This window comes from Pseudohalioglobus lutimaris (assembly GCF_002866825.1).
GTDB lineage: Bacteria > Pseudomonadota > Gammaproteobacteria > Pseudomonadales > Halieaceae > Halioglobus > Halioglobus lutimaris.
In genome coordinates, this window is record NZ_PKUS01000010.1 from 1 (window position 1) to 115343 (window position 115343).

Below are 115343 nucleotides of genomic sequence, written 5' to 3' on the forward strand. Positions count from 1 at the left end.
GAGGATAAAAATATGCGCGACTATCGCAAATTCTACATTGATGGCCAGTGGGTCGACCCGGCCACTCCCGCAGAAATGGAAATCATCAACCCCGCTACCGATGCAGTCGCCGGCGTCATTTCCCTGGGAACAGCCGCAGACGTGGACGTCGCGGTTGCTGCCGCGCGCAAAGCTTTCGACAGCTGGGCGACCACCAGCCGGGAGCAGCGCATTGCCCTGCTGGAGAATGTCATCGCCATTTACCAGACGCGGATGGACGACATGGCGCTGGCCATCACGGAGGAAATGGGCGCACCGCTGGAAGCCGTTTCCAAACCCATGCAGGCCGCTTTGCCTCTTTGGCATTTTGCCACCGTGGTGGAAGTGCTTAAGAATTTCGCATTTGAAGAGTCACAGGGAACGACCACTGTCATCCGTGAGCCGGTAGGGGTGTGCGCGCTGGTCACACCATGGAATTGGCCGGCCAACCAGATCGCCTGTAAAGTCGCGCCGGCATTGGCTGCCGGTTGCACCATGGTGCTCAAGCCCAGCGAAATTGCACCCTTTGACGCTCACATCCTGGCGGAAGTCCTGCACGAGGCAGGCGTGCCCGCCGGCGTATTCAACCTGGTAGACGGTGATGGGCCAGGCGTGGGGGCGCCCTTAACGTCTCACCCCGATGTGGATTTCGTTTCCTTCACCGGCTCCACCCGGGCCGGACAGCTCATCTCCAAGGCGGCAGCTGACACCATTAAAACCGTAGCACTTGAACTTGGCGGAAAATCAGCCAATATTATTCTGGATGATGTGGACCTGGAGACCGCAATAACCGATTCAGTGGCAACCATGATGCGTAACTCCGGGCAGAGCTGCAACGCACCCTCCCGTCTTCTGGTCCCGGCCTCCCACCTGGCCGAAGTGGAGATCATCGCCGCCCGGGTAGCAGACGCCATAAAGGTGGGAGACCCGCAGGACCCGTCAACAGTAATGGGGCCGCTCGCCAGCCGCGCCCACTTCAACAAGGTGCAGGGGATGATCAATACCGGCATTGAGGAAGGCGCGAAGCTGATATGCGGTGGGCCGGGTTTGCCCGAAGGCATGGAGCGAGGATGCTATACGCGGCCAACCATCTTCAGCGAGGTCAACAACGCCATGACAATCGCCCGGGAAGAAATCTTCGGGCCCGTGCTGTGCATTATTCCCTACCAGGATGAAGAAGACGCCGTGCGCATTGCCAACGACACGCCCTATGGCTTGTCAGGTTACGTCGCCGGGAGCGATTTACAACGCGCCCGTAATGTGGCCAGAAGACTGCGCACGGGTAATGTCCACATTAATGGCGCCATGCCGGACCCGGCTGCGCCTTTTGGTGGCTACAAGCAGTCTGGTATCGGTCGCGAATGGGGTCAGCACGGATTTGAGGAGTTTCTGGAGATCAAGGCGGTGATGGGAGACAATCCAGAGTAGTCGCCGGGGTGGGTGTGCCCGCCCCCGACACATTCCTGTAAATCGGTGAGGTCCGAGGCAATGATTATAAAGATAAACCGCTTACTCCTAACCCTGGTATTGGCGATGACCGCCACCAGCGCTTCCACGGCACCGGCGTCGACCGCGCCGCCCGTGAATGCCCAGGTCGCCGGTGATTGGCCGGCCCACGGTCGCAATGCGGGTGAAGAACGTTACTCTCCCCTGGCCGCGATAAACAACGAGAATGTAAACGAGTTGGGACTGGCGTGGCGTTTCAAGTACCCGCTGGACCGTGTCGTTGAAGCAACCCCCATCATCGCAGACGGGGTGATGTATACCACCGGCGCCTACAGTATGGTTTTCGCCCTGGATGCAAAAACGGGGGAGCTGCTCTGGGAGTATGACCCCAAAGTATGGCGCGGTGTGCAGGGGCGGGGCTGCTGTGATGCAGCCAACCGGGGTGTTGCCGTGTCGCAGGGCAAGGTCTACCTGGGGGTCTATGACGGCAGACTCGAAGCACTGGATGCCAAGACCGGCAAACTGCTCTGGACCGTCAACACGCTGATTGATGCGGACCGCAACTACACCATTTCCGGTGCTCCTCGTGTCGTTAAAGACAAGGTGATTATTGGCAATGGCGGCGCCGAGTTTGGTGTGCGCGGATATATCACCGCCTACGACATGGATACTGGTAAACAAGCCTGGCGTTTCTTCACTGTGCCCGGTGATCCGGCAAAAGGCGATGAAAGCGAAACCATCACCATGATCCGCAAAACCTGGCATGGCGACCAGTACTGGGTGCAGGGTGGCGGCGGTACCGTCTGGGACTCAATGGCCTACGACCCCGACCTGGATCTGCTGTATATCGGCGTTGGGAATGGGTCGTTCTGGAACTACAAGCTGCGATCTGAGGCCAAGGGAGACAACCTCTTTGTCTCCTCAATCGTCGCCCTTCGTCCGACTACCGGAGAGTACGTATGGCATTACCAGACAACGCCTGGCGACGCCTGGGACTACACGGCCACGCAGCATATCATCGTTACCACCCTGCCCATCGATGGCAAGGACCGCCGGGTCGTTATGCAGGCGCCAAAGAACGGCTTTTTCTATGTACTCGATGCGGCCTCGGGCCAATTTATCTCCGCTGGGAAGTTCGGTGAGATTACCTGGGCGAAGGATATAGACCCCAAAACCGGCCGCCCCATCGTCGACGTTGAGGCTGCAGATTACTGGACCAACAGCGAGCCTAAAACCGTGTTTCCCGGCTCCCAGGGCGCGCACAACTGGCCGCCCATGAGCTTCAACCCGCAGACAGGGCTCGTTTATATCCCGCAGCAGGTCACCATGGAGCACTTCGTTCCCCAGGAAACGGCAAGCGCAGTCCAGACCGGCGTGCCCAACCTGGGCATTGTAACCCCCATCGTTCCGGAAACACTGCAAGGCATAGAAGAGCTCGCCCAGATTTATCGTGGAAATCTCGTCGCCTGGGACCCGGTCAAGCAGGAAGAGCGCTGGCGGCATGCGCATGAACACATTCATAACGGTGGCACTCTCAGTACCGCGGGGAACCTGGTTTTCCAGGGCACAGCGGATGGTCGTGTCGTGGCCTACGCCGCCGACACCGGCGACAAGTTGTGGGAGCAGCCTGTTACCAGTGGCGCTGTGGCGGGTCCGGTAACCTACAGCATTGACGGTGAGCAGTATGTGGCTTTCAACGTTGGCTGGGGCGGCGCTTTTGCCATCACCTTCGGTGCGCTGGCGCAACGCACCAGGGTTGTACCCGACTCAAATCTGTACGTATTCAAACTGGGTGGAAAGGCGGAGTTGCCGCCGGTAAAGCGCCGCGAGTTTGAATTGCCCTCCCCTCCGCCGGTTACGGCAGACGCAGCGACCCTGGCTCAGGGCAAGACGCTGTTCGCGAATCACTGCGGCGTATGCCATGGTCTGGCCGCTATCGGCTCCGATATTATTCCCGACCTGCGTTACCTCCCGGAGCAGAAACACAAAGACTTCATGCCTATCATTTATGGCCTGCAGTCGCACAAAGGGATGCCCCCATTTGGCGAAATACTTGAGCAAGACGATATAGAGAGCATTCACCAGTACATCATCAAGCGCAGCCACGACTGGCGGCAGGAAATGCTGGACACAGGTGAGGCCAGCGCCGTAGAAACAAAATAGTAACCAGGCGGCGCTTACCCGGGGGGACTGATTCTCCCGGCCTATCGCGCCGCCAGGCGCTGAATCGGCCTGGCCGGTAAGCTGTCAATATACGCGCGGCTATGGTATGTAGGCTGAATGAAAGTGATTCCCTACCTACATGACTTTATAGGCGGGCTCTCCGCAGACGTACGCGCGGATATCGACGCCGTGGCCAGTATCCGTTGCCTCGCCAAGGGAGAGGCCGTTTACCGCAAGGACGATAACCCCACCGAGCTCTACCGCGTTCTCGAAGGCGCCATCAAACTGTGTAACTACTCGCTGGAGGGGGCACAGATTACTACCGGCGAATTTCGTCCCGGTGACTGTTTTGGTGAAATGGGCGTTATGGACGGGCTGCCGCGTGTGAGCCATGCCATCGCATCCAGAGATTCACGGCTTTCCGTCCTCAGCAAACAGCAGTTCGAAACACTGTGCGAAAAACACCCGGAGATTCACCGCGAATTGAACCGGGTACTGTGTCGCCGGGTTCGCTACCTGTATTCGCTGAACGACGAGGCACTGGGGCTCAAACTCCACGTCCGCCTGGGTCGGACACTGCACCGCATGGCCTACAGCCATGGCTGTGAAAATGAACTGGGAGAGACCTATATAGAAATCTCCCATGAAGAGCTCAGCAATATGCTGGGTGCGTCAAGGCAGAGTGTCAGCAAGGAACTGAAGTCATTGGAGCGCAGTGGCGACATTGAGCTTCGCTACGGCAAAATCTACGTGAATGACCTGGCACTGTTGGCTGAAAAATACGAAATCGCCGTGGGGATGGAGCAATTCGCCCCCCTCTACACAACAGACAAGGACTGAGGGCGGATTAGACGTGCCTATCAATAGATGTCCGCAGCGGACATCTATCGGTAGAAACTGTAATATCACCCCAACAAAATCAATATGTTACAGAATCTGCACATCTTATGGTGGACCGGGCCTGATTATGTGCTCTCGTCTGAATCGTTAACAATTCTCTAGACACTCGCCAGCCGTTTTTTGGTACTGCGTTTCATGCTCTAACGGCGACAGTTGCTTATTGAAACCATGCCGCCGTCGAGTTTTGTAAAACATCATAGTGTAATTAAATGCTCAAGAGAGTGTAGAGCGAAGTGACAAGTTCAGAAATGAAGCTTGATTTTAAATAGCAGCGTCTCATCATCGCGTGCGTTGGTTGCTTCCGATAGTAGTTTATTTATGGGGTTGGATTCATCGCTCTCAAACTCGCCACCCCGGCTATAGACGATGAAAGCTTCGGATAGTGCACTTAATTCATAACGGTATCTAAGCTGGACGGCAAAAGCACTTTCGGAAAAGTCCTCAATGGCGTCCGCTAGGAAAACCGGGTAGCTGTTGTGGCTAGCCTCTAGTCCCGCAATGCCTTTTGCATTAACGGCCGTAGACTCAACTTTCAATCGAATTTCATGTCTAGTCGATGGGCTGTAGTAGACGTTAGCGGCCAAGCTTAGCTCCTCCAGGTCGTATTCGCCAAGACCGTTATCTTCAGTCCAGATAACCCAGCTGTCGTTCAACTCGTAGGCTAACTCAAGGTCAAACTGGAGGCTTTCCCCGATCTGGATAGATGGCAGTAGTGCGAAGGCAGTTCGCTGTCCACTGTAACCAGACTCGCCCGCCTCAAACTCCAGACCCAGACGAAATATGGATGTAGGCGCAGCCTCATAGGCCATAACTAACGTAGTTGTTGAAGGGAACCAGACATTTCCCTGGCCCTCCGTGATTAAGTCATCAATACCATCGCTTACGTACTCATAGCCCACATTCCACCGGGCATTACCAGCGGTAGTGGCCTCGAAAACAGTTGCCCACTCGCGTGGCAGCGAGTCCCCCTGCTGATTGGTTTTCCACTGATACTCAAATGACACCTCAGCATCCTCGGCAAAACGTGACAGCGAAACGCCGGGGAGTTCCCAACCAGTTTCGTATTCAAATTGTTCACGATTAACACGCTTTACGTAGCCGAGGTCATTCAGTTCGAGTTCATCTCCATAGTCGAAAAGAGTCAGTTCGTGTGTCCAGCGTGGGTTTACTTCCCACTGACTTGATAGCACCCAGCCACTGTCACTGGGATCGCTGGGCCCTGGTGTTGAGACGTTACTATAGAGCCAAAGCCCGTTGACGAGGAGTCTGTCTGTGAGGTCATACTGGAAGTCAAATACTGACACATCAGCAATTCTATTAATCTGTGGTCGTTCTGTTCGTGAGTGAGTGACGCCAGCGAGTAAATTTTGCCAGCGGTATCTGGCCCTGCCTGCAAGGTAATCCCTTCCTTGGCTATTGCGAGCGTCATCCTCTAGTGCAGCCAACAAGCCAAAATCAATATTGTTTCCGGTATAGGAATATCTGGCAGCGGCCTCTACATCTGTGCCCAAATCGGGGCCAGCATCGGGCTCACCGCCTATTCTTGGCGTGTGTATCACCCGCAGTGTCTCTGGCCCGCGCACCTCAAACAGGTCTTGCCCTTCAATAAAAAAGGGGCGTCTCTCTTCGAAAAATACTTCAATCGCTGAAAAGTTCACTACAAGGTCATCTGACTCGACCTGGCCATAATCAGGGTTGAGAGCTATGTTGAGTCGCTGCGCATTAGTGGGACGCCAGAAAACATCCATACCTGTACGATAGGTGGTATTACCGTCGACACTGTCGTAGCTGGCCCTGGCATATGGAAACCAATCAATTCGTCGTTCCGGTCTATATTCAATATTGAATGCTGCGAAACGAGATATAAACGACTGTTGTGATCGATCGATTGCAGGATAGGAGTAACGGTTTCCGACCTCAAAGTTCCAGCGAGAGAAATAGAAACTGCCAGTATTTGACGCCTGGTTTCGATCGGTGTAACTAAACTGACTCCAGGGGATGAAAAGTTCGCTGACCCAGAAACCCTCATGGTCCGCAACGGCACGTTCCCAATCGCCATCCCAGTCAATGGACTCGACGTTTTCTCCGGACCAGGCACTATCCTGAATGGCACCATTCCTGCCGATCTTGAAGCCGAACGCGCTAAATCCTTTGCCATCAAAGTCGATAATAACTTCGTTAAAATCGGCTTGGATGTCCTGATCCCTTAGGGTTGTTCGTGAAAAGGTCTTCGTGGTGTCCTGAAAATTCTTGAACCCTATATATATAGCCCCTCCTCTGACTGTAGCACCAGGACCTGAGTCTTCTCAGGTGCCTTTTCCAGAGACAAGGGCTTTGTGACGAAAAAACCCGTGTAGGTTGCAGCGGAGGCCCATGTCTCCTCATCCAGGGTCCCATCGATCTCAATTGCACCTAGAGCAGCGGCAGTACTGGAAAATACCGCTAGAAGACTGGTAACCGACGCGGCAGCGAGTCCTTGCATCGCTATGACACTACCCTCTTTCGAAGCCCGACAGAGAAATAGTAAAAACCTTATTCTCAGACAAAGTCGTACTGATAGTGACACTAAGGATATCTGCGTAGGCAACCACTAGCGAGAGCCCTAGTCCCGCATGCAGTTCTCCAGTTCTTGAAGAGTCTTTTCGCCATAGCCGATGGAACATATTGTCTAGATCTTCGGCGTGAAGATCGGGGGCAACATTGGAAATACCGAGAGTAGGTCCCAGGTCACTATCGCCGATAACAATTCTAATAACACTATTCTCTGGTGCGTGGTGAACGGCGTTAGATATCAGGTTGGTTATAGTAAGTGCCAGCTCTAGTCTCCCCGACATCACAACTGTCTCGGTAGTGTTCTCGACAGAGATTTCAATGCCCTTCGCGTCCGCTTCAGCACTGAAGCGTTCAGCGGAATCTTCAGCGATCTCAGATAGAGAGCACTCCTGCTTCTCAAGTTCAATTAATCCTGATTCATAGCGAGATAGCTCAAGGAGAGCGCCGATAATATTCTGCATATTCCGCCCTGTTTCCAGGACTTCTTTATATACGGTGGCAGGATCGCCAACTTCATCTGGCCATCGCATGGCAACTTCAGTGAGGCTGAGCTGCTCAGCAAGAGGTGTCTTGAGTTCATGTGCAACGTCTGCACTGAACTGTCGCTCACGCTCCAATTGTTTTCCGATTCTTCTAGACATTTGATTGAGCTGGATAACCAGAGGCTCTATCTCAACAGGTGGCTCCGGTATTTCAATTTCCCGGTGCAGATTGTCAACGTGGCGTTCCGAAATTTCCTTTCTCAGCGATAGCAGTGGTTTCAGACCCCTGGTTACATTCCTGCGGATGAGGAGGGCCAGAAGCGCTAAGATCACAAGGACTTCGGCGGCTATGATTAGAAACGATAGCCAGATGGAGAGCAAAAGCGATTCACGCTCTCTGGACATAACCAAAGTCATTCCTTTCTGATTACTTAATCGTTCTGGTGTTCTATCCTCTTTGTGATGAATTTGTGGAACAAAATCAATCTGAATGCTGCGGCCTTTCACTCCATTTGGCAGCGAGCTATCCCAGAGTGTCACTTGCTCTTGAGGAACTTTCTTTCTCTGGAGGTCTGTAGAACCCAGTGAGCGAGATCGTTCGAATACGCCTTCTCCGTCTGTCCAAAACTGAAAATACTCAGGGTTTTCGTCACGTTCAAATTCGGGCATAAACTCATCAGCGAAGTCAAAATCCACTCCATCTGCAAACTCTTTTACCTGAGTTACCAGAATCTGGGCTTTCGTGATCATGGCCTCATCAAAAGACCGATTGAGTTGGGTATATATAATCCAGAAGCTAATTACAGACGAAATAAACACTACAAGCAGGACTGACACCAAAGCTGACCTAACGATGGTGTTAGATATCGACTTACTCGGCGCCATGAGGAACCACGTAGCCAAAACCGCGTTTAGTGACGATTACATCCTTATCGCTGAATCGTTTCAACTTTTTCCGCACTGCTGATACATGGGCTTCAATGGTATTTCGAGATGAGGCTCCCTCATGATCGAGTATCGTACTTTCGAGGGATTCGTAGCTCACTACTCGCCCTCGTGACAGTACCAGGCATTCAAGAATTGAATATTCTTTGGGCGTTAGGTGAATGGGCTCTCCCGCAGACGTTACTTCCTTGGAGTTCAGATTCAGAACAACGTCGCCCAGGTCTATTGCTGGCGAATGTAGCGAATGAGCGCGGCGATTCAATGCATTCACTCTCGCTTCAAGCTCGCTAAAAGAAAAGGGCTTACATAGATAGTCATCTGCTCCGGTATTCAGCCCCTTAACACGATCTTCAACCTGATCTCTGGCGGTGAGTAGAATAACGCTGGCCTCGTTGTCGGTTTTCCTAATCTCTGACAACACGGTGAGACCATCCATTTTTGGCATCAGAATATCAAGAATAATAAGGTCTGGTTCCAGAGATCTCGCCAGCGAAAGACCCTCAACTCCGTCGGCAGCGCTTATCACGGTATGCCCGAGGCGGGTCATACCGACCACCAGCGCCTTTCTCAGGCGGGGCGAGTCCTCTACAATCAGTATATGCATGATCTGTGGCCTGGCGGATTGAGCCTCAGGGCGGAAGATCTCGGGCTTGGTGATGACATAAGTTTGGCCCGGATGACCTAATTCGGTGAACGACACGATAATATCGCATGCTTAAGGTTTACTGAAGACGAACTAATTGCTCACAATCCCCGTCGGGGCCTGTTAGCGATTCAAAATATGGTACATGGACCGGGGGCAGAGAGCCCCCCCTACACAGAGTGAGACTAATCGCTGGTCTCAAACGAACATTCGGAGACAATGACGTTGCCTTGTTCGTTGACAAAAGCAATACCAAGGTCGTATTCAGTTCCGGGCGTTAAAAAGCCCATAGGGAGATCCATTTCGGTGGTATCCCCGGAAAAGCTCATTTCCAACCCTACCTCCAGATCATCATTCTCAACTTCAAGGATGATCGATTCAACGTCGTCATCGGCAGCCGTCCACGATATTACAGCTGATACTGGATCGACCATCTGGTCGCATGTATCGATAACAGGTGCTGCTGCCAACTCCTTGTTGAACTCTACGGTCCCGAAAATTCGCATGCCAGAGATCGTTCTTCCCACGACGGTGTAGGTCCCGTCTGGATAGCGTGCCACGACCTCGTCAATACTGGGTTCCGCACTTTCGAAAAGGAACTGAGCCATCCCGATTGTTTCGCTACCAGATGTTCCAAAGCCAACAATTTTGCTTGATCGATTTCCCTTCGGCCCAATGACACGAACCCATCTCAAACCTTCCTCGCCTTTGCCATAGATGACCACTTCAGCATCCTGATCATCATTGTTTATTTCAAATATCATTTCCAGCTCTTCGAAGGACTGGTCATTTCGCCCTGGATTTATATTCTGTGCCAGCGTAGATACGCTGCAGAGCGAAGCAGCACAGGCCGTGGCGAAAATTAGCTTATTCATGATTTCTTCTCCTTGAAAACGTTGACGCGGATATAGCCCGCTCTATAAGTGGAACATGGTCTCCTGAAGAAATGCTGAAACTGATTCTTTCAACCATCTGTTGACGGTGACGGTAGGGCTGGGGGTGGTACCGCCTTGTCAGGCTCAGCATGCAGAGCAGTCAGCGCCAGTTGCTCCCCCGCACTTGCCTGAGTGGCAGATGGCGGTCGACTAAACCGCTGCCGTTCTGCCATGTATTCGGATAACGCCAAATGGATTTGGGCCGGCATGTCGGCTTGGTCCATTGGCTTGTCATCTATGGTTGACAGCGCTGTACGTCTTGAATTGGCTTTGGGCGACATGCTGTACTTGTGATCGCTTGTCACCAGGGCATCTCCATGCCAATCACTGATCACGGCATACTCTCTATCGAAATCTGGCGAGAGTAAGTTGTCGCCCATGCTGTACACTCGAGAATTATGCCCTGGCTTCAATAGAGAAAGCAGCGTAGCGGGTATATCCATGTGGCTACTCATGGCCTTGTGAGTCGTTCCCTTCATACCAGGAACATAGAGCAGAAAGGGTACCCTGACCTGTTGCTGACTGAACGTGGAATTATGTCCCCAGCGACCGTTCTCCATGAATTCCTCGCCATGATCGCCAGTGACTATGACTACCGTATCCCTAAGGAGCCCCTGCAATTCTAGCGAGTCGAACACCCGTCCGAGTTGACAGTCGAGGTGATTGCTAGAGTTTATATAGCGGTTCTTAATGAGCCCGATCGACGATTCAATATCAGTGGCGAGGTAGTCAAAATCTGGCAGGTAATCCGACTCTACTTCGTTTTCCTTGGGGAATTGATAATTGGCGTGCGTGGACTCAAAGAACATAAAACTAAAGAACGGGGTGCTGGACTGCTTCGGAAATTCGATCAGGCGCTCGACATTCTTCCTGTCACGCTCCCAACCCATACCGCTATCTACGCTATGCAATCGGTCGTTCTCGACGTTTACCCACACCGTTTTGTCAAATTCTGGATAGGTAAAAGAGGCGCTCGTATATGCCTGTATGTTGTAGCCACTCTTTTGCAGTGTATCAACTAGCACTGGCACTCGTTGATACCTCAGTGCTGGAAACCAGAAGCTACCATTGAGACCGTAAAATTGCCCGAAGACGCCCATCCTGGTCCCGTTCCCGGTGCTGTAGTGATTCACGAATAACTGGGAACGCTGAGCAAACGCCCAAGTCTCCGGCATTATCTCTGGGTCTAGCATATCCCAGCGCCAGGACTCTGCCACCAGCCAAACAATATTGTAGCGCTTGTCCAATGGAAGTAACTCAGGCACTGACTCAGGGTAATGAAACTTTGTTCCAGAACTTGGATTGCCGTAGTCCATCACTTCTCTGGATCGTTCTACACCGATGTCTGCCAGAAACGACTTGGCGGTTACCGTCTGGTACCACGGTATCCGGTCTGCAAAACGCAAAACTGGCACATATGATTTATGCTCTGAGACAGCGTAGACAGCCGCCTGAGCAAGGAAGATGACGAGAAGCGTTGCTACCACGACTGCGGTACGGGGAAGCAGTGCATGCGCCAAAAGATCCAACGGAACGAATCTGGACAGGTACAGACCAATTACGATAGCGCTTACAATTGCGGCTATGGTGAGATAAACACTGTCAGACGCACCGAGAGCCGCTGTACCACCTGGTGTGGTTAAAATATTCACCACAAAGGGGTCGATGAAAAAACCGTACATTTCGAATAATGTGTAGTTCGCATATAGCAGAATTAGCAAGAAGGCCCCTGTGATGGGTACCATGAATTTGGACGCTTTTGAAACATGACGCGGAATCCACGCTGCCTGCATATTCCCCAGACCATATAGCGCGAGCATGGGCAAGCACATCGATGTTGCCTGGGTAATGGCCGCGGCCGCAGCAAACAGGAGTGCAGGACTATAGTCTGCGGGGAGCAAGTGAGCGATGTAGGCAAGGCAGTGTGTTATCCACACAAAAATAATTTGACGCATGTGAAGATCTCTCAATATCGAGATCGAATTGTGTCCTATCCACCTTAAGGTCTTCTTAACATGTTCATCCAATTCTTCTTATATTGGCTAGGTTTCACAGCAGCCTGCGCACTTCCCAAACTTGCTTACCAGCCCCGGCAAACTAGCCTGCAGAAAAAACTCTTTCTTATGCAAAGCTAAAACTAGTTCAGTGGTTCTTCAGCTATTCGACGTAGGGTTGTGGGATTACAAGAAAGAGCTAGCGAACATAACCATGGCAATCCCAAAAATAGTACACCAGACCTGGAAGGACGAAAACATTCCCAAGAAGTTTCGCTATGCCGTTGAAACGGTCAAGCGATACCACCCAGATTGGGAATACCGGCTTTGGACTGACAAAGATATTGACCTGTACGTCAGAGCAAATCACGCGGAGTTCTATCCGATTTTCATAAGTTTTTCCCGGCACATTATGCGTGTCGATACATTTCGCTATCTACTCATGCTGGATATTGGTGGTCTATACGTAGATTTGGACTATGAGTTTCTACGACCCTATGCGTACCCCGATGTAGGCCTGCTCCTGTCGCGAGAAAGAGATGTGTCTTACGGCGATGGCTTCAACAGCGTTTCCAACTATATAATTGCGTCACGACCAGGCCACCCTTTTTGGCAACACATATATCAAGAAATGCTCGCAAACCCAGCCGTGACAGATACTTATCTCGATGTACTTGCCTCGACGGTCCCTGGCTTCCTTAGTAAACACTTTTTTGAACTTCAGGAGCGCGAGCGCTGGCCTGATGTAATGCTAACGCCCCGACCGACTTTTAGCCCACACAGGCTACATGGGAAAAATGAAAAGAAAATACTACTAAACAGTTCTCTCACATACGGCTTTCATATTGGAGCAGGGACATGGAAGCAGCGGTTAAGCTTCGAGTACCTGAAAACGAAAGCCCGGCGTACTTTGACGAAAAAGGCGACGAAGCCTCAGAGAAAAGCAAGAACGATAAAGTCAGTTTGCTAGCCCGATAACCGCATAAACCAGACGGATTCAATACCTTCCTAAAAATCAAACTCGGGATCGGCGGTAAATGCATCGACAACACACAGCCATTCCCCTCAGGCTAAATATCGCCATCGCTTGTATCAGTATTTTGATTTCAGCGTGGCTGATCCACAACGACCCTCTGATCAATCGAGATGGAATTACTTACTTAAGGACTGCAGAGGCGTATCTTAACCACGGCTTAATTGCAGCTATTCAGCTGTTCGATCGGCCATTTCTCTCTGTCATATCTGGCGAATTGCATCGCGCTACATCGCTCTCTTTAGCTATATCAGCTCAGCTGGTTGTAACCTCTCTATACGTCACTTTATGCTTGGCCTTTGTGTCCACAATAGGACTATTGGGCGGCGACAGAAGAACTCAGATTATAGCGGCGCTAATTGTACTATCCCATCCCGTTATAAATGGGTATCGCTCCGACATCATGCGTGATCCAGGTTATTGGGCAATGGGCGTTCTAGCCTTTCGACAATTGCTGCTGTTTCTCTTTTCGCCACACTGGCAACATCAAGTGCTATGGTTCATCTATATTGTTTTTGCGGCTTTTTTCAGATTCGAAGCGGTTGCTTATATCTGTTTGGCTCCATTCGCAGTAGCTATAGTTTCTGCAAAAGGTGGACGTGCTGAAGTATTGGCCGGCTTTGGATTACTGCCCCTACTAACCGTATTTGGCATATTGGTCTTTTATGCATTGACTAACGGCTCAGGCTACTCAACTTTGGCTTTGTTTGAAGACATAGGGGGGTACGTTTCTAAGGCCTTAGTGATACCGGATTTCTTTCTAGATGAAAAAGCCCACGCTTCGCAAGATTGGGTGGCGGAGCATTCGAGAGAGGACATATCAATTTTTTTGCTCTCCGGCACTATTGGGCTGTTAGCTATTAATATCATACGGTCACTTACGTGGCCCTGGTTGGCAGTTCTATGTTGGGGAGTCCGCATCCGCACCAAGGGGAATGCGACAGTTCAACAGCTGCAACTCCTGAATATTCATATATTGATAGCAGCCACCTACCTATTTTCTTTCCTCCTTATCAATCACTTTATGCTGGAACGCTACGCCGGCTTCTTAACTCTACTGCTACTGCTGTATTTACCCGCCATTGTTGATGATCAGTTGAACAAAGGAGGCCTAATGGCTGGAATTCTTGTTTCAGCCATATTCATAGGCATGTCAGCAGATACACTGCATAACGGAAATAGAGAAAAGGCATATATTAAAAACGCGACCCTTTGGATAAACAGACAATTGCCACATAACGCAACGCTGTTTACCAACTACTCCTATATTGAGTATTTCTCCCAATTAAGAAAAATCCCCGTGCCTTACTCGGCAAAACTGCAAGTCGAGGAACTATTGCTTGAACAATCCATCTGGATGTCAGCTGACTATCTGGTGATCTCTGTGAAAAATGACGAACAAGAAGCATGGTCGAAATTTGTCGCAACGTTTACCCCGGAAACGATAAATATGTTTGAAGGTGGACGACACGGTAACCTCTATATCGTAAAAAACTGATCGCTAGCTATCTGTAGTGCTCGCGCGCTCAAGCCAATTCACAAAGATGGCAATGCCTTTTCAAGTATCGCACAAGAATCAAGAGCTAGGCAGGCCCCAGAAGTCCTCTTCGATAAGACCGCTAGCACGACCGTTTTGAGACTAAATGAACCTGCCAATGTGTCTAACAAAATCATAAGTTCATTAGGCTCCTCAGCGTTTCTTAAGGTTCACCCTGTAATTTGTAACTATCCGTTTAGTAATCGGAACCTTTAGCTATTGGGTCAATGCGGCACCGCCTTTCGCCTGTGTCGACTCAGTTTGTTGTTAGATGTTGATGCGTTTCCAGAATTACACATTTTAGGTGATGCCAGTATTCACTTCACTAAGATTTAAGCGGGTGTATATGCCCGTTTTTGCCACCCTATTAGCGACACTATTTTTCGTGCTGGCATCCAACGATGTCTCAGTGCCGAATACCACTCTGATTGAGTTAAGTATCAGCGCCGCAGTAGAAACGCAGCCAGTAGGTGTGGGCGGTGATGCCGCCGATGACGCCGTCATATGGCTGAACCCTGTAGATCCATCTCTATCTCTGGTTATCGCAACCAACAAGAAGAATGGGCTGGAGGTCTATGACCTGCAAGGTAACGCAATTCAATCGCTGCCTTTAGGTAGGCTCAATAATGTTGATTTACGCTGGTCTACGCTGAATGGGTCGGAGAACAGCGCTGTCGTGGCCGCTAGCGATAGATCCGAACGCGCCATCGCTCTATTCTCCATTGACAATGTATCGCGACATGTCCGACTGGCGGGTCGAATCCATCTGGATTTTAAGCGCCCTTATGGCTTGTGTATGTACAAGAGCGGCTCAGACATATTTGTATTCATAAACGATAAGTCCGGTACGTACCAACAATGGCAGATTCAACCCGATATGATCAGCGGTAAGTTGGTAAGAGAGTTCAAGGTTGAATCCACTGCTGAGGGGTGTGTCGTTGACGATCAGACTCATACACTGTACCTGGCTATCGAAGACGCTGGTGTGTATGCAGTCGATGCGCGCCCCAATGGAGAGGTAGATCGAAAAATCGTCGATACCGTAGGCGCTGGCCGACTTAAAGCCGATGTAGAAGGTCTTGCTGTGTACCGCGACAAAGACCATCAAATACTAATGGCATCGAGTCAGGGTAGTGATGCTTTTGTCGCCTATAATTTGGAGTACCCGTGGACTCCAGTCGCGTTGATATCAATCGTTGATGGGATTGTAGATGGAACCTCCAAAACAGACGGTATTGCGATCAATTCCTCCCCCATGGGTGCATTTAAGAAAGGCGTATGGGTGGTTCAAGACGACAACAACGCATGGCCTTGGTTAAACCAGAACTTCAAATATGTCGATATGGAGACAATGCTGGATCAGATAGAAAGGGCTCGAGATTCTCGTAAACCCAATGCCCGTAGGAATTGATAGCTAACGAACACGTGTCTTGACGTGCCAATAAGTCACAAATCACGAACACGCTCTGCGCCATGGAGGGGTTATCCTGGCCATCGCGCATAGTGAGCATGAACTCGCAAAAATTGGCAAAGCAGCACGCTATGCCGAGCCACATCGTTACGATTAACTGGAAAACGCCTTGTAGCTGAACGAGTCTGTAGACTTGGTATCGCGCAGAAAAGCTAACGCCATAGAACACCATATACCGCCCCGACTACTGTAATCCAACTTAGACATACGATAAGAATCGCCATAAAGACCACAGCAGAGCCCATATCCTTCGCTCTACCAGAAAGCTCGTGATGCTCACTTCCTATTCGATCAACAACCGCTTCAATGGCGCTGTTGGCCAACTCAGCCAGTAACAGCAAAAGAAGGGGTAGTGAGAGAAACAGAAAGTCCGTCATGTCTCTGGCAAGGTAAAGCGCCAAGGGTATGCCGATTATTGCCAGTACTGCTTCCTGGCGAAAGGCTGCCTCGTTTCGCCAGGCTGCCTGTATCCCAAGTCCTGAATATCGTGTCGCTGAGATCAGTCTGGGGAACCCTTTCTCGCCTGGCTTCATCTCCTGCTTCCTTTGTTCTAATCACAACTTGATTATCTTCTGGCATAAAAGTCGTACGCAAGTTCCCGACCCAAATAAGTATTTATCGTATTTTGGTTGCCCGGTTTTTACCACGCTCCGAAACCTTCAGTCTTTCTTAAGTTTTGAAGTATACGATTACCGTCTTTGAGTGATGTGTCAGTGAGGCAGGTTTGTTAGTTAACAATACACGGCCGCGATTTACGAGCCCATATAGGCCTGTACTCGCATTTTTTGCATTTCTCCTTCTTGCACTATCCGCATCGCGAATCTTCTTGATCGCCTTGCACTGGTCTCGTGTAGACGCGGTTGATGGGCTGTTCTATATCCTTGTGCAGGGAGTACGCTTTGATCTGATTGTTGCCTGCGCGCTTGTGTTACCGATAGCATTGCTGGCCCCCTTTCTGTGTAACAAAACTCCCTGGCTTAGGTTCCTCAGAGTTTACATGGTCTCGGTTTTCTTTCTGGCGATCTTCATGGAGGCAGCAACACCTACCTTCATCACTGAATACGATCTGCGCCCAAATATTCTGTTTGTTGAATATCTGAAATACCCAAAAGAAGTGGGCTCGATGCTTCTGGGGGGCTACAAACTCGACATATTTCTGGGATTACTGGCGGTATATTTTGTCTGCTGTTTATTCCTGAAGTTTATCTCCCCATGCCTGATCCCAGTTTCAAAGCCTGGCCTTGTCGGGTCTGTAGTTGGATGCAGCGTTGTTGTTATTGTGTGCGCTCTTGGCGTCCGTTCCAGTCTTGGACACCGGCCAGCGAACCCTGCCAAGGTAGCATTCTCTGACGATCTTCTGGTTAACGACCTAAGCCTCAGCTCCCTTTATAGCGTTCTCTATGCGATGTACAGTTCCAGTCGCTATGAATCCAGCGTGCGGGCTTATGGCAGCATGGCTATTGCCAATGCTGTACAGGAAGTCCGGGATGATATGGTATTGGCCGCTGATCGGTTTATCTCTGAAGATATCCCGACACTACATAGGAACGATTGGGTAAACGGTAATGAAAGGCCTATGAATCTTGTGATCATCCTGCAAGAGAGCCTTGGTGCTGAGTTCGTGGGCGCATTAGGTGGCACACCCGTCACACCTGAGTTAGATGAACTCACAACCCAGGGGATATGGTTTAACAACCTCTATGCCACCGGCACCCGATCGGTTAGAGGTATAGAAGCCGTTATTACTGGTTTTACCCCCACACCCGCACGCAGTGTCGTTAAGCTTCCAAAATCCCAGAGCGGGTTTTTTACCATCGCCGAATTGCTGGGCAGGCGAGGCTATGACACGAGTTTCATCTATGGCGGAGAAGCTCATTTTGACAACATGAGACAGTTCTTTGTGGGCAACGGTTTTCAGCAGATCATCGAAGAGAAGGATTTCCTAGACCCATCTTTCAAAGGTTCATGGGGTGTAAGTGATGAAGACTTGTTCCAGCGGGCCCATGAGGAGTTTAGCCAGAAAAAGGACAAGCCGTTCTTTAGCCTGGTGTTTACTTCTTCCAACCATTCACCGTTTGAGTTCCCCGAGGATAGAATTGAGCTATTCGAACAGCCGCGAGACACAGTTAACAATGCGGTTAAGTATGCCGATTTCGCCATGGGCGAATTCTTTCGTCAAGCAAAGGAGTCCTCTTACTGGGATAACACGGTGTTCCTGGTGGTTGCAGATCATAACTCACGAGTGAGAGGCGCCAACCTTGTTCCTATTGAGTACTTTCATATTCCAGCGCTGATTCTGGGAGGGCAGGTTGAGCCCAGAACGTATTCAAGGCTTTCTAGCCAGATCGACCTACTGCCGACGGTTTTGGGAATGATGGGGGTTCAAGACGAGCACCCGGCTACAGGACATGACCTTTTTCGCCCGGATATTGCAGACGTCCCCGGACGCGCAATTATGCAATACAATACGGTGCAGGCGTACATGCAAGGTGATGAAGTCATCGTGATGGAAATGGATAAAAACCCGGCGCACTATCATCGTTCAGTTGCCGGACTGATACCGGCCCAATCCCCCGATCAGGATTTAATCGATCGTGCACTTGCTTACTCTGTTTGGAGTGCAAATGCTTATCAGAAACGACTTTACCGATTGCCAGAAACGGGCCAAGATCCAGAATTAGGCAGCACTGCCCCAGTATCCGAACGCCCCCCCATTGAGCTTTCGCTGTTCCAATAACGGTTTCTAGTGGCGAGCTTGTCTATAACTGCTCTTGAAACCGAGCAGTTCGACACCCTCTAGTTGAATTTTTTGATTTCTTTTACCGGAACCGACAACATTGCCTGGCAGTTTACACCTTGAACACCTTGCCCGGGTTCAACAGGTGCTTGGGGTCCAGTGCCTGTTTCACGCTCTTCATTACAGCAATTTCTTCCGGTGAACGAGAACAGTGCAGAAAGTCGCGTTTCTCCAGTCCGATACCATGTTCGGCGGAAATCGACCCCTTCACTTTTGCCAGGTGTTCGTAGACGATCGTCTCGACGGCATGTTTGTCATGTGCCGGGCCCACGCCCAGGTGGATGTTGCCGTCTCCCAGGTGGCCGAAAGTAATCATGCGCGCTTCGGGGAAACGGCGCTGCAATTCCGCCTCCACGCCGCTGATGTAATTTTCCATTTCGCGGATGGGCAGACTTATATCGAACACAGCAATGGGACTGATATTGTGTACCAGTGTTTCCACGTCGTCGCGCATTTCCCATATTTGCGCCGCCTGCTGACTGGACTGGGCGATCACTGCGTCGGCAATATGGCCCTCTTCCATGAGCCCACCGAGGACCGTCATGAACAGTTCTTCCTCTCGTTCCGGGTCCGAACCTTCTGTTTCCAGCAGCACATAGTAGGGATAATTGGTAGGGAGGAACGCCTGGTGTTTTCCGGTCTCTTCTACCATGTAGTGGTAGTGGTTTCGCCACATCACCTCGAATGAGCTGAGTTTGCCCTCGAAATCCGTGCCCAGCTGACGTAATAGCCCTGCTACTTCGCTGAACGTGTTGAGGGCAACAAAAGCGGTTTGCACCGTGCGGGGTGCCGGCCGCAGCCGCAACACGGCGCGGGTGACGATACCGAGTGTTCCTTCACTGCCAATAAACAGGTGCTTGATATCGTAGCCCGCATTGTTCTTCAGCATTTCGTTCATGGAGGAAATAACAGTGCCGTCGGCCATCACCGCTTCCAACCCCAGCACCTGTTCGCGCATCATGCCATAGCGCACTACGCTGTTACCGCCTGCGTTGGTGCCTATCATACCGCCAATGTGCGCACTGCCACGGGCGCCGAAGTCAATTGCAAACAGCCAGCCTGCTTCGCTTGCGGCCTCCTGTACGTTCTGCAGGATAGCACCCGACTGCACCGTCAAGGTGCCCGCTTCGGCGTCGAGATGCTCTATCGCGTTCATCCGTTCCAGCGAGATAACAATATCTTCGGGTTCGCAGGTTATGCCGTTTACCAGTCCGCTAAGGCCACCCCAGGGCACAACCGTCTGGTTTTCCTGGTGACACAGCGCCATTACCCGTGAAACCTGCTCCGTCGTTGCCGGACGCACAATGGCCCTGGCCGGGCAGTTGCCCATGCCCCAGGAATAGTTGGGGCGGGAACTGACGTCATCACCCTTTAACAGTCCACTGGGACCAACGATTTCAACAATCGACTGAAGAATTTCCACGATAACTTCACTCCCGTTCAATCAGTAATTTGTGTGGGCCCATGTCTGAATGAATAGCCCTGTCCACGCAGAATAGACCATCAGCGCCAAACGGAATGTCCACAACGCGACAGTTGGGAATTCTGCTTGCAAACGGTCAAGCCACAGGAGGCTCCCAGTTCACACCGTTTATGTGGCTGCCGCCATCGGCGAACAGGGTGTTTCCGGTTACATAGCGCGCGTCATCAGAAGCAAGAAACGCCACCACACCGCCGATATCGGCCTCCGGGTCACCCATGCGCCCCATGGGGTTCTGCTTGAGCATTAATGCTGCGTTTTCGGGCGTGTACCGTTCGAACCGGTCATAGGCCGGGGTCCTCGCGGCCGGGCAGATAACGTTAACGCAGATGCCGTGTTTGGCCCATTCCCTGGCCGCAGTGCGCGACAGGGCACGCAGTGCTTCTTTTGCCGAGTTATATTCAACGGTGTACGGGTGCGCATTAACACCGTTGAGCGAGCAAACATTAATCACCCTGCCCCACTGCCGGCCCTGCATGGATTCAAAGGCTGCTTTCATCGCCCACCACGGTGCCATGAAACCGCCGGTCAGGGCCCGCTCGAAATCCTCGTCCTCACGGGTTTCCAGTCGCGCCGGGGGGGTGCCGGTGGGATAGGCATTATTGACCAGAATATCTAAATGGCCGAATGTGCTGATGGTCTGCTTAACCGCATCCTCCACCTGTGCCCGGTCCCGGATATCGACCTGTTGAAACACGGCATTGTCCAATGCCTGCGCAACCCTGTTGCCCGACTCAGTATCATATTCGGCGATGACGACCTGCGCGCCGCGCGCATGCAAGGCCCGCGCGATGCCTTCGCCCACACCTTGTCCTGCGCCTGTCACCAGGGCTACTTTATCCTTGAGTACCATTACTGTTACCTTTGCTATAGAAGTTCTATGTTCACGTTGATTATCTTTCCGCCGCTAAACTCGTAACCAGGCGCCGCGTCTTTGGGGTAATGCCCCGCGGGGGAGCCGCTGTCCAGTCCAACATCGAAGGTTTCATCTATCGAGAAAAAAGCGGGCGGTGTAGCGGGCACCCTGGCGCTGCCCAGAACCTCTGTTCCCTGGCGCAGGGTAAAGGTACCACCCTTGCCATAGCCCCCGGGCTGGTCATAGTCGAAGCTGACCTGAAGGTTTTGCCTGCCACGCAACGGGTCCTTGCCCTGAATGCGCACTTGCCCGAACTCAAAGACGCGGTACTCAAATACCGGCGCGCCCTTCCCATCGAGGTAGAGCGACCAGCCTCCCGACGTACCACCGATGGTAGCAATAACGCCACTTGCGGTGCCGCTGGCAACCTGCACATCCGCGACCATCTGCCAGGAGCGGTTGGTCATCGGCGGGGCGCTGCCCTCGGGTATGCCCACGGCTCCCTGCTGGTAGCTGAACCGGGTCCGACCCGCTACAAGACTGGGCATTGGCGTTCGCGTATCGAGCGAGCTGCGCAGGGGCAATATACCCAGCCTGGCTGCCTCCTTCTCAAACAGGGCCTGCATAGCAGCAAGCTTCTGTGGTTGCTCACTGGCGAGATCCCGTGCCTGGCTGAAATCACTGTCCAGGTCATAGAGTTCCCACACATCGTCTTCGAAAGGCGTGGGCCCCATGCGCACACCAACCGTCCAGGGAAGGCGGTCATGGCGCGCAGAGGCCATCCACCCCTGGTGATAAATAGAGCGGTGGCCATGCACTTCAAAGTACTGGGTCGTTTTGTGCTCCGGCGCTGCGGCGCTGTTAAAGCTGGGTAGCAGACTGCTGCCATCGAAGGGTAACTGCTGATGACCTTTCACCGCTTCGGGCAGGGAGAGACCGGCGGCGTCAAGTATGGTCGGGGTGATGTCGTTTACATGGGAGAACTGACTGCGTAAGCCGCCGGCATCGCTTATTCCCGCGGGCCAGCTGACAACCATTGGGTTGCGGGTCCCGCCCAGGTGTGACGCCACCTGCTTGATCCATTGAAACGGCGTATTCAGGGCCCAGGCCCAGCCGGCATTGTATTGCGGGTAGCTTTCGCGGCTGCCGATGTCATCAATGCGCTTGAGTTGGGTCGCTACCGGCTCCTGCAGGCCCTGCAGTGCGCCAAAGTAATTCACACTGCCAGGCAGTCCGCCTTCCCCGCTGCTGCCGTTGTCACCCACAATGTAGACAAACAGGGTGTTATCGAACTCACCGCTGGCCTTTAGTTGGTCGACCAGTCTGCCCACCTGGGCATCCGTATGTGCCAGGAAACCAGCAAACGTCTCCATCAGGCGCTCCGCCACCCGTCGCTCATCCGCATCAAGGCTCTCCCAGGCGGGCAGTTCCTCCGGTCGCGCGGTGAGGAGCGTGTTCCCGGGAATCACGCCTCGCTTCTTCTGGCGTGCAAATATCGACTCGCGCAGGGCGTCCCAGCCGGCTGAGAACTGCCCTTTATATCGATCTATCCACTGCTGCGGCACCTGCAGGGGTGCGTGCGCGGCACCGGTGGCGAAGTAGATGAAGAAGGGTTTATCAGGCGTGACGGCCTGCTGCGTGCGCATCCATTTAATGGCTTGGTCTGCCATGTCCTCGGTCAGGTGGTAATTCTCGCCCGCCGGGCGCATCACCGGAGAGGTCCCCTCATAGAGGGTGGGTTCAAACTGGTCGGTTTCACCGCCAAGGAAGCCATAGAACTTCTCGAAGCCCAGCCCTGTTGGCCAGCGATCAAACGGACCGGAGGGCGATGTCTCCCAGGCCGGAGCCAGGTGCCACTTGCCGAATGCCGCTGTGTTGTATCCATTGCTGCGCAGAATCTCGGCAACGGTGGCGGCATTACTGCTGAGAATGCCCTGGTACCCCGGATAACTGTTGCTGGAATTGAGCACTGCGCCCACGTTTACCGCATGGGAGTCTCGCCCGGTCAGCAGGGAAGCACGCGTGGGTGAACATATCGCTGTGGTGTGAAAACGGTTGTAGCGCAGGCCCTCGGCCGAGAGTTGCTCCAGGGCGGGCGTTTGCGCCGGCCCACCGAAGGTACTGGCCGCCCCGAAGCCAACGTCGTCCAGCAGTACCAGGACCACATTGGGTGCACCGGGCGGGGGCTTCAGAACCTCAATGGCAGGTATATCTTTTGCCATGGCGGGCAGTGCCAATAAGAAAGCCAGCAACAGCATTCGCCGGCTTAGCCTCTGCCAGGACAGCGTGCATCTGAGTAAGTGGAAATGATCTTTTAAATCGCGCATCTGCACTCCTTATTGATTACTGTTCTTCGCGGACGGTTGCTTTTTCGAGGGTCTGTAAAGTGTAGCGCAACCAGCGCAGCAGGCCTTCAGTCGTCAGCCAACCTCACCTGTAATTGCGGCTATGGTCAGACTATTCGTTACAACGCTTGATTTGTGATCAAACCAGAACCAACATACGCCCTTCACCTTCCGGCCAGCTCCCCGGAACTGGCAGACAACAGATTCTCAGCCCCTTTGCACAGAGGATAACAACCACCTCAATGAAAGTTCTACTCACAGTTACTTCCCTGCTCCTGTCGACCGCGCTGCTATTGGTCGGCCACGGCCTGCAATTGACCCTGTTGCCACTTCGCGCCAGCGCTGTCGGCATGTCGGAATTCACCATCGGACTGAGCGCATCTTGTTACTTCCTGGGCTTTGTAGCCGGCTGCCTGAGCATCCCGCGCATCATTGGGCGGGTGGGGCATATTCGTGGTTTCGCCGTGCTAACCGCGATTATGGTCTGCGCCCTGCTCTCCCTGGAGATGCTCGACTACTGGCAGGCATGGCTGGTGATACGCTTTTTGACCGGTATGGCCCTCAGTGGGCTTTACACGGTCATCGAGAGCTGGCTGAACAGCCAGGCAACAGCCCAGACTCGCGGCAGGATACTATCGGTGTATACCTTCGTGACCCTGAGCGCCCTGCTGGCAGGGCAGTTCCTGATCAATCTGGCACCCGTGGAAAGTTCCACCCTGTTCAGTCTGGGCGCAATCTTTCTCGCTCTGGCGATTATACCGGTAGGTCTGACCCGGCGTATGGCACCTAACCCGGTGGAGCCTACCCGCTTTGAGTTCGGCCTGCTGTACCGGCGCTCCAGGCCTGCCTTTGCCGGCGCACTGCTGTCCGGTCTGGTTGTAGGTAGTTTCTGGTCACTGGGCGCTTTGTTTGCCAGCTCCTACAGCGAGTCGGCCATGGACGTGACCTGGTTCATGAGCGCGGCAATAGGGGGCGGTGCATTGCTGCAATACCCCATCGGACTCTTCTCGGACCGCGTGGACCGACGCATTGTCCTGAGCACACTGTGTGTGGGCGGTGCTATTACCGCCGCAGCGGTCGCGATGAGTATCGGCTTTCCCTGGTACCTGGCGACCGTTTTCTTTTTTGGCGCTATGGTCATGCCACTGTATGCAATGGCCCTGGCAACCGTCGCAGACGTCTCCGCCAGCGATGAATTTGTCCAGGTCGGCACGTCGGTACTGCTGCTTAACGCACTGGGCGCTGCTCTGGCTCCATTGCCGCTGGGTCAGTTGATGGCAGTGGCAGGCCCCTCCTCCCTGTTCTGGGCATTCAGCGGCATCTGCCTGACAATGTCCGTGTACCTGGGCTTCCAGTTTCGCAATCCCCGGGCGGTTAGCGTAGAGGAGCAAACGCCGTTTAAGGCCGCTGGCGCCGACACCGCCCCTGCTGTCCTGGAGATGGATCCCAGGGGAGATGAGCAACATGAGCATGCCGAAGCCGTGGTCACGGAAGTGGACAACGGCAAGCTGGACTAGCCTGGTGAAATGTTGCGTGTGCCAGGTGGCGGCTCAGTCCTTTGCCTGCAGTCTCGGTATGACCTGTTCTGAATAAAGCTGCAGACTTTCCCAGGCCGCATCTATGGGGATGCCACCGCAGAGCGGCGAGAGGTTAATCGACCCCTTCTCCACGATACGGGACGCAGCCTGCTCCGGGCTGAGTATGGCGTACTTGCCCTCCTGCCTCAGCGCCGGCAACGTGCTGGCTGCCGACTCGGCGTAAGCGCGCCGGCTTGGATGTGCCCAACTTGCATAGGCCTGCGCGTCATAGAGCAAGAACTCTCCCAGTTCTTTCCAGGCCTTGTCCGGGTCTTCCGCGATGAGCGTCAGACACGGCTCGCGCGGGTAGATGACGAAGCCTTCCTCAAAACCGTGGCCCTTGCATGCGGCCTGATAGGCATCCCCCAGGGCAGGGTCGTCGATGGCTGGCGCGAAATACAAACCGAAACGGGCCGCCCTGTTTGCTGCTGCCACGCTGTTACCGCCAACAAACACTATTGATCGCGCAGGAGTGTGCAGCGACGGTGTCAATTGCACCTCAACGCCCCGGTGCGCAAACGCCTCGCCACTCAATGCACGTAACAGGATGGCCAGTTTCTCGTCGAAGACCTTGCCGCGGCGCTGCCAGTCTGCACCGAATGCCTGATACTCACACTGGCGATAGCCCAGGCCAACGGTAAGATTAAAACGGCCCCGCGAAACCTGGTCCAGCGCGACGATATCTTCGGCCACTCGCAAGGGGTCATGCAGGGGCAGTTGCAGGGCACTGACACTCAAGACAATACGCTGCGTGCACGCTGCAGACGCCATAGCCAGCATCAGTGGGGCGCTAAGAAAACCATCAGAAGTATTGTGGTGCTCGGAAAACCCTGCGACAGAGATGCCTTGTGCATCGGCCCAACGTACCATTTCCAGGCAGGCGCGGGTACGGTCTGCAGGTGTATCAGGACAGGACGGCGCCCGCCGCAGGTCAAACTGCAGCACCGAAAGATGCGTCATCGGCAGTGCTGCGCCACAGCGTTCAGGCCTGTTCCAGCCGCTCTTTTGTTTTCAGCCAACGTACTATCATCTCGCCCATACGCTTGCGGTCATAGGCGTCCTCCTCGTAACTGAACAGGCCATTGCCAGCGTAATGGAGGACAGTCAGGTTGGGCTCCTCGTAGATCTGCCCATCACCGAGGTCCTGCATCCTGTTCAGGACTTCACAAATCACCCAGCCTTTATCTTCGTCGATACTGTACCAACGTATGGGGAAAGCAGTCATGCTGCTGGCAGGAAAGGCCCCCATGGTCTTGCTGATCCACTGATAGATGTTTTCCCGGCCCCAGAAACGCCCGTACTGGTGTTCGAAGTAAGTGGCATCCACAGTGAACATATCAGCCCAGTCTCGCCAGTCCCCTTCCTGTGCGCCCTTCAAGGCCGCCGCCTGATACCTATCGAAGGCGTGCTCCAGTTCATCTCTGGTCCAGCGTCCCATAATCACTCCTCTACGTGACGGATTTAACGGCCCTTGCGCTGTGCCCCCGGCGGCACCTGTGCCCCGTTTGCGCGCATTTGCATCATTTGCTGCATGGACTGCATCATTCGGTCGATAGTGAAACTGGCCGTTGCCTGACGTGGCGGATACTCGCGGAACGTCATCAGCCACTTGCCTACCTCCTGCTGAACGGGGACAAACAGCCAGAGCTGGTCGGCAAAGAATCGGGAATAGAGCCCCGAGTCGATTGATGTTTCATAGGGGTCGGTGCGCAGGTTAATAATACGCGGAAAATTAAGCGCCTCCCTGGGGCCTGACCAGCCTTCCATCTGGAAGGCGAAATGTATTTTCCAGTCGTTCCAGCGCAGCGCGTTTAACTGGGCATTATCATCAAAGTAATAGACGCTATCGCGAGTCCCGGGCCCCTTCCCGGCAAGCAATGCAGTCTGGTCGTAGCCGTCCAGGTGCACCTTGTAAGTGGTATCGCCAGCGCGATGCCCCTTGAGCAATTTTCCCTTGATGTCAGTTTCGCCAGCGGCCGCGAGCAGCGTGGGCAGCCAGTCCTGATGGGAAACAATATCATTGATCACACGACCCGGCGCCACCACGCCGGGCCAGCGGATGAGCGCCGGCACCCTGAAGCCCCCTTCCCAGGTGGAGCCCTTTTCACCACGGAATGGTTCGGAGCCGCCATCGGGATAGGTATTGGTTTGCGAACCGTTGTCGGTGGAGTAGATAACAATGGTGTTATCGGTAATCCCCAGGTCGTCAACCTTGTCCAGTAACTGACCAACATGGTGGTCGTGTTCCATGAGCCCGTCTGCATAAAGACCAAAACCCGAGGCTCCCTGCCATTGCGGCGCCAGTCGCGTCCATACGTGCATCCGCGTGGCATTAAACCAGACGAAGAACGGCTTGCCATCATCGTGCGCTTTATCGATGAACTTCAGCGCGGCGTCGGTGAACTCCTGGTCCACCGTTTCCATTCGCTTGCGGCTAAGCGGCCCGGTGTCTTCGACCTTGCCATCGGCGTAAGAACGAATCACGCCGCGAGGCGCAAACCGCTTATGAAAAGCGGGATCCTTGGGATAGAAGTAGGTTTCCGGCTCTTCCTCGGCATTGAGATGGTAAAGGTTGCCGAAAAACTCGTCGAAGCCGTGATTGCTGGGAAGGAACTCATCCTTGTCGCCCAGGTGATTCTTGCCGAACTGCCCGGTGGCATAGCCATGTGGCTTGAGCAACTCAGCAATAGTCGGGTCCTCCGGGCGCAGTCCGATGTCTGCTCCGGGCAGACCCACTTTGAGCAGCCCGGTGCGCAGGGGATGCTGGCCGGTAATGAATGCGGAACGACCGGCGGTGCAGCTTTGCTCGCCGTAATAATCGGTGAACAACGCGCCCTCCTGCGCAATCCGGTCTATATTCGGGGTCCTGCTGCCGAGCATGCCACGATGATAGGCGCTGATATTGGACCAACCGATATCATCACCCCAGATAACCAGGATGTTCGGCTTGTCGGCTGCAAGTGACGGGGTGCACAGCAGCGCCAGCAATGTCGCAAACAGTTTGGACATTGGTCTTCTAAAAAGGAGCGAGCGCATACGGCCAACCTCATATGATTAATGTTATGGGGCGATTATCCCTAAACCAACGGGCTTTGTTAATGGCTTGTTGTGCACATAACGCCTGCTCAAAAAGCTCATTTGCGATTCGCGGGCGTCTCCATGCTGTGGACCTTGCCACACGGTTAACACGAAGCGACCGCGATGCCCGCGAGGGTTATAACTGATACTGACGAGTGGCCAGGTCACGCATGATCTCTTCGGAGCCGCCACCAATGGCATTTACGCGCACCTCACGGTAGATACGCTCAACCTTGTTGCCGCGCATATAGCCGATACCACCCAGTATTTGCATGGCCTCCCGCGCACAGAATTCCATCGTCTGGCTGCATTGCACTTTGAGCAGGGCGATATCACCAAAATTCGCCGTACCGTCAACCATCTGCCGGCTGCAATGCTGTATATAGGCCTGACAGGCATTGATGCGCTGCTTCATTTCAGCAATCTTGTGGCGGATCACCTGGTGATCTGCAAGCCTCTTGCCAAACGTTTTTCGTTCCTGCGCCCAGTTCACCGCTTCTTCAAGGCAAACCCGTGCGCTGGCTTCCATCATTACGCACATGGCCATGCGCTCCGCATTGAAATTATTGGCAATCACCAGAAAGCCGTGGCCCTCTTCTGCCAGCAGGTTACCTGCCGGCACCTTGACGTTGTCAAAGTAAAGCGTGGCCGTATCGCTACACCACCAGCCCTGTTTGCGCGGCAGCGGTGTGCGACTCACGCCCTGCGCATCTGCGGGAATAACCAGTACCGATACGCCACCGGCACCCTCCGCTCCGGTGCGCACCCCGGCAGTAAACCAGTTCGCCCCCATGCCCCCGGAGATAAAGGTCTTGCTGCCGTTAACAACATAGTGATCACCCTCGCGCACCGCCGTGGTTTGCAGATTGGCGACATCCGAGCCGCCTGAGGGTTCGGTGATAGCCAGCGCGATGCGCTTTTTACCGGCCAGCACGGGCGGTATCACTTCCTGCTTTAACTCGGCTGACCCGAATGCCACCACTGGCGGCAGGCCAATCCCGTGAGACAACAGTGTACTGGGCAGGCCACCCAGGCTGGTCCTGCTGATCTCTTCGCCCACGATACTGTGATGATAGAGATCGATACCCTCCGATGTGCCACCGTACTCCTCTGGATAACCCAGGCCAAGCAGGCCAAATTCAGCGGCCTTGGGCCACAGTTCATCCGGAATGAAACCCTGTTCATCCCATTCATCCACGTAAGGTGCAATTTCTTTATCGATAAAGCGACGTAACTGTTCTCGCCACGCCTCGTGGCTCTCGTTCATAAATGGATTGTGCAGGCGGGCGCTGTCAAAGCTCAGGGACACGGTAGACCTCATCATATTGGTGTTGCGTTGGACTCATATCATGCCAGAGCTCAACCGGCTTTTCTGCACAAGCTTCCCGGGTTACGCGGCATTGGTTTATATAGTCGCCGTCCTGCGGCGGGACGACCGCATTGTTTGCAGCTATAGTCAGCATACACAGCACAATGAGGAGTTCGCTTGAGCAGCAACCGAGAGCAATGGCAGGGCCTACTTGCCGAACTGGACCAGCGCCAGGCGCAGGCCGAGGCGATGGGGGGCGAGGAAAAGATCGCCCGGCAACACGCAAGGGGACGCCTGACTGCGCGCGAACGGCTCGCCCTGCTGTTTGATCCAGGCACGTTAAACGAAATCGGTGCACTGGCTGGCGCCAACCACCCGGGTGGCCAGGTCCCTCTGGCAGGCGATGGTGTGGTCGGCGGTACAGGGCTCATCAATGGCCGCGATGCAGTGGCACTGGCCGAGGACTTCACCGTAAAAGGCGGGTCCATCGGCCACGCCAATGCAGCCAAGCGAACACGGCTGGTGCGCCTGGCACTGGAGCAACGCCTGCCGCTGGTATTGCTGCTGGACGGAGCAGGCGAACGCGCGGGGAACAGTACCGAACGCTACCCCAATACACCCAACGACCTGCAACTGGTGGCCGACCTTCAGGGAAAAGTGCCGGTTGTGACACTTGTTCTGGGCACCTCTGCCGGCCACGGAGCGCTCACCGGCATGTTTGCAGATTTCATTATCATGCTGGAGGGTGCATCCCTGTTTACTGCGGGGCCGCCACTGGTGCAGGCCGCCATGGGGATCACGACCACGCCCGAGGAACTGGGCAGCGCAGTCATGCACGCGACGCGCAGTGGTGTCGTGCATAACCTGGCAGGCAGTGAGCAGGAAGCGTTCAACCTGGCGCGTGACTACCTGTCATACATGCCTCAACGCAGCGGCGAATTGTCGCCGGTGACGAACGAGCGAGCGGAAGCGCAGCCAGGCGATGTCGATGCGCTGCTGGATATCATTCCGCCCACAGGTAACGCATCCTACGATATGCGGGAAGTACTACAGGCCATCGCAGATGATGGCGGTTACATTGAATTACAGCCCGGCTATGGCGGTTCGCTGATCTGTGCCCTGGCCCGCTTCGGTAGCGTGCCAACGATGGTTGTGGCCAATCAGCCAAACGTGCTGGCCGGTGCAATCACTGTGGCAGCGGCCGAAAAGGCAGCGCACTTTATCGAGATTGCCAACGCCTTCGGGCTGCCGCTGCTGACCTTACTGGATAATCCCGGCGTGCTGCCAGGGCCGCAATCAGAACAGGAGGGTGTGCTCAAAGCCGCGGGACGAATGTTTGCCGCACAGCGGCGTTACCGCGGCCGCAAGATCGTAGTTACACTGCGCAAGGCCTTTGGTTTTGGTTCGTCGGTTATGGGCATGAATCCCTGGGACCGGCAGGCGATCAGCATCGCCCTCCCCTCGGTGTCACTGGGCGGCATGCCGGCGATAGGTGGAGCCGAAGCCGCCAAGGCCAGCGCCGAAGATGCTGGCCGGTTGCAGGAGTTACAGTCTGGCGCCTGGGTGCCGGCCGATGCGATGGCCTTCGACAAGGTCGTCAACCCGGCTGCGCTACGCCGTGAAATTATCGCTGTGCTACATCGCACCTGAATACTGGACTATTGAATCCGGGGGCCTGAACTATGGACATCACACTCGACGGTACAGCGACCGGCCCACTCAGTGGAGTGCGCGTACTCGACGTGACCTCGATGATCACTGGCCCACTGTGCAGCCAGATGCTGGGCGACCTGGGCGCTGAAGTCATCAAGATCGAACCTACCCACGGTGAAGTCGCGCGCTGGATGATGCCGCCAGAGCGCGGTGGGCTTACCGGTTTTTACTGCCAGATGAACCGCAACAAGCGTAGCCTCGCACTCAACCTGCAGTCAGCTGAAGGCGTTGCCGTACTGAAAACCCTGGCCGAGAGTGCAGATATCCTGGTGGAGAATTTTCGCGGCGGCGTGGCGGACCGGCTGGGTATCGGCTATGACGACTTGAAAACCTTGAATGAACGTCTCATTTACGTAGCGATTACCGGCTTTGGTCCCTCCGGGCCCTATTCCGACCGACCGGCGTACGACCCGATTGCCCAGGGCCTGGTCGGCATGATGCACATCCAGGGTGCTGCCCACGGGGGCAAACCACAACTGATTCAGTCCGCAATTGTCGACAAAACGACTGCTACTACCGCCGCTGGCGTAACGCTCGCCGCACTCTATGCAAGAGATGGCATCAACGGCACGGCAAAGGGCCAGCGCGTGGATGTGCCGATGATCGACGCCTACGCAGCCAACTCACTGCCTGATATGTTGCCGGTAGACAGTTTCCAGCCATCGGACATGCCAGATACGCAGCCACTTGCCGTACTGCGCACCTTTGCCACCAGAGATGGCCATGTGGTGGGTATGGCGCTGCAGGACAATCATTTCAAAGGACTTTGCGAGGCGCTTGAGTGTACAGAACTGCTGGAGCGCGAGGGCATGCGCAATGTCGTCGAGCGCATCAACGACTTTGAACCCTGGCTGGACGCAATCGAAACAGAGATCGCCAGGTGGCCTACGGACGAACTGCTGGCGCGGTTTGACGCCCACGGTGTTCCATTTGGCAAAGTTAAAACCATTCGTGAGTTCGCCGAGGACCCGCAGGCAAAACACAACCGCACAATCTTTGATGCAGAACACCCTGAGCTGGGCACGCTGCGCTACGTGCGCTACCCGGGCCACTTGTCTGCTACCCCGGCGAGCCTCAATCGCCACCCGCCCCGCCTGGGGGAGCACACCACAGAAATTCTCGAAGCGGCTGGCTATTCAGCAGAGGACATCGAGGCCTTGCGCAGCAGCGGCGTCGTCGCCTGACTAATCAGGCTTGCGTAGCTGGTTCAGATCGGTTCCTGAGCAGACCCACGGGCAGGTCCCTGGCCACCTGGCGCAACAGGCGACGACGATAACCAGTCGCCTGCCGGTAGCCCTCCAGAGAGGGGAAACGGCACATGACAATCATCGCGTCCTGCGCCAGGGCCAGACGTGAAACACCGCTATATATCCCCAGGTACGATCCCACCATGGCAGTAATAGAACGGGTGAGGTGAAGGTAGTCACCACTGATCACAATGCCCTGCCGGCTCATCAATGTACCCAGGGAGATCGCCAGGTCAAGCCGTGCCTTCAAGCCGTCCGTACCTTCCTGATAGAGCACCAGGAGGAAATCAGGACCTATGGGGGTGACGCTGTTCTCAGTGAGCGCCTCGCGAATGTGACCCAGCATTTCCTCGCGCCGTGACCGTAACTGATCCTGTTCGGTACCCAGCCCGATCATGGCATCAGTGATGGCCTGTGCATCGGCGGCAAACACGGCCTGCAGGTAGCGCAGCGCCGGTCGCCAGATCTCGCTGATGTCCACGCTGTTACCCCAGTCGATAAAGTACAGCCGTTGCTCCTCATCGACCAACAGGTTGCCCGGGTGCAGGTCGCCATGGAACTCGCGATAGACAAACAGGTGAGATAGCACCGTGTGTAAAAAGGCGCGCCCTACCTTGCGTCTGGCGCGCAGTGATCGGCGCTTGCCAAGGTCACGGAACGCAGTGGATAGACTGTTGGCGCTCTCCACATACTCCATCTCTATCACGCGGCGGGTTGTCTGGTAAACGCGGGGTACGTGCCAACCACCGGTATAACTCGCGCGCTCGGCAAAGCGGGCCTGTACGCGCGCTTCAGCTTCAAAATCCAGCTCGGCCCTGAAGCCCTCCACGAAAAGATCCACCTGGTCCAGCCACGAGGAAAGGAAGGGAGACAGTTTGGAATGCGGCGCCCAGTACTGGCTGCTAAGTATCGCAAGCTTGATCACCATTTTGCCAATGACAAACTCACGCTCGAGATTGTGGCGGCCCACCTTGACCACTACGGTTTTCAGTTCCTGGCGACCGCGACGATTCAGCACCGGCTTTTCTGCAACGAAAACCGATGCTATAGAGCCGGACTTTAGCGGTTTGGATGCGTCAAAATCATAGTACCGCTTGCCTGGCAGTTCGCCGAAGCTCTCCAGGAAGGCCTGCTCCACTTCCGCAGGGGTCATCGGCTCGACGTCTTCCTGGAACACCGAGAGCGCGTCGCTGATTTCCTCGGGGAGAAAATCCGACCCCGAGGCGGCGACCTGCGCCATTTTGATAAAAAACGGACCGAATTCGCGCACCATCTGCGCCACAATTGCGGCCTGGGCTTTGAAATTCTCCGGGTCGGTGTCGAAAAACTCGCGGATATACGCCAGGGCACCAATTTGCCGACGGAAAATATCCAGGTCCGAGCGCAACATACCGGTTTCGTTGAAGATCTCGCGCAGATGACGATTGTTGCTGTGACGCATGTGCTTCAACTGGTTGATGACGGTCACCAGCAGCGGTTCGTAGGCATTGGCAACAATGCGTGCCACGTCCAGACTGACCTCACCCAGCCCCTTCAATTCGGGCTCGCTCATGAGTTCGTTGAAGAAACGCCAGAACTCTTCTGTGACCTGTTCGGGAATGGGGAAAACTGACCGGGCGGTGAACTGGTCCATCAGGTAGCGCAGCAGGTTTTCGGTACTTTCCTCGTTGGGGAGGATATTGTCAGCGCGAAGGCGTCGCGTGAGCTGGGTCAACTGGGCGGTCACAGGGTGGTCCTGCAACGAGCTGAACAAGGCGTCCAGCGCGGTGTGCAGCTCTGCCTCGGTAATGTCAGCCGACCGGTTGAACAGGCTGGCCAGTGGACGCATGGCCATATAAATTTTGGCCATACCGGATGCATATTCGCCTGTGGAACGCAGCACGCGACCACCCTGCTCGCGCAGTACAGGCAATAGTTCCTCAAGCGTAATAGTGCGTTGCGCGTCCCTTACGGGTTCTGATTTTGACAAACCTCTGTCCCTGCCGCGTGGAGCACGGCAAATGTTGTAACCGGGGAAGGACCGCAGGCGAAAGCAAAAAGCCTGCCGCGGACCAGAAATTCATTGTCTATGATCACCCGCTGACGAACAAGGGCCATTGTTATCAGGGCAGAACCTTCTTGTAGGGCTTGACTACCACCTTGCGGGTCACGCCGTGCAAAGCATAAGGGTCCGAGTCTGCCCAGGCTTGTGCCGCCTCCAGTGACTCAAACTCCGCAACAATCAGGCTTCCGGTGAACCCCGCTTCTCCCGGATCCTCAGCATCAACGGCCGGGTGCGGGCCTGCAATCAGCAAGCGCCCCTGGTCAACCAATTCCTGCAGGCGGCGCAGGTGCGCCTCGCGATTGCGCTTGCGGCCCTCCAGGCTGTTCTCTACATCCTGGGTGATGATGGCATACCACATGCTCCTGATCCCTCTTCAATGACGTCGTCGTATTGAGCGGCACCATTATGCGCGTTTCACCGTACTAAGAAAATCGCCCACAATGGACATTGATTTGGTCAATACCAAACTATAGAGCGAATAAATTTGAGTGATGATGGCAGGGCACCTATTATCATTTCTCACCCAGGATCCGGAGTAAGCCCATGTACCAGTTCAGCGAGCGTTCACAGCAAGTACAGGCCAAACTGCAGTCATTCATGGATGAGCATATCTATCCGAACGAGGAGAACTATGCGCGGCAATTGCGTGAGGCAGAAGACCGCTGGGCGCCCCTGCCACTGATGGAGGAGCTAAAGACCAGGGCCCGGGCCGCAGGCCTGTGGAACCTGTTTATTCCCCCCGGCCTCGCAGAGTTTGCTGATCACGATGGCTTCAGCAATTTTGACTATGCCCCACTTGCGGAAACAATGGGGCGGGTGTTGTGGAGCCCGGAGGTATTCAACTGCAGTGCCCCCGACACGGGTAACATGGAAGTCTTCATGAAGTATGGCACGGAGGCTCAGCAGGCGAAGTGGTTGACGCCGCTGCTCAAGGGCGAAATTCGTTCAGCCTATGCCATGACCGAACCGCAGGTTGCCAGTTCCGACGCGACCAATGTTGAACTCCGTATTGAACGGGATGGTGAGGAATGGGTACTCAACGGCCGCAAATGGTTTACTTCCAACGCGATGCATACCCGCACCGCGATCTTTATCGTGATGGGCAAGTCCGATCCGAACAATGAAAATCGACACCTGCAGCAGAGCCAGGTATTGGTCCCACGCGAGACACCAGGGGTGGAAGTGATGCGTGCACTGACAACCCTAGGCTATGACGATGCACCGCTGGGGCATGCCGAGATGCGCTTCACTGATGTGCGCGTACCGCTGGAAAATATGCTGCTGGGGGAAGGTCGCGGCTTCGAAATAGCCCAGGGCCGCCTCGGTCCCGGACGCATTCATCATTGTATGCGTCTGATCGGCATTGCCCAGCGCTCCCTGGAGCTGGCCTGCCAGCGCGTCGTGTCTCGCACTACCTTCGGCCGCACGCTGGATCGCCACCAGTCCGTACGGGAGGAGATTTCCAAGAGTTATTCAGAAATCGAGATGGCGCGCCTGCTGGTGTTGAAAACCTGTGCGCGCATGGACGAAGTCGGCCCCAAGGGCGCGATGGACCTCATCGCGGCCAGCAAAACCAGTGTGCCCATCATGATGCAGACGGTTATCGACCGCTGCATGCAGATGCATGGTGCGGGCGGTCTCACCGAGGACTACTGCATGGCTGAGGGTTTCAACTATGCGCGCTGGTGTCGTCAGGCCGATGGTCCCGACCAGGTGCACCAGATGGCCCTGGGCAAGATGGTTATAAACCGTTTCAGCGAAGCGTAAAGTAACCCCCGCCCTGGTTACTCGTCCCGGTGCCAGCCATACCGTCACGGTCGCGCCGAAGGTGACCGGCAGAGAATGCCCCCGGGACCGGCTGGATCAAAGCGCCAGACTGGCCGGCCCCATGAATAACCTGGTCAATAACGCCAGCGCGGCTGCCGAAGGATGCATCGTCTGATAGTATAAACGGCTCAAGTTTCGCGGAGACGGGTGGCCTGGTCGTCGGCAGCCCCCTAGCGTCTGTCGTCAGGAGATGATCATGCCCCCGGAGTGGCTGCGAGGCTACCGCAAAGCGACCTTTGCCAGTGACCTGCTCGCCGGAAGCGTCGTCACTATCATGCTCATACCGCAGTCGTTGGCCTATGCCTTGCTCGCCGGGTTACCCGCGGAGATGGGGCTCTACGCCAGTATTCTTCCACTTATCGTCTATGCCTTACTGGGAAGCAGTCGAACCCTTTCCGTGGGTCCCGTGGCCGTGGTGTCGTTGATGACTGCGATGGCGGTTGGCAAGGTCGCTGAAGCTGGCAGTGCAGATTATGCCGCGGCGGCCATTGCGCTGGCAGCATTATCCGGCATCATGTTACTGGTCATGGGATTCCTGCGTTTTGGCTTTCTCGCCAATTTTCTTTCCCATCCTGTGGTTTCAGGGTTCATCACCGCCTCCGCTTTCATTATCGCTTTGGGGCAGGTGAAGCATCTTCTCGGGGTGCCGGCGCAGGGGCACAACCTGCCCACCCAACTCAGCTCATTGTTGATGCACGTTCCCGACACCAATCCCATCACACTGGTCACCGGTTTGCTGGCCATCGCGTTCCTGGTTTGGGCTCGCCGCGGACTTCAGCCGCTATTGCGTCGCGCGGGCCTGTCGCAGGACGTGGCGAGCATTCTGGCCAAGGCCGGCCCTGTATTATTGATTGTGGGCACCGTGGCGGGTAGCTACCTGTTCCATTTTGCTGACAGAGGTGTTGCACTGGTTGGCGCAGTGCCGAGAGGAATGCCCTCACTTGCCCTGCCGCCACTGGACCCGGGGCTGTGGTCGCAATTAGCTCTCTCAGCATTGCTGATCGCGATAATCGGTTTCGTAGAGTCGGTCTCGGTGGGAAAGACACTGGCCGCAAAGCGACGTCAGCGGATTGACCCCAACCAGGAGCTGGTGGCGTTGGGCGGTGCCAACGTGGCCTCTGCATTTTCGGGAGGCTTTCCTGTCACCGGCGGTTTTTCCCGTTCAGTGGTCAATTTCGACGCGGGCGCACAAACCCCTGCGGCAAGCATCCTGGCAGCCGCAGGCATCGCTCTGGCGGCCCTCTTTCTGACCCCATTGCTCTACTACTTGCCTAATGCAACGCTGGCGGCCACGATCATTGTGGCCGTCAGCAGCCTGGTTGACCTGGACCTGGTACGCCGTGCCTGGCGCTATTCGATCTCTGATTTTACCGCGATCTGCACGACTATTGTCGCCACCCTGATGCTGGGGATAGAGCTGGGCGTGTTAACGGGCATACTCGTGTCGGTCCTGCTGCATCTCTACAAAACAACCCGACCACATATAGCCGTGGTAGGCGCCGTCGCCGGTACTGAGCATTACCGTAACGTGGAACGCCACAGCGTTATTACGCATCCGAACCTGGTTTCGCTGCGTATCGATGAGAGTCTTTACTTTGCCAACGCCAGTTACCTTGAAGATTACATTTATCAATGGGTGGCCGCTAACGACAGCATTGAACATGTTATCCTCCAGTGCACTGCTGTGAATGAAATCGACATGAGCGCCCTGGAGGCACTTGAAGCCATTGACCATCGATTGCGGGAGCAGGGAATAACGCTGAACCTGAGTGAGGTGAAAGGGCCGGTGATGGATGCACTAAAGAGTGTCGATTTTATCCAGAGGCTCTCAGGCAGAGTATTCCTCAGCCACCACCAGGCAGTTAAAGCACTCAAAACCGACGAGATCGAGCCCTACATCATCTGATGCCATGCTCATCGCTGGCGGTATTTAACCGGGATAGAATCAACCATGCACCAGAACCCTTTGTTACGCGGCGGGATATTCTTGCTGATAGTTTTTTTGATCGGCGTCGTCGCCGTGCTGACCCAGGAAGAGGAAGATCCCTGCGCCAATCCCCAGGCAGATATCAGCGCAGCTGTGCTTGCCGATAGTGAGCATGACAGCGACGCCCTGGCTAATCGTGCGATCCTGATGCGCGGCAAGTGTCCGCAACCAGCCCCCCAGGCGACGCCTGCGCCGAACGACATCAATTCCCAATCCGAGAGTAATTCCCAGCCTGATCCAAACGACATCGGCATCAAAACCGGAATGCGCTGGAGTCTGTTCGCGTCCGCGATTGCAGCTGATTCCACAGTTCAGCCTTCAACTTCCCAACTGCAGTCGGCGCCGCCTACAGCGGTATCCACCGACACGCCCATGGAGATTATCGAACACCGCTGCATGGTCTGCCACGGTTGCTACGACGCGCCCTGCCAACTCAAGCTGGAAGCACAGGCCGGCCTGGAACGTGGGGCCAGCAAGGACCTGGTATACGACGGCGGCCGCCTGATCACCGCCAACCTGACCCGCCTGTTTGATGACGCCTATACCAACAAACAATGGCGAGAAAAGGGCTTTTACCCGGTGATCAATAACCAGGATCCGGAACAAGGCGTGATGTACCGCTTACTCGAGCTCAAGCAGGAGCACCCCCTGCCGACCGAAGGCCCTGTCCCTGCCGGCTTCGATTTCTCGCTGGCCAGGGATCAACAGTGCCCCAAAGAGGACGAATTCGATGCCTACGCAGATGAAAAACCGCTGTGGGGTATGCCTTACGGCTTACCGGGCCTGAGTCAGCAGCAACACAAAACGCTTACAGGCTGGCTAGAGCAAGGTGCACCTCCTCCTGCGCTTGCCCCTGTACCGGCAGCCACCCAGGACTTGCTGGCTGACTGGGAAGCGTTTCTCAACGGCGATACTCCCCGCCAGCGATTGATGGCACGCTATATTTACGAGCACCTGTTCCTGGCCAACCTCTACCTCTACGAGAGCGACCATCCGCTGTGGTTCCGTCTGGTGCGGTCGCGCACTGCTCCGGGGGAGCCGCTGCAACTGATCAGCACTCGTCGCCCCTACGATGATCCCGGCGTGGACCGCGTCTACTACCGACTGCAACGCATGCCGGTAACCGCGCTGGACAAAACGCACATGCCCTATCGTTTCGATCAGGAGCGCATGGACTGGTACCGGCAGCTTTTCATCGAGCCGGACTACAAAGTGGTCTCCTTGCCCGGGTATGCACAGGATGTCGCAGCGAATCCGTTCAAGGCCTTCGTGGACCTGCCCATCGACTCCCGCTACCGCTTCATATTGGAAGAATCCCGTTTCACGATCATGAACTTCATCAAGGGGCCGGTGTGCCGGGGGCAGATCGCGCTCAACGTTATTGATGATCACTTCTGGGTGGTGTTTGCCAACCCCGATCGCATGGACATTGAAGTTGACGCGCGCTTCCTGGCGCGGGAAATGGACAAGATGCGCCTGCCCACGCCGACGACCGGCACTCCAATTGACCTGCTGAGTTGGCGGGCCTATGCAAAGTCCCATGAAAGGTACCAACGTGCTCGCTCACGCTTCATTCGCAAGAAAGTAGCGCAGGGGCGACGCTTGAGCCTGAACTCGATCTGGGACGGCGATGGGCATAACCCCAATGCTGCCTTGACGATTTTTCGCCATTTCGACACGGCATCGGTGGAGACAGGGCTGATCGGCAATGTTCCCAAAACCGCATGGGTCATCGATTATCCGCTGCTGGAGCGCATTCATTACCTGCTGGTGGCGGGGTTCGATGTCTACGGGTCTGTCTCTCACCAGCTGGAGTCACGGCTTTACATGGACTTTCTGCGTATGGAAGGTGAGTTTAACTTCCTGCTATTCATGCCGCAGGATCAGCGTTTACCCCTGTGGGACCACTGGTACCGTGATGCACCCAAAGGAACTCGCAGTCACTTCATTGAGCGCAGTGCACTGGAGCAGGACACCGCGGCTATCGAATACAGCACTGACGACCCCAAGGCTGAACTGCTGACTATGCTGCGTGATCGCCTGTATGGTGCAGAGGCGCCGACGTTTGCCTATCGAGGGCGTGGCGCGCCAGACCAGGTTGTGACCACTCTCGCCGCAATGGAAGCAGCCGTCGGGGCCCACAACAGCTTCCTGCCTGATGTGAGCTTCATCAACCTGATCGGCAGGGAACAGGATCGCTTCTATACCATGTTGCGCAACTCGGCACACTCCAACATCGCGCAGCTGTTCCGGGAGGATGAGCGTCGATTGCCCGGCGAAGACAGTATTACGCTGGTACAGGGTTTCATCGGCGCCTACCCCAACTATTTTTTCCAGGTCGAAGAGACTGAGCTGACGAAATTTGCCGCTGACATTGCGGCACTAAAGAGCGAGAAAGAGTATCAGGCACTCCTCACGCGCTACGGGGTAAGGCGCAACGCGCCATGGTTCTGGCGTTTTGTCGACAAGGCCCATGCGCGGTACGAATGGCAGAACCCTGTCGAATATGGCTTGTTTGACCTCAATCGCTACAGTAGCGATTGATCAAACCGGGGGACGGCCCTGCCCCCGTTGCCAGATTTTGAGGAACGCTCTTTCCAGGGAGCTCTCTGCGGCCATGCCCAGCTTTTCCTGCCAGGTCTTTTTGTGGACAAAGCGCACGTCGAACACGTCCCGCTCCTTCAACTGCGCCTGGATAAACGCATCAGATGTCTGTACGTCATCGACCAGGCCCCGCTCCACTGCCTTGGTGCCGTACCAGACTTCGCCGGTTGCAACACTGGCGATATCCAACTGGGGGCGGTTTTCGCTGACAAAGTCCTTGAACAGGTCGTGGGTTTCCTCAAGATCCTGATTGAATTTCTCGCGATCTTTTTCGGTATTCTCCCCAAACATGGTGACGGTACGCTTGTATTCACCGGCAGTGAATAACTCAAAATCGATATCGTGCTTTTTCAACAGTCGGTGGAAGTTGGGTACCTGAGCGAGCACACCGATTGAACCAAGGACCGCAAACGGTGCAGCAATAATCCTGTCAGCCACGCAGGCCATCATATAGCCGCCGCTGGCGGCAACCTTGTCCACCGCTATAGTAAGGGGAACGTGCGCATCGCGGATGCGGCGCAACTGGCTGGCAGCAAGCCCGTATCCGTGTACCAGGCCGCCGGGGCTTTCAACTTTCACCAGCACCTCGTCACCTTCAGTAGACTGGTTGAGCACCGCAGTGATTTCCTCGCGCAGGTTGTCGGTCGCGCTGGCCCTGATGTCACCATCAAAATTCAGCACATAAAGGCGCTTGCGTTGTGCTGAATCGGCACCGCCATCCTGGTCACGCTTACTGGCTTTCCGGGCGGCCTTGGCCTCCTGCTTGTCCTGTTTCTTGGTTGCCTTGCGCTTCGCCTTGAGGGTTTCCGGGTCTGCCACGACATGCTCGATACTCTCGCCAATCTGCTTGTATTTCTCGTTCAGATTGCGGATTTCAATGTGTCCCTCATGCAGCTCCGCCTTGTTTCTCTGTCCAATGGACACCAGTCCCGTGACGACGATAAGAAAGGCTGCGACCAGAACGATGGCCTGGCCCAGAAACAGGCCAAATTCATAGATATATTCCAAGTATTACTCCACGGGGTTCGACAGTGCATTAACGTAGTGTTGAATCAGCTGACCGGCAACGGATGCGGGCGGTGGCACGCGTGGCAGGGCGCGATAATGAAACCAGCGCGCATCGGCGATTTCCTCAGGGTCACAGCGGATCTCGCCGCCCCTGTATTCGGCGAAAAAGCCAAGCATCAACTGGTTGGGGAAAGGCCAGGATTGCGAATGAAAGTAGCGCAGCCGCCCCACATCCAGGCCAACCTCCTCTTTTACTTCTCGTATCAACGTCTCCTCAGCGGTCTCGCCGGCTTCAATAAAGCCTGCCAATGTGCTGTACATGCCTGCAGGGTGGTTGACGTTGTTCGCGAGAAGCAACTCCTCGCCGCGCGTGACCAGCATAATAACGCAGGGCGCAATACGCGGATAACTGATCACACCACAGGGCTGGCAGCGCATTGCGCGCTCAGCCGGGTCGGCGTCCATGGGCGCACCACAACGTCCACAGAACTGATGGTCTCGCTCCCAGTTCAGCAGCTGTGCGGCACGACCCGCAAGTGCGAAAAGCTGTTCTTCCACCCTGCCGAGAATCTGCCAAAGGCTCCCCACCTGATAATCCATGGGGTCGAGCTGGTGCCGATCATCTATCTCGATGGCAAAACAGGGTCGGTCATGCCAATAACCCAGAAAGTGGCGCCTCTGCACCCGCCAACCATCTCGGCCCACGACCTCTTCTTCCAGCAGGCACAGCTGCGGCGAGCGCAGTTGGCTAACCAGTTTCCCACGCTGGAAAACCAGCTGCAGTGACGGCGTGCGCGAATCGGGCGGGCTATTGTCTGGTCTGAACATATTGATCAGTTCGGCGGAAACGACCGGCTATGGTATGCGCGCTATCGGTATTGGGCAAGTAGACCAATGTCATTGATATTTTAATGGGATTATCCGCCATCTCAGGAGGAATTAGCGTAGAATACGGGCTCCGAATTTTCTGATCCGTATCAAACCATGAGCGAATCTCTAGTCAGCGCCTTCTGGAAGAACTTCCTCGGGCCGTCCCCAGTCTGGTACAAGAAAACCATTCTTGCTTTTCTCGTGCTGAATCCGGTTATTCTGCTGGTGGCAGGGCCGTTCGTCACGGGCTGGCTGCTTATCGGTGAATTTATCTTCACCCTGGCGCTGGCGCTGCGCTGTTACCCACTGCAGCCAGGGGGCTTACTCGCAATTGAAGCGGTGCTGATGGGAATGACGACACCGGAAAGTGTCTACCATGAGACCATAGCTAACTTTGAAGTAATCCTGCTGCTGATGTTCATGGTAGCCGGTATCTATTTCATGAAGGAGATGCTGCTTTACGTTTTCACCAAAATTCTGCTGCAGGTAAATTCCAAAATCACGCTGTCGCTGCTGTTTTCACTGGTCGCCGCGGTGCTGTCTGCTTTCCTGGACGCGCTGACCGTGACCGCTGTGCTGATTAGCGTGGGCGTCGGTTTTTATACTGTCTACCATAAAGTTGCCTCCGGCAAGGGACTCTCTCAGGACGATCACGATCACTCCCAGGACGACTCCCTGGATGAGGGCAGCCGAGAGGACCTGGAAGAGTTCCGCGCGTTCCTGCGCAGCCTGTTGATGCACGGCGCCGTGGGTACGGCTCTGGGAGGCGTTTGCACCCTGGTAGGTGAGCCGCAAAACCTGCTGATCGCCAACGTTGCCGGGTGGGACTTTCTCGAGTTTTTCGTCACCATGGCGCCGGTCACCCTTCCCGTCCTCGTTTGCGGCCTGCTTACCTGCATGGCTCTGGAGATGTCGGGCAAGTTCGGCTACGGCGCCCTCTTACCATCCCGTGTTCGCGAAGTGTTAATGGAATTCGAGGAGCGCGAACAGTCACAGCGCAACAGTCGCACCAACGCCAGACTGGCGATACAGGCCCTGGTGGCACTATTACTGGTCCTTGCGCTGGCCATGCACTGGGCGGCCGTAGGCCTGGTTGGCCTGATGGTGATTGTACTGCTCACCGCATTCAACGGCGTGATTGAGGAACACCAGATAGGACACGCCTTCGAGGAGGCACTGCCCTTTACTGCACTGCTGGTCGTCTTCTTCGCAATCGTCGCTGTCATCCACGACCAGCACCTGTTCACGCCAGTTATCAACACCGTACTGGCGATGGGCTCAGACGTTCGCCCGGCTATGTTCTTCATTGCCAACGGGGTGCTGTCGATGATCAGCGACAACGTGTTTGTGGCCACCGTGTATATAAGCGAGGTCAAGGCTGCACTGGATGCGGGAACGATCAGCCGTGCAGAGTTTGATCAACTCGCGGTGGCCATCAATACCGGAACCAACTTGCCTAGCGTGGCCACCCCCAACGGTCAGGCGGCGTTCCTGTTCCTGCTCACTTCTGCGCTGGCGCCATTAATAAGACTGTCCTATGGTCGCATGGTGATCATGGCTCTGCCGTACACGCTGGTGATGGGGACGATTGGTCTCGCCTGCGTCAGCCTGTTTATCTGATCAGCCGTCTCGCCACAGCAGCTTGCCACCGCTGCTGTCACTGATAGCGTCAAGTTGCGCCTGGTGCGCGGCCAACTCCTCTTCCGATGCCGCAATCACGGGCAGCGGATCGCGCTCTGCCGACAAACGAATGATCTGCTCCACCCTGGTTTCTCCATCCGCACCATCACTGGCAGAGAGCTGGAAAGTGGTCTGGCCGCCAGTCATAGCCAGGTAAACATCGGCCAATATCTCGGCGTCCAGCAGCGCGCCATGCAGGTCGCGCTGTGAATTATCCACGTCGTAGCGCTGGCAGAGGGCGTCCAGACTGTTGCGCTGCCCAGGGTGTTTTTTGCGGGCCATTACCAGGGTGTCGATCACCCTGCAGCTGTCTTCCAGCGAAGCCACCTTCAGGTCCAGTCGCTGCAGCTCACTGTTGAGGAAACCCAGGTCGAAGGGCGCGTTATGGATTATCAGCTCCGCTCCCTGCACGAAGTCGAGGAAGTCACGGGCGATGCGCTCAAATACAGGTTTGTCCGCAAGAAACTCATTGGTGATGCCGTGGACTTCGATTGCGCCCTGGTCGATATCCCGATTGGGTTTTACATACTGGTGATAATGATTCCCGGTCAACCGCCGGTTATCCAACTCGACACAGCCAATCTCAATGATGCGGTGGCCCTGGGAGGCCTCAAGGCCAGTGGTTTCGGTGTCGAGAACAATCTGTCGCACTATTTCAGTTTCCTCTGCGGCCGGGTTTAACCCAGCTCATCAATTCCACGATTTGCCAGTTGGTCGGCAATCTCATTTTCGCGATGACCGCTGTGCCCCTTGACCCACTGCCAGTTCACCCGATGGCGCTGGTTTTCCGCGTCCAGTTCCTGCCACAAATCAACGTTCTTCACTGGCTTTCTGCCCGCCGTTTTCCAGCCTTTCTGCTTCCAGCCCTGCAGCCACATGGTGATGCCGTTTTTCACATATACGGAGTCGGTGGTCAAAACCACCTCACAGGTTTCCTTAAGCGCGCGCAAACCTTCTATCGCGGCTCGCAATTCCATACGGTTGTTGGTCGTCTCCGCTTCGCCACCATATAACTCGCGCTCCCTGCCCTGGTAGCGCAACAATACGCCCCAGCCACCGGGTCCGGGGTTGCCCCTGCAGGCCCCGTCGGTAAAAATTTCCACTCGCTTCAATGCAAACTGTCTCCACGCCCGTTGCGTGCCGCAATACTGCCGGAACCGGCTGGTGCGCGCGGTGCAGGGCTGGGTGCTACAGCGGGTTTAGGCACCGCCAGGTCTATCAACTTCTCCCCGTGACGACGCAGTCGGGAGCGGGGGCGGTTCTGCGCTATCACGGTCTTGATCGCATGCAGCACATAAACTCCGCCCAGCGGCAGGTTGTGTTGCGTGCACCAACCGTCCAGCGACTCCATCCCCCGGCGTAAGCGTCCGCTGCCCAGCGCAGGCAGCGTATACACGTAGTGGCTATCCTGCAGTTCACAGCCCAGCAAATGCAGCCAGTCCGTGAGGCGGCGTGCGCTCACCGGCTGGTGCTGACGCCAGGCTGACCGCGGTGAGCAGGCACGTAGTGCGGTCGCCGCCCCGCGCACGCTGAAAGGATTGAAGCCGATAATCAGCAATTGCCCCTGGGCAGTGAGTACACGCTGGATCTCGCGCAATACCTGGTGAGGGTTCTCGACGAACTCCAGGCTATGATGAGCGATGACTACATCCACACTATCGCTTTCCAGGGGAATTTCGCCGCTTTCGCAGATAAGCCCTATGCCCTCTCCGCCAGATTGACTCGCATGGATGCGATGATTAATACGACAATCCCCGAACAGCGACTGGCCGCGTACCGGACCGATCTGCAGCATATGGTAGCCAAATGCATTTTCGAGATGAGGCCGCAAGGTTTCTCGCAGTTGCCTCAGCAGGTAGCCGCCGCGTTCGCCGCCATACCAGGATTCCAGTTCTGTCAAAATGTCGTTAAACTGATCGCTCACGGGTGGGGGCCTTTTCGATCTTCAAGCTGCGCCCCCATGTTACTGTATTTCCCCCCAATTGAAACGCAGGCTTATGCTGAACATCGAACCTATTCCCGCCTTCAACGACAATTACATCTGGCTGGTGACCCGTCCGGGTGAGTCCGGGGCCTTTGTTGTCGACCCAGGGGACGCTGCGGTCGTGGAAGCCGCGCTGGCGGCCAGGCAACTGCAGTTGGCCGGCATTCTTATCACGCACCACCATTTCGACCATGTCGGCGGAGTGCTGCAACTGCGTGAGACCCATGACCCTGTGGTCTATGGGCCGTTCAACCCCGCCATAGAGGGTGTGGATGTGCGCGTCGCTGCGGGTGACCAGGTAGAAGTACTGGGCGCGGCCTTCGAGGTAATGGAAGTACCGGGGCATACCCTGGACCACATCGCCTATTTTGCCCGCAGTGACGACTCTGCGCAGGATAGCCCTGTGTTGTTTTGCGGCGACACGCTTTTTGCAGCCGGTTGTGGCCGCTTGTTCGAGGGCACCCCGGCCATGATGCATGCGTCACTGCAGGCCTTGGTAGCGCTGCCGGCCGACACACGGGTTTACTGTGCCCATGAGTACACCCTGGCCAACCTCGCTTTTGCCGAGGCGGTGGAGCCGGAAAACGCCGAACTGGCCGAACGCTTGCGGCAAGCCAGGGCCACCCGGGAACAGGGCGAGCCAACCGTACCGTCCACGCTATCCCTGGAGCTGGATACCAACCCGTTTGTGCGCTGCCAGCAACCAGCAGTGCTCGATTCCCTGCGTAGCCAGGGCAAACTGCAAGGCACGGACGCAGAGGCCGTGTTCGCCGCCGTCAGGGGCTGGAAGGATAATTTCTAGACTTACCAGCCTAAACATCTGGTTTTTCAATGACACAAATTTAGACTAGACAGGACGGGCCTGATTCCCGCCTCTTCTATACGCTGGATATCTATAATAAACAATATGTTAAAAGCTTTAATTAAAGTATTTCCTCTGGTTATCATGCTCACGGCATGCCAGTCCGTTCCCACAGTAGAGAAGTCCGCGGCAGAGACGCCGCTACCTGAAGCAGAGCAAGCTGAAGTATTCTTTGCCCCCGCCGAAAAGGTAGCGCCCAAAGCAGCAGGAAAACCGCCAGCTGACCTCTGGGAGCGAATTCGACTCCAGCTGAGCTGGCAATCGATCCATAATGACCAGGTCGGCCGTGCCCGGGAGTCCTATCTCAGGCAGCCTAACTACCTCAAGGTAATATCTGCCCGGGCTGATTTGTACCTGCACTACATCGTGGAAGAAGTAGAGCGGCGCGGGCTGCCTATCGAGCTCGCACTGCTACCCCTGGTAGAGAGCACGATGAACCCGTTCGCCACGTCATCCGAACAAGCTGCCGGCTTGTGGCAGATTATGCCCGCTACCGGAAAGCACCTGGGTCTGGAGCAGGACTGGTGGTACGACGGTCGCCGCGACGTGCGCGCCTCCACGCGGGCCGCACTGGATTACCTGGAGATGCTTCACGCCTCTCTTGATAACGACTGGATGCTTGCCCTGGCCGCATATAACTCAGGAAAGGGTAGAGTACTGCGGGCACAGAAAAAAAGCCGCCAGCGCGGGCGAGCCACCGATTACTGGTCACTGGAGTTGCCCCGGGAGACGCGTAAATATGTGCCGCGATTGATCGCCCTGAGCCAGATCATCGCCTTTCCCGATGCTTTTGGCGTGGAGATACCGCCGGTAGCCAACAGCCCCTTCTTTGCTGTCGCTGAGACCGGTGGGCAAATTGAAATGGCGCGCGCTGCCGACCTGGCATCGGTTGAGATGCATATACTGGAGGCGCTAAACCCGGGTCAGCTGCGCTGGGCCACCTCCCCTGACACCACTCAGGAATTACTGCTGCCAGTCGACGCCCAGGAGAAGTTCTCTGCGGGTATCGCCAGCCTGACCGAGGCGGACAGGGTGCGCTGGAAACACTATCGCATCAAGCGTGGTGACAGCCTTATCCGCATCGCCCGCAACTTCAACACCGAGGTGGGTCTGCTCAGGGAGGTTAATAATATTCGCGGCAGCATCATTCGCGCTGGCGACACACTGATGATCCCCTATGGCAGTGACTGGGCCAGCAGCCTGGCACTGACCACCAGGGCAGAACGTGAGCAGCGTAGTTATCGAGTGCGCCGGGGAGACTCCCTGTATCTTATTGCCGGCAAATTCAAAGTCTCCATCAACGATATAATCGCCTGGAATTCGCTTGACCCCGGGGCCTACCTGCAGCCCGGACAACGGCTGACCCTCTACGTGGGCGGTAGTTGACAGCATAATGGCGGCCCCCGCCTCCACCCTGCTTATATGTCCGCAGGGCGATTTCCGTCTGCAGCGCTACCCACGGCGCAAACCGGAAACCCTGCAGGCATGGTGCGGCGCTGACATGCTACTGCTGGAAGCCGCAGACCCCGCGAGCGAGACACTGGTGGTAAACGACGAGCACGGCGCGCTTTGTGTCGCCGTGCAGCCCCGCCTTCTGTGGACCGACTCGGCACTGAGCGTGCAGGCAATGCGCGACAACTGTGCGCAGAACAGCAGGGTAGTTCCTGCAATCTGCTGGAGCACGGCAAGTCCCGAGGGCCGATTCCAGCAAGTTCTACTGCGTATTCCCAAGCAGCTGGCCTATTTTGAGTATCAGTTGGCGCAACTTGCTGACTTACTAGAGCCGGGAACCCGCCTGTACCTTGCCGGGATGGACAAGCACCTTTCGCCGCACACAGCCGACCTTATTGAACGCTATTTCGGCGCTGTCGAAAGGCATCGAGGACGCCGCAAAGCCCGGCTGTTCAGCGCTGTTCAAGGCAGCCCTGGAAAGGACTTCACGCTCGACGCCTACAGTCGCTATCACTGCCCGCCTCTGAACGGGCAACTGTGCGCATTACCCAATGTTTTTAGTCGTGAACGATTGGACATCGGCACTCGATTTCTGCTGGAAAATCTTCATCGGTTGCCGCCTGCGACACAGGTCGCCGACCTCGCCTGTGGCAACGGCGTACTGGGTATCGCCGCTTTGCAGCAAAACGGCGCAGCAACGGTTACGTTTCTCGATGAGTCCGCCATGGCCATCGCCTCGGCAAGGATTAACTGCCGCGCGCTTCTCGGGGAAACAAAATCCATTGTGTTTCACCATGGGGATGGTTTCCGCGGTCTCGCCGGGCACTTCGACCGCATTTTGTGCAATCCACCTTTCCACCTCAGTCACACGGTGGACGACTTTGCGGGACGCCGCCTGCTTGGCCAATGTGCGAACGCTCTCAATTCTGGAGGCGAACTGGTGTTGGTCGCCAATCGCCACCTTCCCTACGGCGATACGCTGCAGCAATCATTCGGCAGGGTCGAGCAACTAGCCCGCAACAACAAGTTTATTATCTGGCGAGCCCGGTCAGGTTGCTAAGTTGTCACGGGGCGGCTATGTTGTCGCCTGCCCCGGGGCGGTTTGGATCCCGGGGCTGCAACTTTTCTCCAGAGGAACGAATCATGTCCAGTCTTGTTAAACAACTTCTTGGCGCTGCTGCCGTGCTCAGCGCTGCGCTTGTTCTCCCAATGTCCGCCGTTGCTGAAGAGGCAGTGAAGCCTCAAGGTGGCGCACGGGCGATGGCGATGGAAGTGGAAGCCCAAGTCACAGCAATTGATCTTGAGACCCGTCAGGTCACCCTGCAGGGTCCGGATGGCAGTGCAATGACCCTCACCGCATCTGAGAAAGTCGTAAAGCTGGAAGATGTCAGTGTAGGTGACGTATTGCGAGCCACCTATCTTGCAGCTCTCGAGGGTGAGCTTCGCGAGCCCACTGCAGAAGAAATGGCCGAGCCGTATGTGATGATCAAGGACGCAGGCGTCGGTGAAGTAGAGGGCGCGCCCGTGGTAGGTGCCGGACGCATCATTCACGCTGTGTGCACCATCGAGGGCATGAACCGCCTCCTGGGCACTGTTACCGTTCTTGACCCGAATGGAAAGGTGCATGTGATTGCCGATGTTGAGCCCGAGAAAATGTCTGGCGTAACGCTGGGACAAACCATTGTGCTTACCTTCAGCGAGGCGCTTGCACTCAGTCTGGAGCATGTCTCCAAGGCCGAGTAAGCTTCAATTTCCGGCCGGCCAACAGTCGGCCGGCCACTCCACTACCTGCGACACGCGCCGCGAGCAGTATGAGAATATGGTCGACTTGCAAATCAATACGCGCAGGCAGGGACATTTCACTAACAAGACGCTACATTCCCAGCCACTCACTGGCTAAGGGAGTCCCGCGTGAAATTCGTTTTATCCACCTCATTCAGCACCGTGTCCCATCTCACCGAACTGGCCCCGGTCGCAGATACGCACGGGTGGCATGCCATGTCGTTTTCCGATCACGTCGTCAACCCGGAAACCATCCGCACGCCCTACCCCTACACTGAAGATGGCACCCGGCGTTGGCAGGCTTTCACAGACTGGCCCGATCCGTGGGTAATGATCGGTGCACTGGCTGCGATCACCGACAATCTGCGCTTCACCAATAACGTGTTTGTGCTGCCAATGCGTAATCCGTACCTGGTCGCCAAAGCCATCAGCACTGCGGCAATCCTTTCCAACAATCGGATTACTCCAGCCTTTGGCGTCGGCTGGTCCAAAGACGAGTTTGAGTTGATGGGGCAGGACTTCCATACTCGCGGCAAGCGCGCGGATGAGATGATTGAAGTCATGCGTCTGCTGTGGAGCGGTGAAATGGTCAGCTACCAGGGCAACCACTATCAGTTTGAGCCAATGGAAATGAACCCGGCGCCCACTGCGCCAGTGCCTATCTGGATAGGCGGCATCTCGGAGCCGGCCATGCGCCGTGCAGCAAGGGTCGCCGACGGCTGGGTGTCAGACCTGCAGACCTCTGCGGAGATCCTCGAGTCAATCAGCCGCATTACGCAATGGCGCAAAGAGTATGGCCGCGATCAACAGCCGTTTGAGGTCATGGCCACGCCCTCAGACGCCTGGGACGTGGACGGCTACAAGCGCCTGCAGGATGGCGGCGTTACCCACATCATGACCATGCCCTGGCCCTTCTACCACGGCAGCAGCGACAAGCTGGAACACAAAATTGATGCCATCAAGCGCTTTTCCGACGATGTCATCAGCCGTTGCCAGGACTGATTCAGGGCGGCTTCAACCCAGATCAAGTTCCACCAGGTGATGCAACGCCGCCAACGCCGTAAAGTACAGCGCGCAGCGCAGGGGTTCCTCGCCCCGCGCGGCAAGGCTGTCGCGATAGAGGCGCAGCTGGGGACCATAGCGTGCTGCCTCCTCCGCCAGAAACTGTGCCAGCGGCATATCTGCTGCAGGAACGCTGCTCTTGTAATCCACAATCCAGCGATGGCCCGTCTCAGCGTCAATAAACGTGCGGTCGACAATGATATCCCGGGGCTTGCCCTGGTCGTTGATGGTCAATGGCAGTTCACTATGGGACTCCCGGTGCCTGGCCGACAACAGCCAACGCCCGCCGTTTTCGTCCGCCAGCGTACTCTGCAGGGATGCCACCACCCGCTGTTGGGCACTGTCCAGTTGGACGCCGAAAATGCCCCGGTTCTGCAGGGAGCGACGCACAGCGGATTCCAGCTGCGCCGATACGCCATCAGGCAATTCGGCATCCCGGCTCAGGTCTTCAAGCACTTCGTGAATCACATTGCCCACGTGACGGTCCAGCCAGTTCAGCGCTGGCTGCGGAATATTGGCGCCAGCGTCCGCGGGTGCCACTGCGACCTGCGGCGGTGTCGGCGGCTGTTCCAGCCGCAGTAGCGGCCTGCCTGTGGACGACGCTGCCGGCACCGGTTCACTGCGCGGGTGCAGTTGCATCTGTTGTTCGAAAACAGGCCAGATAGGCGCCAACAGCGAACCCTCTCCGGGTGGTTTCAGCTGCGGAACTTCTGTCCCGGTGTCTTCCCCTGTCGCCACGCACGCACTGAGGGTGAGCTTGCGCACCGCACGCGTGGCACCCACATAAAGCAGGCGCGTGGTTTCCAGGCGTGACTTTTCCCTGCGCTGTCGCTTGAGAAAATTGTACAGTCCCGGCGTCTTGTCATCACTGTGGTCATCCGCAGCGAGCAAAAAGCCACGCTGGCCGCTGGGGCTGTTGTACTCGTCCCACAGCAGAATGTCCCTGCTGTCCCCGCGAGTCGATCGACCCAGGGCGGGTATCAACACCCAATCAAACTCCAGACCCTTGGCCTTGTGCAGGGTCATCACCTGCAGCTTCGCATCAGGTGTCTCGCCAGCAGCATAGAGCCGGTCAACACGCTCCTGCAACCAATCGATATCCAGCCCTGCACCCTCAAGCTCCGCCTCCTGTAAGAGTTGCAAAAAGCGCTCAGCGTCCTGCAGATAACGGGCATCGACCAGGCTGTCGGGGCCGCCCAGGTACTGCCAGAGCTGCTCCAACCAGACCCGCAGGGCAAGCCGGTCGCGCTTTGACCGGGCCCAGCGCAAGCATTGTGCCACGCGCTTGAGGTTTACCGCGCCGGCTGCGCTCAAACCCGCCGGGAGCGAATCATCCAGCAGCAATGCCTGGATGCTCTGGCAGCCCGGATGTTCACTGGCGACGGTAATAGCGTGCAGGTCTGCCAGTTCCAGACCACACCACGGTGCCCGCAGCATGGCCAACCATGCGACCCGGTCTGCGGGGTTGGCCAGTGCACGGCAAAGCGTAAGCAGGTCTCCGATCGCCGGGGAGCTGGCCAGGCTGTCCATGTCCTGCGCGGCAAAGGGAATGCCCCTGCTGCGCAGGATCTGCATCAGCGGTGCCAGTTGCCCGCGACTACGGCCAAGAACTGCAATACTGCGCAGTGTCGGGTCTGCCAGGCCTCGCTGCAGTGTCTCTGCCATCCACTGCGCTTCCTGTTCGCGCGCACCCTCACCCCAGAATCCATGCAGGTTGACAGCCGGGTCGGCCGCTGCAGGCTTAACCGCAACCGCTGCGGTAAAACTGACCCGCCCTCGACGCACGTTGTCCTGTACCGGAAACGCCATACGGAAGCTTTCATTAACCCAATCGACCACGCCACTTTCGGAGCGGAAGTTACTGCGCAGTGCCAGCGCCACCGGCATCACGCCATTAAAACCCTGCTCACGCGCTTTCAGGAACAAACCGACATTGGCATTACGAAAGCCGTAAATAGATTGCATACCGTCGCCGACGATGAAGATGGTGCGCGGAGCACTTGGGTTCTGCCCATTGTGCTCCCCCCATCCCCGCGTCAGCCTCTCCACAAGGCGGTACTGGTTAATCGCGGTATCCTGGAATTCATCAACCAGTATGTGCTCTATGCTGTAGTCCAGCCGCAGCGCCAACTCAGTGGGCGCGTCGTCCTCTCCCAGCGCATCCAGCGCGGACAGTGCCACCTGGCTGTGATCGACCACACCGCGTCGCTCAAATACCAGCAGCAAACAGGCAGCGAGCAAGGGCAGTACGTGGGATAGATGAATCACCATCTGCCAGGAATGGGCGTTGCTGTCCATTGATGGTAGCCACGCTATCGCCGCAAGCTCTTCCTGCAGGTCGGGTATTGCAGCCATGCGTTTTACCAGGTCGGCAAAGTGGGCCTTGCGCGCTTTCGCTTCATCATCCCCGGTTGGAAAACCGTTGCGCACGTTAACCGACTTGCGAAAGGTTCCGCCCTGGGTGAGCAGCATATCCCCCAGCGCCCGCCAGCCGTGCAGATCCGCTTCGGTCGCACTGGGAAAATCATCGGGAACCGGCTCACCCAGGTGACCGCGCGCGTAGCACAACAGGTCCAGGAGTTCGTCATGCCAGGCGCCCAGCCGTTCACTGAGGTCAGTCAGTGTTTCCAGGATTACGGCGCTAACGGTCTGTTGCAGCCGCGCCTCGGCCTGTTGGGGAGAGGTGCGTGCCCCCATGTACTCATGCCATTGGTCGCGCTTGCCAAGCATCGCCACCAGCAATTGCGCCAGCTGCTCCCAGTTATTGTCAAAATGCAGCAGTAAGGCATCCAGATCCGCCATTTCTGGCCGCGAGGAGCCGGCCATCGCAAACAACTCCTGCACCGCTTCACGATACAGTGGCAGCGCGTTGTCCACCGCTTGCGCCTGCCCGCCAAAGCGGCTGAGCACGGGCATTTGCCGGGTGAGTCCGGCACAAAAACTGTCTATGGTCTTGATGTTGAGGCGGGATACGTCACGCGTCAGTTGCCAGTTATGCGCAGCACTGGTCGCGAGCGCCTGCTCCGCGAGCTGGCGAGTAATTTGCTCATGCTCGCCAGCTGTCGCCTGGGACTGCTCCGCGGCGGCTAAAGCCTGCAATACCCGCTCACGCATTTCTGCGGCCGCCTTGCGGGTGAAGGTGATCGCCAGCACCTGCTCGGGACGCTGTACCCTGCCCAGCAATGCGAGATAGCGCTGTATCAGCAGCTCTGTCTTGCCCGACCCTGCGGGGGCGCTGACGCAGAAGCTGCGCGTGACATCCAGAGCGGTGGCTCGCTCGGCGGCATCTGCAATACTCATACCTGCTCCTGTACCGGATGATCGATACGGCACAGCGCCTGCAGACCACAAAAGGTGCAGGCGCCGGGCAGAGGGTCAACCTCAGCGTTCCCGGACACGAACTCCGAGGCCAGCCGCTGCAGGTTACTGCGCCACTCCGCTACCAGACCAGGCCAGTCCTGCTGCGCGGAGTATCGCTTCACCGCCCTGGCGATATCTTCCTGCACACCGGGAACGCCAGCCACCTGTCCCACACCGATCATCTTGCAATCCCTGGCTCGCACCTGGGCAAAGGCGAGGCCGTCGACCTCTCCCGTAATCCCATATAATGGAAGTTGTGGCTGTGAGGGCCGCGCCCCCAGCCAGCTCGATAAGCTGCTGCGTCCTGATTTGTAATCGATGACCAGGCGGGAACCATCGGCCAGCTCGTCAATCCGGTCCACGCGCAGACTAAGGGTCAATCCACCCAACTGGAACTCAATGGGGAGCTCCCGTGCCACCACCCGGAATGGCTCGCGGCTTTGCTCAAACTGCAGCCACTGCTGCAACAGCGAAACAAGGCGCGCGCACTCAAGGTCAATGCAATGCAGGCCAACTCGCTGTTTCATGGAATCGTGGGCGGCCTCCACGGCCGCTTCCACGGCTCGGTTTACCGTCTCCTGTAAGATGCTGGCATTCATCGCCTGTAATGCGGCACTGTCCCCCAGTTCACCCCACAGTGCATACAAAGCATCGTGCAGCAGGCTACCGCGCTCCGCGGCACTGAGGCCCTCACGGTAATCGTCCAGCGGCTCTGCCAGCAGGCGCCTGGTGGAAAATGCCCGAAAGGGACAGTTTGCCTGGGCCTGCAGGATGCCGCTGCCGCCTCGAGTAGCGCTCCTGCCTGCTGCCTTGACAGCAGGCGCCTGCTCATCAACAAACAGCGCGCGCGCCGCGCGCGACTGCGCGTGTATCCATAGCGGATTAATTTCCGCCGGTGCGTCTTCAGGTAACAGCTGCAAGCCTTTCAGCAAGGGGCTGGGCAGTTCAGGTACCCCATCGATTTGCCGGGAGTAACTCGCCGTTAGTTGCTGACATCCAGACGTATACTGGCGCATCAATGTCGAGGCATATTGCCATTCGCGCTCAGCACTGCTGTGCGGCATGGCATGACGGCGCTGCAGCACCATGGGTATGAATGGATTGGGGCGCGCGGCAGCTGGCCAGCGACTGCCCTGCAAGCCGCACAACCAGACCTGCTCGAACTGTAAACCCGCGCCTTCAAGCGGCCCCAACACCTGTATGCCGCTGTCAGCCGTTTGTGGTTGGGATATGCTTGCCTGGCAGCAGCGTTGCAACAGAGACAGGGCGGCGTTGTAGTCCAGCTCTGCGCTCAGCGCATCAAACCCGGCAAAGGTTTCCAGCACGGCATACCAGTTCTCCACCTGCTGAAACTCCAGCGAGTCCAGAGGACCGCGACCGGGCCAGGCGAAACATTCCAGCGCCTCACAAAACAGGCCAACCCATGTCGAGGGCAGGCATCGCTTGCCGGGCAAGCGCATTGCATTGACCGCCATCAGGCTTTTGGCGACGGCCAGTCCCTGCTCATCGCCCAGAGCGACGTTGGCTGCCAATAGCCGCAAGCGGCCGGTACTGATTTTTTCACTGCCGTCGCTGAACAGTTGCTGCAGCAGCTTTACCAGCAAGTCACCACATTCTTCGGTCCTCGGGGAAAAGCGCGTTTGCAATAATCCCAACACATCGCCCATGCGCATGCTGCGACCACCGGCGGCGAGCATGCGCAGTGCGTCGCGAACCACGGGCGCCCGGTCCAGGGTTATGCCTGTCGAAAAGTTCACTGGCAATGAGGTGTAGTTTTCGCCCAGGCAGTCAAAGGACCGCCTTAACAGGTACTCGAGGTCGGCCCTGTCGGAATGCATGTCCGCCAGAATAATTCCCAGGCGACAATTCGGATCGCGCTGAAATTCCGCCGCAGCCCAACTGGCCACCGCCGAGAGCTCTGCCCGTCGGTCTGGAAAGCTGCGCGCGAGCACTGCGGCATCGCCACGCCCACTTGTCACCTCCTCTACGGATGAGGCAAGTGCAACGACGGCGGCGCGGTACAGTGGTGATATGTCATCAAAGTCCACCAACGCAAGCGGCCCAGATTTCGCTCCGCGCAGGCCCGACAGTTCCACCACGCAGTCAGCCAGCGTCAGGCAGTTGGCCTCCGCCAGCTTATCGTTGAAAGCCTGAAACCAGCGTAAAAACGTGGCGGGGTCCGCATCGAAGCGAAACTCATCGATGACAGCGGGTGATGACATTGGCACCTGGGCACGCAACAGGTTTTCCCGGGCTTGCTGTGCCAGCTCGATGGCCGCTTCAACGCGCAACAGGTTGTGGTTTGCATATTGACGCCCGTCCTCGTCGATCACCTGGCGCCAGAGCTCCCCCTGCTCCAGGGCACTCAGCAATCTGCGCGAACACGGTCTATCGGCCGCTGCTGACATTTGCTGCCAACGCTCCTGCAACCAATGATCGATAGCACTGACGGCCACCGGCTCCCAGCTTTGCATACCCTGTTCTATCTGCCTGCGATCCCACTCCGCCTTGATGCGCCTGGCCAGACGAAGGTTGGGAGTGAGCAAAGTGAAACCCGCATCGAGCAGTGGTTGCAAAGGGCCGAGATCAAAATACTGCGAGGAACCCGCTGGGGGCACTGTCTACCTCCTGCCGCGCCCGGATGGCGCCTATCAAAATGGTGTTTGCTGCTATAGAATGACGCGCCTCAAAAGACAAGCGCCGGGCTGTTTTCCCGGAAATTACTGTATCAGGTAACAAGCATGAGCAACAACGAAGTCCATAATATCAATGTCGATTCACAGGGTGTTCTGGTAACACCGGAGCAGCTGTGGGAAGCATTACCCATGTCTGAGGATGTGCGGCAAACAGTCGCTGATAGCAGGCAGGCCGTGTGGGATATCCTGGATCGCAAGGATCACCGCCTGTTTGTAGTCGTGGGTCCCTGCTCTATTCACGATACCGAAGCGGCCCTGGACTATGCGCGGCGCCTGAAGGCGCTAGCGGACGAGCTGGATGACACCTTGTACATAGTAATGCGCGTATATTTTGAGAAGCCGCGTACCACAGTCGGTTGGAAAGGCCTGATCAACGACCCCCATCTGAATGACTCTTTCCAGATTGAGGAAGGCCTGCATATCGGTCGCAAGCTACTCCTGGACATACTGGAGCTGGGCCTGCCCACTTCCACCGAGGCGCTGGACCCAATATCCCCACAGTATCTGCAGGACCTGATCAGTTGGTCCGCCATCGGCGCCCGTACCACCGAATCGCAGACTCATCGCGAGATGGCCAGTGGGCTATCATCCGCCGTTGGTTTCAAAAACGGGACCGACGGTGGCCTGACCGTCGCCACCAACGCACTGAATTCAGTCTCCAAACCCCACCGCTTCCTTGGCATTAATCGCCAGGGACAGGTGTCCGTATTTACAACCCGTGGAAATGCGCATGGACATATCGTACTGCGCGGCGGCAGTGCCGGCCCGAACTATGACTCGGTCCATATAAAACTGTGTGAGGATGCGCTTGCCAAAGCAAAACTACCCGGCAACATTATGGTGGACTGCTCTCACGCCAACTCCAACAAGCAACCTGAGTTACAGCCGCTGGTGGTGGAAAATGTCGGCAACCAGATCATTGAGGGTAATCAATCCATCGTCGGCCTGATGATTGAGTCCAACATTCATGCCGGCAACCAGTCCATCCCGGAGAATCTGGATGACCTCGCCTATGGGGTCTCGGTCACCGATGGCTGTATCGGCTGGGAGGAGACTGAGGCCTGCCTGCGCAAGCTGCGCGAGACAGTAAAGGACGTACTGCGGAGTCGGCAGGGCTAGGCGCTGGCAGCAGACCCTGATGTCGCGCTATGTAGCCAGCAGCCCTCTCTACCTGTAAGCGGCTAGTAGTAAGCCTGCGAACGATCTGTGTGGTCTGTCATGTCGCGCACACCAGCCAGTTGCGGCAACTGTTCCATCAGTGTTTTCTCTACACCCCCTTTCAGGGTCTGGTCGACTGCAGAACACCCCTGGCAACCGCCGCCGAAACGCAGCACGGCAAATCGGTCTTCGGTGATCTCTACCAGGCTGACTTCGCCGCCGTGGGCAGCCAGCGCCGGATTGACTTCGTTATACAGCACATAGTTTATGCGATCTTCCAGCGGGCTATTCTCGTCCACACGCGGCATTTTGGCATTGGGGGCCTTGATGGTCAGCTGACCGCCCATGCGGTCCTTGGAGTAGTCCACCAGAGCGTCTTCCAGGAAAGGCAGTGAACGTCCCTCGAACCAGGCCGTAAACTTCTCGAACTTATGCTCTTCGTCCTCCGGGACCACGTCTCCGTCCCGGCAGTAGGCGATACACGTTTCCGCCCTGGGGGTACCGGGCTGGTTGATGAATACGCGCACACCAAGGGCGTCTTCCTGCTTTGCGAGCAGTTCCGCGAGATAGTCCTGAGCGGATTCAGTAATGGTCACCATGGGGTCAAACCTGCTATCTGAGTAATTTAGTCGGGTATTCTATGAAATATGGGGGACGGTGGCGAGTTTTCAAGTGGGTACAAGGGGTAATATCTATATCAAAATATTTTGATATAGATTAATCGGTCTGTTAGCATGCCTTCCTTTTCACGAGCCCAGCGGAGATAGACGTGTCCAACACCCCTGCCCAGACCCTGATCGAGGCCCTGCAACAGCGCATTCTTGTTATGGATGGCGCCATGGGTACCATGATCCAGAAGGAGGGCCTGGAAGAGGCAGACTATCGCGGTGATCGTTTTGGCGATCACCCTGTCGACCTCAAGGGAAACAACGATCTCCTGTCGATCACCCGACCCCACGTCATCGAAGCCATTCACCGGGCTTATCTTGATGCCGGCGCTGACATGATTGAAACCAACAGTTTCAACGCCACATCATTGGGGCAGGACGACTACCAGCTGGGCTACCTCGCGTACGAGCTTAACGTTGCCGCGGCGAAAGTCGCGAGGACTGCGGCTGACAAAGCGATGGCAGACAACCCTGGCAGGCCGCGCTTTGTAGCAGGCTCCCTGGGTCCCACCCCGAAGACAGCGTCAATCTCACCGGACGTTAACGACCCGGGGGCTCGCGGTGTCACCTTTGACCAACTCAGCGAAGCCTATCTGGAGGCGACCCTGGCACTGATAGAGGGTGGCGTTGATGTCATACTGATAGAGACGATTTTCGACACACTCAACGCCAAAGCCGCAATTTTTGCCGTCAAACAGGCGTTTGAGCAAAGTGGCACAGAACTACCGCTGATGATTTCGGTAACCTTCCCCGATGTCAGTGGCCGTGTACTTTCCGGGCAAAACCCGGAAGCCTTCTACAACGCCATCGCCCACGCCAATCCGCTTATCGTAGGCAGTAATTGCGGACGCCGGTACAAGGAAATCAGACCTTTCCTGGAGGAGCTGTCCAGGGTGGCCGATTGCTACTTCGGCGCCTATCTGAATGCCGGACTCCCTAATGCGTTTGGCGAATTCGACGAAACACCGGATATCATGCACGATGACTTCCGCGAATTCGCCAGCCGCGGCATGCTCAACCTCGCAGGCGGCTGCTGCGGTACCACGCCAGAGCACATCAGCGCGATTGCTGCGGCCGTTGCCGACATCACTCCTCGCCCACTGCCCCAGCTGGACCCCGCCTGCCGCCTGAGCGGACTCGAAGCCTTCAACATCAAGGAGGACAGCCTCTTCGTCAACGTGGGCGAGCGCTGCAACGTTACTGGCTCAGCCCGGTTCAAGCGCCTGGTCCTTGAGGACGACTACGAAACAGCACTGGAAGTCGCCCGCAACCAGGTGGAAGACGGCGCCCAGATCATAGATATCAATATGGACGAAGGCATGCTGGATGCAGAGCATGCCATGGTAACTTTCCTCAACCTGATTGCGTCTGAGCCCGATATCGCCCGCGTTCCTATCATGGTGGACTCGTCAAAATGGACGGTCATCGAGGCGGGGCTTAAGTGCATACCCGGTAAACCGGTGGTGAACTCGATTAGTCTGAAGGCTGGTGAGAAAGAGTTTCTGGAACAGGCTCGCCTCTGCCTGCGCTATGGTGCAGCTGTTGTCGTCATGGCCTTTGATGAGGACGGCCAGGCGGACAATCTTCAACGCCGAAAGGATATCTGCAAACGCTCATACGACCTGCTCGTCAACGAAGTGGGTTTCAATCCCAATGACATCATTTTCGATCCGAACATTTTTGCCGTCGCGACCGGAATCGAAGAGCACAATAACTACGCCGTAGACTTTATCGAGGGCACTCGCCACATCAAGGCGACCCTGCCGGGCGCGCTGGTTTCAGGCGGAGTTTCAAATGTCTCCTTTTCTTTCCGCGGCAACAACGCGGTGCGTGAAGCGATTCACTCGGTATTCCTTTACCACGCAATTCGTGCCGGCATGGACATGGGCATCGTCAACGCTGGACAGCTCGCGGTTTATGACGATCTTCCCGCTGACCTGCGCGAGGCAGTAGAAGACGTCGTTCTCAATCGCCGCGATGACGGAACCGAGAAACTGCTGGACCTGGCAGAGCGATATCGAGGGAGCGGCACAGGTGAGGCGCGCAAGGAAGACTTGAGTTGGCGCGAGCAGGATGTGGTCAAGCGCATGGAGCATGCGCTGGTGAAAGGTATCAATACCTACATCGTCGAAGACGCGGAAGAAGCGCGCCAGCACTTTGATCGGCCTATCCAGGTTATTGAAGGACCGCTGATGGATGGTATGAACGTGGTAGGAGACCTGTTCGGAGAGGGGAAAATGTTTCTGCCCCAGGTCGTAAAAAGTGCGCGGGTAATGAAACAGGCCGTCGCGTACCTGCAGCCGTTCATCGAAGAAGAAAAGACCGACGGCAACAGCACCAACGGCAAAATCCTGATGGCCACCGTCAAGGGTGATGTACACGATATCGGCAAGAATATCGTCGGCGTAGTGCTGCAGTGCAACAACTTCGAGGTTATCGACCTGGGTGTTATGGTCTCCTGTGACGAGATTCTGCGAGTCGCGCGCGAGGAATCCGTCGACATCGTCGGCTTGTCCGGCCTGATCACCCCGTCGCTCGATGAGATGGTTCACGTTGCCGCGGAAATGCAGCGAGGTGATTTTCAGGTACCGTTGCTAATAGGCGGCGCAACGACTTCCAACGCCCATACTGCGGTGAAAATCGAGCCCCAGTACAAGAACGACATTGTGGCTTATGTCCCGGATGCATCACGCAGTGTGTCGGTCGCCACGCAACTGATGGGCGATGGCAAACCTGCCTTCGTTGAGGAGCGTCGTCAACAATACCAGCAGGTCAGGGAGCGTATTGCCAATCGTGAACCCCGCGCCAAACCATTGTCCTACGCGGAAGCCGTGAGCCGTGCACCGCAGTTGGACTGGGATAGCTATCAACCGGTTAAGCCCAGTTTCATTGGTACGCGTGTATTCGATGACTTCCCCCTGGCCAAGCTGATTGACACTATCGACTGGACACCCTTCTTTATCACCTGGGAACTGGCCGGGAAATTTCCGAGGATTCTGGAGGATGAGGTCATCGGCAAACAGGCCACTGAGCTGTATCAGGATGCCCAGGCGATGCTCAAGCAAATCGTCGATGAAAAGCTGCTCACAGCGAGAGCCGTTGTTGGTTTCTGGCCTGCTGACCGCAGCGGCGCAGACGACATTACTATTTATAGTGACGAGACGCGCACTCAGCCCTTAGCCACCCTGCATCACCTTCGCCAGCAGTCTGATAAGGCCGGAGGCAAGCCTAACCAGAGTCTCGCTGACTACATTGCGCCCGAGGGAGACTACCTGGGCGGCTTCTGTGTCACCACTGGACACGGTGTAGAAGAGCTTGCAGCCAGGTATGAAGCGGAACACGACGACTACAACAGCATTTTACTCAAGGCCCTGGCAGACCGGCTTGCCGAATCGTTTGCAGAACATATGCACCGACTGGTGCGCACCGAGCTCTGGGGCTACGACCCCGAGGAGTCACTGGATAACGACAGCCTGATCCGCGAGCGCTATCGCGGCATCCGCCCTGCCCCGGGCTATCCTGCGTGCCCGGATCATACGGAAAAAGCCACGCTGTTCGAATTGCTTGATGCGACGAAAAATACCGGGGTCAGCCTGTCCGAGAACTATGCTATGAGCCCGGCATCTTCCGTCAGCGGTTTCTATTTCGCTCATCCCGAGGCCAAGTACTTTGCCGTGGGCAAGATAGGCCGTGACCAGGTGGAAAGCCTGGCCGAGCGCAAAGGGACTTCGGTAGAATCAGTCGAACGCTGGCTGCGTCCAAACTTGAATTACTGACAGGAGAACGGGGTACTATGACCGATTTGGAAGACACCAGGCAAAAGAAGAAGTCTTTAAACGTTCTTCAGGTCATCTCCAGTGTGTTCGCAGCGGGGCTGGGTGTTCAGAGCAGCAAGAATCGTGAGCGGGATTTCACTGAGGGGCGCGCTGGCGTTTTTATCGCTGCCGGCATCCTCTTCACGCTGATGTTCATAGGCGTAATGGTGTTCGTTGTACAGCTGGTGGTGAAAGGAGCGGCCTGAGCACTGCCGCCCCTGGCGGCCGTTCAGGAAGGCATTCCGGACAGCCAGATGTAAAGGGTCAGCACAACCAGCGATATAACTGCTGTGGCTGCGATGGCATCGGCAGTACCGTCGCCGGCATCGTTTTCGTGAAGGTCATCGCTCATTGTCTTACTCCGGGTAAGGTTCTTGAAGGTGCTGCATTATAGCAGCTCGGGCGCATTTCCCAAGCTACAGCAGCTGCAAACATCTCGTTCTAACCTTATGAAAGATCTGACTATTTGGCAGTAGCGTTTTCTGCTAAGGTAACGCGTTCTTTACCCGGGGCAACCCGGCACCACCAGACACAGGAACCCTTGATGTACGTCTATGATGAGTACGACCAGAAGATTGTCGATGAGCGGGTAGCGCAGTACCGCGACCAGACCGCGCGCTTTCTGGACGGAAAACTGACCGATGAGCAGTTTCTACCCCTGCGCCTGCAGAACGGCCTCTATGTGCAGCGCCTGGCGCCCATGCTGCGCATTGCGGTGCCCTACGGACTAATGAGCAGCAGGCAGCTGCGCAAGATCGCGCAATTATCGCGGGATTATGACAAAGGCTACGTGCATGTCAGCACACGCCAGAACATCCAGTTCAACTGGCCGGAGCTTGCCGAGGTGCCTGACCTGTTGGCAGAACTGGCAAGCGTGCAGATGCACTCCATACAGACCTCGGGGAATTGCATTCGCAATACCACAACAGACCAGTACGCCGGTGTGGCAGTGGATGAGCTGGAAGATCCCCGCCCCTGGTGTGAGATCATCCGGCAATGGTCAACCCTGCATCCGGAGTTCGCTTTCCTGCCCCGGAAATTCAAGATAGCGGTGTGCGGAACTGCCGAAGACCGCGCCGCGATCTACGCCCATGACATCGGCCTGGAACTGGTGCACAACGCAGCGGGGGAGAAAGGTTTCAAGGTGCTGGTCGGCGGCGGCCTGGGTCGAACCCCGGTTATCGGTTCCCAGATATGCCCGTTTCTTGAGCCGCAGCACCTGCTCACCTATCTGGAAGCTATTCTCAGGGTTTACAACCAGCATGGTCGCCGGGACAACAAGTATAAGGCACGTATCAAGATCCTGGTGAAAGCCATGGGCGTCGATGCGTTTCGCGAGGCGGTAGAGAAAGAATGGGCCGTGCTCAGGGATGGTCCCAGCACACTCACCGAGGACGAGATCTCGCGGGCTCGATCTTTCTTCACCGCCCCGGTGTACCAGTCTCTTGATGCCGAGACGGTGGCCGCAGCATTGGCTGAGCAGTGCTCGTCAGACCCGGTGTTCGGCAACTGGGTAAAGCGGAATACCGTGGCCCATCGCGTTCCTGGTTATCGCATCGTTAACGTATCCCTGAAGGCCACGGGTTATGCCCCGGGCGATATAACGGATGAACAGCTGGAACTGGTGGCTGACCTGGCAGACCAGTATTCGTTCGGCGAGCTGCGCACCACACATGAGCAGAATATAGTGCTCGCCGATGTCGAGCAGGGTCAGCTGTACGGCCTCTGGCAGGCCCTGCAAAAAGCCGGCCTGGCAACCGCGAACATCGGCTACCTTACCGACATAATCTGCTGCCCCGGAGGCGACTACTGCTCTCTGGCCAACGCCAAGTCCATTCCGGTCGCAGAGGCTATTCAGGCCCGCTTTGAAGACATGGATTATGTCTATGACCTGGGGCCGCTGGAGCTCAATATCAGCGGCTGCATGAACGCCTGCGGTCATCATCACATCGGCCACATAGGCGTATTGGGTGTAGATAAGAAGGGACAGGAATTCTACCAGGTCAGCCTTGGCGGCAGTCAGGGCAAGGACGCCAGTATCGGCAAGATACTCGGGCCGTCGTTCAAGCAGGAGGACATGCCGGATATTCTGGAGAACCTGCTCACTACATTTCTAAGCCTGCGCCAGGAAGACGAGGCGTTTATCGACACCTATCGTCGCGTAGGCATTGACCCTTTCAAGGAGCGTGTTTATGCCTAGGCTTATCAGGAACGGCGCGATCGTTGAAGACCACGGGCCCGAAGTGCTTGATCTGGAACAGTGGCTGGAATCAACAGAGCGCAGCAGCCGGGCAGTTGTACTGGAGCCCGGCGAAAGCCTGGCGTCCCTGCTGGCGCACATTGATGAGATTCCGATGGTACTGGTGAATTTCCCCACTTTCATGGATGGCCGCGGATTTTCCTATGCCCGCGAGCTACGCGAGCGAGGCTATAAAGGCGAGATTCGCGCCGTCGGCCACTTTCTACGCGATCAACTCACCTACCTGTCGCGCTGCGGTTTCAACGCATTCGAATTTGACGACGAGAGCGAACTGGAGGAGGCACTGCCCAGCCTGGCGGATTTCAGCGAGGCCTACCAGGCCTCTGTAGACCGGCCCCAGCCCCTGTTTCGCAGGCGGGCTAAGTAATAACCGGCACCACGGGGCGTACCGCAACGGGCGCCTCAATATCTTCCGCTGAAGGTTTCTATCCGACTACGGCTTCACTACACTGCTAGCATGGATGTATCCCTCACCTTTTCTTTTTTCCTGATCTTCACTGGTGCCGCAATTTTCGCGTCACTGGCCCTGGCGACGCGCCAGCCACTGATCATCGCCTATATCGCGCTGGGCGCCTGCATAGGCCCGTACGGCCTCTCGCTGGTCAACGACACCCAGCTACTGGCCGAGATTGGTCACATCGGCATTATCTTCCTGTTATTTCTGCTGGGCCTGGACATGCAACCCCAGGCGCTGTGGACGACGCTACGCAAGTCGACTGTCGTGGCCCTGGCCAGTTCCGTGGTGTTTCTGGCGATGGGCTTCGGGGTCGCGCGTCTATTCAGCTTCAGTAACGCAGACGCACTCGTGATTGGCGCGGCGATGATGTTTTCGTCCACGATTATCGGGATCAAACTACTGCCGACGACTGTCCTGCACCATAAGCGCACTGGCGAACTGATGGTGGGTCTTCTCCTGCTGCAGGACCTGCTAGCGATAATCGTACTCATGGCTCTGTTCAGCGCCGCTGCGGACACCGGTAACATGGGGCGGGACCTGGCTGTGTCGCTTATGGGATTGCCCCTGCTGGGTGGGGCCGCACTCATGGTGGTGCGGTTCGTTCTGCTGCCTCTGATCGCGCGGTTTGATCGATTTCATGAGTACATCTTCCTCCTTGCCCTGGGCTGGTGCCTGGGCATGGCAGAGGCTGCCAGAGCCCTTGGGCTTTCAGAGGAAATCGGCGCCTTCATCGCGGGCATTACTATCGCCACCAGCCCTATTTCTCAATACATTGCCGTCAACCTCAAGCCACTGCGTGATTTTTTCCTTATTCTCTTTTTCTTTTCCGTGGGCGCGCGTTTCGATCTCGCCTTGCTGCAACTGGTGTGGATGCCAGCAATCGTCCTGGCCGTGCTGGTACTGGCGGTTAAGCCGATCACCTATCGCTGGCTGTTCAAGGGGGTCAGTGAGCAGCGCAGTCTCGCCTGGGACCTGGGCTTCAGGCTCGGCCAGGCCTCCGAGTTTTCGCTGCTGATCGCTTACGTCGCAGCGGGTGCCGCCCTGATTTCAGCCGAGGCATCGCTTTTGATACAGGCAACCACAATAATCACCCTGCTCGCCTCCTCCTACATTGTGGTTCTGAACTACCCCTCGCCCATTGCCATTTCTGACCGTTTGCGCCGCGACTAGACTGGTCGCGCACTGTGACCTGACGGGGCTAACCATCGATCAACCCCAGGGGAAAAACCGCGGTACAGATGTGCTCAGGCATAGATAAGGCAGTGGCTTACCGGCTGAGGGTTCGCCACCGCTGCGCAAAATTTGGGCAAAAAAAACCGGCCGCTGAGGGCCGGTTCCTAATCTTGTTGCTTACTACAACTTGCTCTCGATCTCAGGGAGCGCGTCGAAAAGGTCAGCGACCAGTCCGTAATCCGCAACCTGGAAGATCGGCGCGTCTTCGTCCTTGTTAATCGCCACGATGACCTTGGAGTCTTTCATGCCAGCAAGGTGCTGAATGGCGCCGGAGATACCCACCGCGATGTACAAATCCGGGGCGACAATTTTGCCTGTCTGGCCAACCTGCATGTCGTTGGGTACAAAGCCCGCATCAACCGCGGCGCGGGAAGCGCCAATGGCGGCATTCAGTTTGTCCGCGATGCCTTCAAGCAGTTTGAAGTTATCGCCGTTCTGCATACCGCGGCCACCGGAGATCACAATCGAGGCAGCGGTCAGTTCAGGGCGATCGGAGACGGCGACTTCTTCACCGACGAAAGACGAGATACCTGCGTCATGAACGGCAGCTACCGCTTCAACGGTTGCGGAACCACCCTCTGCGGGTGCCGCGTCAAAGCCCGTAGCGCGCACAGTTATCACTTTCTTTGCGTCCGTGCTCTTCACCGTCGCTATAACGTTTCCAGCGTAGATCGGGCGCTTGAAAGTGTCGCCTGATTCGACGGACGTTATTTCTGAAATCTGCGCGACATCCAGCAACGCGGCAACCCGCGGCATGGTGTTTTTGGCATTAGCGGTAGCGGCGGCGAGAATGTAGTCGTAGCCCGCGCCGAGTTCTGCGGCCAGCAAACTGACATTCTCTGCCAGTTGATGCTCATAGGCAGCGTTATCTGCAACCAGCACCTTGCCGATACCGGCGACAGCAGCAGCGGCCTGGGCTGCGCCATCACAGTTTGCACCGGCCACAAGGATGTCGATGTCAGCACCAAGCGCTTGCGCAGCGGTTACCGCGTTGAGTGTAGCTCCCTTCAGGGTAGCGTTGTCGTGTTCTGCAATTACCAGAGTGCTCATCCGATTACCTTCGCCTCGTTCTTCAATTTGTCCAGCAGTTGGTCAACATCTTCAACCTTGATTCCGGCCTGACGTTCAGCGGGCGGCTCAACGCTTACCTGGGTGAGGTGTGAAGTGACTTCTACGCCAAGGTCAGCTGGAGAGAACACGTCCAGCGGCTTCTTCTTCGCCTTCATGATGTTGGGCAAGGACGCATAGCGTGGCTCGTTCAGACGCAGGTCCGTGGTAACGACCGCGGGCAGGCTCAGCGCGACAGTTTGCAAGCCGCCGTCAACTTCACGCGTTACGTTTACCTTGTCGCCATCAATGACCACCTCTGAGGCAAATGTGCCCTGGGGCATACCCGCGAGTGCACCCAGCATCTGTCCGGTCTGGTTGTTGTCACCGTCGATCGACTGTTTACCCAGGATAATCAGCTGCGGCTGTTCTTTCTCGACCACACCTTTCAGTAACTTGGCGACGACCAGTGGCTCAACACCGCCCTCGGTCTCAACCTGAATGCCACGGTCTGCGCCCAGTGCCAGTGCAGTGCGAATCTGCTCCTGACAGGACTTGTCGCCAACAGAGACGGCAATCACCTCAGTGGCTGTGCCCGCTTCCTTGAGGCGAACAGCCTCCTCGACAGCTATTTCGCAGAAGGGGTTAATAGCCATCTTGACGTTATTCAGGTCAACATCACTACCATCGGCTTTGGCGCGAACTTTGACGTTGTAGTCAACGACGCGCTTAACGGCAACAAGAACCTTCATGGATTCTCCAATTGATTAGTAAAGTGGGTTTGCGGTGCCGCCGTGATTCAAACGGCACCTCTAAGTTCGGCGGGATATCTTGCCCATTCTGCACTCTCTGGTCAATAGCAATCGGAGACAGGAAAACAGACCAAATGAGCCAGATCAACTATTCCAGTGATTCACCGGCGTGATAGTTTTTTATCTAGTAAAATTATATACTTGCCGCCGTTTTTCGAACGTATTTGCTAATCGGGCAGTTCAGCCCCAATACACTCGGAGGCATTGTCAGGACCTGAGTCAGGACCTGACCTGAACCGGCCCGCCAGAAGAGAGGACACCGCTGTGGAACGCGAAGCTATGGAATTTGATGTTGTGATCGTCGGTGCAGGCCCTGCGGGCCTGTCCGCCGCCTGTCGCGTAATGCAACTTGCCAAGGAAAAGGAGCAGGAAATCACCGTATGCGTGGTAGAAAAAGGCTCCGAGGTCGGCGCGCACATACTCTCGGGTGCCGTACTTGAACCGCGCGCCCTCGACGAGTTGTTCCCCACCTGGCAGGAAATGGGTGCGCCGCTGGCGACCAAGGTAACCGGCGACAAGTTTTATCTTTATACCAGCGCGACCGGCGCCATCACCCTACCCGGCTTCGCCATTCCCAAGCCGACGCACAATGACGGCAACTATATCGTCTCCATGGGTAACGTATGTCGTTGGCTGGCCGAACAGGCCGAGGGGCTGGGTGTAGAGGTATATCCCGGTTTTTCCGCCGCAGAAGTCCTCTACCACGAGGACGGCAGCGTCAAAGGCATCGCCACCGGTGATATGGGCATCAGTGCCACCGGCGAGCAAAAGGACAGCTATATGCCTGGTATGGAACTGCATGCCAAATACACGCTGTTTGCCGAGGGCTGCCGCGGTCATTTGGGCAAGCAACTGATCGAGCACTTCTCTCTGGACTCAGACAAGGCGCCTCAGCACTACGGTATCGGAATTAAGGAAATCTGGGAGATCGACCCCGCCAACCACGAGGAAGGCCTGGTTGAACATGGGCTGGGCTGGCCGCTGTCTGAGAATGGTGCATCGGGGGGTGGCTTTCTTTACCACGCTGAAAACAACCAGGTCTACCTGGGCCTGATTACCGACCTTAGCTATTCCAATCCTAACCTGAGCCCGTTCGAGGAGTTTCAGCGCTGGAAGCACCACCCTACCGTCAGCAAGCACCTGGAAGGCGGTACCCGGCTGACCTATGGCGCCCGCGCCATTACCAAGGGGGGATACAACTCCCTCCCCAAAATGCATTTCCCGGGCGGCCTGTTGATCGGTTGTGAAGCGGGGACGCTCAACTCGGTGAAGATCAAGGGCAACCACACTGCCATGAAGAGCGGCATGGTGGCGGCTGAGGCCGTCGTGGAGGCCATCATGCAGGGGGATTCCCGCCCCGCTGACCTGGAGTCTTTCGCGCAGAAATTCGAGGCGTCATGGGCCTACGAGGAGCTTTACACCACGCGTAATTTCTCCGGCTTCATGCACAAGTTCGGCTTCCTCATCGGGTCGGCCCTGGTGTGGATCGACCAGACTATCTTCAAAGGCAAGATGCCATTCACCCTCAAGGACGAAAAGCCCGATCACGCAGCACTCAAGCCTGCAGCGCAGAGCAAGCAGATCGACTACCCGAAACCGGATAACAAGATCAGTTTCGACCGACTGTCGTCGGTGTTTCTGTCAAACACCAATCATGAAGAAGACCAGCCTTGTCACCTGACGCTCAAAGACCCCGGTATTCCACTTGCTGTTAACCTGCCCAAGTGGAATGAGCCTGCGCAGCGCTACTGTCCTGCGGGTGTATATGAGATCGTCGAGGATGAACAGGGGCAGCGTTTCCAGATCAACGCGCAGAACTGCGTGCACTGCAAGACCTGTGATATCAAGGACCCCTCGCAGAATATTGTCTGGGTAACGCCCGAAGGCTTTGGTGGCCCCAACTACCCGAATATGTAGCGGTCGACCAACTCACGAAAGGCGGGCCGTGTCCCGCCTTTTTTATGCGTGGACGTTTCACGACTCAACGGTGGTGGCTTTACCTTAGCTGTAGACGAAAAGAACCGCTGGACACCACCCCATGGTCATTACTCAGGCCGACAAGGCGATACCAGGCGCTGCGGGAGAATAACGCGGTCAGACCATGCCAGAGGTTAACCGCGGCTACATTTTCAACACGGGGCTCGAGAAACAACGCATGATCCTCACTCACTGTAAGTGTCCTGCCGGTATTGAGCGTGAGTAACAGCGTATCTTCCCGCGGCTCGACATCAGTGACCAGTAACGGGTGTAACTCAACCTGGATGCGCCATTTCTCGGCTGGCGTAACAAGGTAGTACTCGCCGTCATCCTCCCTGCGCAATATGCTGGCAAAGAGGTTACGCAGTGACTCCCTGATTATAGGATCGCCCTGGTGATACCAGGTGCCATCAGCAGCAATACGAATAGGAATATCTCCGGACAGCGCCGGGTTCCAAAGATGTAGAGGTGGTGAATCAAAATTACGCCCCTGCTCATCCTTGAGCTGGTCGCTTATCTTATCCAGCTGGTCAGCCATCGCTTTTGCGGGGACTCAGTCGCAGTCGCCGATCAGGCGAACATTCACAACGCCATCAAGTGCCCTCATCCTTTCAAGCACCTCGTCGGACGCGTGTGATTCGATATCAATAAGGTTGTAGGCAATTTCATCCCGGCTCTTATTAAGCATATCGATCACGTTAATATCGTCATCTGCAAGGATAGACAACAGACTACCCAGAATCCGCGGAACATTCGCGTTGGTAACAGAGAGGCGGCAGCCGGTGACCCGTTCAAGTACCAGGTTCGGGAAATTCACCGAGTTACATATATTACCGTTTTCCAGAAAGTCCCTGATCTGGTCTGCCGCCATGATGGCACAGTTGTCTTCCGCTTCATCGGTACTGGCACCTATATGCGGCATAAGAATAACGTCTTTGCGCCCAATCAACGCAGGTGCGGGAAAATCGGCAATATACTTGCGCAAGTTGCCACCATTAAGAGCCTCCACCAGGGCATCTTCATCAACGATCTCCTGACGGGCAAAATTCAGCAGGCAAGTTCCCTCGCGCACGGCTGAGAGTAATTCCGCATTAATCAGCCCACGAGTAGAGTCCAGGACCGGCAAGTGCAGGGTGATGTAGTCACAGCGAGCAAACAGCGCGGACAGCGTATCTGCCTTGCGCACCTGGCTGGACAGTCTCCAGGCGGCTTCAACTGACAGTGCCGGATCGTAGCCGACAACGTCCATACCCATGGTCAACGCCATTTCAGCCACCATGGAGCCGATAGCACCCAGACCGACAACCCCCAGGGTCTTGCCAACGAGCTCGCTGCCCTTGAAGTTCTTCTTGTGTGCCTCGAGCACCTGGTTCATTTCGGCCTTATCAGTGATGGAGGCCAGGGTGTCGACGTACTGTATCCCTTCGATAATCCCGCGGGAGCCCAACAACAGCCCCGCCGCAACCAGTTCCTTGACCGCATTGGCATTGGCACCGGGGGAGTTGAAAACGGGTATACCGCGCGCGCTGCACTCGGCCACAGGTATATTGTTGGTACCCGCTCCGGCCCGGCCGATAGCCAGCACTGATTCAGGAATATCCTCAGCTTTAAGCTTATGGCTGCGCAGCAGTATCGCGTCAGGTTGAGAAAACTCACTGGCGATCTCGTAGCAATCGCGCGGCAGCCGCTCCAGGCCTTTCAGGGAGATCTGGTTGAGTGTGAGAATCTGTTTGGCCATGCTTACCTCGGGTACGCTTGCTTAAAGTATGTTGATTTCGGCTGTGTCTCGCAGACCCTGCCGGTATTCGTTATCGACCAATTGGCCGTATTCGCCTCCAACCATTTGTTGCAATGCGGTGCGCTCAGCCTCCGGCAGCGCATCCAGCGCGCCGGGCGTCACCCGGGCGACTTCATACACCAGCGCATCACCGTTGTTGGTCAGCACGTACTCGATCACAGAAGCGCCCTCCTCTGGCGGCGCCAGTTGGAACGCACCGGACAGCAACTCTCGTGGCAGGACCGGGTTGCGTCTGTCTGCCGCCAGCTCCACCTGCCATTCGTAACCGGAGCTAACCGCTACTTCTTCCACACTGTCTCCGGCACGCAAAGCCTTCACCACGTCCGTCGCTGCAGCCTCAACCGCGGCCCGGGCACGCGTCTCTACAATCGCAGCAACAATCTGCTCACGCACTTGTTCCAGCGGCATGACCTCGGTCGGGAAATGCTCCCGCACGCGCAACACCACCCATGTGTTCTGGTCTATCTCTATCACATCACTGTTATGCCCGGCATTGAGCACGTCTTCCGTGAAGGCCGCATCCAGGAGCAACGTGTTAGCAAAGAGGCCATCGCTTTGATTCCGGCTAATGCGTTCGGCCCCGGCAACTTCCAGGCCCAGTTCCTGCGCTGGCTCATTGAGGTTGTCGGCATTAAAGCTGAGGTCTTTCAGTGTCTCTACGGTGCGCAGCAGTTCCACGCGCGCTTCGCTTAATGCGATTTGCTCTTCTAACCTGGGACGCAGTTCGTCCAGCGAAGGTGCAACGCCCTCGCGCCGTTCCTGCAACAGGATCAGGTGCGTACCTGCCTCTGTCTCCACTGGAGAAGATATCTGACCCACCTCCATGGAGGAAATAGCCTCCTCCATAGCTTCCGGGAAAGTATCTCCACTAGTGAAGCCGAGCTCACCTCCGAATGCCCTGGATCCTACGTCATCCGAAAATTCAGCTGCCAGTTCGGCAAAATCATCTCCCGCTTCGAGTCTGGCGGTCACCTCAGCTATACGCTGCTGGAAGGCCTCCGCGCTCTCTTCTCCCTCCTGCTCAAAGAGAATGTGGGCAACACGGTTTTCGGTCGCATACTGTCCGACCCGCGTTTCTGCCTCATAGGCTTCCAGGATCACCTGCTCATCTACCGGCTGAATAAAGTCCTCCGCCCGCAACTGGATGTAATCCAGTGTTACGGTTTCCTCAGCGAGAAACTGTTGTGAGTTCTCCGCGTAGTAGGCCTGTACGTCCGCATCGCTTACCTCACCGGCGGCGCTGAACTTTTCCATTGGAATGGTCAGGTAGCGCAGGTCGCGTTGCTCGCCAGCGACACGTGCGTTTAGCTCCATCTCAGCCGGCGTCGCAAACTCACTGGCGGCCAGCCCGCTTCGCACCTGCCCCATGATCAGGTCATCGCTCATGGCCTGCTTGAATGACGTGGGCGTGAAGCCGGCGTCAGCCAGCCTCGCCCTGTACATTTCAGCAGAAAACTGGCCATCCAGTTGAAACTCCTCCATGCCACCAACAATAGCGCCTACCTGGGCATCGGAAATAGTCAGCCCCATATTTTGCGCAGACTGCACCAACAACTTTCGCTGGATGAGCGATTGCATAGCCTGCTGGCTGAGCAACTCGTCGTCCAGCAGCTCGGGCCTGATGTCATCCCCCATCATCGCCAACAGTTGGCGCTTTTGGGTATTCACAGCCTGCTGCAGTTCCTGCGGACCGATTTCTTCACCGTTAACCTCAGCGACAGCATTGGTACTGCCGCCAAGCAATATGGATTCGATACCGAACAGGGAGAAGGCAATCACTATCAGGCCGACGATTACCTTGGCAACGGTGCCCTGGGCGTTGGCGCGTATGTCTTGAAGCATGGGATATTCTCTCGACAACTAAAAAAAAAGCGCACCGGATAGTGCGCCTTTTCATTTTTTCAAGGTGTCACTACTTGGACCCTGTCTGGATCGTCGCCTGGTGACAGTACAGTAATGCGTCAGGAGTTAACGGCATCCTTCAGCGCTTTGCCGGCTTTAAAGCTGGGTACTTCGGACGCAGAAATCTCAATGGTGGCACCGGTTTGCGGATTGCGGCCGGTGCGGGCGCTGCGATGCTTCACCGAAAAGGTACCGAAGCCGACCAGTGATACCTGGTCTCCTTTCTTCAGCGCGTCGGTGATGCTTTCTACCACCGCGTCAAGAGCGCGGCCGGCTGAGGCCTTGGGTAGATCCGCTGCTGCTGCAATTGCGTCTATCAGTTCAGTTTTATTCACACTTATCCCCTTGGAATATTGGTCGACTATCGTGTCTTATCGCCCGGAATGGGCAAAGAATTCAGTTATTTGTGTGGGCAGGCGATTAGCTGTAGCCCTTGCCATGGCTGCATTTGGGCGCTGCTGGCAGACGCAAGACTTTATACCAGAGCGGGAATCCCGGTCAACCGGGAACCGCCCTGTTAATGCGTATTTATGCGATTTTTTTCATCATCCGTACCCTCTCCGGCGCTGCCGACGGAACTTGCCAGATACTCCTCGTCGCTAAGAGGCTCTGGCATGGATTCCAAAGCAATGGATAGCACCTCGTCAATCCACTTTACCGCCTTTATGTCGAGGTCTTTGGTGATGTTATCTGGCACTTCTTTCAGGTCGCGCTCGTTTTCCTTGGGAATGATGACGGTCTTGATACCGCCACGCCGGGCCGCGAGTAATTTCTCCTTGAGGCCGCCGATGGGCAGAACCTCTCCACGCAGGGTAATCTCGCCAGTCATGGCCACATCCGCTCGCACGGCAATGCCGGTCAGCACTGAAACCAGGGCTGTGCACATAGCGACACCGGCACTGGGTCCGTCCTTGGGTGTTGCACCCTCTGGAACGTGGATGTGTACGTCATGTTTCTCATGGTAGTCTGCGGGGATACCCAAAAGCTGCGAGCGACTGCGCACAACGGTTGTCGCCGCCTGAATTGATTCCTGCATGACATCGCCGAGAGAGCCAGTCTTCACGTGTCTTCCCTTACCAGTCACGGCAACTGCTTCTATGGTGAGTAGCTCACCACCTACAGACGTCCACGCCAGCCCGGTTACCTGACCAATCTTGTTCTCTTCCTCGGCGATACCGAAGTTGAATTTGCGCACGCCCAGTATATCGCTAAGCATCTCCGGCGTGACCGTAGTGCCTCCCTCAGCCTCTTCCAGGGTGATGGCCTTCACCATTTTACGGCACACTTTAGCAATCTCTCTCTCGAGTGCACGCACGCCTGCTTCCCGGGTGTAGTAGCGAATGATGTCGGTGACGGCTTCCTCGGAAATGAACAACTCGTCTTTCTTCAAGCCATTCAGCTTCAGCTGCTTTGGCGCGAGGTAGCGCTGGGCTATATTCAGCTTTTCATCTTCCGTGTAGCCGGGGATACGGATAACTTCCATACGGTCCAGCAGCGGACCTGGAATATTCATGGTGTTTGACGTACAGACGAACATGACGTCGGAGAGGTCGTAATCAACCTCCAGGTAATGGTCATTGAACGCGTGATTCTGCTCCGGGTCCAGCACTTCGAGCATCGCCGAAGCGGGGTCGCCGCGGTGATCCATGCCCATCTTATCGATTTCATCCAGCAGGAATAGTGGATTCCTGACACCGGCCTTGGCCATCTTCTGCAGCAACTTGCCAGGCATTGAGCCAATATAGGTTCGGCGATGACCGCGTATCTCAGCCTCGTCACGCACTCCGCCCAGTGCCATTCGCACGAACTTGCGATTGGTGGACCTCGCAATTGACTCGCCCAGTGATGTTTTACCGACGCCGGGAGGGCCTACCAGACAAAGCACCGGCCCCTTTACCTTGCGCACGCGTTTCTGCACTGCGAGGTATTCCAGAATACGGTCCTTCACTTCTTCCAGGCCATAGTGGTCTTCATCCAGCACCTGGGTGGCACGCTTGAGATCATGCTTAACCTTGCTGCGCTTGGCCCAGGGGACGGTGACCATCCAGTCGATATAGCTTCTCACTACCGAGGCCTCGGCAGACATGGGAGACATCATTTTCAGCTTGCCAAGCTCTGCCTCGGCCTTCTCCCTGGCCTCTGTTGGCATCTTGGCGTCCTCGATGCGCGCTTGCAGCTCGTCCAGTTCATTGGGAGCCTCGTCCATCTCCCCAAGTTCTTTCTGGATGGCCTTCATCTGTTCGTTGAGGTAATACTCCCGCTGGCTCTTCTCCATCTGTTTCTTGACCCGGCCGCGGATCCGTTTTTCGACCTGGAACAGGTCTATTTCTGCCTCCATGAGTCCCATGAGGTGCTCAAGTCGAGCGCGAATTCCAGAGATCTCCAGGATGCGCTGCTTTTCGTCCAGATCTACGCTCATGTGCGCGGCGATGGTATCTGCGAGGCGTCCGGGCTCGTCAATGCCGGTCAGTGACGTCAGCACTTCAGCCGGCACCTTCTTGCTCAGGTTTACATATTTTTCGAATTGCGTATTGGTAGAGCGCAGTAGGCCTTCGACTTCACTCTCCGGGATGTCGTCACTGAGGATTTCCCGGACCGCAGCCACCGCGAAAGAGCCATCATCGTCAACACTGTCCACAGCTGCACGAAATCCGCCCTCTACCAAAACCTTGATGGTGCCATCGGGCAGCTTGAGCAATTGCAGAATATTGGAAACCGTACCGACCTGGTAGATATCGTCAGTGCCCGGATCATCGTCGGCTGCATTACGCTGGGCGACAAGCAACACCTGCTTGTCGTTGGCCATGGCATCCTCAAGCGCCTCGATGGACTTTTCACGACCAACGAATAGCGGCAAAACCATATGCGGATATACGACAACATCACGCAGTGGCAGGAGGGGTAGTTCGATGACAGAGGATGAACCCATAAAAATCTCCGGGTTGGTCGGGAAACGGCTTGCTGACTTCTTAAGTGGGGTCACCACCTGAAATTGCAAGCCCGGCGGCCTGTCCCGGGGGATGCCGCACCCCGGAAAGAGCGTAGTTCGACCCTATTCTTCGGTCGAGGCAGTACGAGCGGCCGGCTCGTTGTTCTGGTATACCAGCAGGGGCTCCGAGTCTCCCCGAATCACCGACTCGTCGATAACAACCTTGCTGACGTCATCGCGCGAGGGAATGTTATACATGGAATCCAACAGAACACCTTCCAGAATCGACCGCAATCCGCGGGCGCCGGTCTTGCGCTCCATGGCTTTCTCGGCGATTGCACGCAGACCGTCTTCCCGGAAGTCCACTTCTACCCCTTCCATTTCAAACAGCTTGCTGTACTGCTTGGTAAGCGAGTTTTTAGGCTCTGTCAGAATTTGCACCAAGGCATCTGCGTCCAGTTCTTCCAGCGTTGCAATGACCGGCAGTCGACCGACGAACTCGGGAATCAGGCCGTACTGGACCAGATCATCCGGTTCCAGTTCAAACAGCAACTCGCCAACGTTACTGGTCTCGTCTTTGCTTTTAACTTCAGCGCCGAAGCCAATTCCGCCTTTCTCGGAGCGGTTCCGGATTACCTTATCCAGCCCGGCAAACGCGCCGCCGCAGATAAAGAGGATGTTGGCGGTATTCACCTGCAGGAATTCCTGCTGAGGGTGCTTACGCCCCCCCTGGGGAGGCACGGACGCGACGGTACCTTCAATCAACTTCAGTAGCGCCTGCTGTACACCTTCCCCGGAGACGTCGCGGGTGATGGACGGATTATCTGATTTACGGGAAATCTTGTCGATCTCGTCAATGTAGACAATACCGACCTGCGCCTTCTCCACGTCGTAGTCGCACTTCTGCAACAACTTCTGGATGATATTTTCCACGTCTTCGCCGACATACCCCGCCTCGGTGAGCGTTGTGGCGTCGGCGATGGTGAAAGGCACATCAAGTAATCGGGCCAATGTTTCAGCGAGCAATGTCTTACCTGACCCGGTGGGCCCCACCAACAGGATATTACTTTTACCCAATTCGACGTCATCACCACGATTCTGGCCGTGACGAAGTCGCTTGTAGTGGTTGTACACCGCCACCGACAGGACTTTCTTGGCACGGCGTTGCCCGATCACATACTCGTCAAGGATAGCCTTGATTTCCTGCGGCACAGGCAGGTGATCCTGCGGGGCGTCACTGCCACTTTCGGCTACTTCCTCGCGAATGATGTCATTGCAGAGATCGACGCACTCATCGCAGATGAATACCGAGGGACCGGCGATCAGTTTGCGCACTTCATGCTGGCTTTTGCCGCAGAAGGAGCAGTACAGCAGCTTGCCGCCGTCGTCGCCAGATGTCGTGGTTTCGTCACTCATTAAGTCGCCCTACGCGATAATCTAATAAAAGTCTTCATCATGCGCGTTACGATGATGTTTTTTTGGGGCTTTTGCAAGTCCCGACCGGCCTGAAAAGCAGGTTATTGGCGCGTTTTAGCTTGCACCTGACCTGCTGGTCACAACCTCATCAATTAAACCGTAGCTCTTGCTCTCCTCGGCATTCATGAAGCGGTCCCTCTCAGTATCGCGCTCGATGACCTCCAGGGTCTGACCGGTGTGCTCTGCCATCAACTGATTCAGGCGCTCACGCATAATCAGGATTTCCTTGGCCTGGATCTCGATATCCGTGGCCTGGCCCTGAGCGCCGCCAGAGGGCTGGTGAATCATGGTCCGCGCATTGGGCAGGCAAAAACGCTTGCCAGGAGCTCCGCCACAGAGCAGAAACGCCCCCATTGAGGCCGCCTGGCCAAGGCACATGGTGCTGACATCGGGCTTGATGAACTGCATGGTGTCGTAGATAGACAGGCCAGCTGTCACCGCTCCACCCGGGGAGTTGATGTAGAGGTGTATGTCTTTGTCCGGGTTTTCCGATTCCAGGAAGAGCAGCTGCGCCACGATCAGGTTAGCCATATGGTCCTCGACCGGACCGACGACGAAGATCACCCGTTCCTTCAACAGCCGGGAGTAAATGTCGTAGGAGCGCTCTCCCCGCGCAGTTTGCTCCACCACCATCGGCACCAGGCCGAGGTTGTTGATTGTTTGGTTGTTGCGCCCGTCTGGTTGCAATGACATCGCCTGATATCCCTGTTAATTATTGATGTGATAGGACGGTGGTTTCACCGCCCATAGGGCGTCAGCTGGTTCAGGCTTCCTGCGCTGCTGGCGCAATGGCATCCTGATAACTGCACTCCTTCTCTGTTATCTTGGCACCCTCCAGCAGTTTTTCAACCACCTGGTCTTCAAGGACTTTGGACTCGACTGAGGCCAATTGCTCCTGGTTCGAGTAGTACCAGTTAATCACCTCTTCCGGCTCCTGGTAGGTGGAGGCCATCTCCTCGATCGTCGAGCGAACCTTTTCAGGGTCAGCCTTGAGCTCGAATTGATTGATCAATTCTGACAGCACCAGGCCCAGCTTAACCCGCTTCTCTGCGTTCTCCGTGAACATATCGTCCGGGAGCAGCGATTTCAGGTCCAGGTCCTGCCCTGCGGCACCGCCGAATTGCTGGAACATCTGGTTCCTCAGCGCTTCCACCTCCTGAGCGATCAACGCCTTGGGAATTTCGACGCTCTGATGGGCGGCTATAACCGCATCCATAACCTGCTGCTTGACCTTGCCCTCTACAGCGTTCTTGAGCTCGCGAGCCATATTTTCGCCGACTTCCTTGCGGAACTGCTCTTCTCCACCCTCTTCCACGCCGTACTTGGAGAACAGCTCCTCATCCATCGCCGCCGGTACCATTTCTTCAATGGTGTTGACCTTGACCTTGAATTCAACAGACGCGCCCTGCAGGTCCTCACTGTGATAGTCCTCGGGGAAGGTCAGTTCAAGCACTTTCTCATCACCGGCGCTCATACCGACAATACCGTCCTCGAATCCTGGTATCATACGGCCCGATCCCAGTTCCAGATCAGAGCCCTCCGCGCTGCCTCCTTCGAAGGCTTCTCCATCTTTGGTGCCGGCGTAATCGAGATTTACCTTGTCGCCTTCAATCGCAGCACGCTCTACCGATTGCCAGGCGCCCTGCTGCTTACGGAATACCTCGATGATGTTATCGATGTCTTCCTCAGTCACCACGGCCACCGGCTTTTCTACGTCGAAGTCTTTCATCTCGAACACTTCGACGTCGGGAAAGACTTCAAATGTCGCGATGTACTCCAGATCCTTACCCGCCTCGAGTGATTTGGGCTCAATGCTGGGCTGTCCCGCGGGACGCAGCTGCTCCTGGATAACCGCTTCCTGGAAGGACTGGCTCATCACCTCACCCAGCACTTCCTGGCGCACGCCTTCACCGTAACGCTGGCGCATGACTTTCATTGGCACTTTACCGGGACGAAAGCCAGGCATACGCACATTTTTGACTGCTTTTTTCAAGCGCTCATCCACTTCGCTGTCAACACGCGCTGCGGGTACGCCAACGGTCAGACGACGCTCCAGGCCAGAAGTCGTTTCAATTGAAACCTGCATGGTATTTCCTCATCAGTGTCCAGATGCGGGGCGCTGTTACACCCCTTGTTTTTCGTCGGTCCGACCAGACGTCGGCACCGCTCGGAATTTGGTGCGGAAGGAGAGACTCGAACTCTCACGCCTTGCGGCACTGGTACCTAAAACCAGCGCGTATACCAATTTCGCCACTTCCGCTTAATGAGACACGCCCGTCTTCTGCTAGAAAATGCTGGAGCTTTTGCCAGCTAACCATTTGATTCGTAGGCAGTAAGCGAGTTCAGCACTGGAGACTGGAGGGTGTCGCAAGGGCGCAGATTCTGCCACAAACCCGGAGCCGGTTCAACCGCTCAACCGCACGGTATTGCCAGCAATAAAACCAGCGGGCTATCGGGCTCTGCAGGCTTGAGATCAAGGACGCTATTCAGGGGTAGAAAAGCCGCCTGCTCCGCCCCCAACTGCAGGTCGCCAACACTGAGGTCGCCCCTCACGACCATGATCAGTCCGTAGCTCTCTGATAGTCGCAATTCCTCGCTGCAACCTGCCTCGATGAAAAACCGACGAACCTCGAAATCTGGAAAGTCCACGATCCTCTCCACCGTGACGCCGTGACTGGCTGGCAATTCATCAAAGGGGGTCTCGTGAGGGGGCAAAAGGCGCATTCTGGCGACCGCTGCCGCCGTATCCCAGTGCCCCTGGGTAAGCACCTCCTGGGCAAAGGACAAAATCCGCCGCTCGTACACGGGCGTCTGAAACTCTATTGTGCGTACGCCATGCTGCAGTGAGTGCGGCATCAGCAAGGGGACCACCACTACATCACCAACGCGCAGGTCACGTGTCCGCGTAAACGCATCCATCCGGGTGCGCAGTTTATGCTCCCGCTGGCGAAGCTCCGGGTCTGGCGCTGTCTCTGTCGACAGCGCATCGATCTCCCTGCGCACAGCCTCGTATTGCTGCACAGCTGAAAGATAGTCCTGACGAAATGCCTCCTCGCTGCGGGCTTGCGCAATCTTCGCCGGATCAAAGCCAAAGCGGATGCCGCCAATACCGCTGGGCCATGCGCTCTCATCCACGTGCGTCACCACATAGACCTCGCGCTTCTCCTCATGCAATTCAAAATAGAGGTCGCCGCGAACCTCCTCAGGAAAAGGGTCGAGGATCTTCAATAGAATCAGTGGCGTGCCTGGCTTTCCCGCAGCAGCCTCCGGCATGACCGCCTGTACCCAGGGAACCGGGGCCCCGAACTGACCGTCGGTAAAACAGCAGACACCGCGCTCCTCCACGCCGGTAAACCATATTTCCTGCCCCCAGGGTTTATCGATATTCACCGGCTGCAACAGCAGAGGCTGGCCTGGTTTGAAGAAAGCCAAATGATGCGTTTGAGCCCATTGCTCTACTTGCGCGGCGGCGCACGCCTGTTCGACCTCCAAAGCACGGTCTGTCACCGCGGCGTATACACTGCCGTTGAGATCGCAGTGATAGATAGCCGTCAAAGACTGCTTCACTGTGACCTGCAGCCACCAGGAATCCAATTCGAAGTCGACTAACAGAATCCTGCCCCGTGGGCGAGCAGAGAGCCATTGGCCAAAGGCGGCAAGGGGCTCCCCGGCGCCATGATCCAGGAAGTCCACCTGCGCGGATGCAGGGCTCAAAGTCGCATTCTCACGCAGAAGGAAACTGTTTTGGAATTAAAATTGATATCGATATTCCCAAATATGATAAAAACGACTCAATGGAATGTGGAAAATTACCGAATTTGAGCGATACTTAGCTTGTGACTGCCTATCCCCTAGTTTAGTCGGGTGGTCGCGGGGGCATACCCAATGCTCTCGAAGGGAAGCAATTCCCTTATGTTTCACTCCTAATGGTCTTGGTGGGCCCCTTTCGGGGCCCATTTTTTTAGCCAAAAACAATAAATAACAATACCTTACGAGCGCTATCTAAATACCGGGACAAGTGTTACATGGTATGGGTAGGCCGATCAGAGCTCAATGATCCCGCCAGGTGATTCTCTATTTTTGCGTTAGCCGCCGCATCCTGCTCGCTGAACTGCACGCCTATTCCGGCAGTGCGGTTACCCTGTGCGCCCTTGGGTGTGACCCATACCACTTTACCGGCGATTGGGATTTTTTCTGGCTCATCCATGAGGGTGAGCAGCATAAAAACCTCATCCCCCAGCGAATAGGCCTTATTCGTGGGCACAAACAGGCCACCGTTTTGCAAAAAAGGCATATAGGCGGAATAGAGAACCGCCTTGTCCTTGATGGTCAATGAAAGAATACCGTTGCGGCTGTTTTGTCCGCCCTGCTGGCTCATGTTGTCTATCTCCCAGATCCGCTTTCGATACTAACACCAGCCCCTTCATCACCCAATATCGAATGCAATTTTTCCAGTAAAACCTCAGTCATCAGCTGGCGGTTGGGGTTGGCTCCGCCCCGCAAGGCGCGTTGCACGTCGGTCACGGCATCGAGCAAGCCAAACAGGGCCTGTCCGCGCGCACTGGTAAGCATTGCCCGGCTGGCTCCGCGGAGCACAGCCCGCACGGCCGCAGCGATCTGGTCCAGCACTTCCGCGGCTGGAGCATCCGCCAGCATGCCTGATGCCTCAAACACATCCAGCTTGCCCGCTACCAGGCCACGGCAGGCGACGCGCAGCGCGATCAATTGCTCGGCATCGCTACGCCCACACATCGCTTCCGCCAACAGGGGCATACCTTCCGCCAGTTCCAGCAGACGCGCGCTCTCCTCACGGTCTCCCGTCGCCTTGTCCAGCCACTCCAGGGAAACTGCCAGCTCCGGCCCGGGGAGTCGAACAATCTGGCAGCGAGAGCGTATGGTTGCGGGCACACTGTGCAACTGGTCGCAGACCAGCAGCAGGAATGTTCCCGGCGACGGCTCCTCCAGGGACTTGAGCAGCGCGTTTGCCGCATTGGCATTCATCGCGTCGGCCGGCGCTAACACCATCACCTTGCGAGCGCCGAAGCTGGAGGTGCGGGTGGCGAAGCCTACAGCATCGCGCACCTGGTCAATTTTGATATTACGACTCTTCTCCTCGGGCTGCAGCCAACGCCAATCACCGTGACTGCCGCTGGCGCTCAGTTCACACGCATGGCACTCTCCGCAATTAAGGCCGCCACTGGGGGCCTTGCAAAGCAACAGCCGGGACAATGCCAGCGCCAGGCGCGCCTTGCCACAGTGAGACGGGCCGGCGAGCATCAGCGCATGCGGCAGTGTGGCGTCCTGTAACTGCCTGTTGAAGCGGGACCAGACTGACGCATGCCAGGGTAAAGGAGCACTGATAGCCGGCAGTCCGCTTAACTCCATCATCTCAGGCGCACGCCCCAGCAGGTGGCCAATTCATGGCAGACTTCTTCAAGTTGCTGCTGTACTTCCGTTAAGGGGCATGCGGCATCGATTATGTGGTAACGCCCTCCGCCCTCCTTCGCCAGTTGCAAATAGGTAGCGCGCACTCTCTCAAAAAACCCCAGCTGCTCCTGCTCAAAGCGATCCAGTTCACCACGGTCACCAGCCCGGGATAGCCCCACATCCACGGGGGCGTCCAGCAACAGCGTGTAGTCAGGTCGCAAATCGCCCTGTACCAGGCGCTCCAGGTCGCGAATCATCTCTACGGGTAGCTGTCGCCCGCCGCCCTGATAGGCGTAGGTCGCATCGGTAAACCGATCACACAACACCCAGCACCCGGCTGCCAGAGCTGGCTCTATCACCTGGTTGATGTGCTGGGCCCTGGCGGCGAACATCAACAACAATTCCGCGCTGGCAGCGACCGGTTCCGGCCGGGGGCGCAACAGAACCTCGCGAATGTCCTCACCAAGGGCGGTGCCCCCGGGTTCGCGAGTGACCACCAGGTTTATCCCGCGGTCACGTAACTGCTCCTCGAGAAAGCGCATGTTGGTCGATTTACCAACACCCTCAACTCCCTCGACGGTGATAAACAAGCCTCTTGATTCCATTTTATATCTTATTGATTCCCCGGGGCGGAGCGGTAGTCCTGCCTACGTTGCAGCTGGTATTTACGCACGGCCCGTTCATGCTCGGCAAGGGTTTCGCTGAAGTAATGGCCACCGTCTCCACGCGCCACGAAAAACAGCGTCTTGCCATCTTCAGGTTGCAGTGCAGCATGGATAGCCGCTCTGCCGGGAAGTGCAATCGGCGTGGGTGGAAGCCCGCTATGTCGATAGGTGTTGAACGGGTTGCTTTCATCCCTGAGGTGAACACGGCGCAAGTTACCGTCGAATTCCTCACCCAGGCCATAGATGATTGTCGGGTCCGTCTGCAAACGCATGTTGCGCTGCAACCGGCGCACAAAGACACCGGCGATCTGCCCACGTTCCTGGGGCATGCCTGTCTCACGCTCAACAATGCTGGCCATGATCAGCGCCTCATAGGGAGACTGATACGGCAAATTATCCGCGCGCTGCTGCCACTCCTGCTCCAGCACCTCTGTCATTACAGCGTGTGCGCGCTGCAGAATCTGCCAATCCGATGCGCCGCGCTCGAATTGATAGGTATCAGGGAAGAACCAACCCTCTCCGCTGGAAAAAGGAGCGACCAGCTGCCTGATGCGAGCATCTTCTGGCCCAGAAAGTTCATGCTCCAGAGCGCCCTCCTCACTGAGGATCATTATCGCCCGCGCCAGAGTAATCCCCTCTGGCAGGGTCACCTGGTATCGAATTACGTTTCCGCTGGTCAACAGGTCCAGCAACGTAACAGGCGTTGTGCCCGGTTTGAGCAAATACTCTCCGCGTTTTATCTGCTGGTCTGCGCCGGTCTGCCTGGCATATGCGCGCAATAGCCAGTCGTCAGCATAAATGCCCTCCTGGCGCAAACGTCCGGCAACACTGCGCAGGCTCTCGCCGGGGCCAATACTGAGCCGGTAACCGTCCTGCGGGATATTCAAGGGGAGCTGCCAGCGGTTTTGTAGCTCGGTATAAGCAAAGAACGCCAGGCCGATCACCGCTAGCAGTAACAGAAGAAAAAGCTTTTTCAGCACGCCACCGCTTCTCGATAGCCTGCGTGCAACGCGGAGCAAACGGGGTGGTCCTGCCAATGCTGCTCACCCAGCCTGGAAACCGGTTGCAGACCACGGATGGCATTGCAGCAGAACAACTCGGCGGCCTGCTCCAGTTGCGCGGCGTGAACATCGCGTTGCACCACTTCGATATTCAGCGCTGGTGCCAGTTGTTCTATCACCAGGCGCCTGCGCGTGCCGGCAATACCCACATACTCCAGTGACGGCGTAAGCAGGCGTCCATCCTCGACCAGGAACAGGTTTGCAGCGGACACTGAGCATACCAGCCCTCTCGCATCGAGCATCACCACCTCATCGACGCCCAGTGCGCGCGCTTCATTTGCCGCCAGCACTTGTTCCAGCCGGTTCAGGTGCTTGATACCGGCCAGGCGCGGCTGGATGGACCAGGCGACCTCTGCCCAACCCAGGGTTATGGGGGCCGATAGTTCATCACGATCCTGTTGCAATGGTGCCGAGGTAATAATGGTTCGCGGGACAACCCGCTCGGGGGGAGCATAACCTCGTGGGCCCGCACCCCGGGTGACGGTCAGTCTGAGTGCGGCCCAGGGCGTGCCGATCAGCTGTTTACAGGCACTTGCCAGATGATCGCGTGCCCGTGGCAGGCAATCGGGAAAGGCGAGCGCCTCGATACCGTGTTGCAGGCGCTGCAGGTGATAGTCGAGTAAAACCGGCTGACCCTGTCTCACCAACAAGGTTTCGAAAAGGCCGTCCCCAAAATCCAGCCCACGATCCGGGATAGGCAATGCAGTCGCCGGCTCACCGTCTACCCAGATCGCCGGGGAAGGCCTCACCACCAAACTCAGTTAGCTTTGCTGAACAACAGGGAACCGTTGGTGCCACCGAAACCGAAAGAGTTTGAAAGCACACTGTGAATCTCACGCTCTTGCGCCGTATGGGGCACATAATTCAAATTTGCGCCCTCATCAGGGTTGTCCAGGTTGATGGTAGGCGGGCAAACCTGATCTCGAATAGCCAGCACAGAGAAGATGGCTTCAACAGCGCCGGCGGCCCCCAGGAGATGGCCGATCATGGATTTGGTAGAGCTCACCGCTACCTGCCCGGCGGCATTCCCGAGTACCGCTTCGACAGCGCGACTCTCGGCGACATCACCAGCGGGCGTGGACGTACCATGAGCGTTGATATAATTTATTTTATCGAGCGGGACACCGGCGTCACGAATAGCGTTGGCCATTGAGGCAGCAGCCCCGCGGCCATCTTCTGGCGGCAACGTCATGTGATAGGCGTCACCGCTCATTCCGAAGCCTGTCAGTTCGGCATAAATATTCGCGCCGCGCGCCTTGGCTGACTCGTACTCTTCCAGCATGATAACGCCGGCGCCATCGCCGAGAACGAAGCCATCGCGGTCTTTATCCCACGGCCTTGAGGCAGCTGCCGGGTCATCATTGCGAGTGGACAACGCTCTGGCCGCAGCAAAACCACCGAGGCCAACGGGTGTGGTGGCCATTTCCGCACCACCCACCAGCATGGCGTCTGCATCACCCTGAGCGATAAGACGCGCGCCCAGTCCGATATTATGTGTTCCTGTGGTACAGGCGGTCACTACGGCGAGGTTGGGGCCCTGCATGTTGAAACGCACAGACAGGTTGCCGGAAATCATGTTGATAATTGACCCTGGCACAAAGAACGGCGAAATTCTGCGTGGCCCTGAGGTATTAACAATCGTCGTGTTTTTCTCAATCTGCCCGATGCCGCCTATCCCGGAACCGATGGCACAGCCAATACGCGAGGCGTTGGCATCGTTAACCTCGTAGCCGCTGTCTTCCAGGGCCTGAATACCAGCGGCCATTCCGTACTGGACAAATGTGTCCATTTTCCGTGCATCTTTAGCCGCAATATAAGGGGAGATATCGAAATCGCGCACGCTGGCGCTGAATTGTGTGCTGTATGCGGATACATCAAACGCCTCGATAGGCGCGGCACCACTCTTGCCAGCGAGAATATTTTGCCAGGTCTCAGCGACGGTATGCCCAATGGGACTTACCATGCCCAGCCCGGTGACAGCGACTCTTCTGCCGTTCAACTCAGCACCTCCTCTGCAAATGATTTTTCAGCAACCATAAATAACAAAAGCCGCTCTATAAAAAATAGAAACGGCTTCAGTGGGGGTTGGTGACTTAAGCGAGGTTTTCGTTAATGTAGTCGATCGCCAGCTTCACGGTGGTGATCTTCTCGGCTTCCTCGTCCGGAATTTCAGTTTCGAATTCTTCTTCCAGCGCCATCACCAGCTCCACCGTATCCAGGGAGTCAGCTCCCAGGTCCTCTACAAAAGAGGCCTCGGTCTGCACTTCGTCTTCTTTCACGCCAAGTTGTTCTGCGACGATTTTCTTAACGCGTTCTTCAATGCTGCTCATGATTATTTATTACTCCTGAATTTAGTGCTTTGTCAAACCTTGGAAGACGGCCTGAACGCGCATTTTACTCTGTTTTTTGCTCGAGTAATAAATTTTTTTTCGCGCGCTCTTCCGTTGATTAGAACTCTTTTTATTTCAGCGGCTTAAGCCATATACATGCCGCCATTTATATGCAGAGTCTCGCCCGTGATATAGCCCGCGGCCTCACTGCACAAAAATCCCACTACAGCGGCAATTTCCTCTGGCGCACCCAGTCGACCCAGAGGGATCTGGCCAAGCATCAGTGCGCGTTGCTCATCAGACAACTCTCGCGTCATATCTGTATCGATAAAACCCGGGGCGACGCAGTTGACCGTAACCGAGCGTGAACCCAGTTCCCTGGCAAGCGCACGGGAAAACCCTTCCGCACCGGCCTTGGTCGCGGCGTAATTACTCTGACCGATATTGCCCATGGAGCCGACGACGGAAGTAATATTAACAATTCGCCCCCAGCGTGCCTTGGTCATGCCGCGCAAGCAGGCCTTGCTTACCCGGTAGAGCGCGCTGAGATTGGTTTCGATTACATCACTCCACTCGTCACCTTTCATACGCATGAGGATATTGTCCCGGGTGATGCCAGCATTATTCACCAGTACCAACGGTGCACCAAACTCTGTTGAGACAGACTTCACAACGCTGGTCACGCTGTCTTCGTCCGCTACATCCAGCTTCATGCCGCAACCCTGATTACCCGCAGCTTGCAGATAATCAGAAATGCTCTGGGCACCACCCTCACTCGTCGCGGTGCCGATAACGGTATAGCCATCCGTCGCCAGTTGTTCAGCGATGGCCCGGCCAATACCGCGGCTGGCACCAGTTACCAGTGCTACCTTTTTTTCTTCACTCATGCGGTTTCTCCATTACAGGTTTGTGTCAGGCGAGTTCTTTCAGGGCGGCCGCCAGTACTTCGGGCTCTTCCAGGGAATAGCTTACAAGCGCTTTGTCGATACGCCGATTAAGGCCACTGAGCACCTTGCCGGGGCCACACTCAACAATATCCTTAATCCCATTATCAATAATGGCCCTGACGCAACCGGTCCACTGAACAGGACTGTATATCTGCTTCACCAGCAGGTCGCGAATCTTATCCGGGTCTGTCTCTGTGGTGGCATTGACGTTGTGCACCACGGGTATCGCAGGAACACTGATTTCAATCGTTGCCATCGCCTCGGCGAGGCGGTCACCCGCCGGCCGCATCAATTGCGTATGGAAAGGCGCACTGACCGGCAGCGGCATGGCGCGTTTCGCACCCGCCTCCTTCAATGCGGCGATCGCTGACTCCACCGAAGCGGTGTATCCGGCAATCACTACCTGCCCGGGGGAATTGAAATTTACAGCAGCGACCACACCCTCGGTCGCCGCGCAGATTTCGTTGATTCGATCGTCATCCAGACCGATAATAGCGGCCATGGCGCCCTCACCGACCGGCACCGCAGTTTGCATGAACTGGCCACGCTGTCGCACCAGGCTGACCGCATCTGCAAAGGCCAGTGCCCCCGCACAAACCAATGCGGAAAACTCACCGAGGCTATGCCCTGCCATTAACGCCGGTGCGGCACCGCCCTGCTCCTGCCATGCGCGCCAAAGCGCCACTGAAGAGCTCAGCAACACCGGCTGCGTTGTCTCGGTAAGGTTAAGCGCATCCTGTTCGCCGTGCTGGATCAGCTCCCACATATCGTAGCCCAGAACCGCGGATGCCTCAGCAAAAGTGTCGCGCACTGAACTGTATTCGGCGTGAGCTGCAGCCAGCATGCCCACTTTCTGGGAGCCCTGCCCGGGAAAGACAAAAGCGGTAGGTTTTTCAGACATGGTGTTTTCCTGATTTAGTGAAGATACCGGGAGTGTAGACATCGAGTCGAGCAACAGATACACCCGCGCGCGGGCAAAGAGCCAGCATGCCTGGGCCCGAAAGGGCGTAGGTCTGGTGCCTGGAATATTGGGGAGACAAGAATGTTGACAGCGCTCCGAACGGAAGCGCTGCCAGGGTTGCGTAGACCTGCGTCTTCGCTTTTAAGCCATGCGTTACGAGTGAACGCAAAAGGTGTACTTAGTCGTCAGCGCCGGTATCGACGACTTTCTTGCCGCGGTAAAACCCGTCTGCACTGATATGGTGCCGACGATGAGTTTCACCGGATGTCTGGTCTACTGAGAGAGTGGAACCGGACAGCGCATCGTGTGAGCGACGCATTCCGCGACGAGAGCGGGTTTTCTTACTTTTTTGAACAGCCATGACGAACTCCTGATTTAAGTATCCTGTTTCAACTGTGCCAGTACGTCGAAGGGGTTAGGCTTTTTATCGCCCTTCTCCTGTTCAGGAGCCGGCTCGGCATATTCGGACAGTATCTGTAAACAATCTTCTGTGTCGTGGTAACTGAATGCGGGCAGAGCAAGCATCAGCTCCTCCTCGACCAGTTCCCACAAATTATAGCCCTCCCCTGTCACAATCAACGGTTCCAGGTGCCGGGGAAGGTGCCTGGCCTGCTCGTCTGTCCAGACGATAGCCAGGGTATTTTCACCCGCCAGGTGCAGAGGCATGGACTGCAGACAGCGCTGGCACTCTACAGAGACGTCGGCCTCGAATTTGAGTGCAATCACCGCCCGGTCTTCCTCGTCCCGGGAAAACGCCAGGTAGGCATCAATCGCCCCACTTTCATCGGCCAGTAAGGCCTGAAAACGGGGCAGTTTTACGGCGCCCAGCGTGCCGCTGACGTTCGCACCTCGCGCTGCCGCCTTGCGGACGTCCAGCGTGTTGGGAAGGGGCTCAGTCAACATAGGCGCGCATCATAGTGACGCAACCCCCCTTTGTCAAAAAAAATTCTATAAAATACAAGTAGTTCACCCACTTATTAACAGGCTTGAGGGATCGTACATGGAACTCATTCTCGCGTCCTCCTCACCGTATCGCAGAATACTGCTGTCACGGCTACAAATACCCTTTCGCTGCGATGCACCTGCGACCGATGAATCCCCTGTACCCGGAGAGCAGCCGCAGGCACTGGCGCTGCGATTGGCCAGGTCAAAAGCCCACGCAGTAGCAGAGCGCAATGCCGGGGCACTGGTGCTTGGCAGCGACCAGGTAGCCAGTATCGACGGCAGCCTGATCGGCAAACCCGGCAACCACGCGGCAGCAGCGTCGCAGTTGCAAGCCAGCTCAGGAAGGTCGGTGGACTTTTATACGGCGGTCGCGCTGGTCGGGGTGAACTGCGATTACAGCCTGGTTGAAAAATTCACCGTACATTTTCGCAAGCTGAGCGCCAGGGAAATAGACATTTACCTCCACAAGGAAACGCCCTATGACTGCGCCGGCAGCTTCAAATGCGAAGGACTGGGTGTTGCCCTGTTTTCCCGACTTGAAGGAGATGACCCGACGGCGCTGGAGGGCCTACCCCTGATCGCCACGTGCCGGCTGCTGCGCCAGGCAGGGTTCGACGTGCTTGGGGACGCATAGGCCTGATGCCATGCTTTCACGGGCAAGCCAAACTCTGTCAATATTTGGCCAGGAACGGGAGGTCCAATAGCTCGGGCAAGGTATCGACAATGGCGAGCGGGCCATGAGCCCGCAGTCTCCCCGGGCTGTGCACCCCGAAAGTAACGCCCGCGGAAGCAACCCCGGCGTTGGTCGCCATTTCCAGATCATACTCCGTATCACCCACCATCAGCGCTCGATGAGCGGCTATGTCCCGCTCTTTGAGGATCTCCTCTATCATCAGCGGGTGCGGCTTGGAGCGGGTTTCGTCCGCGCAGCGCGTGGTGTGGAAAAAATCACTCAACCCAAACAGCGCAAGAATACGATTCAGGCCGCGCCTGCTTTTTCCAGTAGCAACTGCCAGCTCGAGTCCCCGGCCCTTGATGGCGTGCAGGGTCTCAACCGCGCCGGGAAACAGCCTCGGCGGGGCGTCTTCGGCTGCAATATAATGGCGTGAGTAGGCCTTCTCGAACTCCTGGCGCAGCCCCTCCGGCGCCTCCGGGAACAACTTCTCAACCCCCTGCGGCAATCCGAGGCCGATAATATCGCGGGCATCTTCATCTGCAGGAATGGCGAAGCCGACCTCACCCGCCGCCTCCTGCAGGGCCTGGACAATGTGCTGCGCCGAATCACACAGGGTGCCATCCCAGTCAAATATAATGATATTTTTCATCTAGTTGCGAAGATTATCTAACACACGTTCTAGATCATTTTCGAGCTTTGCCTGCAAGCCCAGATTACCCGTTTCAGCCAGACTGAAACGCAGTGACCAGGCATGCAGGAACAGGCGCTTCAAACCAATCTGTCGGCACAATGACTCCCCCTTTTCTGAACCGTATTTCACGTCTCCCAACAGAGGAAACCCGGCGTGCTGTGCATGGACGCGGATCTGATGCGTGCGCCCGGTGATCGGCTTGGCTTCGATCAGCGTCGCCCTGGAAAAGCGCTCAACGACAGCGAACTCGGTCACTGATTTCTTTCCATCGCGGGAAACGCGCACCATGCGCTCACCGGATTGCAGTACGTTCTTTTCCAATGGCGCCTCCACCCGCTTTAGCGTTCGCGGCCATTTACCGGCGACCAGCGCCAGATAGCGCTTATCCACCTTGTCCTCACGCAACTGCCTGTGCAATTCACGTAGAGCAGCAGGACGCCTGGCGACAAGAATCAGACCTGAGGTATCCCGGTCCAGTCTGTGCACCAACTCAAGATAGCGATCATCCGGGCGCATTTGCCGCAGGCATTCAATGAGACCGTAGCTGAGACCACTGCCGCCATGGACGGCCAGACCCGAGGGCTTGTCCATGACCAGCAGCGACGCATCTTCATAAACGATGCGTTGTGACAACTGCTCAGCGCGAGAACGCGGGATGGAGGGCGGATCTGAGGCAGCGGGCACTCGCAGTGGGGGAATCCTGACCAGATCGCCTGCCGCCACGCGATAATCCGCCTTCACCCGGCCCTTGTTCACCCGAATCTCGCCCTTGCGCAGCGCCTTGTAGAGCCGGGTACGTGGGACCCCCTTCAGCTCACGGGTAAGGAAGTTGTCCAGTCGCTGGCCAGAGGAATTCTCCTCGACCAGGAGATGGCGGACAGCTGGCTTTGTTTGTTCAGTCTCTGACATAACTCTCGGAATTTGTTTAGTTTTCTTTGGGTAGTCGGTATACTTCGCCGCGTGCTGTAGCTCCCGGGTGGAAATATCCCGAAATAAATGGAGCGCCTGCCTGACGAAGATTGGGCCTGCCAGAGAATAGATGCAAGGTACCGTCAGCTATAACGCCGCACAACGGAAGTCGAAGCATGGGTCTTCACTGCGGATTGAACCCGCCCTAACCCAGCTAATTCGACAGTAATTGAAACCGAGCAGCAATGCCTGCCGGGACACAGAATCAGACAAATAACAGCGTCGTCGTCAGCCCCAGGTGCTGCGACACTACCAAAAAGGGAGATGGAGTACCATTCCCCGGCGCTGATATCACCGCCAGCAAGCGGCAGTGTTATGTAAGAGATTACCTGGGCGCCGGGAGTGGCGTTCAACAAAACGTGCTGTGAACCAGCCGACAGCGCGCGAGGTTGCGCGAAGAATGTTCCTCCCCGCGGGTGTAATAGCCCGCAGCACTGATTCCCTGCCCCGCCAGGCCTGTTGTCACAAGGCTTAGGCAAACTTATGAAAAAAATGCTAATTAACGCAACGCAACCGGAAGAGTTACGCGTCGCGATGGTCGATGGCCAGCGTCTGTACGACCTGGATATCGAGAACCGCACCCGCATCCAGAAAAAGTCCAACGTATATAAAGGCAAGATCACTCGCGTAGAGGCAAGTCTCGAAGCGGCCTTTGTCGACTTCGGCGCTGACCGTCACGGCTTCCTGCCGTTGAAAGAGATATCCCGGGAATACTTCTACCGCAAGGCTGATGGCGAAGGTCGCACAAAAATCAGGGAAGTGGTCAAGGAAGGCACTGAAATCATCGTGCAGGTGGACAAGGAAGAACGCGGCAACAAGGGCGCGGCGCTGACCACGTTTATCTCCCTGGCCGGACGCTACATGGTCTTGATGCCCAACAATCCGCGGGCCGGCGGTATTTCCCGCCGTATCGAGGGTGATGATCGCACTGAGCTGCGCGAGGCGCTCTCCGCCCTGGAAATCCCCAACGGCATGGGCGTGATTATCCGCACTGCGGGCGTGGGGCGCTCCGCTGAAGAATTGCAGTGGGACCTTAATTACCTGCTGCAACTCTGGGAGAAGATTGGCGCAGCCAACGATGAGGTAAAGGCACCTGCCCTGCTCTTCCAGGAAAGTAACGTCATTATCCGCGCCATTCGCGACAACCTGCGTGATGACATAGACCAGGTCCTGATTGATTCTCCTGAAGCGTTCAAACAGGCCGAGGAGTTTGTCGGACTGGTAATGCCGCAGTACAAGAATCGCCTGCGCGTGTACGAAGATGCCATTCCGATGTTCAATCGGTTCCAGATTGAAAGCCAGATTGAAACAGCGTTCCAACGTGAAGTCCGCCTCCCCTCTGGTGGTTCCATTGTTATCGATCCTACCGAGGCCCTGATCTCCATCGATATCAACTCCGCTCGCGCTACCAAGGGCAAAGATATCGAAGACACAGCACTACAGACCAACCTGGAAGCCGCTGACGAAGTCGCCAGGCAGCTCAGACTGCGAGACATGGGCGGCCTCGTGGTAATCGACTTCATTGATATGCTTGCTGCACGCAACCAGCGCGCGGTAGAGAACCGTATGCGGGATGCGCTGGATATCGACCGCGCACGGGTACAGGTCGGACGGATTTCGCGCTTCGGCCTGCTCGAAATGTCCCGTCAGCGATTGCGCCCCTCCCTGGGAGAAACCAGCGCGATTGTATGCCCTCGCTGCACGGGTCAGGGCACCATTCGCGACACTAAATCGCTGGCGCTGTCGATCCTGCGTTTGCTGGAAGAAGAAGCCATCAAGGACCGCACCGCCGAGGTGCGCGGAATTGTGCCGCTGGATGTTGCCGCTTATCTGCTTAACGAGAAACGGACTGCACTGGGAGACATAGAGCGAGACGCGAAGGTCCGGGTACTGGTCGTTCCAAACCCGAACCTCGAAACGCCGCACTTTGAAGTGCAACGACTGCGTGACGATGAAGTTGATGGCACCCATGAGACCAGCTACAAAATTGAAATAGCTGCACCCGATGTGGACTCGATTTCTGACACGCACACAGCGGCCATCCCTCAGCAACAGGCTGCTGTGCAGGGCGTCACCCCGCAACAGGCCCCTGCTCCAGAGGCCACTGCACCCGCAGCCGCCGAGGCTAAGCAGCCACAGCAACGCAATAAGCCGCAAAAGAGTGCGCCCGCGCGGCAACCGGAGCCCGGTCTGATTACACGCCTCTGGGGCTCCCTCTTTGGCACGGCTGAGGCTGCCCAGCCCACACAGACTGCGAAGAAAAAGGAAGCGTCTTCGACAGACGCTAAAAGCCAGGGCCAGGGACAAGGTCAGAAGTCACAGGGGAATCGCAGCCGCAGTCGCAACAACCGCAATCGTCGTGGGCAGGGACAGCAGGCTCGCAATGAGCGTCAGGATAGCAACCGCGCCGAAACGCAAACTCGCACGCAAAACCAGCAGGAGCGCACAACGGAGGACGACCAGCCCAGGAAGCGTGAGCGCAGCAGTGAGGAACAGCGCAAGCAGGGCGGAAGTAACAACCGTAATCGACGTCGCAATGAGCGCGGCGGCCAGCGACGCAAGCAGGAAGTGAGTGCCGAGGCGGCGAACGAAACCCGTCAGGCAGAGACTGATCAACCGCAAAGCGAACGCGATGACCAGCCGCGCAAGCGCCCCTCTGACATGAAGCGCTCGGAAGCACCACGCCGCCGCCGGAATCGCAGCCGCAAGCCCGAACAAGCTGCTGCCACAGTGGAAGCGGCAGGCGTTGACGCGACATCGGCTGACATCAAAGCCGTCGCAAACACCGACAGCGCACCCGAGAAACCTCAGCCGATCGCCGCCCCCGCGGCCGCCAGCCATGAAGCGAAACCTGTGCCCGCAGAGGAAAGCAATGTTGTTGCCGAGGCTGTCAGCAAACCTGCTCAGCCCGACGCGCCTCAGGTAGAAGCGGTTCCCGCGCAGGCAGAGGCGCCGTCGGTTGCACCAGTGAAACACGCTGAAGACAAGGCTGAGCCCGCAGCAGTTGCGACGCCGGCGAAGGCGTCGACCGCAGGCATCAACAAAGAGGGCCGAGCCGTAAACGACCCCAGGGTTGAACCCCGGCCAGTGCAGTCTGTGGAAATCAGCACTCAGCACATACCGTTGTTCGGCGACAGCGTCGCTCCGCCGGCAACGTGCAGTAAGCGGACTGAGCCCCGTGCCAAGAATGATCCCAGGGGACCACTGCCGGGCATCCAGATGGCAGAGGCTGCCTCTAACTAAAAAGCGCTGAAATACAGGCACTTGAGGCCTTTAGCCTCTTGTGCCCTGACTTCAGGGATGTATAATTCCGGCTTCTTCACCGGGCGGTATGGGTGGAGAAAATCAGGTTTTATGGTGGGCTGGCAGAGTGGTCGAATGCGGCGGTCTTGAAAACCGTTGACGGTTTATCCCGTCCCGGGGTTCGAATCCCTGGCCCACCGCCATATAACGCAAAGCCCCGGGCGTGCAGTGTCCCTGCGCCCCCGGGGCTTTGTCGTTTTCACGCTGACGATTGAGCCTCATCCCCTGCAGCAGCGGCCTGTTGCTGGGCAAGCTCCCGTTTCTGAAAGCCGCGCCCCAGAGCAATACCCGTAATCGCCCAGAGCATGGCAATGACGGCGCCCGTTCCGGCGACGGCCGCAAGGCCTAATCCCAGGCCCTGGGTTAACCCGGTAAACGCCCAGGCATTGAGCATGTCACCACCGCGGTAGATCACTATGTCAATGACAGGTTTCGCCTTGAAGCGAGTCTCCCTGTCTACGGCCGTAAACAACATTTCCCTTCCCGGCCGGGAGATCGCATAGTTTCCTGCTCTCCTCACTACCTGTATCGCCAACACAATGGACAGCATCGGCAGAAACATCAGCAGTATCAGTCCAAAACCGATGACTACCGGCACGGATGCCAGCGTGAAGGGCAAGCCGAGTCGACTGGCGATACGGCCCGTGGCGAACGTCGCCACCAACAGGGTAAGCGTGTTCACCACAAGGTCGACACCAGCCCAGATCTGGGTTCGCTCTGCGCGACTGTACTCCGCCATCAGGTTCTTCAACTCGAAATAGACAAAAGACCCGATAGATGTGTAGAGAAAAATGAACAGCCCGATGCCCAGCAGATAGGGAGACTTCAAAAACTCACTGAACCCTGACAGCGGGTTCCCGCCAATGTATTCAAAGTCACTTTTGCCTGCATGCACACCGGTATTGGCCAACTCGCTGGTCTTAAGCCTCTGTACCCAGGCGATCAACGGCAGGGTAACCAGGATCATGCAACTGGCGACTAACAAGAGCGCATCGGTTGATCCTGTGCCTGCGAGCGCCGTTGCCAGCGCCGGGCCGCCCAGCGCGCCCACACTCGCCCCGGCGCCGATAAACCCGAACAGGCGTTTTGCCTGCCCCTGGTTAAAGACATCGGCCATGAAGCTCCAGAATACTGAAATGTGAAACAGGCTGAACACGCTGACCCAAACATAAAACGACTTGTCCAGAAGGGTACGGTCAGTGAAGAACTGGCTGCCCAGGTAAAAGAGTACAAAACTGAGAGCGAAAAAACTGTATACCGCGGGCACCAGGCGAACCACGCGCAGCCGCGACACCGCCGCGCCATAAAGTGACACGGCCACGGCGCTGAAGAAGAAGGTAAATGTCCACAACCAACTCACCTCTGCGTCAGTCCAGTCCGATGCCATGGCATCACGCAGCGGACGCAAGATGTAGTAAGACCCCATTAGTACCAGAACAAGAGAAAATGAGGCCAGGGTTGCTCGCTGCTCCTGCGGGGCAATATCACAGACACGTGCAAGCAGGCGCTGCATGCCGTTTCCGGCTGAATCGGAGGACATCAAACAGGCATCTCGTCGAATATGCGCACCATTTCTTTTCTCCGATCGGCATCGGGGACCGGCCCCTTGTTTGCACCCATATTATCCTGCATAAGATTAACCTTTGACGTTGCGGGGAACTGGCAGGTAACCGCCTGATGCCCGATAATGAATTTCAGATAGCACTGCCCCCAACTCACGCAGCCCGGATCGGCTGCAACCGCGGGCAAAGCCTGCCTCGCAGGCCGCTTGAACAGGGCGTCACGCTGCAAGGGGCGATTGATCATGGTGGCGATACCCCTATCCAACGCCAGCGGTAGCATACGCTTTTCGGCCGCGCGATGTGGTCATCCCGATATAGCGCTCTCTGCCTTCCGCTTTCCAGACCCTGGTATCGCTGGACCCAGTGCAAGCGCCGGGGCGCACAGCTGTAAGGATTGTCGACGGGTGATCACGCTGGTATTCTCAGACGATTTCGCGCAACAGTGTTCCAGCCATAACCAAATGGGTCAAGTCCTGGCTCCGCAAATAGCGACCCGGCGCACTGTTTTAGAGTTTAGTTAACCTGCAAGGTATATCCCCATGACTGCGCCAACGCTAGCCCTGCTTTCTGCAGCTACTTTTTTCCTGGTAGCTCTGCTGCTTGGGGTATGGAAATACTGCCAAATGGTTGCCAGCCCGGACGGGCTGGCTCACCCCTATGTTGATATTGCCCACCGCGCATCCCTGCTTTATTCCTTTGCGGCGGCAATGCTTGCTTACTTCACTGAGGTGAGCCAGTTAGCCAACGGCGTTGAATTAGTTGCAACTGCTTTACTGGTCACCTACTTCGCTTTTGCAATTATTGGCTACATCGGTCACGGCTACAGACGCGACACGGACAACCAGATCCGTGACATCAACACGACTGGCAAAGTTTTTCTCTGGTCGTTGGTGGTCGCTGAGATCGGCGGTTTCCTGGTGATTTTCTATGGCCTGGTCACGGCCCTGCTTTAGAGACCCCTATTCGAAAGGATTTTTTAGCGCGAGGTCGACCTCGAATTTGCCGACGCGAATTTTATCGGCAGTCACTTCGACATCTCCATCAGCCAGAACGCCGTGATCAAAACGGTAAATCGGGGCTATAGTCCCGGCGATCATACCTTCATCATATTCAGTTTGTGCACTCACAACACGCTCGTTAGCCCCCTGCCAGGCTGCCCACTCTTTTTCTGAATAGCGCTTTTGCAGGAGCCGCTGGGCGGCAACCGGGCTCAACAGTGTTGCCGACGCATTGTTGCCGCCAAAGCCCTTGGAATTAATCACCGCATATTCCGCATCAGCGGTGTCAAACTTACGATGTTTAGTGCTGAAGGCAAGCTGACTATGACTTACATCGTCAGCGAGGCCGTCGATAGTATTGATGCCGGGTATCAGACCGTGGTGCCACATACTCAGGGTTGCTGTCACCTGGTCTCCGGAGGCCGCGCCAAGAGAATGGCCAAGATAGCTTTTTAAAGCCACTACCGGCCATTTCTCAATGCCGAACGCCTCGGCTGTGCGGTCGAGAATCTCCGACTCGGTAACCCGGTTTTGGGGAGTGCCTGTACCGTGCGCCTGCACCAGGCCGCCGCGGCGGACCGCCTCCTCACCCAGCATCGCCCGTGCCGCAGCAACGGCTTTGGCCACGGTAATATAGTTGCCTACTCCGGGGCCCGAAATTGATTTTTTGTAACCGTCGGCATTAACGAAAACGTCGGTGGCAGCGCCATACAGGGTGGCGCCCATCTCCATGGCGAGTTCGTCATCAAACAATACAATCATCTGTGCGGACTCAGCGATGGTGAAACCGCAATTCTCGGCAAATGGTCTGCACGCCCTGCGATGGTCTGGTTCCACGCCATCAGCGACGCCATCCAGCGCACGCAAGCCCTTGTCCGTAGCCAGCGCACCCATCGCCGCGTAACCTTCCATTACCTCCGCGTTGATAGGCGCCTCGGCCGCACCTACGAAAGCGACACGTGCTCGCCCCGCACGGATATCGGCAATGCCATTCTTGAGGTTATAGAGAAAGGACGCGCAGGCACCCAGAGTGGCGCCGGTTGAGCCCATGGCGCCGAGTACGTAAGCGTTAATGAAGTCCGCAGGCATTTCCGCCAGGCTCAGTGGACAGTACTTGGAGGTTACACGTTTACCGTTATAGCGCGCCTTGAGCATGCCACCTGCTCCGGCGCTGTCCAACTGGCCCATTGCGCTTCCTGCATAGACGCTTATCTGGTCCGCGGGTACACGGCGCTGTAACTGCTCCCAGTCGATTCCCAGGTTACCTAACGCGTCAGAAGCGGCGCAAACGGTCATCTCCAGGCCGCGCGGATGACTACGCGAGGGATACAGGTCCCCGGGTTCATACCCCGTAGGCAACTGCCCTGCTGCCTTGACCTCAAATTCCCGGTTGGTGGGCAACAGAAACTCCTGGTGGCCCTGGATGTTTACATTGACATGGGTCACCGAGGTGGGCGTGACCTTCCAGCTTGGCGGGATAGCTTCCGGTAGGTGACGTCGCTCAATATCAAAGTTGACCGGATGGCCATTACTCTCGGTAGGGAAACGCTGGTTCCAGAGGACGCTGTCCACGTCAAAATGATTGCTTTCAATCCTCCGAATCAATGTATGGTCGAGAATATATCGCTCATTGTCGGCTGCGGGGTCCAGGCCCATCATGCTCGCCAGCGACGCCAATGTACGCTGCCTGGACTTTTCACCAAGCGCCTCGTAACCCATGCGCGCAAGTGCATGGTGGCCAGAAGCACGACCCGCCCCGTTAATACCTCCGAGGCTGACAATTACTGGTAACCGCTCCCTGCCCATGTATTCACTCATCCTGATAATGTTCAATATTGGGAAACAGTGTACGCGGCTATTGTGAGCTTCATTAGTACGTTTCTGCCATATACTATGCAATATCAGTCAAACGCGAAATCACGTCATGTACCGAATCGCCGCCCTGCTCTACCCCCAGGCCCTGGCCACCAGCATCACGCTGCCGCTGGAGATTCTCCGCGCGGCAGCCCAGATGGCACGAGTCAAAAGCCGCCTCAATCCAGATGTAGAACTACTGCTTGTGGCACCGGATTTACAGCCGGTAGCTGTTTTTGGCGACATCTGTCTGCAACCTGACCTGACGCTCGCATCATTGCCTACCCTGGATCTGCTGATACTGCCGGCCATCTGGCGCAACCCCGAGCCGGTGATTCGTGCTGCCGGCCCCTGGCTGGATCAATTGGCCGCCATTGCCGCAACAGGCACCCGTGTCTGTGCCGTCGGCAGCGGGGCCTGTTTGCTGGCAGAGGCCGGATTGCTGGACGGCCGACCTGCCACCACCCACTGGAATTACCTCGACACCTTTGCTCAACGCTATCCAAATGTGCGCCTGAAACCGCGGCACCTGATTACCCAAAGCGACAATATCTTCTGCGTCGGCAGTGTGAACTCCATCGCCGACCTGATGGTGCACCTGGTAGAGGACTGGTATGGGCACAGTATCGCCAGTACCGTGGAAAACCAGTTTTCTCCGGAAATACGCCGCCCCTTCCGCGCGGCCGCATATCAGACAGGTGGGGAAACCAGCCATCATGATGAACTGGTATTGGAGGCTCAACAGTGGCTGCGAGACAAGCTCGCAGCAAAGCCGACAATCGCGCAACTGGCCGCGTTTCTCGAGGTCAGCCCGCGGACCTTGAATCGCCGGTTTCACCTGGCAACGGGCCAGAGCCCCCGCGCCTGGTTACAGGAACTGCGTGTCAGCCAGGCTAGGGAATTGCTGCGCCACAGCAACCTCACCGTGAGTGAAATAGCCTGGCAGGTCGGCATGAGCGATCTCAGTCATTTTGGCAAACTGTTCCGCCAGCACGTGGGCATGACGCCCGGCGCATACAGGGAAGCCGTTCGTGGCAAGCTTTTCGTGCCTTAGCCCGCTTGAGGAAACAGACCGCCTGTGGCTAAATGGGCGCCCTTTTTTATCACCTCGCCAGCATCCAGGAATCCAATCATGTCACTGTCAAGTGTTCCCGATATTCTCGACGACATTCGCGCCGGCAAGATGGTCATACTCATGGATGACGAGGACAGGGAAAATGAAGGTGATCTCATCATCGCGGCCGAGGCCGTGACGCCTGAGATTATTACGTTTTTCTCCAGCGAGGCCTGCGGCCTGATCTGCATGCCGATCACGGAAGAACGGGCAAGGCAGTTGCAGCTGCCACTGATGGTTCGCGACAACCGCTCGCAGCACGAAACAAACTTCACTGTTTCAATCGACGCCGCCGAACGCAAGGGACCGGGGATCAGTTCTGTACAGCGGGCGCACACCGTCCTCACTGCTGTGGCGGCGAACGCACGGCCCGCAGATATCGCCCAGCCTGGACACATTTTCCCGTTGGTGGCGAAGCCCGGTGGCGTGCTGCGTCGCGCTGGCCATACAGAAGCCGGCGTTGACCTGGCCCGCATGGCAGGGTTCGAACCTGCGGCGCTGATCGTTGAGATCATGAACGAAGACGGCACCATGGCACGCCGACCACAGCTTGAGGTATTCGCCGAGAAGCACGGCCTGCGCATGGGCACCATTGCCGACCTGATCGAGTACCGCTCCCTGCATGAAGCCTCCATCGAATTGCGTAATAGCAAACAGGTGGACACTGACTTCGGGCCCTTTGAACTGCACACGTTTCTAGACCTTATCGACGACACCCTGCACTACGCGCTCACTTGCGGAGACATCAATGAAGATGAGGATGTGCTGGTGCGGGTGCAGGCACAGAACACGCTGCGTGATGTTCTGGGCACACGCATCGAGGGGACCCAGGGATGGTCCTATCGCCGCGCAATGCAGGCCATTGCAGATGAGGGCAAGGGTGTAGTGGTGTTAATTGGTCAGGAGTTGAGCGCTGAGCAGGCACTCGCAGAAGTCATCCAGTTCCCTGAGCCTTCCACGGTGGCCGGTTCGGCAGACAGTGCCGGCCAGCAGAACTACCGGGTAATCGGCACAGGCTCACAAATTCTCAAGCGCCTGGGCGTGGGCAAAATGCGTTTGATGTCGGCGCCAATTCACTTCAATGCGCTTTCGGGCTTCAACCTCGAGGTCACGGACTTCATACAACCCTGAGTGGTACAGGGTCAATGGCAGCGCACAGCAGGGCAAGGCCTGCGTGCGCTGCGCCGCCCGGTCATTCCTCGATAGTTTCCCGGCTGATCTCCTGCGCATCCCGATCCGCCTCACAGAAGGGCATATCAATCCAACCGCCCTCTGCATAGAGCTTCGTGGCATCCGCATAGTAATCAGACGCTGGATCAGTGGACTGCGAGTACGTAAGCATTCCATAGGCATCAGGACATTGACTGTCATCCCAGGTAACCGCCTGCATATAGCTGTTACCGTGGGTGATATTTGAGTAACCCTCGCCATCTACCAGCGAAGAGGTAATCACGCTGAACATCATTGATCCGGAGCCGCCGTGAATACCAATACGTTCGCCATTCTTGTCCACGAACTGCACCTCACCCCAGGGTCTATCCATGGGGATGCCGGCATCAACCAGGCGGTCCACCGCCTCTCCCAGACGCTGGCGAACGATCTCCGCGTTAGCCGCATCCAGGCTGAGCTGCGCCGGCGTGGTCACCGGCATGGTGAGGTCGAACGGCACTGACCAGAGAGTGGGCTCGCTGCGCACTCGCTGCCAGAACTCATAAAACACGTGGCCACCCACGCTTTCCAGCTGGTGCGTGCCATCCCATTCAGACAACACGTCGCAAGCCTGCATCACTTCAGCCGGGTTCGCTGAATACGGTGCCCAGTCATCCGTAGCAGTACAGAGACTAACGACATCGCCCAGCACCAGTTCAGCTGCATGATTGGTTGCCTGGTAAGAGAGCTGACGGATATTGTCGATATTGAAAAGCGCGTCTCCGTAGGCGTCGTTACCGGCAAGCCGATCCTCTGCCATATTGAAGGTATGTCGAGTACGAATGGACTGCTCTACTTCTTCGCGGCCAATAATAGGGGAAAAGCCAGTCAACAGATTGCGCGGATTAGCCAGCCAATAACTGTCGTTGGCGTTGGCGCCGTACTCACGGGTTTCCAGCTTGGGCAGGCTATCGTAGCCGAAAATGCCCTCGGGTGTACCCGGGTCGTTGCCCCATTCGCAGGCGGAATCAGAGCCGTCAAGGGTCAGGTTACCTAGACCCGTCAACTGTTCCTGCAAGAAGCCCCGCACACAATTGCTGTATTGGGCCACCGAGACATTGGGCACCACGGAAATATCGCCATAGAAGGCATCACCGTTGCGGTCGGCGGCAATGGTGTTAACCCAGGGGATACCCAGGTCGGCCAGGGCCGCCTTGAACTCACCCAGGTCCCGCGACTGCCCCATCTTCTGCCATTGCTCCATGCCGCGCAGGTTTTCCAGGTTGGCGTCCCGGTAGGTCAGTATTGTGCCCGCCGCGTTAGGCCAACCGGACAACAGCGGTGACACCGCACCCAGGTCGATGATGGGTCCGAAGTGTGACAGGTAGAACGTGTATTCCACCGTCTCCACGCTGCCGTCTGCAGCCACCTGCTCTGTGCTCACCGTTTGCGCAGTGATGTCGCGCATTTCCCCGTCGTAATCGTACTGCATCGGGTTGTCCGGGTTCAGCGTCAGCTCATAGAAGGTAAACCGTGACCCGGTGCTCACGGTATGCGACCAGGCCACGTTCTCGTTGAACCCGATGAGCGGCAGTGGCACGCCCCCCAGAGCGGCGCCCATCACGTTGTACTCGTCGCCGAGGCTCACCCGAAACACGTAGAACCGCAGCGGGCCCTGCCAGGGGAAGTGCGGGTTGCCGAAGAGGATGCCGGAGCCAGTCTGCGAGGCGTCCGCGCCCACCGCGTAGGCGTTACTGCCGATTTCCCAGCCCTCGGGCAGACCCATCGCGCTGCGCAACTCTGCGGCGTCGTAACCGGCAAACATCGCTTCCAGTTCAGCCGGGGTGGCGGCGGACCGGGCGCTGGCCATGGTCTCTTCAGGCGGTGTCACCGCCGTGCTGAAAGAGGAGAGTGGGTCGGCACTGCCGATCAGAATGGTCTTGTGTAACAGTCGGGTGACATCCATATGGTCAATTTCGCGCACCCACTCCTCGCCACGACATCCCTCATCACCCTCAGCCAGGTTGTCGGCACCGGTTTCATTAAAATGACGGTTCACCCCTGCCGCGTAACCGGTAAAATTGTCCTGTATCGTCTTTGGCAGGCTGTCGAACAGGCGCTGGATACGTTCGTCGTCATTAAACAGCTTGTAAACGAAGTCTCTGTTGAGGTCGCCCTCATCTCCTAGGTAACGGGCAGATTCGCCCTCCGCCCTGACGTATTCGCGCATTACCGTGCAGTAATTGTCACGCGCATAGGCGTAACCCACGCCATAGCCCAGGCTGCCCCAGTCATCGGCCGTCACATGGGGAATTCCATATTCTGTCCAGACAATGTCAGTCTGGTAGGTCAACTCCGGCTCGGGTGGCTCTACGGGAGGCTCCACCGAGCCTGTTCGGTCTGATGAATCGCTACAGGCGATTAGCAGCACGGAGGCCACCACTGCGGCGGACAGGCGAAATTTTTCCGGAAACATCGTTTTCAAGGAGATACCTCTTTTTTTTTCGTTATAGGTCACGCACCGATGCAGCTTAGCAGAATGCGATGTAAAAATGACTTGGATACACTAAATTTGAATGAACCAGGCAATCTGCAGCCTGGGTCACAGGCGACGAAACTCTGGCTTGCGTTTTTCCATAAACGCGGTGATCGCTTCAATATTCTCGGCAGAACCTGCCTGGCGTGCCATGGCTTCCTGCTCAAATGTCATAGCGGCCTTGATGGCTGGAAGATGATGCATGCGCAAGCTGCGTTTGATTTCGCGCAGCGCATTGACCGGCCATTGGGCGATCTCCTGCGCTGTAGCCAGCGCCTGCTTCATAACGTTTTCATCTGGCAGCACGGCCGCGACAATGCCCGCGTCCAGCGCTTTTTGCGCATCGATCCACTGCGCGGTGTAAAACAGTTCCGCGGCCCGTTGCGCACCGATATTAGCCTGCAGCATATAGCTGCTACCCCACTCCGGCGCGAGCGCCAGACTGGCGAACGGCAGTCGCATGCGCAGCGACTCACCGGCATACACCACATCGGCATGGAACAGGACAGTGGCCCCGCCGCCGACGGAGACCCCTCTCACAGCAGCCACAAGCGGCTTGTCGAACTCGGCCACCGCCAGCGCCGCTGCATTGAACAATGCCTGCGGGTCCGCGTCGCCCTCGCCAAAGCTGGTGAGGTCTACGCCAGAACAGAAGTGCTCACCCGCGCCAGTCAGTAACGCGCAGACGACGGAGTCGTCAGCGGCAGCCCGGCGGAATGCATCGTGAATTTGCTGCCACATTGCGCCATTGATCGCGTTCTTCTTTTCTGGTCGGTTGAGCGTGACCAACAGCACCCCGTCCCGGTTTTCTGTGAGCACAAAGTCAGTCATGAAAGTGAACGGTATCGCTTAGCAGGGCGCGGTCGGTAACGCAGCGGTTCACCGGTGCATCGGGATCCGGGTGACCGAACGAAATACCGAACATCAATTTGTTGCTGGCATCAATTTCAAGCACTTCGCGAACCAGGTCTGCCTGGAAACTGAGCGCTGTCTGCGGGCAGCTGCCCAGGCCATTGGCAGCCATTGCCAACATCAGTGTTTGCGCATACATCCCCAGATCTGCAGCCTCGCGCAGACCAAACGGCTCAGGAAGAAACAGGAAGGCCACATGGGGAGCGCCAAAGAAGGTGAAATTTTCCATGAACTGCTCATGCCTTCGTGCCTTGTCCTCCCTGGCTATACCGGCGGCGTCGTATAGCGCCTGGGCTGATCCGTGCTGCCGCTGCTTGTACACGCCCTCGTATACACCGTCATAGGGAAAGTCCAGGGACATCTCGCCCTGCATAAATCGCGACGGCATCTCCTTGCGCAGCGTTTCAACTGCGTCGCCCGAGGCGACATGCGTCTGCCAGGGCTGTGTGTTGCAATTACTTGGCGCACGTTGGGCCGCGCCAAATACCGCTTCCAGCGTTGCCGTGTTCACCGGCCGTGGCAGGAACGCTCGCAAGGAACGACGCTCTGTAACAATGGTTTCGAAAGCCTTGCTTAGTTCAGACATGTCCTGTGACTCTTCGCTCTGATGTGGGGAGCGCTATTATGCGCAGTACTTAGCTGCCGGTAAACTCGGCTGCACGTTTCTCCTTGAATGCGCGCATACCCTCTTTCGCGTCTCTTGATGCAAAAACAGGCCCAGCAAGCTCGTCTGAAGCCAGCATAGCTTCTTCTTCTGACATACACTCCTGGTGCTCGCGCAGTGAGGTAACCACCGCCTTCACTGCCAGCGGTCCGTTGCGACAGATTTTTTCAGCATACTCCCTGGCCGCATCAAGAGTCGTGCCAGCCGGGACGACTTTATTCACCAGTCCAAACGCCAGCGCCTGTTGCGCACTGATGTGTTCACCGCAAAGCAGCATTTCAGCTGCCAGGCAGTAGGGTATTTGCCGACGCAGACGAATGGTGGAGCCCGACATAGGGTAGAGACCTCGCGCCACTTCAGTAATGCCAAATACGGCGTTGTCGGCAGCGACCCGTATATCTGTCCCCTGGAGAATCTCTGTTCCACCGGCCAGCGCATAACCCTCAACCGCGAGGATGAGCGGCTTACGGGGTCGGTTGTCTCGCAACAGTGCCTGCCAGTGTACATTGGGCACTTCCGCCATCAGTGCCATAAACTCTTCGGTAGCACCGTGCTGGTCATCCGCCCCCGCCTTCAGGTCCATGCCTGCACAGAAAGTGTCGCCATTGGCCGTCAGAATGGCGCAATAAAGATCGTCGCTCTCGTCCAATAAACGCCAGGCCTTGTAAAGACCCAGCAGCATCTGCGAATTGAATGCGTTCTTTGCCTCCGGTCGATTGAGCGTGACCAGCAACACATTGCCTTCTTTTTCTACGATGCAGGTTTCGGTACTGATATCCAGTTCAGCCATAATGTCTCCAATAATTTCAGACCTGCCCAGCATGCCGCCGGCGATGTTCACGCTCAATCGATGCGATAGTCACCTGACAGCGCTAGTGCCAGTGCCTGCGGATAGGCGGGCTTGCCGCTGGGTGCGCGCGGGACCTCCTCAACCACGTGCAACTCCCTTGGCAGCTTGTAACCGGCGATATGCTCGCGCGCATGCTCCTGCAACGCGTGCAGGCTCAGTTGCGCATCACCGCGAGTCGCAACAACCGCCGCGACCTTACTGCCAAAGCGCTCATCCGGCGTAGCAACGACCAGACAGTCAAAAACTGCCGGGTTCGCTTTGAGTGCCTGCTCCACCTCTTCCGGGAAGATTTTTTCTCCGCCGCTATTAATGCAATTTGAGCCACGACCATAAACGGTAATGGTATCGTCCTCTTCCAGGCGCGCTTCATCACCCAGTAGCAGCCATGATTTTCCGTCGACTTCCACAATGGTTTTTGCGGTTTTCTCAGGGTCATTGTAGTAGCCCCTGGGGATGTGTCCGCTGCGGGCAAAGATACCCATTTCACCACGGGCAACATGTCTGTGAGGCTCACCTTCTGCATCCGCAATCACCGACATGAACTCGCTCTTGGTCACATTGCCAAGGCCCTGCCCTTTTTTGCCACCACCATCCATACCCATGTTGCCACTTTCTGAGGAGCCAAAGGAGTTGGTGATGAACACGTTGGGAAAATGAGCCTTGAAGGCTTCCTGCTTGGACTCAGAGAAAACAGCGCCGCCCGAACCTACATTGAACACCGAGCTGAGGTCCCACCTTCCTTCATTCGCTTCCAGGGCATCCAACAGAGGGACGGCCATCGCGTCGCCGACAATAGAAACAGCGTTCACTTTCTCCGCCTCGACAATATCCCAGACCTGCTCACCCACCAGCGACCTGTGAGGGCTAAGCACTACCGTGTTGCCCGCCAGCAACTGGATGCAGGCATACCACCAGCAAGCACCATGCATCAAAGGCGCCAGCGCCATGCCTACAATGGGAAAATCGCCGACCCTGTCTGCAATCTGCTCTGGCCGGGTAATGGCACCATCCGGGTGGAACCATCCGCCACCACCCATGGCCGCATAGAAAACCGCCTTATGCGGCCACATTACGCCTTTGGGCATGCCCGTCGTACCGCCGGTATAAAGAATGAACAGGTCATCATCTGCCCGCTCACCGAAGTCACGCTCGTCACCACAGTCGGACAGGGCCTGCTCATATTCCACTGAGCCAATCGCACCGGGGTCCTCGGTGGACCCGTCTTCAACGTAAACAAAGGTGTGCAAATCAGGCGCGGCGTGGCGAATTTCAGTAATGTGCGGGAGAAACTCCCGATTGTGCAGACAGGCCACCATGTCTGCATTGTTGAAAATATACAGCAGTTCCTCATCTACATACCGGTAATTGACGTTGATCGGCACCGCGCGAATCTTGAAGCAGGCCAGCATGCCCTCCAGGTATTCGTTACAGTTATAGAGGTACAGGCCCACGTGATCCCCGGCCTTTACGCCGCGAGATAAAAGGTAATGCGCCAACCGGTTGGCCCGGGCTTCAAGCTCCTTGAACGTCGCGCGCTGGTCACCGCAGACCAACGCATCGCGCGTGGGCACCTTGTCAGCGACCATTTCGTATAGATCGGCCAGATTGAAATGTTTTTTCATGTCCAGACCCTACTCCTTGTTTGCGCCGACTACCCACATGGCAAAAAACTGCGCCCCGCCCCCGTAGGCGTGGCCCAGGGCCAGCCTGGCGCCTTTGACCTGGTGATCACCGGCATCGCCGCGTACCTGTCGCGCTGCTTCTGCAAAGCGGATCATGCCCGAGGCGCCAATAGGGTTGGATGATAAAACTCCGCCAGAGGGGTTCCAGGGTATATCACCGTCCTCGTCAAGCGACGTGGCACCCTCCAGGGTAAGCTTCCAGCCCTCGCCCTCAGGTGCAAAGCCGAGGTTTTCCAGCCACATGGGCTCGTACCAACTGAAGGGCACGTAGACTTCGGCGCAGTCCAGGTCACGCCGCGGGTCAGTAATACCCGCCTGGCGGTAGACATCCGCGGCACAGTCCCTGCCCGCCTGCGGATTGACCTCATCCCGGCCTGCATACATGGTCGGCTCAGAGCGCATTGCCACGCCGCGTATCCACGCTGGAGGCTTGGGGCCCTGTTCAGCCAGCTCTTCACAGGCAATGACCATGGCGCAGGCGCCATCAGAAGAAGGACAGGACTCCAGGAAACGGATCGGGTCCCAGAGCATGAAAGAGTCTTCAACCTCCTTCATGGTTATATCGGGACGCTGCAGGTGAGCCAGGGGATTGCGTGCACCGTGCAGGCGATCCTTGACCGCCACTTTGATGCCAACGTTGTAGGGCGCCTCCGAACGACGCATGTATTCGCGAATAATGGGCGCAAAGTAGCCGCCCGCTCCCGCGTTGAGGTGCGTGGAGAACGGCTGTGGACTGGACAGTGCCCACATGGCATTGGACTCAGACTGTTTCTCGAATGACACCGTCAGCACGCGCTTGAACGTGCCGCTCTGCACGTGGGACGCCGCGACGATGGCGGTCGACCCACCTACCGAGCCCGCTGTGTGCACGCGCAACATGGGTTTGCCATTACAGCCCAGGGCGTCGGTCAGATAGGTCTCGGGCATGATGACGCCCTCGAACATATCCGGCGCTTTGCCGAGAATGACTGCGTCGATCTCGTCCCAGTGCAGGCCGGCGTCCTGCAGCGCGTTCTGCGCGGCCTCCCGCACCAGCCCGGCGATGGAGACATCCTCACGTTTGGTTGTGTACTTGGTCTGGCCGATACCGACCACAGCTGCCAGGTTCGCCATTACGCCTTCTCCACTACAGTGACCAGGTTATGCTGCAGGCAGGGCCCTGAGGTCGCGTGGGCCACACCACGCTCTGCCTCTCCGCTGACGACGCGCTTGAATACCTCACCTATCCGTGACAGACCAGAGGCCATCATCAGATTGCCGGCGAGCACCCCGCCACTGGGATTCACCGACGTACTGCCTTCAAGCCCCAGGGCCCGGCTGAGAATGATCTCCTGATGACTGAAAGGTGCGTACAGTTCCGCCACGTCAATTGCGCCGGCACCCACGCCCGCTCCTTCTGCGGCCTGACGCGTGGATACAGAATCGGTGAGGTCACGCATGCCCAGGTTGTGCGTTTCGATGCGGTGATCTATGCCTGTAATCAGCGCATAGGGCACGCCCCATTCCCTGGCCTTGTCTACCGTGCAAATAATCATCGCCGCCGCTCCATCGGAAACGGGGCAGCAATCTGCCTTGCGCAGCGGGGACAGGTAGGTTTCTTCAGCCAGAACCTGCTCTACACTGACGTCGCCGGCCAGCTGGGCTGCGGGGTTACGCATTGCATTGCGCCGGGAACGGGAGACAACTTCAGCCATATCGCGTTCGGTAAGCATGCCCTGGTCCAACATTAGCCTGGCCTGCATCGCCGCCAGCGAGACCGTGTCTATCCACTGCGGTGCCAGGTAATAGGGATCCAGTTGTTGCGACAGCACAACAGGCAGCTCACCCGGGGAGGATTTACCAAAGCCATAGACCAGCGCCGAATCGGCATGCCCCATGCGCAGTTTCAGAATGGATTCATACAGCGCCCAGGCTGCATCCATCTCAACGTGAGACTCCTTGATCGGTGGCACGGCACCCAGGGCATCGACGCCGGCGACAAATGCAAACGCGGCACCCTGCAGGTAGTCACAGCTGCCGGAACAGACAAAGTCCACATCCTGGGCGTTGTTGATGCCAACCTGTTGGTACACTTCATTCAGCACCGGCATTATCATTTCGACTTCGTTGCAGGCCCCCGCATCTGCCACAGCGCGGGACTGGTGGAAGGCAACAATCGCAATATCTCTCATCGGCTCAACCCTTCCAGCCACTGACCGGTAGTTTGCCGATCTGGCCCACAGGCACATCGGCCTCGTCGATCGGCTTGAAATAGCGGATATTATCCATGGCGTAGTCCCACTCTTCTTCAGGCTTCCACACCGCCTGCACACGCTGTCCTATGCGCACATCCTCATTGACGCATTCGCTCATCAGGTGAATGAAAGATATGTTGGCGCCATCCGCGACCAGGTTGGCAATAATGTAGGGCGGCTGGATGGGATTATTGGGGATAGGGATAGACACTATCGTAAAGGACTGCACAGTCGCCTTGTCGGACAACACCACCTCTTCTTCGGTGGCCACGCCGCAGGCTGCACAGGAGCCGCGAGGGGGAATATACACCTGATCGCAACGCGGACAGCGCTGGCCGGTAAGCACACCTTTCTTGACCTGGGAGAGAAAGCGCGCAGGCCCCGCTCCGGCGGTGAAGTTGTATTTCAGGTATATGGGCACTTCGATGCCGGTTACCGGTTCCTGTTGTTCGCTCATGGTCTGCTCCCTCTATACCAGCTCGAAACCGGCGATATCGTTGATTGATCCCGTGGTTTCCTCGGCCCAGCGCACACGGACACGACTGCCAGTGTTGATGTCAGCTTCCCTGTTCGCCTGCACCCAGTGCACCATGGGCACGTCGGCACCATCGAGGCGGATCATCGCCCAGGCGAAGGGCTGATCACTGGGGTGCGCTTCTCGCGGGTGCTTCACCCAGGCCCAGCTGACCACTTCGCCCTCTTCGCTCACGTCGACAAATTCACTGAGTGCTTCGGCGGTGCCCGGGTCGTATTCCATCGGCGGTACAATGACCCGCCCATCGCTGCCCCGGTTGCCCACAACCTGCCGCTCACGCAAGCCGGTAAGGAAGCGTCCCACGACGGGGCCGGTGGAGCGGGTGTAGGTATAGCCAAGCTCAAAAGCCTGGTTGAGAATCTCTGACTCTGAATCTGACTCCGGCACGGGCTGCGTTCTCCTTCTGATCCTGCTTGATAGCCTCTCAGTATCAGAGCAATGACTTTTTCGCTCAATGACCCATCTAATCAACTGCAAGTGACTTTTCAGATCATTATGGTGAACCGCCATTGCTTTAACCGGAATAAGGGATGGCGCGACGAGAGGATTGGCCCATAATGCGTGCATCGAAATTTGACCGCAGGAGAAACACATGTCTGTTTCAGCTTCAGGCTACTTACGAATAGGCGCCACCGACGTGGCGGCGTGGATGGACTTTGGCACGGACGTGCTGGGATTAATGGATGCCCGGCGCGAGGACCCCGCCGGGGCGCGCTTCCTGCGCATGGACGACCACCCTTTTCGCCTGATGGTCGAGCCAGCAGAGGCAGATGGCCTGATCGCCGCCGGTCTCGAGTTTCCCTCTGAGGACGCCTGGCAGCGCACCTGCGAGGCAGTCGCTGAAAGCGGGCAATCGGTTACCCCGGGCTCAGCCGAGGAAGCCAAAAGACGCGGCGTAACCGCTTTCGCAACAACCGCAGACCCCGCCGGCAATACCCTCGAGCTGTACTGGGGACGCGAACTCGACTACACCCCCCTGGTTTCACCGCAGGGGGTCCCGGGCTTTGTCACCACCTACCAGCAGACCGGTGATCTTGGCTTCGGGCACATAGTGCTTCCCGCGCCGGACATCGACGCCACCGCCAGTTTTTATACCAACGTCATTGGCATGGGACTGACCGACACCCTTTACCCTCCGGGCATGGATGGCATCAAGATACAGTTCTATCATGCCAACAACCCCCGTCAGCACTCCCTGGCCCTGTTCAATGGCCCCCACCCTCTGGGCGTGGTGCACATCATGGTGGAAGTGGAGACGATGGATGAGGTGGGTCGCACAATGGATCGGGCCGAAGCCGCCGGATCGCACTTCCTGGCCACGCTGGGCAGGCATGTCAACGACAACATGTGCTCTGTTTACTTACTGGCGCCGGGCGGCATCGCCGTGGAATACGGGTACGACGGCATGCTGATTGACTGGGAAACGCATGTACCCACCGTCAGCACCGAAGGCGACCTGTGGGGGCACGATTACAGCTTCCCGGATGTAAACGAGTAACGCTCATTTCGCTGCCCCGGGCCTCTCCTCGAGGCTCAGGGCAAGCGGTTCATCACTGCACCTCTACGGTCACCGGGATCCACCTGTTCAGTATGTACTGCAGCGTACCGTTACTCTGCATCAATTGCAGCGCCCTGTTCAGGTCTGCGGCAAGCGCGTCGTTTCCAATGGCGACGGCCCAGGCCAGCATCTCCTCGGTTAGCGGCGAGTAGAGGCTTATCAAATCCCCGTTTTCCTTGCCATTCGCCAACTGCCAACTGGTCGGCGCGTCATGGATGTACAGGTCGATAACGTCCTTGCGCAGGCCCTGAAAGGCCTCATCTGAATTGGCGAAGAAGCTGAGCTTCGCATCCTGCAATTCACGCTCTGCAAAGGCAGCGCCTGTGGTGCCTGGCTCCACACCGATGCGCACGCCCTCGCGATAGACCGACCACGGCTGGGAGAATCGCCCGAGCTTGCTTTTATGCATAATCGCCATCTGACCAACCCGCATATAGGGGTCGGTAAA

General features: G+C 56.6%; 94 protein-coding genes and 2 tRNA genes (1 of these 96 running past the window's edge). 34 read left to right on the forward strand and 62 right to left on the reverse strand.

Annotated elements, in window-relative coordinates:
• The 3 genes from C0039_RS09490 to C0039_RS09500 form a co-directional block, all read left to right on the forward strand.
• Window positions 1-1446: aldehyde dehydrogenase family protein (locus C0039_RS09490; protein WP_341476649.1), on the forward strand; the 1446-nt coding region annotated here is incomplete at its 5' end.
• Window positions 1447-1506: 60 nt separating this feature from the next.
• Window positions 1507-3627 carry a PQQ-dependent dehydrogenase, methanol/ethanol family gene (locus C0039_RS09495; protein WP_101517939.1) on the forward strand — a complete coding sequence of 707 codons (2121 nt, stop codon included), beginning with the start codon at window positions 1507-1509 and terminating at the stop codon, window positions 3625-3627.
• Between the two features lie 117 nt (window positions 3628-3744).
• The gene (locus C0039_RS09500; RefSeq protein ID WP_076001327.1) at window positions 3745-4467 is read left to right on the forward strand and encodes a Crp/Fnr family transcriptional regulator; all 723 of its coding nucleotides are present in this window, start codon (window positions 3745-3747) and stop codon (window positions 4465-4467) included.
• A gap of 302 nt (window positions 4468-4769) precedes the next feature.
• Here C0039_RS09500 and C0039_RS09505 read toward each other — a convergent pair whose 3' ends face one another.
• A complete protein-coding gene (locus C0039_RS09505) occupies window positions 4770-6635 on the reverse strand; it encodes a DUF5916 domain-containing protein (protein ID WP_341476651.1) in 1866 nt (621 codons plus the stop codon).
• Between C0039_RS09505 and C0039_RS09510 the strand changes: the two genes are divergently transcribed.
• A complete protein-coding gene (locus tag C0039_RS09510; protein ID WP_101517941.1) occupies window positions 6555-6737 on the forward strand; it encodes a hypothetical protein in 183 nt (60 codons plus the stop codon). The genes C0039_RS09505 and C0039_RS09510 overlap by 81 nt on opposite strands.
• Window positions 6738-7019: 282 nt before the next feature.
• On the opposite strand, the gene C0039_RS09520 is transcribed toward C0039_RS09510, so the two are convergent.
• The 4 genes from C0039_RS09520 to C0039_RS09535 form a co-directional block, all read right to left on the reverse strand.
• Complete coding sequence (locus tag C0039_RS09520) at window positions 7020-8312, reverse strand: histidine kinase dimerization/phospho-acceptor domain-containing protein (protein WP_165787087.1); 1293 nt, start codon at window positions 8310-8312, stop codon at window positions 7020-7022.
• 121 nt (window positions 8313-8433) lie between these two features.
• Window positions 8434-9207, reverse strand: coding sequence for a response regulator transcription factor (locus C0039_RS09525; protein WP_101517944.1), 774 nt, complete (start codon window positions 9205-9207; stop codon window positions 8434-8436).
• Between the two features lie 128 nt (window positions 9208-9335).
• Window positions 9336-10025: a fibronectin type III domain-containing protein gene (locus C0039_RS09530; RefSeq protein ID WP_101517945.1), complete on the reverse strand. Its 690-nt coding sequence runs from the start codon at window positions 10023-10025 to the stop codon at window positions 9336-9338.
• A gap of 89 nt (window positions 10026-10114) precedes the next feature.
• Window positions 10115-12040: a sulfatase-like hydrolase/transferase gene (locus C0039_RS09535; protein WP_133125971.1), complete on the reverse strand. Its 1926-nt coding sequence runs from the start codon at window positions 12038-12040 to the stop codon at window positions 10115-10117.
• A gap of 253 nt (window positions 12041-12293) precedes the next feature.
• Between C0039_RS09535 and C0039_RS09540 the strand changes: the two genes are divergently transcribed.
• From C0039_RS09540 to C0039_RS09550, 3 genes are all read left to right on the forward strand, one after another.
• A complete protein-coding gene (locus C0039_RS09540) occupies window positions 12294-13049 on the forward strand; it encodes a glycosyltransferase family 32 protein (protein WP_133125972.1) in 756 nt (251 codons plus the stop codon).
• Between the two features lie 67 nt (window positions 13050-13116).
• Window positions 13117-14610 (forward strand): hypothetical protein, encoded by a 1494-nt coding sequence (locus C0039_RS09545; protein WP_133125973.1) that lies wholly within the window; start codon window positions 13117-13119, stop codon window positions 14608-14610.
• Window positions 14611-14995: 385 nt separating this feature from the next.
• Window positions 14996-16060 (forward strand): phytase, encoded by a 1065-nt coding sequence (locus C0039_RS09550; protein WP_165787088.1) that lies wholly within the window; start codon window positions 14996-14998, stop codon window positions 16058-16060.
• A gap of 212 nt (window positions 16061-16272) precedes the next feature.
• Here C0039_RS09550 and C0039_RS09555 read toward each other — a convergent pair whose 3' ends face one another.
• Complete coding sequence (locus tag C0039_RS09555; protein WP_101517950.1) at window positions 16273-16653, reverse strand: diacylglycerol kinase; 381 nt, start codon at window positions 16651-16653, stop codon at window positions 16273-16275.
• Between the two features lie 464 nt (window positions 16654-17117).
• Here C0039_RS09555 and C0039_RS09560 point away from each other — a divergent pair, with 464 nt between their 5' ends.
• Window positions 17118-18857, forward strand: a complete 1740-nt coding sequence (locus tag C0039_RS09560) for an LTA synthase family protein (RefSeq protein WP_207796413.1) — start codon at window positions 17118-17120, stop codon at window positions 18855-18857.
• Between the two features lie 112 nt (window positions 18858-18969).
• Here the strand turns inward: C0039_RS09560 and C0039_RS09565 are convergent, their stop codons facing one another.
• The 3 genes from C0039_RS09565 to C0039_RS09575 form a co-directional block, all read right to left on the reverse strand.
• Entirely contained in the window at window positions 18970-20340 is a 1371-nt protein-coding gene (locus C0039_RS09565) for an FAD-binding oxidoreductase (RefSeq protein ID WP_076001326.1), read from the reverse strand.
• Window positions 20341-20476: 136 nt separating this feature from the next.
• The gene (locus tag C0039_RS09570; protein ID WP_076001325.1) at window positions 20477-21250 is read right to left on the reverse strand and encodes an SDR family NAD(P)-dependent oxidoreductase; all 774 of its coding nucleotides are present in this window, start codon (window positions 21248-21250) and stop codon (window positions 20477-20479) included.
• A gap of 14 nt (window positions 21251-21264) precedes the next feature.
• The gene (locus tag C0039_RS09575) at window positions 21265-23580 is read right to left on the reverse strand and encodes an arylsulfatase (RefSeq protein WP_243391586.1); all 2316 of its coding nucleotides are present in this window, start codon (window positions 23578-23580) and stop codon (window positions 21265-21267) included.
• A gap of 260 nt (window positions 23581-23840) precedes the next feature.
• Here C0039_RS09575 and C0039_RS09580 point away from each other — a divergent pair, with 260 nt between their 5' ends.
• Window positions 23841-25115 carry an MFS transporter gene (locus C0039_RS09580; RefSeq protein ID WP_076001323.1) on the forward strand — a complete coding sequence of 425 codons (1275 nt, stop codon included), beginning with the start codon at window positions 23841-23843 and terminating at the stop codon, window positions 25113-25115.
• Window positions 25116-25148: 33 nt separating this feature from the next.
• On the opposite strand, the gene C0039_RS09585 is transcribed toward C0039_RS09580, so the two are convergent.
• The 4 genes from C0039_RS09585 to C0039_RS09600 form a co-directional block, all read right to left on the reverse strand.
• Window positions 25149-26135, reverse strand: a complete 987-nt coding sequence (locus C0039_RS09585) for an LLM class flavin-dependent oxidoreductase (protein ID WP_101517952.1) — start codon at window positions 26133-26135, stop codon at window positions 25149-25151.
• Window positions 26136-26157: 22 nt separating this feature from the next.
• The gene (locus C0039_RS09590) at window positions 26158-26613 is read right to left on the reverse strand and encodes a nuclear transport factor 2 family protein (protein ID WP_076001321.1); all 456 of its coding nucleotides are present in this window, start codon (window positions 26611-26613) and stop codon (window positions 26158-26160) included.
• Between the two features lie 23 nt (window positions 26614-26636).
• Window positions 26637-28184: an arylsulfatase gene (locus C0039_RS09595; protein ID WP_076001320.1), complete on the reverse strand. Its 1548-nt coding sequence runs from the start codon at window positions 28182-28184 to the stop codon at window positions 26637-26639.
• Between the two features lie 205 nt (window positions 28185-28389).
• A complete protein-coding gene (locus C0039_RS09600; protein ID WP_076002400.1) occupies window positions 28390-29562 on the reverse strand; it encodes an acyl-CoA dehydrogenase family protein in 1173 nt (390 codons plus the stop codon).
• A gap of 177 nt (window positions 29563-29739) precedes the next feature.
• Here C0039_RS09600 and C0039_RS09605 point away from each other — a divergent pair, with 177 nt between their 5' ends.
• Together C0039_RS09605 and C0039_RS09610 are read left to right on the forward strand one after the other, a co-directional pair.
• Window positions 29740-31212, forward strand: coding sequence for an acyl-CoA carboxylase subunit beta (locus tag C0039_RS09605; RefSeq protein WP_101517953.1), 1473 nt, complete (start codon window positions 29740-29742; stop codon window positions 31210-31212).
• Window positions 31213-31244: 32 nt separating this feature from the next.
• Window positions 31245-32459 carry a CaiB/BaiF CoA transferase family protein gene (locus C0039_RS09610; RefSeq protein ID WP_101517954.1) on the forward strand — a complete coding sequence of 405 codons (1215 nt, stop codon included), beginning with the start codon at window positions 31245-31247 and terminating at the stop codon, window positions 32457-32459.
• 4 nt (window positions 32460-32463) lie between these two features.
• On the opposite strand, the gene C0039_RS09615 is transcribed toward C0039_RS09610, so the two are convergent.
• Both C0039_RS09615 and C0039_RS09620 read right to left on the reverse strand, forming a co-directional pair.
• On the reverse strand, window positions 32464-34491 hold the full coding sequence (locus C0039_RS09615; protein WP_101517955.1) for an AarF/UbiB family protein: 2028 nt from the start codon (window positions 34489-34491) through the stop codon (window positions 32464-32466).
• A gap of 133 nt (window positions 34492-34624) precedes the next feature.
• Window positions 34625-34924 carry a YciI family protein gene (locus C0039_RS09620; protein ID WP_076001316.1) on the reverse strand — a complete coding sequence of 100 codons (300 nt, stop codon included), beginning with the start codon at window positions 34922-34924 and terminating at the stop codon, window positions 34625-34627.
• A 185-nt stretch (window positions 34925-35109) separates the two neighbouring features.
• On the opposite strand from C0039_RS09620, the gene C0039_RS09625 reads away from it, so the two are divergent.
• The 3 genes from C0039_RS09625 to C0039_RS09635 all read left to right on the forward strand — a co-directional run bounded on the left by C0039_RS09625 (window position 35110) and on the right by C0039_RS09635 (window position 40924).
• Complete coding sequence (locus C0039_RS09625; protein ID WP_101517956.1) at window positions 35110-36333, forward strand: acyl-CoA dehydrogenase family protein; 1224 nt, start codon at window positions 35110-35112, stop codon at window positions 36331-36333.
• 256 nt (window positions 36334-36589) lie between these two features.
• Window positions 36590-38299: a SulP family inorganic anion transporter gene (locus C0039_RS09630; protein ID WP_243391587.1), complete on the forward strand. Its 1710-nt coding sequence runs from the start codon at window positions 36590-36592 to the stop codon at window positions 38297-38299.
• Window positions 38300-38380: 81 nt separating this feature from the next.
• The gene (locus tag C0039_RS09635) at window positions 38381-40924 is read left to right on the forward strand and encodes a fatty acid cis/trans isomerase (RefSeq protein WP_243391588.1); all 2544 of its coding nucleotides are present in this window, start codon (window positions 38381-38383) and stop codon (window positions 40922-40924) included.
• Here C0039_RS09635 and sohB read toward each other — a convergent pair whose 3' ends face one another.
• Entirely contained in the window at window positions 40925-41992 is a 1068-nt protein-coding gene (sohB, locus tag C0039_RS09640; RefSeq protein ID WP_101517959.1) for a protease SohB, read from the reverse strand. It lies immediately after the preceding gene.
• Window positions 41993-41995: 3 nt separating this feature from the next.
• Window positions 41996-42820, reverse strand: a complete 825-nt coding sequence (gene nudC, locus C0039_RS09645; protein WP_076001312.1) for an NAD(+) diphosphatase — start codon at window positions 42818-42820, stop codon at window positions 41996-41998.
• Between the two features lie 156 nt (window positions 42821-42976).
• Here nudC and nhaB point away from each other — a divergent pair, with 156 nt between their 5' ends.
• Window positions 42977-44482, forward strand: a complete 1506-nt coding sequence (nhaB, locus tag C0039_RS09650; RefSeq protein ID WP_076001311.1) for a sodium/proton antiporter NhaB — start codon at window positions 42977-42979, stop codon at window positions 44480-44482.
• Here the strand turns inward: nhaB and dnaQ are convergent, their stop codons facing one another.
• Genes dnaQ through C0039_RS09665 form a run of 3 tightly spaced genes read right to left on the reverse strand, consistent with a single transcriptional unit; the run spans window position 44483 to window position 46466 of the window.
• Entirely contained in the window at window positions 44483-45193 is a 711-nt protein-coding gene (dnaQ, locus tag C0039_RS09655; RefSeq protein ID WP_076001310.1) for a DNA polymerase III subunit epsilon, read from the reverse strand.
• 26 nt (window positions 45194-45219) lie between these two features.
• Complete coding sequence (gene rnhA, locus C0039_RS09660) at window positions 45220-45654, reverse strand: ribonuclease HI (RefSeq protein WP_076001309.1); 435 nt, start codon at window positions 45652-45654, stop codon at window positions 45220-45222.
• Complete coding sequence (locus C0039_RS09665) at window positions 45651-46466, reverse strand: class I SAM-dependent methyltransferase (protein ID WP_076001308.1); 816 nt, start codon at window positions 46464-46466, stop codon at window positions 45651-45653. Before C0039_RS09665 ends, rnhA begins: the two co-directional genes overlap by 4 nt.
• A 73-nt stretch (window positions 46467-46539) precedes the next feature.
• Here C0039_RS09665 and gloB point away from each other — a divergent pair, with 73 nt between their 5' ends.
• The 5 genes from gloB to C0039_RS09690 all read left to right on the forward strand — a co-directional run bounded on the left by gloB (window position 46540) and on the right by C0039_RS09690 (window position 51624).
• Window positions 46540-47328, forward strand: a complete 789-nt coding sequence (gene gloB, locus C0039_RS09670) for a hydroxyacylglutathione hydrolase (RefSeq protein WP_101517960.1) — start codon at window positions 46540-46542, stop codon at window positions 47326-47328.
• A gap of 144 nt (window positions 47329-47472) precedes the next feature.
• Window positions 47473-48774, forward strand: a complete 1302-nt coding sequence (locus tag C0039_RS09675; RefSeq protein ID WP_243391589.1) for a transglycosylase SLT domain-containing protein — start codon at window positions 47473-47475, stop codon at window positions 48772-48774.
• 7 nt (window positions 48775-48781) lie between these two features.
• Window positions 48782-49900, forward strand: a complete 1119-nt coding sequence (locus C0039_RS09680; RefSeq protein ID WP_076001305.1) for a class I SAM-dependent methyltransferase — start codon at window positions 48782-48784, stop codon at window positions 49898-49900.
• 83 nt (window positions 49901-49983) lie between these two features.
• A complete protein-coding gene (locus tag C0039_RS09685) occupies window positions 49984-50583 on the forward strand; it encodes a hypothetical protein (protein ID WP_076001304.1) in 600 nt (199 codons plus the stop codon).
• Window positions 50584-50751: 168 nt separating this feature from the next.
• On the forward strand, window positions 50752-51624 hold the full coding sequence (locus tag C0039_RS09690; protein ID WP_076001303.1) for an LLM class F420-dependent oxidoreductase: 873 nt from the start codon (window positions 50752-50754) through the stop codon (window positions 51622-51624).
• Between the two features lie 12 nt (window positions 51625-51636).
• On the opposite strand, the gene C0039_RS09695 is transcribed toward C0039_RS09690, so the two are convergent.
• Window positions 51637-54984, reverse strand: coding sequence for a UvrD-helicase domain-containing protein (locus tag C0039_RS09695; RefSeq protein WP_101517962.1), 3348 nt, complete (start codon window positions 54982-54984; stop codon window positions 51637-51639).
• Window positions 54981-57662: a PD-(D/E)XK nuclease family protein gene (locus C0039_RS09700; protein WP_101517963.1), complete on the reverse strand. Its 2682-nt coding sequence runs from the start codon at window positions 57660-57662 to the stop codon at window positions 54981-54983. The genes C0039_RS09695 and C0039_RS09700 overlap by 4 nt, the downstream gene beginning before the upstream one ends.
• A 123-nt stretch (window positions 57663-57785) precedes the next feature.
• Here C0039_RS09700 and C0039_RS09705 point away from each other — a divergent pair, with 123 nt between their 5' ends.
• Window positions 57786-58859, forward strand: coding sequence for a 3-deoxy-7-phosphoheptulonate synthase (locus C0039_RS09705; protein ID WP_101517964.1), 1074 nt, complete (start codon window positions 57786-57788; stop codon window positions 58857-58859).
• Between the two features lie 62 nt (window positions 58860-58921).
• On the opposite strand, the gene nfuA is transcribed toward C0039_RS09705, so the two are convergent.
• Window positions 58922-59497 carry a Fe-S biogenesis protein NfuA gene (gene nfuA / locus C0039_RS09710; protein ID WP_076001299.1) on the reverse strand — a complete coding sequence of 192 codons (576 nt, stop codon included), beginning with the start codon at window positions 59495-59497 and terminating at the stop codon, window positions 58922-58924.
• Between the two features lie 164 nt (window positions 59498-59661).
• On the opposite strand from nfuA, the gene metH reads away from it, so the two are divergent.
• A complete protein-coding gene (gene metH / locus C0039_RS09715) occupies window positions 59662-63342 on the forward strand; it encodes a methionine synthase (protein WP_423810684.1) in 3681 nt (1226 codons plus the stop codon).
• A gap of 17 nt (window positions 63343-63359) precedes the next feature.
• Window positions 63360-63587 (forward strand): DUF2970 domain-containing protein, encoded by a 228-nt coding sequence (locus C0039_RS09720; RefSeq protein WP_076001298.1) that lies wholly within the window; start codon window positions 63360-63362, stop codon window positions 63585-63587.
• A 23-nt stretch (window positions 63588-63610) separates the two neighbouring features.
• On the opposite strand, the gene C0039_RS21185 is transcribed toward C0039_RS09720, so the two are convergent.
• Window positions 63611-63733 carry a methionine synthase gene (locus tag C0039_RS21185; RefSeq protein WP_207796414.1) on the reverse strand — a complete coding sequence of 41 codons (123 nt, stop codon included), beginning with the start codon at window positions 63731-63733 and terminating at the stop codon, window positions 63611-63613.
• A gap of 192 nt (window positions 63734-63925) precedes the next feature.
• On the opposite strand from C0039_RS21185, the gene C0039_RS09725 reads away from it, so the two are divergent.
• From C0039_RS09725 to C0039_RS09735, 3 genes are all read left to right on the forward strand, one after another.
• On the forward strand, window positions 63926-65581 hold the full coding sequence (locus C0039_RS09725) for a nitrite/sulfite reductase (protein WP_101517965.1): 1656 nt from the start codon (window positions 63926-63928) through the stop codon (window positions 65579-65581).
• Complete coding sequence (locus C0039_RS09730; protein ID WP_101517966.1) at window positions 65574-66008, forward strand: DUF934 domain-containing protein; 435 nt, start codon at window positions 65574-65576, stop codon at window positions 66006-66008. Before C0039_RS09725 ends, C0039_RS09730 begins: the two co-directional genes overlap by 8 nt.
• 90 nt (window positions 66009-66098) lie before the next feature.
• Entirely contained in the window at window positions 66099-67268 is a 1170-nt protein-coding gene (locus C0039_RS09735; protein ID WP_076001295.1) for a cation:proton antiporter domain-containing protein, read from the forward strand.
• 183 nt (window positions 67269-67451) lie between these two features.
• Here C0039_RS09735 and C0039_RS09740 read toward each other — a convergent pair whose 3' ends face one another.
• Window positions 67452-68381, reverse strand: a complete 930-nt coding sequence (locus C0039_RS09740) for an electron transfer flavoprotein subunit alpha/FixB family protein (RefSeq protein WP_076001294.1) — start codon at window positions 68379-68381, stop codon at window positions 67452-67454.
• Entirely contained in the window at window positions 68378-69130 is a 753-nt protein-coding gene (locus C0039_RS09745) for an electron transfer flavoprotein subunit beta/FixA family protein (RefSeq protein WP_076001293.1), read from the reverse strand. The genes C0039_RS09740 and C0039_RS09745 overlap by 4 nt, the downstream gene beginning before the upstream one ends.
• 324 nt (window positions 69131-69454) lie before the next feature.
• On the opposite strand from C0039_RS09745, the gene C0039_RS09750 reads away from it, so the two are divergent.
• Window positions 69455-71107, forward strand: coding sequence for an electron transfer flavoprotein-ubiquinone oxidoreductase (locus tag C0039_RS09750; protein ID WP_076001292.1), 1653 nt, complete (start codon window positions 69455-69457; stop codon window positions 71105-71107).
• A gap of 79 nt (window positions 71108-71186) precedes the next feature.
• On the opposite strand, the gene C0039_RS09755 is transcribed toward C0039_RS09750, so the two are convergent.
• The 21 genes from C0039_RS09755 to C0039_RS09855 form a co-directional block, all read right to left on the reverse strand.
• Window positions 71187-71705: a DUF1285 domain-containing protein gene (locus C0039_RS09755; RefSeq protein ID WP_101517967.1), complete on the reverse strand. Its 519-nt coding sequence runs from the start codon at window positions 71703-71705 to the stop codon at window positions 71187-71189.
• Window positions 71706-71720: 15 nt separating this feature from the next.
• Window positions 71721-72905: a phosphoglycerate dehydrogenase gene (locus C0039_RS09760; RefSeq protein ID WP_076001290.1), complete on the reverse strand. Its 1185-nt coding sequence runs from the start codon at window positions 72903-72905 to the stop codon at window positions 71721-71723.
• Window positions 72906-72926: 21 nt separating this feature from the next.
• Complete coding sequence (locus C0039_RS09765; RefSeq protein WP_076001289.1) at window positions 72927-74807, reverse strand: SurA N-terminal domain-containing protein; 1881 nt, start codon at window positions 74805-74807, stop codon at window positions 72927-72929.
• 119 nt (window positions 74808-74926) lie between these two features.
• Window positions 74927-75202 carry an HU family DNA-binding protein gene (locus C0039_RS09770; protein ID WP_076001288.1) on the reverse strand — a complete coding sequence of 92 codons (276 nt, stop codon included), beginning with the start codon at window positions 75200-75202 and terminating at the stop codon, window positions 74927-74929.
• Between the two features lie 182 nt (window positions 75203-75384).
• Complete coding sequence (gene lon / locus C0039_RS09775; protein ID WP_076002397.1) at window positions 75385-77796, reverse strand: endopeptidase La; 2412 nt, start codon at window positions 77794-77796, stop codon at window positions 75385-75387.
• 123 nt (window positions 77797-77919) lie between these two features.
• On the reverse strand, window positions 77920-79212 hold the full coding sequence (clpX, locus tag C0039_RS09780; protein ID WP_076001287.1) for an ATP-dependent Clp protease ATP-binding subunit ClpX: 1293 nt from the start codon (window positions 79210-79212) through the stop codon (window positions 77920-77922).
• Between the two features lie 114 nt (window positions 79213-79326).
• Complete coding sequence (clpP, locus tag C0039_RS09785; protein WP_076001286.1) at window positions 79327-79965, reverse strand: ATP-dependent Clp endopeptidase proteolytic subunit ClpP; 639 nt, start codon at window positions 79963-79965, stop codon at window positions 79327-79329.
• Between the two features lie 70 nt (window positions 79966-80035).
• Window positions 80036-81358: a trigger factor gene (tig, locus tag C0039_RS09790; protein WP_076001285.1), complete on the reverse strand. Its 1323-nt coding sequence runs from the start codon at window positions 81356-81358 to the stop codon at window positions 80036-80038.
• Window positions 81359-81447: 89 nt separating this feature from the next.
• A tRNA-Leu gene (locus C0039_RS09795) sits at window positions 81448-81532 on the reverse strand.
• Window positions 81533-81684: 152 nt separating this feature from the next.
• Window positions 81685-82986, reverse strand: a complete 1302-nt coding sequence (locus C0039_RS09800; protein ID WP_133125974.1) for a hypothetical protein — start codon at window positions 82984-82986, stop codon at window positions 81685-81687.
• Window positions 82987-83293: 307 nt separating this feature from the next.
• Window positions 83294-83650, reverse strand: a complete 357-nt coding sequence (locus tag C0039_RS09805) for a PilZ domain-containing protein (protein WP_076001282.1) — start codon at window positions 83648-83650, stop codon at window positions 83294-83296.
• A 5-nt stretch (window positions 83651-83655) separates the two neighbouring features.
• Window positions 83656-84660 carry a DNA polymerase III subunit delta' gene (gene holB, locus C0039_RS09810; RefSeq protein WP_076001281.1) on the reverse strand — a complete coding sequence of 335 codons (1005 nt, stop codon included), beginning with the start codon at window positions 84658-84660 and terminating at the stop codon, window positions 83656-83658.
• Window positions 84657-85304, reverse strand: coding sequence for a dTMP kinase (tmk, locus tag C0039_RS09815; RefSeq protein WP_076001280.1), 648 nt, complete (start codon window positions 85302-85304; stop codon window positions 84657-84659). The genes holB and tmk overlap by 4 nt, the downstream gene beginning before the upstream one ends.
• Window positions 85305-85312: 8 nt before the next feature.
• Entirely contained in the window at window positions 85313-86344 is a 1032-nt protein-coding gene (mltG, locus tag C0039_RS09820; RefSeq protein WP_076001279.1) for an endolytic transglycosylase MltG, read from the reverse strand.
• Window positions 86338-87174, reverse strand: coding sequence for an aminodeoxychorismate lyase (gene pabC, locus C0039_RS09825; protein WP_165787089.1), 837 nt, complete (start codon window positions 87172-87174; stop codon window positions 86338-86340). Before pabC ends, mltG begins: the two co-directional genes overlap by 7 nt.
• A gap of 8 nt (window positions 87175-87182) precedes the next feature.
• Window positions 87183-88424 (reverse strand): beta-ketoacyl-ACP synthase II, encoded by a 1242-nt coding sequence (gene fabF / locus C0039_RS09830; RefSeq protein WP_076001278.1) that lies wholly within the window; start codon window positions 88422-88424, stop codon window positions 87183-87185.
• A 94-nt stretch (window positions 88425-88518) separates the two neighbouring features.
• Entirely contained in the window at window positions 88519-88755 is a 237-nt protein-coding gene (gene acpP / locus C0039_RS09835; protein ID WP_076001277.1) for an acyl carrier protein, read from the reverse strand.
• Window positions 88756-88898: 143 nt separating this feature from the next.
• Complete coding sequence (gene fabG, locus C0039_RS09840) at window positions 88899-89642, reverse strand: 3-oxoacyl-ACP reductase FabG (protein WP_101517970.1); 744 nt, start codon at window positions 89640-89642, stop codon at window positions 88899-88901.
• A gap of 25 nt (window positions 89643-89667) precedes the next feature.
• Entirely contained in the window at window positions 89668-90603 is a 936-nt protein-coding gene (fabD, locus tag C0039_RS09845; RefSeq protein ID WP_076001275.1) for an ACP S-malonyltransferase, read from the reverse strand.
• A 238-nt stretch (window positions 90604-90841) separates the two neighbouring features.
• Complete coding sequence (gene rpmF, locus C0039_RS09850; RefSeq protein ID WP_076001274.1) at window positions 90842-91024, reverse strand: 50S ribosomal protein L32; 183 nt, start codon at window positions 91022-91024, stop codon at window positions 90842-90844.
• Window positions 91025-91038: 14 nt separating this feature from the next.
• The gene (locus C0039_RS09855; RefSeq protein ID WP_076001273.1) at window positions 91039-91566 is read right to left on the reverse strand and encodes a YceD family protein; all 528 of its coding nucleotides are present in this window, start codon (window positions 91564-91566) and stop codon (window positions 91039-91041) included.
• Between the two features lie 97 nt (window positions 91567-91663).
• On the opposite strand from C0039_RS09855, the gene C0039_RS09860 reads away from it, so the two are divergent.
• Entirely contained in the window at window positions 91664-92242 is a 579-nt protein-coding gene (locus tag C0039_RS09860) for a Maf family protein (RefSeq protein ID WP_101517971.1), read from the forward strand.
• A gap of 37 nt (window positions 92243-92279) precedes the next feature.
• On the opposite strand, the gene C0039_RS09865 is transcribed toward C0039_RS09860, so the two are convergent.
• A complete protein-coding gene (locus C0039_RS09865) occupies window positions 92280-92933 on the reverse strand; it encodes an HAD-IA family hydrolase (RefSeq protein ID WP_101517972.1) in 654 nt (217 codons plus the stop codon).
• On the reverse strand, window positions 92934-93884 hold the full coding sequence (gene rluC, locus C0039_RS09870) for a 23S rRNA pseudouridine(955/2504/2580) synthase RluC (RefSeq protein WP_076001270.1): 951 nt from the start codon (window positions 93882-93884) through the stop codon (window positions 92934-92936).
• Window positions 93885-94427: 543 nt separating this feature from the next.
• Here rluC and rne point away from each other — a divergent pair.
• Together rne and C0039_RS09880 are read left to right on the forward strand one after the other, a co-directional pair.
• Entirely contained in the window at window positions 94428-97187 is a 2760-nt protein-coding gene (gene rne, locus C0039_RS09875) for a ribonuclease E (RefSeq protein WP_076001269.1), read from the forward strand.
• Window positions 97188-97300: 113 nt separating this feature from the next.
• A tRNA-Ser gene (locus C0039_RS09880) sits at window positions 97301-97390 on the forward strand.
• 56 nt (window positions 97391-97446) lie between these two features.
• Here C0039_RS09880 and C0039_RS09885 read toward each other — a convergent pair.
• Window positions 97447-98787, reverse strand: coding sequence for an NTP/NDP exchange transporter (locus C0039_RS09885; RefSeq protein ID WP_232334795.1), 1341 nt, complete (start codon window positions 98785-98787; stop codon window positions 97447-97449).
• Window positions 98787-99053 (reverse strand): aldo-keto reductase family protein, encoded by a 267-nt coding sequence (locus C0039_RS09890; protein ID WP_133125975.1) that lies wholly within the window; start codon window positions 99051-99053, stop codon window positions 98787-98789. Before C0039_RS09890 ends, C0039_RS09885 begins: the two co-directional genes overlap by 1 nt.
• Before the next feature lie 295 nt (window positions 99054-99348).
• On the opposite strand from C0039_RS09890, the gene C0039_RS09895 reads away from it, so the two are divergent.
• Window positions 99349-99762 carry a hypothetical protein gene (locus C0039_RS09895; RefSeq protein ID WP_076001267.1) on the forward strand — a complete coding sequence of 138 codons (414 nt, stop codon included), beginning with the start codon at window positions 99349-99351 and terminating at the stop codon, window positions 99760-99762.
• A 6-nt stretch (window positions 99763-99768) separates the two neighbouring features.
• Here C0039_RS09895 and C0039_RS09900 read toward each other — a convergent pair whose 3' ends face one another.
• Window positions 99769-101625: a beta-ketoacyl synthase gene (locus tag C0039_RS09900; RefSeq protein WP_232334794.1), complete on the reverse strand. Its 1857-nt coding sequence runs from the start codon at window positions 101623-101625 to the stop codon at window positions 99769-99771.
• A 106-nt stretch (window positions 101626-101731) separates the two neighbouring features.
• Here C0039_RS09900 and C0039_RS09905 point away from each other — a divergent pair, with 106 nt between their 5' ends.
• Together C0039_RS09905 and ribB are read left to right on the forward strand one after the other, a co-directional pair.
• Window positions 101732-102715: a GlxA family transcriptional regulator gene (locus C0039_RS09905; protein WP_076001265.1), complete on the forward strand. Its 984-nt coding sequence runs from the start codon at window positions 101732-101734 to the stop codon at window positions 102713-102715.
• A 78-nt stretch (window positions 102716-102793) separates the two neighbouring features.
• Window positions 102794-103906 (forward strand): 3,4-dihydroxy-2-butanone-4-phosphate synthase, encoded by a 1113-nt coding sequence (gene ribB / locus C0039_RS09910; protein WP_076001264.1) that lies wholly within the window; start codon window positions 102794-102796, stop codon window positions 103904-103906.
• Between the two features lie 61 nt (window positions 103907-103967).
• On the opposite strand, the gene C0039_RS09915 is transcribed toward ribB, so the two are convergent.
• The 9 genes from C0039_RS09915 to C0039_RS21195 form a co-directional block, all read right to left on the reverse strand.
• Complete coding sequence (locus C0039_RS09915; protein WP_232335006.1) at window positions 103968-106400, reverse strand: penicillin acylase family protein; 2433 nt, start codon at window positions 106398-106400, stop codon at window positions 103968-103970.
• A 126-nt stretch (window positions 106401-106526) separates the two neighbouring features.
• Window positions 106527-107291 carry an enoyl-CoA hydratase/isomerase family protein gene (locus C0039_RS09920; protein WP_076001262.1) on the reverse strand — a complete coding sequence of 255 codons (765 nt, stop codon included), beginning with the start codon at window positions 107289-107291 and terminating at the stop codon, window positions 106527-106529.
• A complete protein-coding gene (locus C0039_RS09925) occupies window positions 107284-107958 on the reverse strand; it encodes a nitroreductase (protein WP_076001261.1) in 675 nt (224 codons plus the stop codon). Before C0039_RS09925 ends, C0039_RS09920 begins: the two co-directional genes overlap by 8 nt.
• A 49-nt stretch (window positions 107959-108007) precedes the next feature.
• Window positions 108008-108877 (reverse strand): crotonase/enoyl-CoA hydratase family protein, encoded by an 870-nt coding sequence (locus C0039_RS09930; RefSeq protein ID WP_232335004.1) that lies wholly within the window; start codon window positions 108875-108877, stop codon window positions 108008-108010.
• Between the two features lie 2 nt (window positions 108878-108879).
• Window positions 108880-110508: an acyl-CoA synthetase gene (locus C0039_RS09935; RefSeq protein WP_076001260.1), complete on the reverse strand. Its 1629-nt coding sequence runs from the start codon at window positions 110506-110508 to the stop codon at window positions 108880-108882.
• Between the two features lie 9 nt (window positions 110509-110517).
• The gene (locus tag C0039_RS09940; RefSeq protein WP_076001259.1) at window positions 110518-111681 is read right to left on the reverse strand and encodes a thiolase domain-containing protein; all 1164 of its coding nucleotides are present in this window, start codon (window positions 111679-111681) and stop codon (window positions 110518-110520) included.
• Window positions 111681-112739, reverse strand: a complete 1059-nt coding sequence (locus C0039_RS09945) for a lipid-transfer protein (RefSeq protein ID WP_076001258.1) — start codon at window positions 112737-112739, stop codon at window positions 111681-111683. Before C0039_RS09945 ends, C0039_RS09940 begins: the two co-directional genes overlap by 1 nt.
• Before the next feature lie 4 nt (window positions 112740-112743).
• Window positions 112744-113259: a Zn-ribbon domain-containing OB-fold protein gene (locus C0039_RS21190; protein ID WP_076001257.1), complete on the reverse strand. Its 516-nt coding sequence runs from the start codon at window positions 113257-113259 to the stop codon at window positions 112744-112746.
• Window positions 113260-113271: 12 nt separating this feature from the next.
• Complete coding sequence (locus C0039_RS21195) at window positions 113272-113724, reverse strand: Zn-ribbon domain-containing OB-fold protein (RefSeq protein ID WP_076001256.1); 453 nt, start codon at window positions 113722-113724, stop codon at window positions 113272-113274.
• 205 nt (window positions 113725-113929) lie between these two features.
• Between C0039_RS21195 and C0039_RS09960 the strand changes: the two genes are divergently transcribed.
• Window positions 113930-114835, forward strand: coding sequence for a VOC family protein (locus C0039_RS09960; RefSeq protein ID WP_076001255.1), 906 nt, complete (start codon window positions 113930-113932; stop codon window positions 114833-114835).
• Between the two features lie 52 nt (window positions 114836-114887).
• Here the strand turns inward: C0039_RS09960 and C0039_RS09965 are convergent, their stop codons facing one another.
• Window positions 114888-115343: the 3' portion of an ABC transporter substrate-binding protein gene (locus C0039_RS09965; RefSeq protein WP_076001254.1), read on the reverse strand. The gene runs 297 nt beyond the window's last position; the window shows 456 of its 753 coding nt (coding positions 298-753); its start codon lies beyond the right edge, outside the window; it ends in the stop codon at window positions 114888-114890.

Excerpts from the sequence above, each read along its gene's own strand:
- C0039_RS09495 (WP_101517939.1), top strand. The coding sequence starts at position 1,507 with ATGATTATAAAGATAAACCGCTTACTCCTAACCCTGGTATTGGCGATG.
- C0039_RS09500 (WP_076001327.1), top strand. The coding sequence starts at position 3,745 with ATGAAAGTGATTCCCTACCTACATGACTTTATAGGCGGGCTCTCCGCA.
- C0039_RS09510 (WP_101517941.1), top strand. The coding sequence starts at position 6,555 with ATGGTCCGCAACGGCACGTTCCCAATCGCCATCCCAGTCAATGGACTC.
- C0039_RS09520 (WP_165787087.1), bottom strand. The coding sequence starts at position 8,312 with ATGATCACGAAAGCCCAGATTCTGGTAACTCAGGTAAAAGAGTTTGCA.
- C0039_RS09530 (WP_101517945.1), bottom strand. The coding sequence starts at position 10,025 with ATGAATAAGCTAATTTTCGCCACGGCCTGTGCTGCTTCGCTCTGCAGC.
- C0039_RS09535 (WP_133125971.1), bottom strand. The coding sequence starts at position 12,040 with ATGCGTCAAATTATTTTTGTGTGGATAACACACTGCCTTGCCTACATC.
- C0039_RS09540 (WP_133125972.1), top strand. The coding sequence starts at position 12,294 with ATGGCAATCCCAAAAATAGTACACCAGACCTGGAAGGACGAAAACATT.
- C0039_RS09545 (WP_133125973.1), top strand. The coding sequence starts at position 13,117 with ATGCATCGACAACACACAGCCATTCCCCTCAGGCTAAATATCGCCATC.
- C0039_RS09550 (WP_165787088.1), top strand. The coding sequence starts at position 14,996 with ATGCCCGTTTTTGCCACCCTATTAGCGACACTATTTTTCGTGCTGGCA.
- C0039_RS09555 (WP_101517950.1), bottom strand. The coding sequence starts at position 16,653 with ATGAAGCCAGGCGAGAAAGGGTTCCCCAGACTGATCTCAGCGACACGA.
- C0039_RS09560 (WP_207796413.1), top strand. The coding sequence starts at position 17,118 with ATGGTCTCGGTTTTCTTTCTGGCGATCTTCATGGAGGCAGCAACACCT.
- C0039_RS09570 (WP_076001325.1), bottom strand. The coding sequence starts at position 21,250 with ATGGTACTCAAGGATAAAGTAGCCCTGGTGACAGGCGCAGGACAAGGT.
- C0039_RS09575 (WP_243391586.1), bottom strand. The coding sequence starts at position 23,580 with ATGCGCGATTTAAAAGATCATTTCCACTTACTCAGATGCACGCTGTCC.
- C0039_RS09580 (WP_076001323.1), top strand. The coding sequence starts at position 23,841 with ATGAAAGTTCTACTCACAGTTACTTCCCTGCTCCTGTCGACCGCGCTG.
- C0039_RS09585 (WP_101517952.1), bottom strand. The coding sequence starts at position 26,135 with ATGACGCATCTTTCGGTGCTGCAGTTTGACCTGCGGCGGGCGCCGTCC.
- C0039_RS09590 (WP_076001321.1), bottom strand. The coding sequence starts at position 26,613 with ATGGGACGCTGGACCAGAGATGAACTGGAGCACGCCTTCGATAGGTAT.
- C0039_RS09595 (WP_076001320.1), bottom strand. The coding sequence starts at position 28,184 with ATGTCCAAACTGTTTGCGACATTGCTGGCGCTGCTGTGCACCCCGTCA.
- C0039_RS09610 (WP_101517954.1), top strand. The coding sequence starts at position 31,245 with ATGGACATCACACTCGACGGTACAGCGACCGGCCCACTCAGTGGAGTG.
- C0039_RS09620 (WP_076001316.1), bottom strand. The coding sequence starts at position 34,924 with ATGTGGTATGCCATCATCACCCAGGATGTAGAGAACAGCCTGGAGGGC.
- C0039_RS09625 (WP_101517956.1), top strand. The coding sequence starts at position 35,110 with ATGTACCAGTTCAGCGAGCGTTCACAGCAAGTACAGGCCAAACTGCAG.
- C0039_RS09630 (WP_243391587.1), top strand. The coding sequence starts at position 36,590 with ATGCCCCCGGAGTGGCTGCGAGGCTACCGCAAAGCGACCTTTGCCAGT.
- nudC (WP_076001312.1), bottom strand. The coding sequence starts at position 42,820 with ATGTTCAGACCAGACAATAGCCCGCCCGATTCGCGCACGCCGTCACTG.
- nhaB (WP_076001311.1), top strand. The coding sequence starts at position 42,977 with ATGAGCGAATCTCTAGTCAGCGCCTTCTGGAAGAACTTCCTCGGGCCG.
- gloB (WP_101517960.1), top strand. The coding sequence starts at position 46,540 with ATGCTGAACATCGAACCTATTCCCGCCTTCAACGACAATTACATCTGG.
- C0039_RS09675 (WP_243391589.1), top strand. The coding sequence starts at position 47,473 with ATGCTCACGGCATGCCAGTCCGTTCCCACAGTAGAGAAGTCCGCGGCA.
- C0039_RS09680 (WP_076001305.1), top strand. The coding sequence starts at position 48,782 with ATGGCGGCCCCCGCCTCCACCCTGCTTATATGTCCGCAGGGCGATTTC.
- C0039_RS09685 (WP_076001304.1), top strand. The coding sequence starts at position 49,984 with ATGTCCAGTCTTGTTAAACAACTTCTTGGCGCTGCTGCCGTGCTCAGC.
- C0039_RS09695 (WP_101517962.1), bottom strand. The coding sequence starts at position 54,984 with ATGAGTATTGCAGATGCCGCCGAGCGAGCCACCGCTCTGGATGTCACG.
- C0039_RS09705 (WP_101517964.1), top strand. The coding sequence starts at position 57,786 with ATGAGCAACAACGAAGTCCATAATATCAATGTCGATTCACAGGGTGTT.
- nfuA (WP_076001299.1), bottom strand. The coding sequence starts at position 59,497 with ATGGTGACCATTACTGAATCCGCTCAGGACTATCTCGCGGAACTGCTC.
- C0039_RS09720 (WP_076001298.1), top strand. The coding sequence starts at position 63,360 with ATGACCGATTTGGAAGACACCAGGCAAAAGAAGAAGTCTTTAAACGTT.
- C0039_RS21185 (WP_207796414.1), bottom strand. The coding sequence starts at position 63,733 with ATGAGCGATGACCTTCACGAAAACGATGCCGGCGACGGTACTGCCGAT.
- C0039_RS09725 (WP_101517965.1), top strand. The coding sequence starts at position 63,926 with ATGTACGTCTATGATGAGTACGACCAGAAGATTGTCGATGAGCGGGTA.
- C0039_RS09730 (WP_101517966.1), top strand. The coding sequence starts at position 65,574 with ATGCCTAGGCTTATCAGGAACGGCGCGATCGTTGAAGACCACGGGCCC.
- C0039_RS09735 (WP_076001295.1), top strand. The coding sequence starts at position 66,099 with ATGGATGTATCCCTCACCTTTTCTTTTTTCCTGATCTTCACTGGTGCC.
- C0039_RS09740 (WP_076001294.1), bottom strand. The coding sequence starts at position 68,381 with ATGAGCACTCTGGTAATTGCAGAACACGACAACGCTACCCTGAAGGGA.
- C0039_RS09745 (WP_076001293.1), bottom strand. The coding sequence starts at position 69,130 with ATGAAGGTTCTTGTTGCCGTTAAGCGCGTCGTTGACTACAACGTCAAA.
- C0039_RS09755 (WP_101517967.1), bottom strand. The coding sequence starts at position 71,705 with ATGGCTGACCAGCTGGATAAGATAAGCGACCAGCTCAAGGATGAGCAG.
- C0039_RS09760 (WP_076001290.1), bottom strand. The coding sequence starts at position 72,905 with ATGGCCAAACAGATTCTCACACTCAACCAGATCTCCCTGAAAGGCCTG.
- C0039_RS09765 (WP_076001289.1), bottom strand. The coding sequence starts at position 74,807 with ATGCTTCAAGACATACGCGCCAACGCCCAGGGCACCGTTGCCAAGGTA.
- lon (WP_076002397.1), bottom strand. The coding sequence starts at position 77,796 with ATGGGTTCATCCTCTGTCATCGAACTACCCCTCCTGCCACTGCGTGAT.
- clpX (WP_076001287.1), bottom strand. The coding sequence starts at position 79,212 with ATGAGTGACGAAACCACGACATCTGGCGACGACGGCGGCAAGCTGCTG.
- clpP (WP_076001286.1), bottom strand. The coding sequence starts at position 79,965 with ATGTCATTGCAACCAGACGGGCGCAACAACCAAACAATCAACAACCTC.
- tig (WP_076001285.1), bottom strand. The coding sequence starts at position 81,358 with ATGCAGGTTTCAATTGAAACGACTTCTGGCCTGGAGCGTCGTCTGACC.
- C0039_RS09805 (WP_076001282.1), bottom strand. The coding sequence starts at position 83,650 with ATGAGCCAGCAGGGCGGACAAAACAGCCGCAACGGTATTCTTTCATTG.
- holB (WP_076001281.1), bottom strand. The coding sequence starts at position 84,660 with ATGATGGAGTTAAGCGGACTGCCGGCTATCAGTGCTCCTTTACCCTGG.
- tmk (WP_076001280.1), bottom strand. The coding sequence starts at position 85,304 with ATGGAATCAAGAGGCTTGTTTATCACCGTCGAGGGAGTTGAGGGTGTT.
- acpP (WP_076001277.1), bottom strand. The coding sequence starts at position 88,755 with ATGAGCAGCATTGAAGAACGCGTTAAGAAAATCGTCGCAGAACAACTT.
- fabG (WP_101517970.1), bottom strand. The coding sequence starts at position 89,642 with ATGAGTGAAGAAAAAAAGGTAGCACTGGTAACTGGTGCCAGCCGCGGT.
- fabD (WP_076001275.1), bottom strand. The coding sequence starts at position 90,603 with ATGTCTGAAAAACCTACCGCTTTTGTCTTTCCCGGGCAGGGCTCCCAG.
- rpmF (WP_076001274.1), bottom strand. The coding sequence starts at position 91,024 with ATGGCTGTTCAAAAAAGTAAGAAAACCCGCTCTCGTCGCGGAATGCGT.
- C0039_RS09855 (WP_076001273.1), bottom strand. The coding sequence starts at position 91,566 with ATGTTGACTGAGCCCCTTCCCAACACGCTGGACGTCCGCAAGGCGGCA.
- C0039_RS09860 (WP_101517971.1), top strand. The coding sequence starts at position 91,664 with ATGGAACTCATTCTCGCGTCCTCCTCACCGTATCGCAGAATACTGCTG.
- C0039_RS09865 (WP_101517972.1), bottom strand. The coding sequence starts at position 92,933 with ATGAAAAATATCATTATATTTGACTGGGATGGCACCCTGTGTGATTCG.
- rluC (WP_076001270.1), bottom strand. The coding sequence starts at position 93,884 with ATGTCAGAGACTGAACAAACAAAGCCAGCTGTCCGCCATCTCCTGGTC.
- rne (WP_076001269.1), top strand. The coding sequence starts at position 94,428 with ATGAAAAAAATGCTAATTAACGCAACGCAACCGGAAGAGTTACGCGTC.
- C0039_RS09885 (WP_232334795.1), bottom strand. The coding sequence starts at position 98,787 with ATGTCCTCCGATTCAGCCGGAAACGGCATGCAGCGCCTGCTTGCACGT.
- C0039_RS09890 (WP_133125975.1), bottom strand. The coding sequence starts at position 99,053 with ATGATCAATCGCCCCTTGCAGCGTGACGCCCTGTTCAAGCGGCCTGCG.
- C0039_RS09895 (WP_076001267.1), top strand. The coding sequence starts at position 99,349 with ATGACTGCGCCAACGCTAGCCCTGCTTTCTGCAGCTACTTTTTTCCTG.
- C0039_RS09900 (WP_232334794.1), bottom strand. The coding sequence starts at position 101,625 with ATGAGTGAATACATGGGCAGGGAGCGGTTACCAGTAATTGTCAGCCTC.
- C0039_RS09905 (WP_076001265.1), top strand. The coding sequence starts at position 101,732 with ATGTACCGAATCGCCGCCCTGCTCTACCCCCAGGCCCTGGCCACCAGC.
- ribB (WP_076001264.1), top strand. The coding sequence starts at position 102,794 with ATGTCACTGTCAAGTGTTCCCGATATTCTCGACGACATTCGCGCCGGC.
- C0039_RS09915 (WP_232335006.1), bottom strand. The coding sequence starts at position 106,400 with ATGTTTCCGGAAAAATTTCGCCTGTCCGCCGCAGTGGTGGCCTCCGTG.
- C0039_RS09920 (WP_076001262.1), bottom strand. The coding sequence starts at position 107,291 with ATGACTGACTTTGTGCTCACAGAAAACCGGGACGGGGTGCTGTTGGTC.
- C0039_RS09925 (WP_076001261.1), bottom strand. The coding sequence starts at position 107,958 with ATGTCTGAACTAAGCAAGGCTTTCGAAACCATTGTTACAGAGCGTCGT.
- C0039_RS09935 (WP_076001260.1), bottom strand. The coding sequence starts at position 110,508 with ATGAAAAAACATTTCAATCTGGCCGATCTATACGAAATGGTCGCTGAC.
- C0039_RS09940 (WP_076001259.1), bottom strand. The coding sequence starts at position 111,681 with ATGGCGAACCTGGCAGCTGTGGTCGGTATCGGCCAGACCAAGTACACA.
- C0039_RS09945 (WP_076001258.1), bottom strand. The coding sequence starts at position 112,739 with ATGAGAGATATTGCGATTGTTGCCTTCCACCAGTCCCGCGCTGTGGCA.
- C0039_RS21190 (WP_076001257.1), bottom strand. The coding sequence starts at position 113,259 with ATGAGCGAACAACAGGAACCGGTAACCGGCATCGAAGTGCCCATATAC.
- C0039_RS09960 (WP_076001255.1), top strand. The coding sequence starts at position 113,930 with ATGTCTGTTTCAGCTTCAGGCTACTTACGAATAGGCGCCACCGACGTG.